Origin of the sequence: Paraburkholderia sp. A1RI-2L (assembly GCF_048957375.1) — a bacterium.
Lineage (GTDB): Bacteria > Pseudomonadota > Gammaproteobacteria > Burkholderiales > Burkholderiaceae > Paraburkholderia.
This window is the reverse complement of the sequence record NZ_JARBTA010000004.1, coordinates 57162-172209: the sequence shown is the minus strand read 5'-3', so window position 1 is coordinate 172209 and position 115048 is coordinate 57162. Positions and strand designations below refer to the sequence as shown.

Genomic DNA, 115048 nt, shown 5'->3' with positions numbered 1-115048 from the left:
GCGTGCTGCATTATTCGAAGGCTGCCGTGCTGAGCGCCATCACGCTGGCCGCGTTCGTGCTCATCTTCACGATCCCGCTCGCGTCACGCCTCTCGGATCAGGTCGGACGGCGCCGGGTGTTCGGCTGGGGCGCGCTCGTGTGCGGCCTGAGCGCGTGGCCGGTATTCGCGATCTTCCATTTTTCGCAGAGCCTCGGCGCGATCGTCGGCGCGATCGTGATCGTGCTCGGCGTTCTGTACGCATTCGTCTACGGCCCGGAAGCGGCGCTCTTTTGCGAACTGTTCGATACGCGCGTGCGCTACAGCGGCATCTCGGTCGTGTATCAGATCTCCGGCATCGTCTCCAGTTCGATCACGCCGCTCGTCGCCACCACGCTGCTGCATTACGGCAATCAGCAGCCATGGTGGATTGCGGTCTATATCACCTGCGTGGGCGCGCTCAGCGCGACTTGCACGAGTCTGATGCGGCGCACCTACTGAGGGTGCGTGCATCCGGCCATCAAGGATCGGGCTTTCGGGACGGCACGATGTGGCGTCATTGCGTCGGATCATACGGAACGGTGTGCACACTCTCGTCGTAGCTCGGCATAGGCGCCCCCGGCGGTGCACCCGGCGGCGCGTAGCTGCCCCTGCCAGGCGCGGGCGGCGGGCCATAGTAATCCGTGGCTGGTGCGGCGCCGGGCGCGGGTGGGCCGTAGTAGTCGTTCGTGACCGGAACGGCATCCCCGGCGCCCATACCCCTGTAGGCGTCGGGCGGTGGGCCATAGTAATCGTTTACGGGCGGGGCGGCACCGGGCTCCACGTACATGGCGCCAGGCTCCGGCCCCCAAGATGCGCCGACGCCCGCCGGGCCTCCAGGACCGCCCGCGCTCGCGTTGCCATGACCCGTGCTGGTCGTGCCTGCAGCGCCCGCGCTACCCGTGCCGGATCCACCGGCGCCAGTGCTGCCCGCGCCCGGGCCTGCACTACCCGTACCAGCGCCTGCTGCCCCGGTGCCTGCCGTTCCGGCACTACCCGTACCTGTGCCGCCTGCGCCGGTGCCGCCCGTGCCTGCACTTCCCGTAGCCGTGCCGCCCGCGCCGGTACCACCAGCGCCGGCACTACCCGTACCTGTGCCGCCTGCGCCGGTGCCGCCCGTGCCTGCACTACCTGCGCCTGTGCCGCCAGCACCCGCATTACCCGCCCCCGTGCCGCCTGCACCCGCCCCAGCGCCCGCGCCCGCAGCATAAGCCGCACCCGACATCGCCAAAGCCAACACCCAAGTCACCGCCTGTTTCGTCGATCGATTCATCGCCCCCCCTTCTTGTGCAAGTCGCCACAAGAACGCGCCTTACCGCGCAAACCGCGCTGCGCGTACGTCAACAATCGCGCAAACGATGTGCCACGAAGTGACGGCGTGACCGCTTGCACTTTCGAAATTCAACGCCATGGCGCGCCGTAACGCGCAATCAGAAGGACAATCCCGCTAACATTTATTTCGCATTCCAAATTACATAGATGAAAAAAACGCCACCTCGAAAGATGGCGTTCATTTCATGCGCGCGGCGTTCAAGCCAACGTGACCGCCTCGCCCGACTTCGCTTCGACCGACCTCGCCACGCAGGCCCGCGCCCCATCCGCCACCAGCCGGCGATACCGCGCCAGCGCCCAGAGCGGAAAATACGCGGTATAGCCGTGGTACTTGAGGTAGTAAATGCGCGGAAAGCCCGGCGCGTTATGCGAGCGATGCCACCAGAAGCCCTCGTCGTCCTGCACCGAAAGCAGATATGCAATGCCGCGCCGCACCGACTCCGATTCGCAGTCGCCGAACGCCATCTGCGCAAGCAGCGCCCACGCCGTGAAATTCGAGGTGCTCTCGCCGCCGTTCGTGCCCGCGAGGCGCGGGTCGATATAGCTGTCGTTGGTCTCGCCCCATCCGCCGTCCGCATGCTGGCGCGACCTGAGCCAGGCAAGCGCCCGCGCGATATACGGCTGCGAAGGATCCTCGCCCGCCAGCGCGAGACCCGCGAGCACGCTCCACGTCCCGTAGATGTAATTGGTGCCCCAGCGTCCCCACCAGCTGCCATCGGGCTGCTGCGTCGTCTTGATGTAGTCGATCGCGCGCGCGAGCGCGGGCTTGTCCTCCTCTCGGCCCGTCACGCCGAAGCACAGCAGCACACGGCCCGATACGTCCTCGGTGGGGGGATCGAGCAGCGCGCCGTGGTCGGCGAACGGAATCGCGTTCAGATAGAGCCGGTCGCAGTCGGCATCGAACGCCGCAAAGCCGCCATTGCGCGATTGCAGCCCGCGCATCCAGTCGAGCGCGCGCGTCACGCGCGCGGCGTACGGGTCGGTGCCCGTGGCGCGCTTGATCGAGCGGCCCCGGCGATGCAGCATCGCGGCCACGACCGCGCTGTCGTCGATGTCGGGGTAATACGGGTTGGCGTACTGGAACGCCCAGCCGCCCGGCTGCACGTCGGTACTCACGTTCTCGATCCAGTCGCCCGCGAGGTCGTCCACCTGGCGCGTCGCGAGCCAGTCGTAGGCGCGCGTGATCTGCTGCTGCAATGGCGCGCTGGAGGTCGATTCAGGGCTCGACACTTCCGGCACCGCCAGGGCCTGCTCGAGCGCCATCGTGCTCCACGCGGTGTCCCATACGGGCGACAGACACGGCTGGCAGTACATGCTGCCGTCCGGACGCTCCACGAGCAGCTTCTCCAGCGCGTTTTCGCAATCGCGACGCAGCGGATGATTCTCGTGATAGCCGAGCACTTCCATCATCTGATAGCTGTAGACGATAGGCGGAAAAATGCCGCCCATGCCGTCCTCGCCGTTCATGCGCTCCGCGCACCACGCTTCCGCGTGCTTCATCGCGCGTTTGCGCAGCGATTGCGGAATCAGCGGCTCGAGATGGCGAACCGTGCGATCCAGCGCGAGAAAGAGCTTGCGCATGCCCTTGCCACGCGGAAAATAATCGCGCTCCTCATCGGGCGGCGTGACGAACAGTTCGGCGATCGACACGTTGTGCGGATTGCGCGCCTGCGCCTTCAGCGAACAGAGCGCGAGCAGCGGCACCATGGTCGTGCGCGCCCAGTACGCGACCTTGTACATCGAGATGGGCACCCACTTCGGGAACAGCACGAACTCGATCGGCATGAACGGCGTGGCGCGCCACGGCACCTGGCCGAAGGTGGCCAGCAGGATGCGCGTGAAGACATTGGATTTCGCCGCGCCGCCCAGCTTCAGAATGGCTTCGCGCGCCCGCACCATGTGCGGCGCGTGGGGGGCGTCGCCGGCTGCCTTGAGCGCGAAATAGGCCTTCACGCTCGCGGAGACATCGGGCGCGCCGTCCACGTACAGGTCCCACGCACCGTGCGTTTCGAGGCGCTGGATCGCACGCAGATAGCGCGCCATTTTCTCCTGGCGCACCGTGTCGATCTTCGCCATGAAATGCATCATGAGGATGTATTCGGCGGTGATCGTCGCATCGGATTCGAGCTCGAAACACCAGCTCCCGTCGGGATGCTGCCGGCGCGCGAGCGCTTCGCGCCCGCGGACAATGGCGGCGTCGAGCAGCGCCGCGCGTTGCACGTTGGTTGGCATATCGGAATTCTTCATGGTGCCGAATAATACCATCCGTACGGAATGTTTTGCGCCTCGACCCTCGATGGTAAGATCGATTGCATGAAAAATTCCCCCGTCAAAGCCTCTGCCAGCATGGCAGGACACGCCGCGCGCCCGGCGCGGCGGCCCGCGCAGGTGCCCGACAAGGCCCCTCACGAGGCCGCGCGGCATCCCGATGCAGGATCTGCCGAAACGTCAGAGGGGAAGAACGCGGAGCCGCCCGGCGCCCCCGCTTCGGGCACGCGCCGCAAGAAAGCGCCCGTGCAGGTGCGCGCCCAGTTGCTGCAAGCGGCCTCCGATATCGCCACCGATCACGGCGTGCAGGCCGTGACGCTAGACGCCGTGGCCGAGCGCGCCGGCGTGACCAAGGGCGCGCTGCAGTATCACTTCGCCAACAAGCAAGGGCTCATCGATGCCCTGTTCGAGCAGACGCTGGAGCGCTTCGACGCGCAAATGGAAGCGCGCATCGCGGCGGACCGCAAGGATCGCAACGACCCGCACGGCGCCAGCGCGCGCGCCTACCTGCATTCGACCCTCGACGAAACGAGCCCCGCCGCGAGCACCAATGTGCTGCGGGTGCTGGTAGCCGCGATGATGACCGACCCCGAGATCCGCGAGCGCCACTCCGCGCCCATGCGCAAGTGGACGCGCCCCGACCCGCTGCCGCTCGAACACGCGGCGCGGCTCATGATCTGCCGGCTGGTGGCGGACGGCCTGTGGATCTCGGACCTGCTCGGCTATCAGGACCTGTCGCCCGCGTTGCGCGACGAGATCGTGAGGCAGATCGAGCGCATGACGATCGATAAGGCTTCCTGATTTTACGGCGCAGCGTCACTGCACTCAGCGCACATCCTCTCCCAGCCACCTCTTGCTGATCGAGCTGTATTCGCCATCCTTATAGAGCGAATCGAGCGCGCCGTTGATGGCGTCGCGCAATTTCGGGCTGTCCTTGCGCACCGCAATCGCCATCAGTTCCGGATACAGCAGCGGCCCTACCGGCTTCGCGTCGATCTGCTTGTCGCGGATCGTCAGAATGCCGGCGATCCGGTCCGTCACGAAACCCTCGATCCGATGGTTGCGCAGATCGATCAACACATCGGGCAGCCCCTTGTAGGTCTTCACCTGGACACCGGGCATGTTCTGGCGCAACCAGGCTTCGTAGGTTTCGCCCAGCGTGACGCCAACGGTCTTGCCGTTGAGCTGGCTGATGCTCTGCACGCTGCTGCCTCTGGGCACGAACAGCTGCGCGCCGGACCGGTAATAGCTCTGCGTGAAATCGACGGCCTTCTTGCGCTCCTCGGTCATCGCGAGACTGCCGATGATCGCGTCGTACTTGCCGGCCAGCAGCCCGCCGACAATGCCGTCCCACGCGGTCGTGACCGGCACCGCCTTCGCGCCGAGCTTCGCCGAAATGCGATCGCCGATATCGACGTCAAAACCCTGCAGCTTGCCGGACTCGTCGATGAAGTTGAACGGCGGATACTTGCCGCTCATGGCGAAAGTCAGCGTGCCGGTCTGCTTCACCTTGTCGAGGTCCTCGGCGTGCAGCGTGAAACTCGCGGCGCCGATGAGCATGGCGCAAGCCGTGATCGTGAATCGCTTGAGGATGGACATCCCTGGTCTCCAGAAAGGTTATATGACGTATCGAACCGGCCCGCACAGCGCGTCCTGCGCCGGCGCGCCATCATGCGCGAGCGACTTCGAATAGCGCAGCCGCGCCCTGGCCGCCGCCGATGCACATCGTGACGACCACGTGGCGAACACCGCGCCGCCCGCCTTCCAGCAGCGCATGCCCGACGAGACGCGTGCCGGTCATGCCGTAGGGGTGGCCGAGCGCGATCCCGCCGCCGTTCACATTGACGCGCTCGCGCGACAGGCCGAGCGCGTCGATGCAATACACCACCTGCGAGGCGAACGCTTCGTTGATCTCCCACAGGCCGATAGCGTCGATCGACAAGCCGGTGCGCTCGAGCAGCCGGCGCACGGCCGGCACCGGGCCGATGCCCATTTCGTCGGGGCCGCAGCCCACCACCGAGCACGCGAGCATGCGCCCGAGCGGCGCCGAAGACAGCGTGCCGAGCATCGCGTCGGACACCACCGCGCAAGCCGCCGAGCCGTCGGCCAGCGCGCACGCATTGCCCGCCGTCACCGAGCCGCCTTCGCGCACCGCATCGAGTCGAGAAAGCCCCTCGACGGTCGTGCCGGGCCGCCCGCATTCGTCGGCCCACACGCTTAGCGCGCACAACTCCGACATGCCGCGCGCCTTGTCGTGCTCGATCTTGCGGATGTCGACGGCCACGATTTCGTCGCGCAGCAATCCTGCCTGCGCAGCCGCAGCGGCGCGCCGCTGGCTCAGCGCCGCATAGTCGTCCTGCGCCTGCCGCGAAACGCCGTAGCGCCACGCGACGACTTCGGCTGTGTCGACCATCGGCATGTACGCATCAGGCTGAAGCGCCAGCAACTGCGCGTCCTGCTGTCGATGCCGGTTCATGTGCGCGTTCTGCACGAGGCTGATCGACTCCACGCCGCCCGCGAGCACGGCCTCGGCCTCGCCGGTGGCGATGCGCGCCGACGCCAGCGCGATCGACATCAGACCGGACGAGCATTGCCGGTCGACCGTCATGCCTGGCGTGGTCACGGGCAGCCCTGCCGCCAGCGCGCCGAGCCGGCCGATGTTGTAGTACTGCGAACCTTCCGGCAAGGCGCAGCCGAGTATCACGTCGTCGATGCGCTCGGGATCGAGCCCGCTGCGCGCCACGCTCGCGCGCAGCGACAACGCGGCCAGCGTCGGCGCGGCCGTGTCGTTGAACGCGCCGCGATACGCGCGCCCGATTGGCGTGCGCGCATAGCCAACGATCCATGCATTGCGCGATGTTCCGGTCATGCGCCCTCCTCGTCGATGACGAAATCCGCTTCGGTGATCGTGCGCAGCTCGGCCATACTGATCGCGCCAAGCCGCTCGACGAGCCGCAGCCCGTCCTCCGAGCACGTAAAGACTGCATGCTCGGTGATGATGGTGGTGACGCGCTTGCTCGCGGTGAGCGGCAGCGTGCAGCGCGTGACGATTTTCGGCCGGCCGCCCTTGTCGACATGCGGCATCGTCACGATCACGCGGCGCGCCTTTTGCGCGAGCTCCGCGCCGCCGCCAATGCCCGCGACCAGGCTGCCTGGCACGAGCCAGTTCGCGAGATCGCCCTGCGCCGAAACCTGTAGCGCGCCCAGAAACGTGATGTCGATGAGCCCGCGCCGGATCATGCCGAACGATGTCGCGCTGTCGACGATCGCGCCGCCCGGCACGACCGACACGTAGCCGCCGCCCGCGTCGATCAACTGACTGTCGAGCTCCTCAGGACTCGCAAGCGCCCCGACGCCGACAATGCCGTTTTCCGAATGCACCCATGCCGCAGCGGGTTCGTCGAGATAAGCGGGGATGAGAGTCGGCAGGCCAATGCCGAGATTGATCAGTTGACCACGCACCACTTCGCGCGCGGCGCGCCGCGCGATCACATGGCGCGGATCAGCGCAGGATGGGCCGGTATTCATCGAGGTCTCCGTCGATCTGGATCAGGCCATGCACATGAATGCCCGGCGTATGCACGCTATCGGGCGCAAGCGGCGCGTCGCAAACGGTGCGCGTTTCGACCAGTACGCGCTTGGCCGCCATCGCCATGAGCGGGGAAAAATTGTGCGCTGCGCCGCGATAGCTGAGGTTGCCGTACTGGTCCGCGCGTTCTGCGCACAGCAGCGCGAAATCCGCGTGCAGCGCCGGCTCGAAATAGAGCGTGCGCCCGCCGACCGAAATGGTCTCGCGCGATGCGCCCAGTTCGTCGGGCAACTCGATGTCGTTCACGACGCCCGGCAGCCCGACGCCCGCGCTGCGGATCTGCTCGGCGAACAGGCCTTGCGAGAAGAACTCCACCTCGAGCGTGCCGGCCAGATGCGCGCGCCGCGCGGGGCCGCTCAGCCCCAGATGCGTCGTCAGCAGCCGGCTCACCGCGCCGGATTCGATGAGCCGCGACACGCCGTAGCCGTCCTGGTTCGCATCGTTCTTGATGATCGTGAGATTGCGCCGGCCCTGGCGACCGAGCTCCGCGAGCAGCGAGAACGGCGTGCCAGGCGAACCGAAACCGCCGACCATGATGGACGCGCCGTCGGGAATGAGCGCGATCGCTTCGGCCAGTTGCATGAGTTTGCTCATCGGCTTGCTTGTCGGTTTGCTCATCACGGCCGCCTCACAGCGCGAGCGCGCGAAACGCGTCGTCGAGCCGGTTCGCGATCTCGTCGCACTGCGCGCGCGTGGTGATCAAAGGCGGCGCAATCAGCGTATGGTCGCCCGTTTCTCCCATCAGCGACTTGCGCGGATAGATGATCACGCCGTGCTCGCGCGCGCAGCGCGTAACCTGCTCGCCGAACTTCAACGACCGATCGAACGGCGTCTTCGTCTCGCGATCGGCCACGTACTCCACCGCGAGCAGGAAGCCGCGCCCGCGCACGTCGCCGATGCAGCGATGACGCGTCGCCAGTTCCTCCAGCAGACCGCGCAGGTAAGCGCCGGTGGAAGCCGCGTTCTCGACCAGTTGCTCGCGCTCGATCACGCCGATCACGGCCAGCGCCGTCGCGCATGCGAGCGGATTGCCCGCGTAGGTATAGCCGTGCTGGAATCCGCCCGATGCGAGCACCGGCTCGGTCAGCTCGGCCCGCGTGACGATCGCCGAGGTCGGGTAGTAGCCCGCCCCGAGCCCTTTCGCGAGACATAGAATGTCGGCCTCCACATTCCAGTGCTGGAAGCCGAACCAGCGGCCAGTGCGTCCCACGCCGGTCATCACCTCGTCGAGGATCAGCAGGATGCCGTGCCGCGAGCAGATCTCGCGCACGCGCGCGAAATAGGCATCGTGCGGCACCTCGGCCCCCGTGCTCGCGCCGCCGATCGGCTCGGCGATGAACGCGGCCACGTTGTGCGCGCCCACCTCGCGGATGGCGGCATCGAGTTCGTCAGCGCACTCCAGCGCATATTGCTCCGCGCTTTTGCCCGCGGGCACGCGGTACTGCGTAGGCGACGAGATCTTCGGATAGAGCTGGAACATCGGCTGAAACGGCTGCGTGAGCGGCGTGTAACTCGTCATGGCGAGCGCGCCCATGGTCGAGCCGTGATACGACGGCTTGCGCGCGATGAACACGCTGCGCTGCGGCTCGCCCTTGCTGAACCAGTACTGGCGCGCGAGCTTGAGCGCCGACTCGACCGACTCCGAGCCGCCGCTCGAGAAGAACACGCGGTCGTAGCGGCCGCCCACGAGATCGATCAGCTTGTCCGCGAGATCGAGCGCGGGCTGGTTTTCGAACTGGGTGCGATACGCGAATGCCACCTTGTCGAGCTGCGCCAGCATCGCGTCGCGAATCGCCGGATGCGCGTGCCCGAGCTGCGCGACGATCGCGCCCGAGCAGGCATCGATATGGCGCTTGCCTTCGGTGTCCCACGCGTAGATGCCCTCGGCCCGCGCGATGGTCGGCAGCTTGACCGCGGACTGGTAGAAAAGATGATCGCTCATTGACGTCGATTCCCTCGTAAGTTCGTAGGCTGGTTGCCGGCCGCTCAGCGGATATCGGCGAGAAATGCCTGGGTGCGTTGGTACGCGGGTCGATGGAAGATGTCCGCCGGGCGGCCCGCTTCCACCACGCGCCCATCGGCCATGAAGACGACCCGGTCGGCCACGCGTTCGGCAAAGCGCATTTCGTGCGTGACGACCATCATCGTCATGCCGGCCGCGGCAAGCCGCTCCATGACCGCGAGCACGCCGCCCACCATTTCCGGATCGAGCGCCGAAGTGGGCTCGTCGAACAGCATGGCCTCGGGCTTGAGCGCCAGCGCGCGCGCAATCGCCACCCGCTGCTTCTGGCCGCCCGACAAATTGCCCGGATAAACGTTCTGCTTGTCGAGCACGCCGACCTTGTCGAGCAATTCGCGCGCTTCGTCGCGCGCCTGCGCCGCGCTCACGCGCAGCAACTGCACCGGCGCGAGCATGAGGTTCTCCAGCACGGTCAGATGCGGAAACAGGTTGAAGTGCTGGAACACCATGCCGACCTTCATGCGCATCGCGTTCAGGTAGCGCTCCTGTTCGCCGTGGCGGCGGTGCGGATCGTTCACGAGGCTGCCCAGCACCCTCACCTCGCCGCGCGTGGGCATCTCCAGATGATTCACGCAACGCAGCAGCGTGCTCTTGCCCGAGCCGCTCGGCCCGATCAGCACGACCACCTCGCCTTTGTTCACGTCGAGTGAAATGCCCTTGAGCACTTCGAGCGACCCATAAGTCTTGTGGATGTCGCGCAGCGCTATGCGCGGTTCGGCGTGACTCATGACGTCCGGCCTCCTTTGAGAATCAGGCTCCGTTCGAGCTGGCGCAGCAACAGGCTCGTCCACGTAGTTAGCAGTGCATAGATCATGGCGCAGGCAAAGTAGAGCTCGAATGGCTTGAAGGTCGCGCCAACCAGCTGCTGCGTGCGCATGAAGAGCTCCGCGAGCGTGATGGTCGAAACCAGCGAAGTGTCCTTGGTCAGGATGATGAGGTTGTTGCCGAGCGGCGGCACGATCAGCTTGAGCGCCTGCGGGAGGATCACGAGGCGCATCGTACGCGCGGCGCTGAAGCCGAGCGAGCGCGACGCCTCGATCTGCCCGTGCGGAATCGCCAGAATCCCGGCGCGGATCGTCTCCGCGTTATACGCGCCGACATTGAGCGCGAGACCGATCACGCCCGACGCGAACGGCGAGAGTTCGAGGCCGAACTGCGGCAAACCGAAATAAATGATGAACAGCTGCACGAGCAGCGGCGTGGAGCGGATCAGCCAGATGTAGGCGCCCATCGCGTCGCGCACGAGGCGATGCCGCGAGAGCCGGCCGAGTGCGGCGGCAAGACCGATGACGAGTCCGGATACGGTCGCGAGCAGCGTCAGCTCCACCGTGACGAGCGCCGCCTCGAACAGCATCGGCAGGTATTTGAGAACGATATGGATGTCGAACATGGCTCGATCTGCCGGCCCCATGCACGATGGCAAGGCGGTTCCGGGTGGTGTCTCCTGGTTTGTTGACCGATTTCATTCATCAACCCTGAATTTGCCTGAAAGGCTTGGTGGAGAATGAACTTATGTGTTCCGTGGTGAGATCGAAGTCTCGCTTTGAATTATTTTTCGGTCAATATATGAAATTATTCGATCAATTGATTGACGGGAGCGAACACCATGCGGACAGAATTCAGCCTGCGCGACATCGAGATCTTTCACGCGATCGCCACGACCGGGTCCACGCGCCAGGCGGCGGCGCGGCTCGACATGACGCAGTCGGCGGTCAGCCATGCGCTCGCGCGGCTCGAGGGCAGCTTGCGCATCAAGCTATTCGAACGCGAGAACCAGCGTCTGCAGATCTCGCCGGCCGGCCGCTACATGCTCGACGAAGCGGCGCAGTTGCTCGGCCGCCTCGATCGCATCGAGGAGGAAATCTCGCTATTGCAGGAGAGCGGTGTGGCATCGGTGCGGGTGGGCTGCGCACCGGGGCTGTGCCACCGCTTCGGCCCGAAGCTCGTGCATCAATACGCGCAGGCGCATCCGGGCACGGGCGTCGCGCTCGACATCGCGGCGAGCGGCGCGCTGATCACGGACGTCGAAGGTGGGCGTCTCGATTTCGCGATCGTCTCGTACCAGATCCACGAACCCGCGCTGATTTTTACGCCGGTATTCAGCGCGCGGATGGTTGCGCTGCTGACCCGCAAGAACCGGCTCGCGAAACGCGAGCAGCTAACCTACGACGATCTCTCCGACCAGCAATACATCAAGCCGATCCAGTCCGATCATCTGGTCTTCCACGATTCAGGCGAGCGCCGTCGGCTTGGATACGAGCTGCGGGTCAATCTGAGTTCGCTGGGGGAAATGATCCGGCTCACGAACGGCGTGAGCCTGCTCAACGCGCTGAGCGCGGCCGATCTGTGCGCGAACGGCGATCTCGTTGCGCGCGCATTCGATTCGAACCAGTGGTTCAACTTTTATCTCGTACATCGCCGCGCGCTCAAGGACAATCGCGCAGTTGGCGACGTGCTTGAAATCGCGCGAGCCTGCGTGCGCGAGACGGCGGCGCAGACGGCTTACCCGGAGGCGTTTTCCGTTGGGTAGGCCGGTGTATGCACCTCTAGACCGAAAGAACCAGTTCTGTGTACTTCGATAAATAACCATCAGCAGTTACTAAACGAAGCGGCTCGGACAAGGCCTGCGCAACCAGAAGCCTGTCGAACGGATCTCGATGAATGTCTGGAAGGCCGCGAACCCTCGCGGCGTGAACGGCGCGCACGGGCAATTCTGAAAAACCACTCGCCTCAATCTCGGTAACGAGCAAATCGATGTCCACGTCCAGCTTGCCGAGTCCGACCTTGACCGCCGCTTCCCAAATGCTCACACTGCTCACATAAACTTCATCGGCGTCCGCAATCAACTTGCGCGCCACTTTGGTCAGCCTCGAATCATCCTTGACCGCCCATAGAAAGACGTGCGTATCGAGCAGCAAGCGCATTAGCGCCCCTCGAACGCGGAAAGGATCTCGTCGGGCAGCGGCGCATCGAAATCGTCCGCAATACGAATCTTGCCCTTCAAGCCGCCAAAACGTCGAATCGGCTTTGCGCGCTCCATGGCCACCAGCCGTGCAGCCGGCTTGCCTGCTTTAGCAATCACAATTTCCTCACCATTCGCTGCGGCATCGACCAAACGCGAGAAATGTGTTTTGGCTTCGTGGATATTGACCGTAGGCACGACTACCTCCAAGTGAGTCTAGTCCATGTTAGTCCACAACGACGCGGCGCACAATAGACGCCGGTCAACCACCTTCTTACCTCGCCGCAATCGTCACCGCTGCGCCCGCCATGGCAATCGCGCTGCTGCGGTTCGCGGCGCGCACCATGCGACGGCTCGTGAGCAAACGCCGCGCGCGCACCGCAAACATCGCCCACGCGAGATCGATGGCGATGAGCACCGCCAGCATCGTGAGTACCAACTCCGACCACTCGAACACGCCCACACGCGAAAGATCGACCATCGTCGGCAGCAGAGCCATATAGAAAATCATGATCTTCGGATTTCCCAGCGTAACGGCCATGCCCGCGAGAAACATGCGCAACGGCGAGCGCTTGCCCGGCAGACTATCCGCCTGAAAATCGGCGGGCGCGAACCACATTTTCCACGCGAGAAACAGCAGGTACGCGACGCCCAGAAATTTGAGCACGATAAAGCCGAGTGCAAAGGTATGCGCGAGCGCCGCGAGTCCGGCAACGGCACAGGTCAGCCAAACCGCTTCGCCGATCCACATGGCAGCGAGAAACGGCAGCACGTCGCGAAAACCGCTGGTCAGCACGCGGGCCACCAGCGCGGCAACGCTCGGGCCCGGCATGCCGGCCACGATCAGCAGGGCCAGCGCGAATGCGCTCAAACTGGAAAACGCCATGGAAATCTCCTCGTGCACGAGCCGCAGCGCCCGCGCGGGAGAAACAGTTTAACGCGCGCCAATCACCATCTACGACCAGCCGTCCGCGACGAAAACCACGATCGACGCCGCGCCGCCGTGTAAACTGCTGCCTTTTTTGCCTCTTGTGGTATGGTCCATCCCCCGCAACGCACTTCATTGAGCGGTCCGGCCCTCGTTCGCCTGCTGGCGCGCCTGAGCGAGGCCGACGTGCAAGCGTCGCCGCAGCCGCTCGCGGACCGGCTGAGCCAGTGGCTCGGCTGGACCGACGCGATCGCGCTCTCGACGGTGCTGACCGCTCCGGCAACGGCAAGCGCCGTGGCGAACGGCGCGCGCACGAGCGGCGAGGACGAAGCACAGCGATGCCTGAGCCTGCGCTCGGCGCTCTCGAAGGCGATTGCGCTCGACGGCATGCTCGCGCCCGCGAAGGCGCGCCGCGCGAGCGTCCATGGTCACGCTGGCCACGCGCGCGCGTTGCAACAAGCGCCGGTTCAGCAAGCCCCCGTTGCTGACGAAACGGACGCCGACTACGCCGTCTTTCGCCAGTGCTACGTCGCGCTACAGCAGAAGATGGAGACCGACATCGGCGACTTGCGCGGACGTCTGCGCAGCCGGCTCGCGGCGGTGTCGCCCGCCATGGCGAAGCTCGCGACGCTCGACGCCATCATGGAGCGCTCGCTCGCCGCGCGCGAGCGCAGTCTGCTCGGTGCGGTGCCCGGCCTGCTGGGCGCGCATTTCGAGCGGCTGCGCAAGGTGGCTCGCGAGGCCGCGGCCCGCGAAGCCCGGGCCGCAGCCGATGACGCGCAAGACGCGGAAAGTGCTCGACAAGCGGAAGCCGCAGCACCGGCCCGAGCCGCGCCCGGCGCGTGGCTCGATGCGTTCCGCAAGGATGTACAGAGTGTTTTGCTCGCCGAACTCGATGTTCGGTTTCAACCGGTCGAAGGGCTGCTTGCAGCGCTTCGCGCCCACTAGCGCCTGCTAACCCAAACGCTATGTCCAGACTTCGTATCGATCTCGTTGTTTTCCTCGCCGGCCTCGCTGCAGTGTGCTGGATCGCCGCCGGCTATGCCGGCTCGAATCCGCTCGCGCTCGCGGTCACCATGCTGATCGGCGCCTGCTATGTGGCCGGCGCCTTCGAGCTCTACCGCTACACGCAGGCCACCGCCACGCTCGCGCGCGCCGTCGGCGCCGTGGGCACCGCGCCCATGCCAGCCGCTTCGCTCGGCGGCTGGCTCGATCAATTGCATCCGAGCCTGCGCAGCGCCGTGCGCGCGCGCGTCGAAGGCGAGCGCGTCGCGCTGCCCGGCCCGTCGCTCACGCCCTATCTGGTCGGCATGCTGGTGCTGCTCGGCATGCTGGGCACGCTGCTCGGCATGGTGACGACGCTGCGCGGCACCGGCGTGGCGCTCGACGGCGCCACCGATCTCGATGGCATTCGCGCTGCGCTCGCCGGTCCGATTCGCGGGCTCGGCTTCGCGTTCGGCACTTCGATCGCGGGCGTCGCGAGTTCTGCAATGCTGGGCCTGCTCTCGGCGCTGTGCCGCCGCGAGCGCATCGAGACCGCCCAGCGCCTCGACGCGCTGAGCACCACCACGCTGCGCCCGTTCTCGCACGCGCACCAGCGCGAGACGAGCTTCGCGCTCATGGCGCGCCAGGCCGATGCGATGCCCAAGCTGGTAGAGCGCCTCGATGCGATGATGACGGCCATCGAACGCCAGGGCGCCGCGCTCGGCGAACGCCAGCTCGCAAGCCAGCAAGCCTTCCTCGGCAACGCCGAGGCGGCGTATGCGCACCTGGCTTCCTCAGTGGGCGAATCGCTCAAGGCCAGCGCCGCCGAAAGCGCGCGCGCCGCCGGCGCGGCGTTCGCGCCGGTCGTGGAAGCGACCATGGCGGGCCTCGCGCGCGAAAGCGCCGCATTGCACGGTACGCTCACGCAGGCCGTGGAGCGTCAGCTCGACGGCCTCGCCTCGGGCTTCGAGGCCAACGCCACGCGTGTGGCCGGCATCTGGACCGAGGCGCTGGCCGACCAGCGCCGTTCGGGCGAAGCGCTCGCGCGCGACCTGCAAGGCGCGCTTGAACGCTTCGCCGCGACCTTCGAGGAGCGCTCGGCCAATCTGGTGCACGACGTCGATGCGCGGCTTGCGGCGTCGGCTTCCGGTGTTTCGCAGGCGTGGCAGGACGCGCTCGCGAGCCAGCAGCGCGCCGGTGAAAAACTCGCGGGAGACAATCAGCAGGCGCTCGCCTCGGCCGCCGCGACTTTCGAGCAGCACTCGGCCGCGCTTCTGCGCGCCGTGAGCGATGCGCATGCCAACCTGCAAACGCAGCTTGTCGCGCGAGACGAGGCGCGCCTCGCAACGTGGCGCGAAACGCTTGGCGCGATGAGCGCCACGCTGCGCGACGAGTGGCGCGCGACCGGCACGCAGGCCGCCGAACATCAGCAGGCCGTGTGCGCCACGCTCGCGCAAACCGCCGAAGCGGTCGCCGCCCAGACCGAAGCGCACGCGAACAGCACGCTCGCCGAAATCTCGCGCGCGGCCGAGGCGGCAGCGGCGTCATGGCAAGCGGCCAGCGCCGAGGCTGCGGAACGTCAGCAGGCCGTGTGCGAGACGCTGAACAAGACCGCCAGCGATATCGCCGCACACGCCAGTGCGCACACGAACCGCACGGTTGCCGAAATCACGCGCGTGGCCGAGACAACGTCGGCGGCCTGGCAGGCGGCGAGCGCGCAGGCAGCGGAACGTCAGCAGATCATTTGCGATGCGCTGGCAAAGACGGCGAACGATATTTCCGCGCAAACCGAAGCACATGCGAGCGGCACGATCGCGGAAATCGCGCGCGCGGCGGAGGCCAACGCGGCGGCATGGCAAGCCGCGAGCACTCACGCCGCGGAACGCCAGCAGATCATCTGCGATGCGCTGACGAAGACGGCCAATGACATCGCCACGCAAACCGAAGCACATGCAAGCGGCACGATCGCGGAAATCGCGCGCGCGGCGGAGGCCAACGCGGCGGCATGGCAAGCCGCGAGCACCCACGCCGCGGAACGCCAGCAGATCATCTGCGATGCGCTGACGAAAACGGCCAGCGACATCGCCAAGCAAACCGAAGCACATGCAAGCGGCACGATCGCGGAAATCGCGCGCGCGGCAGAAGCCAACGCGGCGGCATGGCAAGCCGCGAGCACTCACGCCGCGGAACGCCAGCAGATCATCTGCGATGCGCTGACGAAAACGGCCAACGACATCGCCACGCAAACCGAAGCACATGCAAGCGGCACGATTGCCGAAATCGCGCGCGCGGCGGAGGCCAACGCAGCGGCATGGCAAGCCGCAAACACGCAAGCAGCCGAACGCCAGCAAGCCACCTGCGATGCGCTCGCGAAAGCCGCCAGCGACATCGCCGCACACACCGAAGCGCACGCCAATGGGACCATCACCGAAATCGCACGTCTCGTCGATGCCGCGTCGGAAGCGCCGCGCGTGGCCGCGGAAGTGGTCGCCGAACTGCGCAAGAAGCTCTCCGAAAGCATGGTGCAGGACACCGCGATGCTCGAAGAGCGCGGCCGACTGCTCTCCACCGTCACCACGCTGCTCGACGCCGTGAACCACGCGAGCACCGAGCAGCGCACCGCCATCGACGCGCTCGTGCAAACCTCGGCAGGACTCATGGAGCGCGTGGGCGAGCGCTTCTCCAGCCAGGTGGAAACCGGCGCACAGGCGCTCGAAGGCGCGGCCGCTCAGGTCACGGGCAGCGCCGTGGAAATGGCGAGCCTCGGCGATGCATTCGGCGCGGCCGTCCAGCACTTCGGCGCATCGAACGACAAGCTCATGACGCAGTTGCAGCGCATCGAAACGGCGCTCGACAAGTCGCTCGCGCGCAGCGACGACCAGCTCGCCTACTACGTCGCCCAGGCCAAGGAAGTGATCGACCTGAGCCTGCTGTCGCAGAAGCAGATCGTCGAGAACCTGCAACGCTTGCGCGTGCAGGCAGGGGCTGAAGCCGCATGAACGACGAAATCGACGGCGGCGTGGAGCCCACCGCGCCAGTCTGGGCCGCATTCGGCGACCTGATGGCGGCATTGCTGGGCGCGTTCGTGTTGATCCTCGTGGGAGTGATCGGCATGCAGCTCGAAGCGTCGACACGTCTCGCCAACGAGGTCAAGCAGCGCCAGATCGAAACGCAGCGGCGCAAGACGCTCGAGCAGGCGCTGGCCGGCCCGCTCGCGGCGGGGCGCGTGACGCTCGTGAACGGGCGCATCGGCATCAGCGGCAACGTGCTGTTCGCGCTGAACTCCGACCAGCTCCAGCCGCAAGGGCGCGAGTTGCTCAAGAGTCTCGCTGGGCCGCTCGCCGCGTATCTGCGCGACCGCGACCAGATTCTGATGGTGAGCGGTTTCGCCGACGACCAGCAGGTGCACGCGGGCAACCGCCGCTTCGCCGACAACTGGGAACTCTCGGCCCAGCGCGCACTGACTGTGACGCGCGCGTTCATCGATGCGGGCGTGCCGGCGCAGACGGTGTTCGCGGCCGCGTTCGGTTCGGAACAGCCCGTGAGCTCGAACGCCGACGAAGCAGGCCGCGCGAAGAATCGCCGCGTGGAGATCGCCGCGGTGCCGAGGCCCGCGAGCAGCGCGCGTGCGCAAACCGGGGCGCATAACGGCCATGAATGACGGCGCGCGCGAGCTCCCCCGCGAGAACGAACACGAAGAAACCGCCGAGCCAGAAGCCACGCGCGCGCGCGCCGCGCTCGACGCCTGGCGCGCTCGGGGCGCAGACCAGCTCGATCCCGTGCGCTACGCGTTGATCGACGCATTGGACCGGCGCGCCCGCATGCATGCGGGCGCGGCGCGGCGCGTGCTTGATGCGCGCATCGACGGATTGCTCGCCGACTATGCCGGCGCGATCGAGCGCGCGGCATTGCACGCCGCCTCGAATCCACCCGTGCACGCTGAAAACGCGTCACGACAAGGCGCAAGCGCGCATGGCGCACTCACCTCGCACATCGGCAACGCGGACCATCTCGCACGCAGCGGGCCGCCTGCGGAACTGCTCGATTACTTCCGCGAAGTCTGGTCGCACCTGAGCGCCGACCAGCAGGTCCAGCAGTCACTCGATCAGGTGCCGAAAAATGCGGGGCCGCTCAATTCGAGCAGCCTCGTGCACCGTGCGCTGCTGCTCATGCGCGAGCTCTCGCCGGGCTATCTGCGCCAGTTCCTCGCGTATGCCGACGCGCTGTCGTGGCTCGAAGACTTGAACGCCGCCACGGCGCCGGCGCCGAAGGAAACGCCGCGTGCGAATAACGCAAGGGCGGGCACGAAAGCCGCGCCGAAGAAGGGAACGCGCAAGGGCACGCAATAGCAACCATGAGCGACCGCCAAGCGCCAACGCACAGAACAGCGGCGCGGGGCATCTTCATCTTGCTTGCCAGCACGCCGCGCACGTTTTCAGCGAGGCGCCTGGGCAAGCGGCTTGGCCTCGGCGCCGGTCTTGCGTCCGAGCACCAGCGTCACCACCGCTGAAACCGCGAGCGTCGCCGCCACCACATACAGGCCCGCGCCATAGCCGCCGGTCGTGTTCTTGAGCCAGCCGATCGCCGAAGGCCCGACGAAGCCGCCCAGGTTGCCGAGCGAATTGATCATCGCGATCCCCGCAGCGGCGCCCGCGCCCGAAAGGAACGCGCCCGGCATCGCCCACAGCGGCGCCTTGGCCGCGCTGATGCCCACGTTGGCGAGCACGAGCGCACCCACGATCGCGGCCGTGCCGTTCGCGCCGGCCGCCAGCACGAACCCGGCGCATGCGAGCAGGCACGGCACCACCACGTGCCACGTGCGCTCCTGGGTACGGTCCGAATGGCGCGCCCACAGCACCATCGCCACCACCTCCGCCACGCTCGGAATACCGGTGAGCAAACCGGTCTGGAACGGACTGTAGCCGAACTGCTTGACGATCAGCGGCGCCCAGATGCCAAGCGTATAGAGCCCCGCCGAAGTGCCGAAGTAAATCAGCGCCAGCGCGAGCACGCGCGGATTGCACAGCGCCGCCAGCACCGCGCCCGTATCGCCGTGCTGCGCGTTGCGCGCGCTCGCTTCTTCGTCGAGCTTGCCGATGAGCCAGGCCTTTTCGTCACTGGCGAGCCATGGTGCCTTCGCCGGCGCATCGGTCAGGCAGCGCAGCACCGCGAAGCCCAGCACGACTGCGGGAATCGCTTCGAGCACGTAGAGCATCTGCCAGTCGGCGAGACCGAACATCGGCTTCATCTGCATGATCGCGCCCGAAAGCGGCGAGCCGATGGCCGTGGAGATGGGCGCGGCGGCCATGAACCAGGCGGCGGCCACGGCGCGCTGGCGCGACGGGAACCACTGGCTCAGGTACAGGATGATGCCGGGAAAGAAGCCCGCTTCCGCGATGCCCAGCAGGAAGCGCAGCGTGTAGAAACTCGCAGGACCGCTAACGAATGCCGAAGCTGCACTCACGATGCCCCACGTGACCATCACACGCGCGATCCAGACGCGCGCGCCCACGCGATGCAAGATCAAATTGGATGGCACTTCGAAAATGAAGTAGCCGATAAAGAACAGGCCGCCGCCAAAGCCGAACGCTGCCGACGACAAACCAATGGCCTTGTTCATCGACATCGCGGCGAAGCCCACGTTGACGCGATCGAGAAAGCTCACGAAATACAGCAGCATCACAAACGGAATGATGCGCCACAGGAGTTTCTTCGAGACTCGGTTTTCGAGTTCGGAATGCATGTGTCTCCTCCTTGGAGACCGTGCCGCACGCGAAGCGCGGATCACGGTTTCAAAGCGGCGCGTGCGTGTGTCGTAGTGGATTCGTGTGATTGGGCACGCGCCGTCGAAAGCGGTTCAGGCGGCAATTCAGGCAGCAACTCAGGCCGCAACGGCCACCTTCTCGATCAGCGCACACACTGCATCGGTGACTTGCGCGGTAGTGGCCGTGCCACCGAGGTCGCCAGTGTGCAGCGCCGGGTCGGCCGTCACGCGCTCGATCACATCCATCACCTGCTGCGCGGCGGCCTGCTCGCCCAGATGTTCGAGCAACATCACCACCGACCAGAAGGTGCCCACCGGGTTCGCGAGGCCCTTGCCCATGATGTCGAACGCCGAGCCGTGGATCGGCTCGAACATCGACGGATAGCGGCGCTCGGGGTCGATGTTGCCGGTGGGCGCAATACCGAGGCTGCCCGCAAGCGCGGCGGCCAGGTCGCTGAGGATGTCCGCGTGCAGGTTGGTCGCGACGATGGTATCGAGCGTGGCGGGACGGTTCACCATGCGGGCCGTGGCGGCATCGACGAGTTCCTTGTCCCACTTCACGTCCGGGAATTCGGCGGCGATCTGGTTGGCGATCTCGTCCCACATCACCATGGCGTGACGCTGCGCGTTGCTCTTCGTGATGACCGTGAGTCGCTTGCGCGGACGCGACTGCGCGAGGCGAAACGCGAAGCGCATGATGCGCTCGACGCCGGCGCGCGTGAGGATCGAGACATCGGTGGCCGCCTCGATCGGATGGCCCTGGTGCACGCGCCCGCCCACGCCCGCGTATTCGCCTTCGGAGTTCTCGCGCACGATCACCCAGTTCAGGTCTTGCGGGCCGCAGCGCTTGAGCGGCGCATCGATGCCGGGCAGGATGCGCGTCGGGCGCACGTTCGCGTACTGATCGAAGCCCTGGCAGATCTTCAGGCGCAGCCCCCACAGCGTGATGTGATCGGGCACATCGGGGTCGCCCGCCGAGCCGAACAGGATCGCGTCCTTGTCGCGGATCTGGTCGAGGCCGTCGGCGGGCATCATCACGCCGTTGGCGCGGTAGTGGTCGGCGCCCCAATCGAAGTTCTCGAACTCGAACGCGAACGAGCGGTTCGTGCGTGCGAGCGCTTCCAGCACGGCCTTGCCCGCCGGCACGACCTCCTTGCCGATGCCGTCGCCGGGAATGGTTGCGATGCGATACGTCTTCATGGTGTCCGTCTCCACGTCCTTCGATTGAATGTGGGTTGGACTTTACCGGACCAGAAGCGCCGTAACCGGTGCTAGACTAAAAGCATTCTTAACTTCAATTCACAAATGCAGGTCATTTATGAGTGAAGCCGTGCACCCCGCCGATCTCTCGTTCTTCTCTACGCTTTCGGCGGCGGGCAGCCTGAGCGCCGCGGCGCGCGAGCTGGGGCTCACCGCAGCGGCCGTGAGCAAGCGCCTCACGCAGATGGAGCAGCGCGCGGGGGTGTCGCTCGTCAACCGCACCACGCGGCGCATGATGCTCACGCCCGAGGGCGAACTGTATCTGGAGCGCGCGCGGCGCATTCTCGACGACATCGACGAGTTGGCCGAACTGCTCGGCAGCGCGAGAAAGAGTCCCAAGGGCCTGCTGCGTGTGAACGCGACGCTCGGCTTCGGGCGCAGCCACGTCGGGCCGGCCATCTCGCGGTTCGTGGCGAAGCATCCGCAGGTGAGCGTGCAATTGCAGCTTTCCGTGGCGCCGCCGCCGCTCACCGACGACACCTTCGACGTCTGCGTGCGCTTTGGCGAACCGCCCGATACGCGCGTGGTAGCGCGCCGCCTCGCGGCCAACCGGCGGCTGCTGTGCGCGTCGCCCGCGTATCTCGCGCGGCGCGGCGTGCCCGCCACGCCGCAGGAGCTCACGCGCCACAATTGCATCGGCATCCGCCAGGGCGACGAGGCTTACGGCGTATGGCGTCTCATCGCGGGGCGCGGTGCGGCGCACAAGACCGAGACGGTGCGCATCAACGGCAATCTCACCACGAACGACGGCGAGATCGCCGTGCACTGGGCGCTGGAGGGGCACGGCATCCTGATGCGCGCCGAATGGGACATCGCCGAGTATCTGGCCGATGGCCGGCTCGTGCAGGTGCTGCCCGAGTACGACACACCCAACGCAGACATCTACGCCGTTTATTTGCAGCGGCACCAGATGTCCACGCGCATTCGCGCCTTTGTCGACTTCCTCGCGCAGGAACTCGAGGCGCGCCGGGGCTGAACCGCTTCAGGCATGACACGCCCGCGACTCATCCCGCGCGGCGATGCGCAGCCGCGCCGTTCTTGCCGCATCATGGCGAAGCGGCAGGTGGTACGCCCGGCGCGTAAGGCGCCTCATGAGGATCGCGCACGCTGCGCGCGTACTGCTTGGGTGCCATGCCCGACCAGCGCCGGAACGCGCGAATGAACGCCTTCTCCGACGCATAGCCCACACTCGTCGCAATCTCGATCAGCCGCCGCCGCGAATCGCGCAGCGCGCCGCTCGCGACATACATGCGATACGCGGTGAGATGCCCGATCGGCGTCTCCTCAACGAGCTCGACAAACCGCGCGCTGAAGCGCGAGCGCGACATGCCCGCCGTGGCGGCCAGCGATTCGACGGTCCAGTCGCGCTCGGGGTGCCGATGCAACTGCGCGATCGCACGGCCGATCTGCGGATCCATCAAGCCGCGCAGCCAGCCCGTGTGGCTGATCGCCGAGGCCAGATGCGCGCGCAGCAATTGCACGAACAGCACGTCGGCGAGGCGCGCCGCCGCGACCGCCCAGCCTGGCTGGCACGCCATCGATTCGCGGATGAAGGCCATCAGCGTATCGGCAAGCCATGGGCCGACCGCGGGATCGTTCGCGCGCACGTGAATGAGCGGCGGCAGCACCGAGAAGAGCGGATTGCGCACCGCCTCGCGGTAAAACACGATGCCCGTATAGAGATCGCAGACCTCGCCGCTGCCTCCCGCCGTGAGACGCAGGGGCGTGTCGAAACTCGGCCGGATGCCTTCGCGCGCAACGAGATCGTCGAACGGCACCGGCGTCACGCCGGGCGCCGACGCGAGCACATGCTCGTGCCCGTGCGGCAGCAGCACGAAGTCGCCCGGCTCGACGCGCAACGGCTCCATGCCCTCCACGACGATGGTGTAAGGGCCGCCGAAGGCGGTCCTGAACGCCGCGCCTTCGACGGCCGGCTTCACGAACGCCCACGGCGCCGCGAGCGAGAAGTGCCCCGTCACCACCGCGTCGGCGCGCAGATCGGCTAGCGCGGCGCTCAACAGGTCTGTGGCCATGTGCTCCTCTCCGTTTCCCTTCGGGTGTACTTGCGGGCGCCCTCTGGAGCACCCTTTTTCTGCGCTTTTTCCGGCGTTTTTCGCGAGCGCCGCTTCAGAAGCGCTGCTGAATACCCATCATCGCGCCAAGCTGGTTCGCGCCCAAGGGCACCGTGCCGCCTGCGGCCACGGCGTTCGCCGCGCGCGCGCTGTTCATCATGTAACCCAGCGAAGCATAAAGCGTCGTGCGCTTCGAGACGAAATAGTTTGCGCGCGCGATCAGCAGCGTCGAATTCGCATGATCGCGCAAGAGGTAGCGCAGTGCCTGAGCGTCGAGCGCGAACGTGGGCACCACGTAATACTCGGCGCCAAGAAAGAAGATGTCCGACTGGGCGTGCTCGGCCGCCGCCGTGTTGCGGCGGATCCAGCCGCCGCCCACCTTGCCCGCGCCAAACTTCACGTAGGCGTCCACGATCACGCGCTTGTCGGTGTCGGCGCTGCTCACGAGCGGCGCCGAAGCACCCGGACCGCCGTACATCACGTCGTACGAGGCCGCCGCGCCGCCCCATGCGTTGTCGTAGGCGAGCATCATCGTGTACTGGCGGCAGGCCACGGCGTCGCCGGGAAGCTGACCGCCACAGTGGGTCGCCGAAGGTCCGGCTGGTCCCGCCGCGTCGCGCCCGAAGCTATAGGTGCCGCCGAGCGTCACGCCGTGGAATTTGCCGAGATAGCCCACGGCATTGTCGCTGCGCGCGTTCGGCAGATAGCTGTCGAAGCTCGCCATCGAATGAATCGCCGGACCGATCACGTCCGCGTTGAACAGGATGTACATCGACATATTCATCTGGCGACCCAGCGTGAGCGTGCCGTAGTCGCTGCTCACGCCCACGTTCGCCTGGCGCCCGAACAGACGTCCGCCGTAATTGAGCGCGCCGCTATTGGGCGCGAAGCCGTTCTCCAGCACGAAGAAGGCCTTGTAGCCGCCGCCCAGATCTTCCTGGCCGCGCAGGCCGAAGCGCGACGGCACTTCGCCCGTGAGCGAAGGCATGCCGACGAACGATCCGCCCTTCGCTGCGTTATTGTAGTACTCGATGCCTGTGTCGACGATGCCATAGAGCGAGACGCTGCTTTGTCCCCAGGCGAGCGCCGACGTGCTGGCGAGCGCGGCTGCCGCAATCCATTTTTTCATCAGGTGTCTCCGAAATTTTTTATCAGTCATGCTTATTGTTGTGTGCATCTGCCGGGCCGCTTGCACGGCCCGCTTCGATGCTCAGGCCAACGCCTGTTCGAGCGGCATCGTGCGCAAACGCGTGCCGGTGGCCTCGAACAGCGCGGCGGCCACGGCGGGCGCGACGGGCGGCAGCACCACCTCACCGCAGCCTTGCGGCGTGCGGTCGCTCTCGACGATCTCCACTTCGATCTTCGGCATCTGCGAGAGCGACAGGAGCGGATAGTCGGAGAAGTTCGCCTGCGCCACCGCGCCGTCCTTGAACGTGATTTCGCTCTTGAACGTATTGGTGAGCGCGAAGCCAATGCCGCCCTCCACCATCTCGCGCACCAGCATGGGATTGATCGCCTGGCCGCAGTCGATGCCGCACACGACCCGTTCGAGCTTCGCCTTGCCGTCCACCATGCGCAGTTCCACAACGATGGCGACATAGGTCGTGAATGCGCCGCCGCGCCCCGTGTAGAGGCTGTATGCGAGCCCCCGATGCACGCTCGCAGCGGGTTTGCGCGCCCAGTTGGCTCGCGCCGCCGTGCGCTCGAGCACACGCAGCGCGAGCGGATCGTCGCGCAGCAGCCTGCGCCGGTACTCGAGCGGATCGATGCGCGCCGCGTGCGCGAGTTCGTTCATGAAGCTTTCGAGAAAGAAGATGCTCGACGTGCTGCCCACGCTGCGCATGAAGCTCACGGGAATATGCTGATCGACGCTCACCGAATCGACGAGCAGATTCGGCACCGTGTAGCCGAGATCGTAGAGGCCGTCGAGCATGGTCTCGTCCCAGCCGCCCGCCTTTTCGAAGTAATCGCGCTTGATCGACCAGTAGAGCGACTGCCCCGCCACGCGCAAATGCATTGCTTGCGGATAGCCGTCGGCGCCGAGCACGGCGCGCATGCGCGCGGAAACGCCCGGGCGGTAGAAGCCGTGACGGATATCGTCCTCGCGCGAGCGGATCACCTTGACCGGGCGGCCCACCGCCTTCGAAGCGACGGCCGCGTGAATCACGAAATCGGGCACGTATTTGCGTCCGAAGCTGCCGCCGAGAAAGGTTGTGTTCACAATCACTTTTTCAGGCGGCAGCTTGAAGATGCCGCCGAGCGCCCAACGCACCTTGTCCTGCCCCTGAATCGGGCCCCACACCTCGATCTCGTGCTCGCGCACATGCACCGTCGCGTTCACGGGCTCCATGGTCGCGTGGACGATGTATGGCGTGTGGTAGTCGGCTTCGATCACCTTCACGCCCGGGGACGCCCCGCCCGTAGCATGCGCGGCTTCGAACTGCGCCGGCGCATCGCCGATGCGCGTGGCCGCCACCGCGTGCTCCGAGATCAGCGCGGCCTTGCGCTGCGCGAGAATCGCCGCGCTGTCCGCCGGCAGTGCACCGGCATCCCATTGCACGTCGAGCGCATCGCACGCTTTCTTCGCCTGCCAGTATGTATTCGCCACCACGATCACGGCGTCTTTGGCCAGCACCACGTCGACCACGCCCGGCAGCGCACGCACGCTGTCGCGATTGCGCACGGCCACCGGCTTGCCGTTGAGCGCGGGCGCCATTTTCAGGGCGCCTTCGAGCATGCCGGGCACCTTCACGTCGATGCCGAACACCGCGCTGCCGTTGACCTTCGCGGGCACGTCGAGCTTGTGCAGCGGCTGGCCGATGAGCGTGCGCGCCGACTGCGCCTTCAGGCGCGGCTGCGGATTGAGCGGCAGTTGCGCCGCGTCCGCGAGCAATTCGCCGTAGCCCAGCGAGCGTCCCGTTTGCAGATGGATCACGCGGCCGCTCTTCGTCGCGCACTGCGTGGGCCGCACGCCCAGGCGCCGCGCACCCGCCGCCAGAAATACCTCGCGCGCCTGCGCGCCCGCAATGCGCAAACGCTGCTGGAACATGGTGACCGACATCGAGGCGCCCACGAACTGCTGTGGATGTTCGTTCGCAGCCGCAATGCGGTAGGCGTCGCGCCCCGTGACGAACTCCACGCTCACGCGGCGCCAGTCGGCGTCCATCTCGTCGGCGAGCAACTGCGGCAGGCCCGTATAGACGCCTTGACCGACTTCCGCCTGCGAAAGACCGACGATCGTGCGGCCATCCGGATCGACGCGAACCCAGTCGTTGATCTCGCGAAAACGCGTGCCGTCCTCGGCAGCCTCCACGTGTTCGCCAAGCGCGAGCGGCAACACGAGGCTGCCCGCAATCGCAAGACCGGTCTTCAGAAAGGCGCGCCGGCTCTCGCGGTGCGATGCGCGCGTGCTCGCATGATCGGCGCCGTCGACGCCAGGGGCGTGGCGCATCCGCTCAGACATCCACTCAGGCTTTCGCTGCGACATGGATGGCCTCGCGAATACGGTGATAGGTCGCGCATCGGCACAGGTTCGTCACGCCCTGGTCGATTTGCGCGTCGGTGGGATGCGGGTGCTGCTTGAGCAGCGCGGCCACGGCCATCACCATGCCCGACTGGCAGTAGCCGCATTGCGGCACGTCCTGCTTGATCCACGCCTGCTGCACCGGATGCGACGCATCGGGTGCGAGCCCTTCGATGGTAGTGATGGCGCGCCCGGCCACCGCCGAGACCGGCAGCACGCACGAGCGCGTGGCCTCGCCTTCGAGATGCACGGTGCAGGCGCCGCACGCGCCGATGCCGCAGCCGTACTTGGTGCCGGTCAGTCCCGCGGCTTCGCGTATCACCCACAGCAGGGGCGTGTCCGGGTCGCCATCGAACTCGAAAGGCCGACCGTTCAGTGTGAATTGCATGCGCTTGTCTCCCCAGAAGTCGCCGCTTGCGGCCGCTTCGAAAGCGGTTGGCGATGCGTGAGATTCTTGGGGCGGACAAAATGCCCGACAATGGCGCGATGACCCAAAGAAGTTGCCGATCGTCTCTTTCGATCAACTTGACATTCAATAGCTGGAAATAGCAGGATTCTCCCGATGTCCTTTTATATCGGGCCATTACCTCTTTCCATCCATTCGGATCGTCGTCCCGCCGGGTTCAAATGCGAGTTGGCGTTTCATCCATGGAATATTGACGGGACATTCAGCGACTTCCGGGACAAGTCTGGCTAGGCCTTGTTGAAGCGCGCGGTGCCGCGTGGCTGATCAGTAGCCACCCAGGAGGCGATCAAGCGCCGAAATAATCCGGTCCCGGTGTTCTCGTAGTGAGCCGGCCTTCGGTCCTAGTTCACTTAAAGGGACCGACGCAATAAATGCCGGATGCAGGATGCATTGGAGGCCACCAATGTCGAATGAGGGGGTGAAATCCGCGGGAAGTTTCCCTTGCGGAAAAGAGTCAACCCGGATCAGCGGTATAACGACCCGGGATGTCAGTCCCTCCAGAAAGTCGCTTTGCACGTCGACAAGGTATGGTGTGATTGCCCGACTTTTGCCGGTATTGGAGTAGACGTCAAATCGCGCCATTAGAACGTCCGGTACTCAGCCAGTGGCAAGCCGTTCTTCTCGACCCATTCGTTCGTGTGCTTGATGAACTCGGCGTGCTCCTCGGCCCAGCGACGCCCCTCTTCCGCCTTGATGGCCTCCCGCAAAGCCTGCTCGCAGGTACGGGAAAAATTGATGCCCAGGTTTTTCGCCCGTTCATAGACGTCAACGGGCAATGTCACGTTGGTCGCCTTACGCGGCCCGACTGTAGTTGCATGTGCCATGTTGAATCCTCCGCGCAGCTATTTATGCGCATGTTTCCCAACATGATAACTCACATATCAACCGAGCTCCACGGCTAATGCCACTGCTGTTTGCCTTCGTCGATGTTTATTTGGCAGGGTGCAATACGAGAGCGTTCAGCCGCCCCTATGCACAAGCAACCGTCATATGTCAGTGACATTACAGAGGTCACACTCAGGAAGCTGACGCCCGGCGCACGAACACGCGCCGCGTGAGATCGAAGGCGACGAGATTGCCCGCAACCACCAGCAGCAGCCCCAGCACGGTGAGCCATGTCCAGCGGTAGCCTTCGAACACGGTCGATATCGCGAGCGCCACGATCGGGAACAAGACCGTGCAATAGGCGGCCCGCTCGGGGCCGATCCGCCCGACCAGCATGAGATACGCCGTAAAGCCCACTACCGAGCCGGCCACCGCGAGCCAGGCGAGCGCCCCGAGGTAACGCGCATCGAGTTCGATAGTGAACGGCAATCCGGCTAGCGCACTGCCCGCCAGCAGCACCGCCGTGCCGATCAGCATGGCCCAGCCATTCGTGACGAGCGGATGCAGCCCCATCGATTGCATGCGGCTCGACAGCAGATTGCCGACCGAAAAGCACTGCGTGCCGAGAAACGCGACGGCGAGCCCCAGCCAGGCGGTGTGATCGCCGATATGGTCAGCCATCTGCTGCACGAACAGGCACACGATCCCAATGAGTCCCAGCACGGCCCCGCCCAACGCGGTGGGCTGCAACGGCCGGCCCATGAAGAGACGCCCGTTGATCGAATTGAGCAGCGGCGCTGTCGAGAACACCACGGCGACGAGGCCGCTCGGCACGATGTTCTCGGCATAGTAGAAGCACAGGAAATTGAGGCAGAAGAGTGCCATGCCCTGAGCCGCCAGATAGCGCCAGGCGGCGCGCGGCGGCCATGCGGGCCGGCGCATGAGGCGCAGCAGCGCGAACATCAGCAGCGCTGCAATGCCAAAGCGCCACGCGATGGACACAGGCGCAGGCACGACGCCAAGCTGCCACTTGATGGCAATCCAGGTGGTGCCCCAGATCACCACGGTGAGCGCGTAGAGAAGAAAATTCATGGCTGGAAATGACCGGGACTCGAGGCTTCAACTATGGCGCGCAGCGGCGGCACGCGCTTGTCCAGGATTGCGCATTTCTTGCCGGTGACCCTCGCGAGGCGGGGCCCAAGCGTATACTCAGACTCGCTAACCGCTCGCGGTAGCCACCCGTCATCATTCCGATACCACCCAGCCGCCTGATCGCCGAACCATGGACGCTCCTTCGTCGCCTCCCGTGCTCGACCTCGCCAGCACGCCGTTCGGGCTGCATTCGGTGTGCCGCACGTTAAGCGCCGCGAACGCGACGCTGGAGCGATTCGCATGGCTCGGCGACCAACTCGCGGCGGCGGTCTGGACGCGCGAAACGCGCGAAGCCGAGACTGTCTACGAGCAGCCGGGCCATCACACGCTGTCGTGTTATATCGACGGCGGCTACCGCACGGAGCGGCAGAAGCTGCCGGGCGTTTATGGCGCGCCAAGCCGGCTCTGCGCGCTGCCGGGCGATCACGAATCGCGCTGGTGGGTGCGGGGTCACATGCATTTCATGCATCTCTATTTTTTGCCCGGGCATTTCACGCAACGGGCCATTCGCGAACTCGACCAGGAACCGCGCGAGCTCACGCTCGCCGACCGCACGTATTTCGAAGACGAGCGCATTGCCGCACTTTGCCAGACGCTCGCCAACGAGGACTGGGCCAATCCGGAGGGCCTGCTGCGCAGCAATGAAACGGCCCACGAAGTGCTGAGCCTGCTGCTGCGCAGCCAGGGCGTGCGCCGTCCGGGCGCGGCACTCAAGGGCGGCCTTTCGGTGGCCACGCGGCGGCGTCTGCGCGACTACATCGACGCCCATCTCGGCGAACCCTTGACGCTGGGGGCGCTGGCCGAAGTCGCCTGCCTTTCCGAATACCACCTCGCACGCATGTTCCGTGTTTCGTTTGGGCAGCCGCCGCACGCATGGATTGCGGCGCAGCGGCTCGAACGGGCTCGCGCGCTGTTGCGCACGACCGGCCTGCCGCTCGCCCATATTGCGAGCGCGTGCGGCTACGCGAATGCAAGCCACTTCAGCCATCGCTTTCGCGATGCGTTCGGCGCCGCGCCCAACCTGTATCGGCAAGCGCTCGGTACCGGCGCAACGGTGGTTCGAGCCTGATCACGGCTGGCGAAAACAGCCCGATGGAACACACGCGCCGCCAGGCGCCTTTGCCGAATCCCGCTACTTTTTTGCGTAGCTCACTTCCATGCCGGCCCGCACGTCCTGCTGGATCCCGTACTGCGCGAACGGATACCGAAGCCCGTTCTTCGCGAGCGCTTCCATGCCCGCAATGGCCTTCGCCAGCGTCCCGGGGGGCAGCGCCATCAGCATTTCGTCGTCGAGCACGCCGCCGTATCTGCGCTCGGCAAAGCAGGGAATCGACAGGCTCGGCTCGCCCGTCTTCAACGCCCTGCCCCACGAATCCGCGCAGGACGATTCGCCCACCACGCTCCAGTCGAAGCGCTTGTAGCCCGACCACTGCAAGCCGTTGATGAAATACATCATGGCGCCCGGCGTGGCATAGAAAAGCGCGATGGCCGGCTCGATTCGGCCAGCGGCAAGCGGGGACACCACCAGCGCCTCATACTTGCCGTCCGCAACACAATCCATTGCCGCCTGATGGGCGCGGGAATCTTCGAGCGTGGCGTACCAGACACCAGCCATTTGCGCACCCGATTTCCATTCGGCATCCTTTGCATTTCCCAGGCCCACGACAGACCGGCATTGCGAACCGACCAGATCATCCGCCGTTACACCGACCGTAAAACCCAACCTGGCGGCTTGCCCCACGATCTGATCGAGCGTATGGATCGCTTTCGGGCGGCGAATGCGATGAATCGCCTCCATGTCCTCGCGCCGCTCGTACAGTGTCATGCCAAACGGCAGACTGCGCAGCTTGAGCAAGCGCTCGAGGTCTGCCGCCAGTTTTCCCAGCTCGTCTTTCATCAAGGTCGTCTCCCAGACAGGAACGGCAACATGCCTCACACGGCTATCGCGCGCAATCGGCCAGCAGGTTCGCAAGCACCGACGCGCCCTGTGCGAGGTGCGCCGGGTCGGCGTCCTCCGCCTCGTTGTGGCTGAGCCCGGCCTTGCACGGCACGAACACCATCGCGGTCGGGGCAACATAGGAGAGATTCACCGCGTCGTGCCCCGCGCCACTGTGCATCTCCAGATACGGATAGCCCGCGGCGATGGCGGCTTCGCGCACGCGCGCGATGCACTGCGCGTCGAAAACCACCGGCTCGTACTCGGCGACCTTCTCCAAGCGCACGCTCGTGCCGCGCAGCGCGGTGCGTTGCAGACAGATCGCTTCGATATCGGCCACGAGACGTTCCAGCGCCGGCCGCGACGGGTGGCGAACATCGACGCTGAACCCGACCTTGCCGGGTATCGTGCTCGGCGAGTTCGGCTGGCAGCCGACATGGCCGACGGTCACGCGCGCATCGGCGTCGAAGTCATGGCCATGCTCGACGATTGCCGCGATCATCGTGGCGGCCACGCCCATCGCGTCCTTGCGCACGTTCATCGGCGTCGTGCCCGCATGCGATTCGAAGCCGGTTACCGTGACGTCGAGTTCGTAAATGCCCTGCACGCCGGTCACGACGCCAATCGGAATGCCGGCGTTCTCCAGCACCGGGCCTTGCTCGATATGGGCCTCGAAGTAGGCTTTGGGCATCTGCCGCTCGCGCTCTGGACCGGCGAAACCGGTGCGCTCGAGTTCATCGCCGAGCAGCACGCCCGTCTGCATGCAGGGCCTCGCGCGTGCATAGTCGAGATCGAGTGTGCCGGCGTAGACCGCGGAGCCCATCATGCCCGGCGTAAATCGCGAGCCCTCTTCATTGGTCCATGCCACGACGTCGAGCGCATGCCGCGTCGCAATGCCGAGATCGTTGAGCGTGCGAATGGCCTCGAGGCCCGCGAGCACGCCGTAGACGCCGTCGAAGCGGCCGCCGAGCGGCTGCGTGTCCAGATGACTGCCGCACATCACGGCTGGCGCGTCGACCTGCGTGCCGGGCCGGCGCGCGAACACGTTGCCGATCGGATCGATGCGGATTTCGCAGCCGGCCTCTTCGCACCAGCGGATGAAACGGCGACGGCCCAGCACGTCTTCATCGGTCAACGCGAGACGGCAACTCCCGCCGTGCGCAGTGGCGCCTATCTGCGCCATCTCCATCAGCGAATCCCAGAGCCGTTGCTGATTAACGCGGATCATTGTGGTGGCTCCCGAAAAGTACCTAGCATATAACGCCCGTGGCCATACCGATTCGAGAGTCTTCCGCCACCCACATTGCGCTATCCTGATACCCCTCGTTCAATAGGAACATGCATGAAGCGTCCGAAATACCTGTTACTGATGGCATTGGCATTGTCCGCTGCAAGTCAAGCGCAAACCTCGCAGACCTATCACTTCGGCGAAGGGCAAGCCGGTTTCGGTGAAGGCCGAAGCACGCCGCAACACGCGCGCACCAGTTCTCCGCCGCCGCTTCCCGGCGCCGAACCGACACAACCGCTGCCTGCGGACGAACCGCACTCGCAAGCCGGGGCGAAAGCAAAACCGAAAGCCAGATCGAAGTCGAAGCACAGCACGCACCATCGACACCATACGACGCGCCATGCGCCGGTTCAGGATCCGTACTCGCGTCCCTGACCCGCCATAGAGTTCCAAACCCGATCGGCAGGATCGGCATGCACAAGCGACACGCCAATGAAAAATCCCTGCCCAGCGTTATTCGCCAGGCAGGGATTGGTTGAGGTCATTGCGCAATGCCGCGCGCCACTAGAGACACTGCAACGGCATGCAGCCCGAAGGCTCAACTCATGTGAAGCCCGCCGTTAAGCGAGAAGTCCGCGCCGGTTGAAAATCCCGCTTCTGCGGAAGCAAGCCACGCGCATATGGATGCGATTTCATGCGGCTCACCCAGACGCCGCACCGGAATGCTCGCCACGATTTTTTCGAGCACTTCGGGCTTCACCGCGCGCACCATGTCGGTCCCGATGTAGCCTGGCGAAACGGTATTGACCGTTACGCCTTTCGTGGCAACTTCCTGGGCCAACGCCATCGTGAAGCCGTGAATACCGGCCTTGGCCGTCGAATAGTTCGTCTGGCCAAACTGCCCTTTCTGGCCATTGACCGACGAAATATTGATGATGCGCCCCCACCCGCGATTGACCATGCCGTCAATCACCTGCTTGGTCACGTTGAAGAGGCTGGTGAGATTGGTATCGATCACGGCGTCCCATTCTTCGCGCGTCATCTTGCGAAATACGACGTCCCGGGTGATTCCGGCATTGTTGACGAGCACGTCGATTTCACCGACTTCCGACTTTACTTTTTCGAAAGCCTTAACCGTCGATTCCCAATCGGCGACATTACCCTCCGAAGCGACAAAATTGAATCCCAACGCCTTTTGATCCTCGATCCATCGTGCGCGGCGAGGTGAATTCGGACCGCACCCGGCAATGACGGTAAAACCATCGCTGTGCAGCCGCTGGCAGATTGCGGTTCCAATGCCACCCATTCCGCCAGTTACGTAGGCAATGCGCTGTGCCATAAGTCCTCCAAACATTTCTCGGTTGTATAAGGAACGGCTTCAACAGGAGGATAAAAGGCAGTGTGCATCAGCATCCGATGCCGGGGCGATGGGCACTATCCCTTATGGAAATATCATGCTGCACACCGGCATAAATAGCGCTTTATCTTTTATCGCCACGAGTCAAGCGGCTATTGCCGTGATTTGTCACCTTACTATGATCTATAGCATTATCGTGTTTGTAAATAAACATGTTGCTTCGTTTTCAAGCACCCGCGCAGCCGCTTAATCATCTGATCAATAGCACTGCCGCATAAAATGCCGAACCGCCAGCAGCGCCGGTCACTTATTCGCCGCTCTCGTGTTGTCTAGACATTTTGGCGCCACTTCCCATAGCCGGATGTCCGCCATCATGGCCCTGAAGGCAGCAGCCAGGGCAAATCCCTACCCTCTCGCTCGCCCGCGCATTTTCCCATCAATCCTCCGCAAACCAGGCGATTTTCAGCCGAATGGGCGGCTTTCTCCAGATTTATCGCCGCACTGCCGCGCCGGCACCCGGAAGTCGGCGCATGGCCTTCGCTTGCACACGTCAAGTTACGTGGTCTAGACTGCTCGACAATTTCATTGGCGGCTCGAACCCGCTTGCAGTGCAAGTGCACCCATTGCTGTCGTTCATCCAACCGGCCGCGCGGGCTTTCTCCGTCGCGCCCACCCATTCAGGGAAAAGTCATGAACCGGATCGTCAAGTTTCTCGTCGCCTCGCTTGCCGCAGCACCGCTCGTTTCGTTTGCCCAGGACACCACGACGATTCGCTGGGGCATCGATCCCACTTATCCGCCGTTCGAGGCAAAGCAGCCTGACGGCTCGCTCGCCGGCTTCGACATCGATCTGCGCAACGCAATTTGCGCGCAGCTCCATGCAAAATGCATATGGGTCGAACAAGGTTTCGACGGCATGATTCCCGCGCTTCAAGCGAAAAAGTTCGATGTGATCATGTCCGCAATGACAGCCACCGACGACCGCCTCAAGCAGATCGACTTCTCGGACAAGCTCTATTCGTCGCCGGGCGCGCTCGTCGCGCCGCGTGGCTCCAGGCTGCAACCGACCGTCGCGTCGCTCGTCGGCAAGCGCATCGGCATCGATCAGGGCACGACGCAGGAGGTTTATGCGAAGGCGGAGTGGGCGCCCAAGGGCGTCACGATCGTGACGTACCAGAACCAGGACCAGGTCTATGACGACCTCGTCAATGGCCGCCTCGACGCCACCTTCCAGGATAAAACGCAGGCCGGCTACGCGTTCCTCAATACACCGCGCGGCAAGGCCTTCACGTTCGCCGGCGGCGATGTGACCGATGCTCGCATCATCGGCCATGGCGTTGCCATGGGGCTGCGCAAAGGCGACACCGATATGAAGAAGCGCCTCGACGGGGCCATCGCCGCCATTCGCGCGGACGGCACCTATCAGAAGATTGCCGCCAAATATTTCGATTTCGATATTTACGGCGCCAAGCAATAAATTTAATTACCGTAAGGGCAATCATGGCCATCAATATTTGTGAACGCGTAGCGCAGGCGGTCACGCCCGAACTCATCGAAGCGTTCCGCACGGACGGCGCCGTATGCATCAAGGGCATTTTTTCGGCGGACGAAATCGAGGCGCTGAAGGCCGGCATCGAGACCAATCTGGCGCATCCGAGCACGCGCTCGAAAGTGGCAAGCCGGCCCGAGGATCCGGGCTGGTTCTTCGAGGACTTCTGCAACTGGGAGCACAACGCCGCGTATCGCGAGTTCATCGCGCGCTCGCCCGCGCCAACGGTCGCGGCGGCGCTGATGGGCGTCGATACGGTCCGGCTCCATCACGACCATCTGCTCGTGAAGGAGCCGGGCACGCAGCAGCGCACGCCGTGGCACCAGGACCAGCCCTATTACAACATCGAAGGCGACGACAACGTCAGCATGTGGATTCCCGTCGATCCGGTCCCGCTCGAATCCACGCTCGAATTCGTCGCGGGCTCGCATCGCGGCCCCTGGCTCATGCCGCGCACGTTCATGGACAAGGAAGCAAAGTGGTTTCCCGAAGGCAGTCTCGCCGATCTTCCGGATATCGAAGCAAATCGCAATGCATTCCCGATCCGGCGCTGGGCGCTCGAACCCGGCGACATGGTGTGCTTCAGGATGCTGACGCTGCATGCGTCGGGCGGCACGCGCAACAGACGGCGCGCGTTTTCGATCCGCTTCGTCGGCGATGACGTTCGCCACGCGCCACGCCGATGGAAAACCTCGCCGGACTTCCCCGGGCTCGCCGAAGCGCTGCCGGACGGCGCGCCGCTCGTGCATCCGCTGTTCCCTGTCCTGTGGTCGAAAAGCGATGGTCAGGTGAGCACGCTCTGAAATCGCAATGAAACACAGGGGCGGCGGGCAGGTATGTGCCGCCGCTTGTGGTGCCTGCTATTCGCCTGGCGCGAATCAGACCTGATGCCGCGTGGCGCCCGGCTTGAAACGCGAGCCGAGCCGGTAACGGTTGCCCGGGTGCACGAAGCGCGCGAACGTGACCGGCAGCCCGTTCGTCCAGGTCCGGCGCGTGAGCGTCAGGCATGGCTCGTTGGTGCGCATGTCGAGCAAGCGCGCCTCGTCTTCAGTGGGCATGGCCGCATCGACGATGTGCTCGATCTCGAGCTCGTAATGCGACACGTTGTTGTACAGATACTCCGACGGCGGCTCCACCTGGAAGTCCTGATCGATGAAACCGGGTGCCGCGACCGGATTCACATACCGCTCCTCCAACTGGATTGGCCGGCCGTTCTCCTCGTGCACGCAGACCACATGAAACACGGGCGCATCGACCGGCAAGCCGAACGCCGCCGCGATTTCGGGCGTCGCATGCCCGCGGGTCTGGCTGATGACGTGACAGCGATATTGATGCCCGCGCGCGTGGATCTCATCACGCACATGCGCAATCATTAGCAGATTCGATTGTGGTTTTTCCTCGGCCACGAATGTCCCCACGCCAAGGATGCGCTGCAATGCTCCTTCGTCGGTCAATTCGCGCAGCGCCCGATTCACGGTCATTCGCGCGACGCCGAGTTCCGCGGCGAGATCGAGTTCGGAGGGGATTCGCTCCCCGATCTTCCAGTCGCCGGCATGAATACGCTTGCGAACGAGTGCCTTGATCTGCTGGAAAGGCGCGTCGACCTTTTTGATCATCGAGGGTCCTGATGGGCGGGCGGCGAAACTCCAGATTTTATAACGGCGAGGCTAACCCAGGGGTCGCGAACCCGTCGAGCAAGGACTGAAGCCGCCGCTCCTGAGCATGCAGGATCCCCGGCGTGCAACGGAGTTCGAGCACGCGTCCTTGCCAATAGTTCGAACCGAAGATCGCCATCGATTTGTCCGCGTTCATCGCGATTTCGAGGTGAGCGATGGCGCTATCCAGATTGTGGACTGTGTAGGGGCTGAGGGGACGCCGCCCAGTCTCTTCTGGTGTTGCTGCTTCTGCTTCAGCTTCTGTTTCTATTTCTGCTTCTGCCTCGTTCCTTGTTTTTACCCTCGCCCGGATGGTCTCCTCGCGCTCTGCCTGCTTGCCCCCGGCCAGGCTCGCCCGAATGGTCTCCTCGTGTGTTGCTCGCTGGCCCCCCACCAGATCCGACTGGATGGTCTCCTCACGCTCTGCCCGCTTTTGCCCCGCCAGGCTTGCGTGCTTGCTGCGTTCAGACCCGGGGATCGAGCTCATGGCGCAAGACGATCGAAAGATTTGACGTGCGCATGGCGGTGATCCCCCTCGTCTGATTTGCAACGACTCCATCGTGCGCTTCCCGTGACTCGCACAATACCGGGCATGCGGGGGGAAAAACGCCTCCAGACGGCGGCCCCAAAAGAGTCCCCCGCTTTGGGGGGATCGCGCCCCTTGCGATTGCGGGTACCATGGCTAAGGGCCTGTTCACATCAATAACGGGCTTGTGCTGGAGAAGCGCAGATGGACAACCTGTATTTCCGCCATGTACTGCTAGTCGAAGACGAAGGCTTGACGCGCATCGCGATGAAGAGCCTGATCCTCACGTCGGAGCCGACGCTCGACATCGACGAGGCCGGCTCGTACGCCGCCGCCGTCGAGCGGCTGCAAAGCAAGGCTTACGACCTCGTTTTCCTCGACTATCAAATCGGCGGTAATCACACTGGGCTGGACCTGCTGCACTGGTTGCAGGAAAACGAGTGTGCAGCGCACGTGGTGATGCTGTCCGCGCAGGACGACCGCGAGACGGTGCTGGACTGCATCAAGAATGGCGCCGGCGGCTTCATCTCGAAGGCCAGCGAGGAAGGCGGCGCGGTGTTCCGCGAAGCGCTGCAAACGATCCTGAACGGCCGCGTCTACCTGCCCAACAGCGTGCTCGGCAAAGGCGGCCACACCCCGCAGCCACCCGGCCCGAACAAAGGCATTCCCATCGACTCGCTGAACCTGCCGCCGCGCCTTGCGCAAACCTTGAGTTTTCTTTTGCAGGGCATGTCGAACAAGGCCATCGCGCGAAAAATGAATATCACGGAGAACACCGCGAAGGAGTACATCAGCGATCTGCTGAGCCGCTTCAATGTTTCGCGGCGCACTTTCCTGATCGTCGAAATGGCGCGTCGGGGCATCGAGATCCCCACCGTTGCACGCGCTTCCGCGTCCTGAACATTACGTCCCGAACACCACGCCCTAAACGCGGGCCAACGCCTCGGTCAATTCGAGCATGCGCGCAATCAGCACGTCCGTGGAGAGCGGCTTGCTGAGCACGCAGCGCTCCGGCAACACGCCCTGCGTGCTGGCCCCGGCTTCCCCCGTCACCACGAGACACGGCACGGGCCGCGAGAAGTGCTCGCCCAGCAGATGGATCACATCGTGCGCGGACGACATCTCCGGCAACCGATAGTCGCTGATGACGAGGTCCGGCACGCGCTCGATCTCCTGCAAAAGTGTTTCGAGTTCCGCCACCGAGCGGACCGAATCGAACAGCACGCCCCATAGCGCAAACAGCGCCTCCATCGACGCGCGCACGAGGCTGTCGTCCTCGACCAGCAACACGTAAAGCCCCCGCAGCGACGACGGTGAAGGCGCCGGCGACAACGCCGGATCCGCGGGCGATATCGCCACATCATGGAGCGCAAAGGGATCGGCCACTGGCATGCGAACCGAGAAGCGCGACCCTCGCCCTTCAATCGATTTCAGTTCGAGACGATGCCCCTCGAGCAACGACACCACCGCATTCACGATCGACAAACCGAGTCCGAGCCCTTTCTCGCGGTCGCGCTCCGGGTTGCCGATTTGCACGAACGGCTGGAAGATCGCATCCCAATGCTCGGGCGCAATGCCTATGCCGTTGTCGATTACGTCGACGCGCACATAATTCGGCATGCGAACCAGACCGACGATCACCGCTGCGCGGCCCGCCTTCGAATGATCCGCATATTTGATGCCGTTCGCGATGAGGTTGCTCAGCACGCGGGGCATCCAGTCGGCGTCGGTGCGCACCCATGCCGGCTTGTGCGGGGTCTTGCCATAGCGCAGCGCAACGCCGCGATTCTCGGCGACCGCCGCGAGTTGCTCGACGGTCTCTTCAATCACCCGGTTCAGGTCGACGCCCGTATAGCTCGGGTTCACGTGTCCGGATTCGAGCTTCGACAGATCGAGCACGGCGTTGAAGAGCCGCGCCGTGAGCACCGACGCCTTGCGCGCCTCGCCAATCAGTTTGCTCGACGCTTGAACATCGCGCGCTTCCAGCGCTTCGTCGGCCGCGGCCAGAAAGAGGTTCAACGCGTGCATAGGCTGCCGCAGATCATGCGCTGCCGCCGCCAGAAAGCGCGATTTTGCGCGGCTCGCCTGCTCGGCAGCTTCGCGCTGCTGCTCGCGCAAGGCAATCAGCGCTTCCGATTTGGTCTCCTGATCGCGCCGCGCGCGCTCAAGGTCGCGGTGCTTTTGCGCGAGCTCCGCATTCGCGCGTTGCAAGGCTTCGTTACCATGCGCAAGCGCCTGAACGGCGACGTACCGGTCGCGCACATGCCGCTCGGCATTCACATTGACGCTATGGCCGAGGACCGCAACGTTAAGCAAATAGAACATGCCCGCCGCGAAGTTGTCGGGCTCGATTGCGTGCGTAAGCCATTGCGCCACCACGATCACGGCGATCACGCACACGGCCAGCATCAGCGTCGCCTTGGCCCGCAGGCGAAGAAAGCCGAACTGATAGAAAAGAATTAAATAGAAGCCGACAAAAAAATGCGTGAAATTGAACGGCCGTGGCGCGAGAAACGTTTGAATCAACAAGCATAGACACATGCCCGCCAGGCCGCCCAGCAAGATCCAATGCGCGACCGTGTCCCGCTGAAAGTCGAGCCGGAAAGCCAGCACGATGCCGACGCCCGCAACCAGTGCACCTGCGCAGCGAAACGTGAAAATCTCCGCAAAGTACGGCTGGAACACGGCACTGGTTCGCGCCAGGCTGATTTCCCAATAACCGAAACACACCCAGATCAAGGTGCCGAGCACCAGCGCCGCGCGGCGGAAGTCGGCGAAACGCCGGCCATAGTCTTCCGTGAACTCCTGTTCTAGACGCGGGTCGTCGAAACGTGCTGGCCAGCACAGCATATCGACCAGCCATGCACGAATCGCGCCCGGCGCCGAAGAGCGTTTAAGGAAATTCGCTTCCGCCGCCGACTGAAACCTGAATATGTTCATCGCCTCTCGCCGGTATGCTCGCTGGTCTCGCGAAGCAAGACAGGATCTATTCATTTTATGAAAAATCGATGCACTTCGGCACCGGATTAGCCGCAGCATTGGCATTTGCGGGACTTTCTGCCTAAGCTATTTTGACTGATGGCCACGAGCGTTGAGTACCCAGGGAGACCTCCATTGCTAGCCAATGCCCTGCATCGTTCGCTAATCTCGCTACTCCACGTTGAGCGAAGATTCGATCCGTTTTTTCGGCCTTTTCTCGACGCCTTGGCCCAGGAGCCCATTGCCGGCCTGGTGCAGGCGGCCATCAATGCGCAAAGGCCCAACGACAATCTCGCGCTGGCGCAGGAACTTGCGCTGCCGGACGAGCATGCGATCGTCCAGCAGATCATCGAGCGCATGGGCGCGTATATGCGCGAGCAATACCAGCCCGGAACGTTCCAGCGGGCCGGCAACACGAAAACACACGGCGTGCTGCGCGCCGAATTCCAGGTGCACGGCGATATTCCGCCCAATCTGCGCCATGGCATTTTCAGCGCGCCGCGCAGCTATCCGGCCTGGGTGCGGCTGGCCGGACCGGGACCCGACAGCCCGCCCGATATCGAGGATGTGGGTGTGCTGAGCATCGGCATCAAGGTGATGCGGGTTCCCGGCCCGAAGCTCCTCGACGACGAGCGCTTCACCCAGGATTTCACCGGCATCAGCACTCCCACGTTCACCACGCCGAACATCATCGAGAATGCCAAGCTTCAGGCGGCCGTCCTGCGCCGCACGCCGCTTTTCTACTTCATCAATCCGTTCGACTCCCACCTGCTGGACGGCGTCATGCAGGGCCTGTGGGCGCGCACGCAATCGAGCCCGCTGCAGACCAGCTATTGGAGTTGCGTACCGTACCTGCTGGGCGCTGGCCAGGCGGTTCAATACGCGTTCCGGCCCAGGTCCCGCGAAACCAGCGCCATTCCAGGCTTGCCGGGGCGCCCCAACGATAACTATCTGCGCGAGGCGATGATCCGGACACTCGCCGAGCGCCCGGTCGACTTCGACGTCTTCGTGCAGGTGCAAACCGATCCCCACCGCATGCCGATCGAGAATGCGTCGGTGCGCTGGCCCGAGCACCTTTCAACGCCCATACGCATCGCGACACTGCATTTTCCGGAGCAGCAGTTTGCATCGCCGGCTCAGCTCGCGTTTGCCGGCCAGTTGTCGATCAATCCGTGGCATTGCCTTGCCGAACATCGGCCACTAGGCAATCAAAATCGCGCGCGCCTTGCGATATACAAAACACTTTCGGCTTTGCGTCAATCGATGAACGGCACGCCTCACGTCGAGCCGACCGGCGACGAAGTATTCGAGTGATTCAGCGTCACCAGAAAGCGCAGCGCCCGAAGGCCCGGCATGAAAAAATACGCACCGCCCACGACCGAAACGAATTGTGGCAATCCCGTGATCTGGCACGCCGCGCCTGCGGCTTGAGGGAGGCTGAAGCGATCCGTTTCGCTACCGTCACTGAGCGGCTGCCGCTCGCCAATCAGCGGATCGCGCTCCGCCGCGAGCCCATTGAACTTTGCGCCAGTAATCCATGCGCCTTGAATAAACTCGAACTGACGCGAGATATTCGCGCCGAGGCAAATAAAGTGCAGTCCGGTCTCGACCGTTTCGCCTTGATCGGCAATCGCGGCCTCGGGCGGCAGGCTCTGGCCATATTCGCGGCCGCGCCGCAGCATGCGGTGAAAGCGGCTCGACGCAACCAGATCGCCACGCAAGGCGGCCGCGTCGAAACCCAGCGTGGTCAGCAGGCGCGCAAGCACGCTGACTTTGCCACCGTCGCCGCTGGCGTCCGGCAAATCGCCATTGCGAGGGTTGGCGCGCCGTACGTGAGCGCCGAATGGACACCGCAGCCCATCCGGGTCCCCCGCATAGGTAAATGCATTGAGTTGCTCGCGGCCCGCCTTCGTGCCGGGATCGGGTGACGACGCCGGTGCGCCTTCGACGCGCGATACGAGCGATACGAGCGATACGCCCGCCATCGTCCTCCCGACCATCGCTTCGGCCATCGCCTTGCGTGCGGCGGGATCTCCGTTCGCGCGAGCGTCATGAAATCGCCAGAAACCCTGCACATCCTGACGCAATTGCCGCAACACCAGGTACGATCCATTGCGCCCCAGATCCCGTTTGCCCGGTGCATCCGCAGCCGGTGCTAGCAGGTCATGCGGATCATCGGCGGGATCAACCAAAGGACGCTCGGTGAAACGCCCATATTCGTTCGTGTACCCGAGCAGGAATTCGCCCAGTTCGATGAGGTTCGAATACTCGGGCTGGGTATGATCGTGCGAGGGCAAGCCCAGTTGCCAATCGAGTTGCGGTTGGCTGATGCCATCGGCAAAACCGAACGGCTCGACGCCTTTCATGTCTGCGGTCGGCAAAACGGCTTCCACCGAGAAAGCAGTGGCCCATTCCGGCCCTGTCACCGCCTGCGTCCATTCGGCGAGCCGTCCCGGAGCCGCGTACAGCAGCACCACCATATGCGGCGCCGCCGTTCCGCCCCATTTCCAGTGTTCTGGCGCATTCGGTCCAACATCACCAAGCCTTCTGGAGCGATTCGCATCCGCACTCATGCCGCCAATGAATTCGGAAGAAAACTGTTCGATCATCTGCTGCGGAACACCGAGCGCGCGCAAGCCATCGCTCGTCAACGCCACCTGCAGAACCTCCTGAACCGACTTCGCGGCAAGCGCCGCGCTCGTCACCGGCGCACTCGACAGCCAACGCCTGGCGGCCTGCGCGTCCGCGATGCGCAGCACGTAAAAGCAGGCTTCGGTCAGGCGCGCATACGCATGCCGCACGATGCCTTGTATATCGTCCAGATCGACTGCCACGGCAGGTCTCCCGTATCGATTTTCACAATAGCTTCAGCCATTCCCGCACCTGCTCGTCCGTTGCACTTGACGCTTCCAGGCCTTCGCGAATGCGTGTGTTGGTGGCGAGATCGAACGCAGTCAGGCCCGGATAGGCCTTGTACCAGACATCCGTAGGCAATTCGTGCCGCCGCAGATAGTTCTTGAAATGCTGCTCGTTGCGCGCCCCCTCGACGACGAGCCAACTCGTGCGCGGATAACCCACCCCATTGCTGAAGACCAGATTCAAGCCCCATGCCACCTTGTTGATGAAATCGTCCATGTAGCTGTCGAGGCTTCCGTCGTAGTTGCTTGCGAACATCAAGCGCTGTTTATCGTCGAGCAGCACCCAACGCGCGAAATGAATGGTCTGCACGCGGGTTAAATGGCCGCGGTTGTAGATATGGCGGCACGAATAATCGAGAAGCAGAAGCAGGACGATCACCGCATAGCGCCTGAAGCGTCCGGGCTTCACGCTGCCTAGCGCCGTGAATTGATTGGTGACGTCGTAGTCTTCCAGCACCCTGAGTTTCGCGAGTTGCGCCTCAGGTGGCCGGTAAACAACTTCCGGATCGGTTGTTTCGAGGCGGCGCAATTTCCACGCGAGAAACGGCAATGCCACGATCATCAGCGGCAGCGCGGCGAGCAGCACCAACGGCACCCACACAGCGTGAAGCCATTCACGAATTTGCCAGCCCAGCGGTGTCGGTTCGGGTTCAGTCAGGCTGAGACGCCCGGCATTTCGTTGCGCATCGACCAGCTCGCGCAGATGCTTGCGGATGGACTGCGGATCGCCATTCGCACCTCCGTCGACGTCGCGAGGAACGTTGGCGGACAGGAAATGCCGCAACGCGCGTTCCTCCACGATCTGCCGGACCGGACGGCCGATCCAGTTGACGTAGGCGGCCGCAGCCGGCTTATCGTGTGCGAGCATCCACGCGCCAAGGTCGCTACCGGACTCGAATCCTTCGCAATGCGAAAATATCGCGCACAGTCCCTCACCGGCCCGACGCGCAAGATCATCGATAAAGGTCCGCTTCGAACCATCGCAATCGCCAAGGAACGCCAGATACACCGGAAAATCAGCAGGCTTGACGCCGTACCGTGCAATATCGCCGGCAGTCACGTCTTCCAGAATCACGAAGCGGGCGAAATGCAGACGATCGAACCTGCCGAACGGAACCAGCGTGTTGTTCGGATCGACACTGCCGGGGCGGTGGTTCATCGTCGCCAGAAGCGCTCTCAATGCTGCCGCCTTACCAGGCAGCAACGGTGCGACCACCATAAAGCTCGATTGCGGGGTCACGGCGGGCCGTCCTTTAAAACTCGAGACTAAAGCAGATCAAGCGGCTTTTGTCCCAGTACACCAATCCAAGGTAGACACCCGGTGCAATCAGGCGAATTTCGTCGCGTATCCAATGAGCCACGATCGACGTCTTGCTATAGTCCAGGACGATGCACTCGTTACCGTCGAACCAGCTTTCGCCCTTATAGACAGTTGCCTGGATGGCGTCGATGCCGAATGGGGAGATCTTGTTTTTCAGGATTCCATTCTGCGAATCAAACACTTTTCCTTGCCACGCGAAGACCTTCACCAGGTTGGCGGCGGCGTCGCTGATCACGGTTCCCGGCGCAACGATCGCCGTTCCCCTGGCTTCTCCGTCCGGAATGTCGCCGGCCGGGCTGTTGTGGAACAGATCATCCAGTTCGGCCTGGCTCATGGACAGAAGCTTGCTGGTGTCGTACGCCATCTTTCACCTCCGATAAGTTACGTCTGACTCGTTGCATCCTTCAGAATCATGTCCGCCGCTTTTTCCGCAACCATGTAGACCGCGCTGGCCGGAAAGAAGCCCGGAATCTTCGGAAACACAGACGCGTCCACCACCCGCAGGCGGCGCACTCCGTGAACGGAGAGCGTGCTGTCGAGCACGCATCCTGCCCCCGGATCGCCCATCGCGCAGGTGCACGATGCATGATGGCCCCACGCGTTGTCGCGCACGTAATCGGCAATCGCCGCGTCGCTCTGCACCTCTGGACCGGGCAGTTGCTCTTGCGCAATCAAGCCGCGCTCGGCAAGCGGCGCTGCCAATCCGCGCACGAATTTGATTGCCTCGACGACTGAATGCATATCGTCCCCGGAAGCATCGCTGCCTTCCTCGAAATAGTGGAAATCGATAAGCGGCATATCGAGCGGATCCGCGGAGCGCAGGCGCACCGTCCCGGCATCGTTGCGGGTGTGTGCCTTGAGTATGGTCCAAGACAGGAAATCGTTGTGCTGGGCAAAGCCTGTTGAAAATCCCGGGAAATAGCCGATGAAACGCTCGATGAGCGCCATGCAGAAGATGTCCGGAGGCAGCGAGCGCGCCTTCGTCGATCGACGCGCAATGGCGACCGCTGCGCCGTTGGTGATGTAAACGCCTTCTCGCAGGTCGGACCACGCCCGATAAGCCGGGTCGTCGGTGGTGAACGCCGCACCCTTGAGCACTTCCCATGGTTGCGCCATGCGGCTGATCACGGCAATCTCATAGCGGTCCTGAAGATTACTTCCAACTCCTTCGAGATCGACTCGCACCGGAATGCCATGCGCCCTCAAATGCTCTGCCGGACCAATGCCCGACAGCATCAATAGCTGAGGCGTATTGAATGCGCCGCCCGCCAGAATCACCTCGCGACGCGCACGCACTTCACAGCGCACGCCCCGCTCGGCGCTGCATTCGGGATGCGCTTTATACAGACGCGCGCCCTTCAGATATTCGACGCCAACCGCTGCGCCATTCTCGTCGAACAACACCCGCGTGGCGAGCGAGTCGAGCGAAATTTTCAGGCGAGACGGAAACCGCTCCGCCACGTCGAGCACACGCTCACGCACGCCATGCCGTGCATGGTCGCGCGTGCTGAGCGGCGTATAGCACACGCCGCGGAAACAGCGCCTGCCCCAGAGCCGCGAATTCGGATCGCCCTGCCAGCGAATCAGGCCGAGCAGCGCGTGCAGGCGCTTCGGGATACTGCGCGCGGTGAGTTCCATCGCGCCGAAAACCACTCGCATCAGGTGGTCGTCGGCGAGCGCCTTCTTCGGCGTTGCATGTTCGGTGGTCAGCCAGCCGTCAAAGCCATGCGCGGTCGGGTTGATGCCAAACCGGCGCGCGAGCGCCCAAAGCGGACGGTGGCGGCACTGCTCGAGCTTCTTGCCATACCGGCGCATGGCGGAGGCTCGCCACGACCGGTCGCCGGTCAATTGCGCGATGCCGTCCCAGTCCGAGTCATGCGGATACACGAAGATCATCGCGTTGTGCGCGGTGCACCCGCCCACCGTCGCGGCGCGCGGATACAGCACGCCTTCGGGCGTGCATTTCGGATCGCGCTGCTGCTGCGCATCGGAAGCATAATGACGCACGAAGAAGTTCCAGCTCATTGCCGGATTCTCCGAGGCGCATGCATGGAAGGCCGGCACGTGGTAGTCCGCGGGCATCCGGTCCGCCCCGCTCGCTGGCGCATCGCCTCCGGCCTCGATCAGAAACACCCGCATGCCCCCCTCCGCAAGCCGCGCGGCGAGCGTGCCGCCCCCCGCGCCGGAACCCACAATCACGTAATCCCATACCTCATCGTCTGGAGTGGACATAGCCTGTGGACCGTCTAGGTCTCTTGCTCAAAACGTCTTCAGGAACGCAATCAATGCGCGCTTGTCGTCGTCGCTCAGGACCGGCTCCTTGCCGAACGAACGCTCGTCGGCAGTCAGCCCGTTCTGGTCGTTGAACTCGGAAGTGCCGAAGTAGTGGCCGCGATTGACGATGAAGTCAGGACATTTGCTGAGCGCCAGCATCGGCTTCTCAAGGCCCGCATATTTCTTGAGCAACGCCTCGTCGGTCGTGTTGTCCGGCATCGTCAGCAGATTCTTTCCGAGCTTGAATAGCAAGTTCGTCAGTTGTCCGATGTGCTGTCCGATGACCACCGGATCGCTGCTTTCAGGCAGAGGCCGGATGTTGGCCAGCAAGTTGACCGGAACCTGTGACGGCACCGGACCAAGCGCGAGATCGCCGCTCTTCGGATCGAACAATTTCGGGTCGATCCTTTGCAAGGTCGACTGCAGCGACGCAGGCAAATAGCCCTTCGGTATCGTGATCTGGCTGCGCACCGTCGTCCGGTCGATGAGCCCCGGCACCTTGTCGCCCAGCACTGCATCGTGCTGCCGCTTCTCGGGCCACAGCATCTGTTCGATCGATGCGTCGAACACCTTCATGCGGCTCGCAACCGACGGATCGCCATCGAACCTCTCCGGCCCGACCGAGTTGTTGAGCAGGAACGGCGCCGTCGACCAGATGCTGATCAGCGAAGGCACCCGCGTATAGCCACGGCCGCCCGCGGGCATGGGGTATTGCCACGGATTGCCGGAGAACGGATCGTTGAGCGTGACCGACCCGACCGAAGGCAGCGTCTTGTACGACTCCGAGGAAAAATTGTCCCAGATATTTCCACGAATCGCGTTGGTCGCAAGCGGACTGCAGATGTTGGTTCGCAATAGCGTCACCGGAATCCGCGCATCGCTCGACAGATAGTTTCCGTCGAGGAAATCCGGCGCATTGACGACCTTGCGCATTTGCGTCTTGTAATCGTCCGTTTGCGTCCATTTCCAGTAGCGCTTGAAACACGCCATATAGTTCGGCCCGTTGCAGTCGTGCAAATTCAGACTGGCCGGCACCGGCGGCGCTTTGCTCGAGTGGCAGCGCGCGCAGGTATCCGCGAACACGTTCTTGCCGCGCTGGAGCATCGCGGCGCCATCGGTGGCGGACGCGTCGGCGAGGTATTGCTTGCCTCCTGGCGCATCGCTCAAATGATCGGGCTGCGACGCCGCAATCAGGTACAGCGCCACATTGACCGTGCCCGCTTCCGTCACTTGCCAGTAAGTCGAGTTCTTTCGCGCCACGGCAATCTGAATGGGCGAGATGGGCTTGCCGCCGAAAACCGGGTTGAAATGCAGCAGCCATTCTTCGCTGAACAACCCGATGTTCAGATACACGCGATTGAGCGCGCCCAGCACGCCTACCGAATCCGCGCCATCCTTGAGAACGCGCGGCGTCCACACAGTGTTGGGCGCTTTAAAGAATTGTGCAAGCGGTCCGTCCGACACAAAATCGTTGAGTTGTTTGTTATCGAGTTCCCCGCCTGCCAGCTTTTCCTTGCCGATCTTGAGCGCCATTCCCAACCGGGCGTGAAGATCGTAAAGCGCATTCATCGTTCGGGGGTTGTTGATGTTGTCCGTGGACACGAGCGACGTATCCATCGTTCCCGGCCGCCACGTGTGCGTGAGCTGATACATGAAGTTTTGCTGCCCTTCAGGCTTTGCAGCATTATGGATGAAGAGCCGATCCACCCACATGTACTGCGCCCCCACCGTGCCGCTCAGATCGGCCCATTGCGGATGCTCGGGATCCGCGCTCGGATGAACCGGGCTCGGGCCGATATGGCAAAACGCGCATGTCATTCCCACGCGGTAAGGACGAACGAGATTGGGATTGTTGTAATACGCGGGGTCCTCATAGTAGCGGCGCGCGTCCCATGCTTTTTCGGCCTTCTCGTCGAAATCCGGATTAGGGAACAGACGCAGGCCGACAATTCCCGTTGCATAGCCATAGAACGAACCGACCGGCAATGTTTTGCCGTCACTAAACGTCGTGCCCCGCGCACCGGTCTTTACGCCCGGATATTTCTCTTCATTTTCGAACGGGTCCTTCGGACACTTGTCGCTAACGATGCGTCGATCGAGCCACAAACCAAAGCGTTGCGGATCGAGGGCCGATGCTTTCTCGAAGCAGGGCTCGTTGATCACCCCGAGATAGCGCCAGCGGTCGTCTCGCGAATGCCCCTGGCCTGGATAAGAGCTGATCGACTTGATGATGTCGAACGCGCCGAATGTGTCCTTCGTCATTCTGTCCCAGAAGCGGTCGTTGCCCCCGCTCCAGACTAGCCACATGTTGCGCCCTTTGACCTCTTCCGGACTCAGGGCGATACCCCGGTCCATGTCCTTGAAGTAGTCCTCGTCCGCTTGAGGAAACGACGCGGCATCGCGGCCAGCCTGTTTGGCTTCGTCTTGCACGTAGCCGGATTGGGGTGCCGCACTCGCGCCCATGTTGAATACCCCGACGAGGACAAGTAACCATACATGTAATTGTCTTTGCCGATTCACGGTCGCCTCCTGTTCTGATGTTCTCGCCGGAATTCACATTCGTGCGTCATTGCAAGCCGCCATTACGCGCCATAACGGCATGTACAGGAACCCCAGGAATCACCTGGGCCGAAGTCAAGCACCCTCGCCAATTCGCCCGCCAACGTTTCCCACGCCTCCAGATCGACGAAATGGCCGACGCCTTCGAGCGGCCTCCAATCACCGTCGCATCCCGCATCACCGAAGCTCTTGCGCGCGACGAGCGCAGGCAATGCGCCGTCCTTCATGCCCCAGATCACGGTAACGGGCACGCTGATCGGCGTGGCATAGAGCCCATACAGCTTTCTGTGCCGCTCCGGCAAAAGAATGGTCAAGACGATCTGCCGATAATATTCAATCGGTCCATGCATATCGGCTGCGTTCGCAAAACGGCCGACGAGTTCATCGACGAGCCCGACGTCCATCGTTCCGGGTCGGCCCTGCCTGATCAGGAAGGTCCATTTCAAAAGCTTTCTGCCAATCGCCGTGGTCATGAACCACTCGGGAAACCATGGAATCTGGAAGAACGGCACCCACGGAATACGAAACGGTTGCCAATCATCGCATGTCACCACCGCGCGCACCAGGGTTCGAGGGTGAGTGCAGTTGACGACAACCAACTTGCTTATCAAGCTCGAATATCGATGTGCGAATATCCACCCCAACGCACCGCCCCAGTCATGCGAAACAAGCACACATTGGCGAATGCCCAAAACTTCTATCAAGGCCTTGATGTCGTCGGTCAGCGTAAAAACGTCGTAGCCGCTTTTCGGATAACTCGAACCCGGATACCCACGAAGATCGGGCGCGTAGATTCGCGATTGCGGCAATAGATGCATGATGTGACGCCAACTCACCCATCCTTCCGGAAATCCATGAATGCACAGAACCGGCGCGGCATTGTCCGGGCCCGATACGGCCACATGAAAAGTGACGCCATTTGCCTCGACAAGCCGATGAACAATGTCCGTGGCCATGATTCAGCACTCGCTCAGCCCGCTCCGCCGGCCTGCAAATCCGCGGAGCGTTGCAGACGACCAGCCAGCATGGAACCGTCCTCGAGGGGCTTCTCGAGCAGGTGACGTCCGATCAGGTAACCGAGTTTCCGGTAGCTTTCGAACTGCGCCTCGTTGAACCATTGATCGACCGTGGACTGCTGCGGGAATGCAGGCTCGACAATGGCGTAGTTGCGCAGATCCGAAGCGCACGCGTAAATCTCCCGCGTCAATGTCGGCTTGATCAGAATGAGCTTGCCTTCGAACGCCGCCGCGTCAGGCGCGCTTCCCTCGAGGCACGGATAACGGATCACGCCTTCTACCACGTGGTTCGCGCTGAACGGCGGGGGGCTGTCGCTGGATTCGCGCCGCAACGGATCGACATCAATGACGATGTCCACGCCGAAATCAGCCGAGCACTTGCGTATGGCATCCGCAAGATCGTCGAACTGCAAGGGTGCGTCCTCGCCGCAATCACAAAGAACGATGAGGCTGACACGCCGCCGGACGAGTTCGTAAATGCCCAGATTGTCGAAGTGCCCGCCATCGGACAGATAGACGTAGCGCGACGTGCTATCGGCAGCGCCAAAGAGCTCATTGAGGTACAGCGCTCCACCGAACTCGGGACTCGAGCGCTTCGGCACATTGGGCGACGCAGGATTCGGGCACCAGCGCCCAAGCCGCACATTGAACAGCGTGAGCAGGAACGCGACGCCCGGATCGGTGTGGAAGCCGGAATTCGGGCTGACCGCAGCGCCCGAGACCGCGACGGCGCCGCCCAGCATCGGGCCGATATCATCCAGTGGCCCGAAGGTGTGCTTGCCTCGCATGTATTGCGCGGTCTTCATGAAGCTCTTTCTGGAATGGTCGGGCTCCATCGTGCGGGGCAAGCGGAACCCGCAATAGAGTGGCGAGAAGAAGAACGATGCGGCCTTACGTTGTTGCCAGGCAAGATTCTCGCCGGACGTCATGTTCAACGTCGTGTTGATGATGTGATAAGGGCGCTGGGCAAAGTTGCGTTTCTCGTTGGCTGCAAGATGACTGAGAGGAACATCGTCATCGAGATCGAAACCGGTGAAGGGATGCGGATGCCGCTTTCCCAGCACCGCGCGTGAAGCGCCTAGATAGCATCGCGTCAATCGATTTCGATAGAAATTAAAGAGCGAGAACAGATTGATATCGATGCGCCAGGCCAGTATGAATCCAGCCACAAGAAAGGAGAAAAATACCACCAGCACGGTATTGAACTTGACCCCGCCAACCTCGACTTGATGCACCGACTGTCTCGACAATTTAGTCGATACCTCGGCCACCGCTTGCGCGAAATCCGGTTTGGGAGCGTGCGCCGCCAGGGATTCGTCCGCTGTGTGCGGAACCGCCACACGGGTTGCAGCCGTGTCAACCGGAAGCGCCCGGTACTCGCCATAAGAGAGGATCACGGTCAATCCGATAATGAACACATACGGCACGATCACAAGTCCGAGCTCCCTGCATGACTTACTCGACCCGTCCGTCTTTTTTGATGAACCGGTGACCACGCCCCAGAGCGACGCAAAAATCCATGCCGGTCCACCAAGGTAGGTCAACCACGCGTCACCCCACAACACCAGCGCCGAGCCGTAGATTCCAGCAGTCAGGATTCCGCCACCGCCGACCGTGACCGCGAGCAGCCAACCGCCATAACGGGCCCACCATTCCTGTACGTCGTAATCGAAGATGCGCCCGACCAGGCCCAGATGCAGCACGATGGTCAAGGCAAATACCTGGAGAATCATGAATGGCGCAATGGATACGGCAAACCATAATGCTTGCTCATGCCCATGCGCATGAACCACCGCGCGTATTCCCTGATGCATGAGTGACAGCAGCATACCGCCCGTCGCACCCGCCAATGACCCGGCGATCACGATGGCGATGCGCTTCGGCAATGGCACTACGCGCCCCCTTCGGCAATGAATCTTCTGGACGCCCGCGTGTTGAGCCTGGCCCGAGGCCGGATACCGATCCTGTGCAGGCAGCACCAATGCGACAGCCGCGTAGAACAGCGTGAAGAAGACGACCCAGCCGCCCATGCCCCAGCCTGCAACAAGGCCGCCGCTATTCACCATTTCGATGGCCATGAGAAATGCCGCGAGAACGCCAGGCAGAATCACGTAGATCAAAACAAACGCGGTCTTTGCACACGGACTCGTTTGATCGGCGCGCAGATTGAGCACGATCCCGGCAACGCTCACCGAAAGCAACACCAAACCCAAAGTCCCGGGAAGCCACAGACAGAAGGCGCACTGAAGCAGCGCCTGCGCGGCGAGGAACACCACTCGCGGCGAAGACAGCACCACCACGATCGACGCCAGAAAGATCGCCTGAATCAAGACAAGATTGCGAACGTATGCCGAGATCGCGGCCAGCGTGTCGGTGCTCAACAAGCCAACCCGTGGTGTCAGGTAATTGCTGTATTCGCGCAGAAAGCCAATCGACGCGTCTTCCTTCGATTTTGGCGGACCGCCCGGCGAGGTATTGGGACTCAGCACCGACTCGAGATCCGCCACGTTCCCATTGGGAAAGCGATGAAGCATTTGCGCAGAAAGCCAACTGCCGATGTAACCGCCGCCAGAGACCGTGGAAAGATAGTCGAACTCGCGCAACACCTTGCCTTCGCAAAACGCCTGGAGCACGCCAAGGCTAAAGGTCGCGCTCCGTATGCCGCCTCCGGACAGCGCCAAACCCTTCAGGTCAAGTCGCTCGCTTCGCCGCAATGCATCGGCTTCACTGCCGGGAGCGCCGGGACTGGCTGGAGAACCGCGGTCAATGGGATCGATTTGGCCTTTGCGCGCCTTCACGATTTCGTTGAGTTCTTCATGAAGCACTTGCGCAAAATCGTGGGCGACGCGTTGCCCTCTCGATCCCGCCGAATTCTTCACTTGGCTTTCCCCGGTGGACGGCGCGTTCATGGCGCTCCAAGGCAGAATTGAATTCTGATGCGACGTGATGATTAGAAACAATAGGTCGGTGTCTCACGCCTTTTCTGATTTAGCGAATTGGCCTGAATATCGCCTTCCTTCGATGCAACAGTAGTACGGAATTTTCGGGCGAACAACCCTGCTTTCTCATCCCGTCTTTCGGGGGGATAAGAAGGATGTGGGGACGCAGGAGGCGGGGTATGTAACGGTGAGCTTCTCGACCAGATGTGATTGAACGAATTCAAACAATAAATAGCGTTTGCATTACAAAACAAAAAACCCGGCTCTGAAGGGCGGGTTTGTCGTTATAAGGATAGCGAACGAAGTGATGCTACCTGGCTTCTGGTTTGCAGGCATTCTCGTCGTTTACGCGAACCTGCTCGACATGGCTTTCCATTTGCACGACAACACCGCGACACCGGCGATGGTCTGCGCATTCGGCAACGTGTCTGAGAATCCCAGTGCCACGAGCGGCTGTGTTGCGTCATGCCCAACCACCTGGAGCTGTTCAGATTGAGCAAGCCGGAATCATCGAGATTGAACAATATGCTCAGGTCGTCGAGCGTGCGCGCGCCCAGATCGAGTTTGGCCGATGCGGTGGCAACCGTACCGGTGATACCGCCTTCATTGTTGCCGACCGAGTCGGCAATCAATTGCGTGCCGACAAGCGTTCCGCTCGTTGCGGACAGCGCCAGGGGGTATGCCAACGGCGTAGTGAACGCTCTGTGAGCCGCCGTAGGTATTGCCGTCCGTGTCCATGGCATGACACGTGTCGTGCTCAGACAACGCTCGCCTCATTCGCGTTTCAGTCATCTCGCGCACGACGGCGCGACTTCACGTGATAGCAGTCCGGGCTCCCTCGCTACAGCGTAGTGGCATTACCATTGTGGTCCAGTTCGTAGACCTTATGATCCTGCAAGCGGCGCTTTAGCCACACGCCCGCCTTGCCCAGCACACGCGCTTTCGACCAGATCAGGTCGACCCCCACCAGCCAGTCGGTGTGGGGATACGCAGCCAGTTGCAGCTCCACGAATTCCCCTTCATCGAGCTCGCGCAGGATCAACTGGCGCGGCAGCGTCGTCCAGCCCAGCCCTGCGCGCGTCATCTCCAGCAGCGCGAGATAGCTCTCCGCCTGCCAGCTGCGCGCCGAGTCGAGATATTCCGTGCTCGGCAGCGTATTGTTGTGCGCGCTAAACACCAGACGTCGATGCGAGCGCAACTCGGCGAAGCTCACGCTCGCCTGGCGCGCCAGCGGATGGTCGTGGCGCGCCACGTGGGCCAGAATCAGCTTGCCCATCTGCGAAAAGCCCAGGTCGCGCGGGTAATCCGGCTGCGCAAAGGCCACGCCCAGATCCACTTCGCCCTTCAGCAACAAGTCACTCACGTCGCCGTGAAAAGGATGGCGCACATCCAGATCGACAGCGGGAAACTGCGCGGCGAAGTCCTTGATCGCGGGCATCAGCGCGTTGTACGGCACTTCGATTGCGAGCGTCAGGCGCGGCTCGACCAACTCCCCCAGATCGTTGGCCTGCGATTCCAGATCGAGGCAGCGCTCCAGCACCACCTCCACTTCGTTGAGCAGTTTGCGGCCCGCCGGCGTGAGCGCGGGCAGCTTGCTGGTGCGATCGAACAGCGGCAAGCCCCAATCCACTTCGAGATTGGCGATCGCCGTGCTGATGGTCGATTGCGTCTTGCCCAGGCTGCGCGCCGCCGCCGAGAACGAGCCGGTCTTCGCCACGCGGGCAAACATTTCGAGCTGGTCGAGCGAATAGCGCATGGCGCTTCCCCAATCTATTGAAGAAATCGATGGATATTCATTTGGTGGCCCCGCAAACGTGATGGATTATGACGTGCCGGCCCGTGCCTGACCAGCCGCCCGGGACCACGACAAAGGAGACAACTTCATGAGCAAACCAGGTACTCATCCGGTTGACGAGATTCTGCCGCTGCGCCAACTCGCAAGTTACGGATTGCAGCACGTGCTGGTGATGTACGCGGGGGCCGTCGCCGTGCCGCTGATACTCGGCAGCGCACTCGGCCTCACGCAGCAGCAGATGATCACGCTGATCAACGCCAACCTGCTGACCTCGGGCATCGCCACGCTGATCCAGACGATCGGCATCTGGAAGTTCGGCGCGCGCCTGCCGCTGATCCAGGGCTGCTCGTTCATCGCCATCGCGCCGATGATCATGATCGGCAAGCAATATGGCCTTGCCTGCGTGTTCGGCTCCGTGATCGCTGCGGGGGCGCTCACCGTGCTCATCGCGCCGGTGTTCAGCCGCCTGCTGCGCTTCTTTCCGCCCGTGGTTATCGGCAGCCTGATCACCATCATCGGCGTTTCGCTGATGCCGGCCGCCGCGATCTGGCTCGGCGGCGGCAATCCCGACGCGCCTGGCTTCGGCTCCGCAGCGAATCTGCTGCTCGGCTTCGCAACGGTCGGCATCACGCTGTTCGTTTATGCGCGCTTCAAGGGCTTCATCGGCAATCTTTCGGTGCTGATCGGCTTGATTGTGGGCACCGTCATCGCAACCGCGTGTGGCATGGCGAGCTTCGCGCACGTAGGCGACGCCGCCTGGTTCGAGATCAGTGCGCCGTTCGCATTCGGCCTGCCGCGCTTCGCCGTCACGCCCACGCTCGTGATGGCGCTGGCCATGCTGGTCATCATGGCGGAGACCACCGGCAACGTGCTCGCCATCGGCACCATCATCGGCCGCCCGTCCTCGCAACAGACGCTCGGCAATGCGTTTCGCGCCGATGGCCTCTCGACGATGCTCGGCGGCCTCTTCAACAGCTTTCCCTATAACGCGTTCACGCAGAACACCGGTCTCATCGCGCTTTCGAACGTGAAGAGCCGCTACGTGGTGGCGTCCGCGGGCGTCATCATGGTGCTCATGGGGCTCTTTCCGAAGCTCGGCGCGCTGATCGCCTCGGTGCCGCGCCCTGTGCTGGGCGGCTGCGCGATCGTGATGTTCGGCATGACGACCGTGGCCGGCATTCAGGAACTCTCGCGCGTGAAGTTCGAGGGCACGCGCAACGCGATCATCGTTGCGGTGTCGGTGAGCGTGGGCGTATTGCCGATGTCGTTCCCCACGTTGTTCGCCCAGATCCACGGCCCCGCCAAGCTGATTCTCGAAAGCGGCATTTTCCTCGGCGCGATTACCGCCATCGTGCTCAACCTCCTGCTCAACCGCGACAAGCAGGAAGCCGGCGCGCACGAAAACACGCCCGCATTGGCCAGCAACGCCAACACCGAAGTCCATTGAACGCAGCACTGTCTACTTCATTTTCCTCATCCACCACTCACCCAGCACAACGGAAAAAATCCAATGAACGCCAATACGGATCTCGCCCCCGCCACGCTCGCCGACCGCGATCTCGCCCTGCTGCACAAAGCCATCGAACTGGCCGACGAATCGCGACGCAACGGCCGCCATCCGTTTGCGGCGCTCGTGGCCGACGAGCACGGCAACATCGTGGCGTTTGCCGGCAACAACTCGATGCCGCCGCAAGGCGATCCCACCCAGCACGCCGAGCTCGCCGCCGCCGCCCAGGCCGCACGCATTCTCTCGCCCGAGCAGCTCGCGCGCTGCACGCTCTACACGAGTGCGGAGCCGTGCTGCATGTGTGCGGGCGCCATCTACTGGTGCAACATCGGGCGCGTGGTGTATGCGCTTTCCGAGCACCGCCTGCTCTCGCTCACCGGCGATCACCCCGAAAACCCGACGTTCTCGCTGCCGTGCCGCGAGGTGTTCACGCGCGGCCAGCGCCATATCGACGTGGTCGGTCCGCTGATCGAAGACGAAGCCGCTTGCTCGCATCACGGCTTCTGGAAGTAAGAGCACAGGTTTTTCGCACGCGTTCTCGCCCGCTCTTGTCGAAATCGGAACCGGCAGCATCGGCTTCAGCGAAAACCCTACTTAACCGACCTTCGGCGATTGTCTATGTTGTCTACCCAACCGGCGCATGGAACAGTCTTTGCCGAAGGTACGGCGAGCTTTTCACGGCGGCCCCCATTCTCAATACGGAGACTCCAAAGCAATGAAAAAGCTTGCCCTGTTCATGGCGATCCTCGCGATCGCAACCTCCTCGTTCGCGAAGGACTGGTCCACCATCCGCTTCGGCGTCGATGCGAGTTATCCGCCGTTTGAATCGAAGGCCGCGGACGGCAAGCTGGTCGGCTTCGACATCGACCTCGGCAACGAAATCTGCAAACGTCTGAACGCCAAATGCGTCTGGATCGAGCAGGAATTCGACGGCATGATTCCGGCGCTCAAGGCGAAGAAGTTCGACGGCGTGCTCTCCTCGATGTCGATGACGCCGCAGCGCCAGGAGCAGATCGCGTTCTCGTCGAAGCTATTCAACACGCCCACTCGCCTCGTCGCCAAGAAGGGCACAAACCTGCTGCCCACGGCCGAATCGCTCAAGGGCAAGTCGGTGGGCGTCGAGCAGGGCACGATCCAGGAAACCTACGCGAAGACGAACTGGGCGCCCAAGGGCGTGAACGTGGTGCCCTACCAGAACCAGGACCAGGTCTACGCCGACCTGATCTCGGGCCGTCTTGACGGCGCGCTCCAGGACGCGGTGCAGGCCGATATCGGCTTCCTGAAGACGCCGCGCGGCGCGGGCTACGAGTTCGCGGGCAAGGAGATTCCCTCGGACGGCGCCGGCATCGGCCTGCGCAAGGAAGACACCGACCTGAAGGCGAAGATCGACAAGGCCATCGCCGACATGCTCAAGGACGGCACGTACAAGAAGATCGAAGCAAAGTACTTCGACTTCGACGTGTACGGCAGCAACTAAGCCCTCCAGAACCCGTCACGAAAGCCCAGACCATCCGGTCTGGGCTTTTTTGTTTGCGACGCCACACGCCATGTTGTCTATACATTAAATACCTAAAGCGCTTCCCAACCTTTCTGTTTCCATACGTAAAAATCCGCAAATTCAGGTCGCTTCAGCGAAAACCCCAGTTACTCGAACATCACCGACCGGTTATCTTGTCTATTCAACTTTACAGATGAGCCCTCGTCTGCCTGAGGACGCCGCCAACCCACGGCAGCGTCGATGTCGATACTGGAGACCTTGCGTCAATGAAGAAGCTTGCCCTGTCCCTCGCAATCCTCGCAATCGCCACCTCGGCCTTCGCCAAGGACCCTTCCTCAGTCCGCTTCGGCGTCGATGCGAGTTATCCCCCGTTTGAATCGAAGAGCACGGACGGCAAGCTGGTCGGCTTCGACATCGACCTCGGCAACGAAATCTGCAAACGCCTGAACGCGAAGTGCGTCTGGGTCGAAAACGAGTTTGACGGCATGATCCCGGCGCTGAAGGCAAGAAAATTCGACGGCGTGCTCTCGTCGATGTCGATGACGCCGCAACGTCTCGAGCAAATCGCCTTTTCGACCAAGCTGTTCCATACGCCAACGCGCCTCGTCGCCAAGAAGGGTGTGAGCCTCCAGCCGACGGCCGACGCGCTCAAGGGCAAGACGGTGGGCGTCGAGCAAGGCACCATTCAGGAAACCTACGCAAAGCTCTACTGGGCTCCGAAGGGCGTGTCGATCGTGCCTTACCAGAACCAGGACCAGGTCTACGCGGACCTGATCTCGGGCCGCCTCGACGCCGCGCTGCAAGACGCCGTGCAGGCCGAGCAGGGTTTCCTGAAAACCCCGCGCGGCGCGGGCTTCCAGTTCTCGGGCGGCGACATCGACGACCCGAAGGGCACGCTCGGCGCGGGCGCCGCCATCGGCCTGCGCAAGGACGACGTCGAGCTGAAAGCGAAGATCGACAAGGCCATCGCCGATATGATCAAGGATGGCACGTACAAGAAGATCGAATCGAAGTACTTCGACTTCGACGTGTACGGCGGCTGACAAGCCCAACAATCCAGAGCAGCCTCTCATCATGCAGACACAGACACATCCGTTGATATCCCCGGCGCTCGGCACCGAGCGTCACTTGACGAGCTTCCACTACGGCCCCGGCGGCGGGCAGAAGATCTACATCCAGTCATCGCTGCATGCCGACGAACTGCCGGGCATGCTGGTCGCCTGGGCGCTGCGCAAGCGCCTCGCCGCGCTCGAAGCGGCGGGCAGATTGCGCGGCGAGGTGGTGGTGGTTCCGGTGCCTAATCCAATCGGTTTGAATCAACGCCTGCTCGGCCAGATGCTTGGCCGCTACGAAGCCGGCACGGCCTCGAACTTCAACCGGCAATTCCACGATCTCGCCGCGCTCGTGATGCCGCGTATCGAGTCGCGCCTTACCGGCGACGCGCAGCAGAACCTGCTTGCCGTGCGCGCCGCCATGCGCGAGGCGCTCGCCGAGCAAACGCCGACCACCGAGCTTCAATCGCAGCGCCTCGCGCTGCAGCGCCTTTCGTATGACGCCGATGTGGTGCTCGACCTGCATTGCGACTTCGAAGCCGCGCTGCATCTCTACACGAACCCCGACCTGTGGCCCGAGGTCGAGCCGCTCGCGCGCTATCTCGACGCGAAGGCGTCGCTGCTCGCGCTCAATTCGATCGGCAATCCGTTCGACGAGATTCACAGCTTCTGTTGGTCGGAATTGCGTGCGCGTTACGGCGATCGCTATCCGATTCCAAATGGTTCGATATCCGTAACGATCGAGCTGCGCGGCCAGGCAGACGTGTCCTATGCGTTCGCGGAGCAGGACGCGAACGCGATCGTCGAGTACCTGACGCATCGTGGCGTAATCGACGGCTCGCCCGCGCCGTTGCCGCCGCTCGAATTCGGGCCCACGCCGTTCGCGGGCAGCGAATCGCTGATCGCGCCTGTCTCGGGCGTGATCGTGTTCCGTGCGGCGGCGGGCGCACGCGTCGAGCCCGGCCAGCCGATTGCCGACATCGTCGATCCGCTGACCGACCGCACCGTTACGGTCAAGAGTTCCGTTGCCGGGGTGCTGTATGCGCGGCAGCGCACGCGCTTTGCCACTGCGGGAATGGAAGTGGCATGCGTGGCGGGCAAGGAGGCGGTTCGAACCGGCGCGCTGCTGCCGGATTGAGGTGGGTGGTGCGGGCAGCAGGAGCCAAAACTGCTGCCCGATAGAGGCACATCGCATGCTGCGGCATCGCAATGCGTCTCGGACATTTGCAGCAAGTCGATCGGGAGGGTCAGAGCCGATGGATCGGCGCCATTTTCTCAAGTCGTCGGCATTCTTCACAATTGCAGCGGCCACCGGCGCGCGCGCCGCGTCTCGTCCAGCGCTCCCCGCCAACGCCAACGCCGCGAGCAACGGCCTCTACCGCTTTGCGCAGGGCGTCGCCAGCGGCGATCCGCGCGATCGCTCCATCGTGTTCTGGACGCGCTGCGTGCCCGCGCCCGGGAACGAACCGCACCACGCAAATCGCGCCATGCGCGCGGTCCCGCTGCGGCTCGAAGTGTCGAGGCAACCCGACTTCTCCGCGCTCGTCGCCAACGTGCGGCTCGCGGCATTGCCCGCCTACGATTTCACGGTACGCACCAAGGTCACGGCGCTTTCACCAAACACGACGTATCACTATCGGTTCGTCGCCGGCGACGAGGTGAGCGCCAGCGGCGTTGCGCGCACGGCCCCCGATGAAAACGAAGCCAACGACGAGATTCGCTTCGCGTGGCTCAACTGCCAGGACTGGGGCGTCAATCACTGGCAGGCCATGACGCTGCTTGCAGACGAAAGCGATCTCGCCTTTGTCGTGCATGTGGGCGATTACATCTATGAAACGGTCGGGGGCCCGAGAAGCGATGCGGTCGAGACGGCGCATCCGGCGCTGCAGCTACCCGATGCAAAGCGGCTCGCCGACGGCACGCTCTATGCCGATTCGCTCGACGACTATCGCACGCTCTATCGCACCTATCGTTCCGATCCGCGCTTGCAAACGCTGCACCAGCGCCTGTCGATGATCGCGATATGGGACGACCACGAATTCTCCGACGATTGCTGGCAGGATCATCAGGTCTACACCAACGAGGAAAGGCAGGTGAGCGCGCGCCGCCGCAACGCCAATCGCGCGTGGGCGGAGTACATGCCGGTGGACTGGGGCGACGTGCACTTCGATCCGGACAACCCGTCATTCACGAACATCCGCATCTACCGCGATTTTCGTTTCGGCATGCTAATGCATCTCGTGATGACGGACGAGCGGCTCTATCGCGACGATCATGTCGTGAGCGAGGCGGCGATTGCGCGCGCGCACTTGCACGACCCGGTTCATGGCAACGACGCCGTCGGCTCGCGCTACTTCGTCAAGCAGGATGTCCTTCAGCGCTTCGAAACCTGGGATACCAGGCACTTCGGCCGCGCGCCTTCGATACTCGGCGCGGAGCAGACGCAATGGTGGAAAGACACGATGAAGCGCTCGCCAGCGGTGTGGAAGGTGTGGGGCAACGAGGTGATGCTGAACCGCCTGTGGGCTGTGATGCCTGGCGCACCGAAGAATCCCGCGGCGCGCCTCGTGATCGATTGCGATTCATGGGACGGCTATCCGGCGCACAAACACGACCTGCTCTCCTGGTTGAAGGAACAGGGCATCCATAACGCCGTGTCCATCTCGGGGGATCTCCACGCGTTTCAGTGCGGCGTCGTGCGGGACGACCCGGACCCCGTGAAGGGGACGCCCGTGATAGTCGACTTCGTATGCGCCGGAATCAGCAGCACGTCATTTTATGCCTACGTCAAGGCGGGCTGGTCCGGCACGCCGTTCGCGTCGCTGGCAACCACACCAGCCAGGCTCGACGCCTTCCTGAAGACCAACAATCCGGATTTGTGCCACGCCGACCACGATGCGCAGGGCTACGCGTCGGTCACCGTGACGCCCGAGCATTTCTCGGTGGTGTTCAACAAGGTGAAGGCCTTGAATCCCGACCGCACCGCGCCCGCGGACGCCCTGCTCGATCGCACGCGGCTGACCGTGCCGAGGGACGCGGTCGAAGTGCACGTCGAGCGCCTCTAGGTCCACGTGAGCAAACGAAGACGCATCCGCAGTTAGAACAACTGTTGCGCATGTCACGCTTCGGTGTTCTCGACGAAATAGCCTGGCACGTCCGGCACCCACAGATACAGGGAATCTTCGGGCGGATGGTTGTGGCTGGGCCACTCGGTGCCTGGATTATCAGGTCACGGTGTGCGATCCGCGCGAGGAATATACGGACGAGTGGAACGTGCCGGGCACGACCATCGTTCGCGCCATGCCCGACGACACCGTGATGGACATGAAGCTCGACGATCTCGCGCTGATGGAAGCGCTGAAAACGCCTGCGTTCTATGTGGGTGCGCTCGGTTCGCGTCGCAATAACGCGGCGCGGCGCAAGCGCTTGAAGGAGTTCGATCTCAACGATGAAGAACTCGCGCGCCTGCACGGACCGGTGGGCATCTACATCGGCAGCCGGACGCCGCCGGAGATCGCCCTCTCGATACTTGCCGAATTGGCGGCCGCGAAAAATGGCGTGTCGTTGCCGGAACTGCTACGGGTCGAAGACGCTAAAGCGTTCCTGGAGATGGCGGGCAACGCGGTGGGCTGTGGCGCCTTTTAAGCGGAGCAGAAACGAATACGAATGTTCAACGCCGCTCGTGACTCACGATTACGTCAGTAGAATTGCATGAGGCAAATCGTTTACCTACATTACCAACTACCGGACGGCGAAGAGGTCAACATGCACTTCAGCGAGCGAACGTTCAAGGACGCACTTGGAGCGACCGTCATACAGAGCCGCCTGGGACTTTCACAAGGCAGGCAGGGATACGAGAAGCTCTTGTTTCCGGGCATCGAAGTGGGATTGGCTGGCTGGCAGAGATCACACAGTCAAGGTGGCGGAACGGGATTTGAAAGCCCACATGCTATTCGCTACGCCCCGGAAGAAGTGAATCAGCAGTTTCAGCGCTTAGGTATAGAACGATATCTCAGAGAGCTTGTTGAGCTAAAACCATCAGACACGGAGCTTTGGCTCACAACAGTAACAATGACTCATTCCCGGACGCTTCGGCTAAAGGAAATTCAGTACCGTGTGGATGCGGTGAAGAATGGTCTGTCCCGCAAATTATTCGAGGCAAGCATCGAGGTCTCGGATCAACGGATTAACCCGAAAGTAATCATTCATGCCACGCCCTTCGTGAAGACATTTTGAGTCTCGCCAGAAAGGCCACCACCCTCCCTCCGGCGGATACACGCTGAGTCGTCGATAAATCGGCTACTCCCAAATCCGCGCAAACCGGTAATCCGCGAGGTTTCAGTGAACGAAAACATCTCGCTGCATGAACGCAACCCTTCGGTTCCTCGATGACTGAGCCTCGTCTGACCTTCCTCGATCAGAACGAATGGGAACACTGGTTGACGCAAAACGGCAGCACTTCGACCGGGATCTGGCTGCGCCTGGCCAAAAAGGGCGCCGGTAAGCAAACCTTGACTTACGAACAGGCGCTGGAAAGCGCCCTTTGTCATGGCTGGATCGACGGTCAAAAACAGAGCGAAAGCAAAGAATACTGGTTGCAACGCTTCACTCGGCGCTCCGCAAAAAGTATCTGGTCGAGGCTCAACAAAGACCGCGCCGAAGCGCTGATCGCCGCGGGCAGAATGCTTCCCGCGGGCCTGCGGGAGATCGAGAAAGCCAAAGAGGATGGCCGCTGGGCGGCGGCCTATACGTCGGCCAGCAACTCGGTCGTGCCGGACGACCTGCAGGCCGCACTGCATGCCAATCCCAAGGCCAGCGCGTTCTTTGCAACGCTGAACGCCCGCAACCGCTACGCCATCCTGTTTCGGATCCAGCATGCCAAAAAGCCCGCAACGCGGGCGCGCAAGATCGAGGAGTTCATCGGCATGCTCAATCGCGGCGAAACCATTCATCCCCGGCATCCAGCAATCGCAGCACCGGCTTCGATCGCCCGGCGCGCCGCAAGGCGAAAACCCTGAACCGTCTGCCGCACTTCCTCCGTGCTCAACGCGCGAAGCCGGAATCATGCATCATCCTGGCGCTCGACCTACCCGCTTGACCTATATCAATGGGCGCATTGGCCGCCGCCCTAACGTTCACACAGGCTCGGAGCGTTCCGAGCCTGGCGCCGGTGCCAGCGAGCGGGAGAATCACCATGGCCGATCAACCCAAAAAGATGAACGTCGTACAACTGACGTTCATCGTCACCGTGAACATGATGGGTTCGGGCATCATCATGCTGCCCGCCAATATGGCGCGGGTCGGCGCGATTTCGTTGCTGTCGTGGCTTGTCACCGCCATCGGCTCGCTCGCCATTGCCTGGGGCTTTGCGCAAGCCGGGCTATTGAATCAGCGCGCCGGCGGCATGGCCGCGTACGCCGAGGAGGCGTATGGCAAGGACGGCTATTTTCAGGTCTTCTTCCTCTACTTCCTCTCTATCGCCATTGCGAACGTAGCGGTCGCAAGCTCCGCGCTCGGCTATCTCGCCGCATTCTTCCCGGTGCTCACCTCCTCGCCAGCCGCGACCTGCCTCGGCGTGATCGGGCTTCTGTGGCTCACCACGCTGGCGAACTTCGGCGGCCCGAAAATCACCGGACGTATCGGCGCGCTCACCGTTTGGGGCGTCATTCTGCCCGTAGGTTTCATCTCGGTTGCTGGCTGGTTCTGGTTTCACGGCGCGACCTTCGCTGCTGCATGGAACCCGAGGGGGCTGCGCCTCGTGGAAGGCATGGGTTCGAGCATCGCGCTCACGCTGTGGGCGTTCCTTGGCATGGAATCGGCGGTGCAGAACTCGTCGGCTGTCGAGAACCCCGCGCGCGATGTGCCGTTGGCGTGCATGTTCGGCACACTGGGCGCGGCGGTCATCTACATTCTCTCCACCGCGGTGATCCAGGGCATCGTGCCCAATGCCGATCTCGCCCGATCGACAGGACCGTTCGGCCTCGCCTTTGCCCGCATGTTCAGTCCAGCCGTGGGTTCGATCGTCATGGCCCTCGCTGCCATGGCGTGCATCGGCTCCTTGCTGGGCTGGCAGTTCACCCTGGCGCAAACGGCCAAGAACGCCGCCGATAGCCAGATGTTCCCCGCCGTTTTCGGCAAGGCGAATCGTGCGGGCGCTCCTGTTGCCGGCATGGTGATCATGGGGATCGTGCAGTCGACGATGGCCGTGTCCACGATTTCGCCGAACCTGAGCGAACAGTTTGCTGCGCTCGTCAACCTGGCCGTGGTCACCAACGTGGTTCCGTATGTCGTGTCGCTCTCCGCGTTGTTTGTGATGATGCGCACCGCCGGCACGGAGTCGGCAAAGTTCCGGCTCAACGCGACGGTGACGCTGGTGGCGCTCGCGTATTCGATTTATGCCATCTACGCTTCGGGCACGAATGCCGTGATGGGCGCAATGCTGGTCATGGCGATCGGCTACGCGATATATGGTTTCGCCGTCAATCGCACCGGCGCGCCGGCTTCCGCGCCGCGCACGGCTGCGGGCCCGACTATCGCCGCGATCACCATCGGCCTGCTGGCGCTTTCGGCATTGATGCCGCATCCGGCGCGAGCGCGTGAACAAACGACGAGCGTGACGATCGCTCGGATCGAGCAATCGGGCACGATCCGCATGGGCTATCTCAGTGGCGCGCGTCCGTTTGCTTATCAGAACGCTGCCGGGCAGGTGACCGGCTACACGGTTGCGTTGTGCCAGAAGATTGCAGAACAGATCAGAAGCGAGGCGGGACTGGCCGCGCTCAAGACCCAGTGGGTCCCCCTCTCGTCAGGCGAAGACATACGCGCACTGCGTGAAAAACGTGTCGATCTTGTATGTGGAGCACCCGACACGCTGACGAACAGAGCGGGAATGTCTTTCTCCATTCCTGTCTATCCAGGCGGAATCGGGGCGCTTCTGCGCACCGATGCGCCTTCCGGACTCCGCGAGATTCTTTCTGGCGAACGGGTATCCCATCCGGTCTGGCGCGCGTCGCCCGCGCAATTGCTGTCGCGGCAGACGGTCTCGGTCATCGCGGATTCTCCGGCACAGCGATGGCTTTCCGGCAAGCTCGGCGAGCTCGAGATTTCCGCGACGGTCGTTCCCGTCACCTCGATGGAGGCAGGTTTGGAGAAGGTGATTGACCGTCGATCGAACGTCTTTTTCGCGGACCGTGCCCTGCTCTTTGCTGCGGCGCACGACAGTCCTGCCGCGGGCGAACTGGTCGTTCTCGACCGGCGATTCACGCGGGTTTCCGTGGCAATCGGCATGGCGCGCGGCGACGACGATCTGCGCTTGCTGATAGACCGCACGCTCAGCCGACTTTACGGTTCTCCGGAGTTCGCGGCCGTATACGAAAGATCGTTTGGAAAACTCGACGCGGACGCGAGCGCGTTCTTCCGCGCTGCCGCCTTGCCGGAGTAACCATTCCTGCGCTCGTGTAAAACCCGCCTGCGAGCATCCGTGCAAGGGCCCATGCAAGGTCGTGAAATGCGGCGCATCGCAGCAATAGACGCCACGGGCCCACGCCAGCAACTCCGCCAGCAATTGATTTCGATCAAATGGCAAAAGTATCGCGTTGCCATCATCGATCTAAATGTCGATTTTTTAAATCTTTTATCCACAACGTTATTTTGTTTAGCAATCCAATTAAATATTGGAAATATCGATGTTAGATAACAAATCCTTTGGAAAAACCAGGTGAGCCAGAAAGTCCCTGTTATCTGATTGAAGGAGGCATTTCATGTCTGATTCCGCGTCTGCAACCGGCTCCGGCCCGGCGGCCAAGCCAGCCGTCACTGCCGCGCCCGCCCCGAAACTGCGCCTGGGTGCGCTAACCGCGCTGGTCGTGGGTTCGATGATCGGCGGCGGCATCTTCTCTTTGCCTCAAAACATGGCGGTCAGCGCAGACGCCGGCGCCGTGCTGATCGGCTGGGCCATCACGGCGGTCGGCATGCTGACCCTTGCGTTCGTCTTCCAGACGCTCGCGAACCGCAAGCCCGAGCTCGACGGCGGCGTCTACATCTACGCGAAGGAAGGCTTCGGCGACTACATGGGCTTTTCCTCCGCGTGGGGATACTGGATCAGCGCGTGGCTCGGCAACGTCGGCTACTTCGTTCTCCTCTTCAGCACCTTCGGCTATTTCTTCCCGGTCTTCGGCGAAGGCAACACGCCAATCGCCATCGTGTGCGCGTCCGTGCTGCTGTGGGGCGTGCATTTCCTCGTGCTGCGAGGCATCAAGGAAGCGGCCTTCGTCAATCTGATCACCACGATCGCGAAAATCGTCCCTATCGTCCTGTTCATTCTGATCTGCGCCTTCGCTTTCAAGTCGCGCATCTTCATGAGCGACTTCTTCGGATTGGGCAATCCGAAGCTCGGCAGCATAACGAATCAGGTCCGCAACATGATGCTGGTGACCGTCTGGGTGTTCATCGGGATCGAAGGCGCAAGTATCTTCTCCGCGCGCGCGGAAAGGCGCACCGATGTCGGCAAGGCAACCGTCGTCGGTTTCGTGGGCGTGCTGCTCGTGCTCGTGCTGGTGAACATCCTGTCGCTCGGCATCATGACCCAGCCGCAGCTCGCCGCCTTGCAAAACCCGTCGATGGCCGGCGTGCTCGAGCATGTCGTTGGCCACTGGGGCGCCATCCTGATCAGCGTGGGGCTCGTGATCTCGCTGGCCGGCGCGCTGCTGTCGTGGGTGCTGCTGTGCGCCGAAATCATCTTCTCCGCGGCGCGCGACAGCACGATGCCCAGGTTCGTGCGCAAGGAGAACGCGAAGCATGTGCCGGCGAACGCGCTCTGGCTGACCAATGGCCTGACCCAGCTGTTTCTGCTGATCACGCTGTTCTCGAAGGGGACGTACCTGTCCCTGATCTACCTGGCAACGTCCATGATCCTGCTGCCGTACTTTTGGTCGGCGGCCTATGCACTGCTCCTCGCGTGGCGCGGTGAGTCTTATGAGCGCGCACCGAAGGAGCGCACGAAGGACCTCGTGATCTCGGCGATCTCGGTGCTCTACGCGCTCTGGCTGCTCTACGCGGGCGGGCTCAAGTACGTCCTGCTATCGGCGCTGCTTTATGCGCCGGGCGTCCTGCTGTTCGCCAAGGCGAAGCGCGAAGCCGGGCAACCGGTCTTCACACAGCTCGAGAAACTCATTTTCGCGGTGGTCGTGGTCGGCGCAGTCGCCGCCGCATTCGGCCTATACCGGGGATACCTCACGCTTTAGTTTCAGGAGAGACATGATGGGCACGGAAACACCCCGATATGGCGTTCATTCCGAAGCAGGCAAGCTGCGCAAGGTGATGGTGTGCTCGCCCGGTCTTGCGCACCAGCGCCTGACGCCGAGCAATTGCGACGAGCTGCTCTTCGATGACGTCATCTGGCTCAACCAGGCCAAGCGCGATCATTTCGACTTCGTCACCAAGATGCGCGAGCGCGATGTCGAAGTGCTGGAGATGCACAACCTTCTCACGGAGACGGTGCAGAACCCGGAAGCGCTGAAGTGGATCCTCGACCGGAAGGTGCGCCCGAACACGGTCGGCGTCGGCCTCGCCAGCGAGGTTCGGTCGTGGATGGAAAGCCTCGAGCCGCGCAAGCAGGCCGAGTTTCTGATAGGCGGAGTCGTCGCGGAGGACATTCCCGACACTGCCCATAGCAACGCCCTCAAGTTGTTTCGCCAGTATCTGGGTTACTCGAGCTTCGTGCTGCCGCCGCTGCCGAACACGCTCTTCACGCGCGATACGACCTGCTGGATCTATGGAGGCGTGAGCCTCAACCCGATGTACTGGCCAGCCCGCAGGCAGGAAACGCTGCTGACGACGGCGATCTACAAGTTCCATCCCGACTTCGCCGATCAACCGTTCGAGTTCTGGTTCGGCGACCCGGACGAGGATCACGGCGCGGCGACGCTCGAAGGCGGCGACGTGATGCCGATCGGCCGCGGCATCGTCCTGATCGGCATGGGCGAGCGCACGTCGCGGCAGGCCATCGGCGCGCTTGCGCAGAGCCTGTTCGCGAAGGGCGCGGCGCAGCGCATCATCGTCGCCGGATTGCCGAAATCCCGCGCGGCCATGCATCTGGACACGGTATTCACGTTCTGCGATCGCGATCTCGTCACGGTGTTCCCAGAAGTCGTAAACGAAATCGTCGCGTTCTCGGTGCGGCCCGACGAATCGCAGCCTTCGAATCTGAGCATCCGCCACGAGGGAAAGCCGTTCATCGACGTCGTGGGGGAGGCGCTCGGTCTTCCGAAACTGCGCGTCGTGGAGACGGGCGGCAATAGCTTCGCTGCCGAGCGCGAGCAATGGGACGACGGCAATAACGTCGTCTGCCTCGAGCCCGGCGTGGTCGTCGGCTACGACCGCAACACCTACACGAACACGCTGTTGCGCAAGGCTGGCGTCGAGGTCATCACGATCAGCGCGAGCGAGCTGGGCCGCGGCCGGGGCGGCGGCCACTGCATGACATGCCCGATCGTGCGCGACCCGATCGATTACTGAATCACCCACGCACCTGCCCGCGCATCTGCCCGCGCACCTGGGCCCGTCCCCGCCGACGACGGGCCCGGCACTCGACAACTTGCTTCCCGCCGGCCCTTTTACGTTGGAGAACCGCTATGAGTTTCAATTTGCGCAATCGAAGTCTCCTCAGCCTGATGCATCACACGCCGCGCGAGCTGCGTTATCTCCTCGACCTCTCGCGCGACCTGAAGCGCGCCAAGTACACGGGCACCGAGCAGCAGCATCTGAAGGGCGTGAACATCGCGCTGATCTTCGAGAAAACGTCCACGCGCACGCGCTGTGCATTCGAGGTGGCCGCCTACGACCAGGGCGCGAACGTCACCTACATCGATCCGCATTCCTCGCAGATCGGCCACAAGGAGAGCATGAAGGACACGGCTCGCGTGCTCGGCCGCATGTACGACGCCATCGAGTACCGGGGCTTCAGGCAGGACATCGTCGAAGAGCTTGCGAAGTACGCGGGTGTGCCGGTGTTCAATGGTCTCACCGACGAATATCACCCGACCCAGATGCTCGCCGACGTACTGACGATGCGCGAACACAGCGACAAGCCGCTGCCCCAGATCAGCTATGCGTACCTCGGCGACGCGCGCAACAACATGGGCAACTCGCTGCTCCTGATCGGTGCGAAGCTCGGCATGGACGTGCGTATCGGCGCACCAAAGGCGCTTTGGCCGAACGCGGAGCACATCGAGGCTTGCCAGCACTTTGCCGCCGAAAGCGGCGCCCGTCTGACGCTGACCGAGGATGCGCAGGCCGCCGTCAATGGCGTGGACTTCGTGCATACGGACGTCTGGGTTTCGATGGGTGAACCGGTCGAGGCGTGGGGCGAGCGCATCGGCGAGCTGCTGCCTTACCAGGTCAACATGGCGTTGATGAAAGCCGCGCAAAACGCGCAGGTGAAGTTCATGCACTGCCTGCCCGCGTTCCATAACAGCGAGACCGAGGTCGGCAAGAAGATCGCCCAGCAGTACCCGGCGCTCGCTAACGGGATCGAAGTGACCGAGGATGTCTTCGAGTCGCCGCTCAATATCGCCTTCGAGCAAGCCGAGAACCGTATGCACACGATCAAGGCGATCCTCGTCTCCACGCTTGCCGACCTCTGAGCCGCGTGGCCCCGGCTGACGCTGCGCGCCCGATGAAAGGGCGCGCTGCGCGCCATCGAAACGAATTTTGAAAGGGGCAGCATGATGCGTATCGTCATAGCCTTGGGCGGGAACGCCCTCTTGCGGCGCGGCGAGCCGATGACCGCCGACAACCAGCGCGAAAACGTGCGAATCGCAGCGCAGCAGATCGCGCAGATCGCGCCAGACAACGAGCTGGTGATCGCGCACGGCAACGGCCCGCAAGTCGGCCTGCTCGCGCTGCAGGGCGCGGCCTACAAGGAAGTGGAAACCTATCCGCTCGACGTGCTCGGCGCGCAGACCGAAGGCATGATCGGCTATCTGATCGAACAGGAGCTCGGCAACCTGCTGCCCTATGAAGTTCCGTTCGCGACGATCCTGACCCAGGTCGAAGTCGACGCGCACGATCCCGCGTTCCGCAACCCGACCAAGCCGATCGGCCCGGTCTATGACAAAGCGGAGGCCGAGCGTCTTGCCAAGGAACGCGGCTGGAGCATCGCGCCGGACGGCGACAAGTTTCGGCGCGTCGTTGCGAGCCCCCGGCCGAAGCACATCTTCGAAATCCGGCCGGTCAAGTGGCTGCTCGACCACGGCACGATCGTCATCTGCGCGGGCGGCGGCGGCATACCGACCTGCTACGACGAGGCGCGCGAGCATTTGACCGGAGTCGAAGCCGTGATCGACAAGGACCTGTGTTCCGCGCTGCTTGCCGAAGAGCTGGACGCCGACCTGCTGATCATCGCCACCGATGTCGATGCGGCCTATGTCGACTGGGGCCAGCCGGGCCAGAAGGCCATCGCGCAGGCCCACCCCGACGCGCTCGAGAAGCTGGGCTTCGCTGCGGGATCGATGGGGCCGAAGATTCAGGCGGCGATCGAGTTCGCGCGCAATACCGGCAAGGACGCGGTGATCGGTTCGTTATCGGACATCGTTGCGATTACGACGCGCCAGGCCGGCACCCGCATCAGCATCACCGAGCCCGGCATCCAGTATCGCGCGGCAGCGGCCGGCTAACGCCGTAGCGCATCATGCCTCCAGTGAAAGCCGCGATGGCGTTAAGGGGCGCGGACGCCGAACCGGCGCCCGCCGCTGCGCGCTAACCGCCGAACGTCACAAGCAGGGATCCGACCAAAGTCTTATTCATCGTGTCGAATGGCACTGCTATGCTGGACCTCGCCGTGCAGCGCCGCACGGAACCATTCCCGATACTCCGAACTGAACTGCGATGAGCAGGCGAGCCGCCCACTGGAGGCATGCGTGCTTCGGCACCGCCGTGCTGCTCTGGCAGGCGGGTGCGCCGCACGCCCAGGAACTGGAGCCGCGAGCCTATTCCGCCTCCCCGGTCGGCACGAATTTCATTGTCGCCGGCTACTCGCACGTGAGCGGAGACGTTCTCACCGACCCTTCCCTCCCGGTGAGCGGCGTACGCGCGCAAGTCGACAATTTTGTGCTCGGCTACGTGCGCACATTCGCGCTCCTCGGTCACACGGCGTCGTTTGGCCTGGTCGTTCCGTTCCAGCGCGGGGACCTGAGCGGGCTCGTCATCGACGCGCCGACCCAGATCCACCGCGGCGGCATGGGCGACATGCAGATGCGATTCGCCTTCAACCTGTTCGGCAATCCCCCGCTTTCGCCCGAGGAATTCGCGCAAGCGCCGCCTCGCACTTCGCTCGGCATCAGCCTGACGGTCCAGGCGCCCACTGGCCAGTACGCTCCCTGGCGTCTCGTCAACCTGGGAAACAATCGCTGGGCGTTCAGACCTGAAATCGGCGTATCGCAGCCGTGGGGAAACTGGTTCTTCGAGGCTTCGGCGGGCGTTTTCTTCTTCACCGCCAACACGAACTTCGTCAACGGACATGAGCGCAGCCAGGCGCCGCTCGCGTTCACGCAGTTCCATGGCGGCTACACCTTCCGCCCCGGCTTATGGCTTGCCGTCGATCTCGGTTATGCCTTGGGCGGCGGCGCGAGTGTGGATGGTGCGTCGAGCGGCAGTTCCCAGGCGAACCTGCGCGGCGGCGTCACGCTCGCGGTGCCGATCGCGCGCGGCTGGTCGGCCAAGCTCGCCTGGTCGCGCGGCTTCGTCACGCGGGCGGCGGGCAATTACCAGATCGTGACGGTGGCGCTTCAATATCGCTGGTTCGACCGGTGAGCACGCATCGCCGCCCGAATCGCGACGTTTGCGGCGAATGCGCGCGATTGACGGAGATCAACGAGCCGGAGGGACGAAATACTAGAGTGAGGGCGAACGGTTTCCCGGTTTCCGATGCGCGGTTCTTCATTGCGCCAGGCGGGTCCGCGGGATAGCCGACGTTGCAGGCGGTCCTGGTTGCACGACACCCTTGAAAGGTAGCGATATGGGTTTGCTAGCTCGCTTTATGAGTCCCTCACGAGCCCCGGGCGCGCGTGATGAGGGCGCCCGCGTGGACGAAATGATCGAACGTGTCGTCGCCATGGAGCCCCGTCTGCGGTTGGCGCAGCATTACCGCAAACGCCTTGGCGAATCGATCCGCCTCTCGCTTCGCTACATCGACGATCTGACCGGTTCGTTGCCCGCGCCTCACGAGGCCAACATGGCAACGTGGTCGACCGATCCGTTGATTCGCGCATTCTTTGCGACGTCCGACGACCTGCCAAAAGCATTCAGCCGCTCGGAGACATTACGCGAATACTTCGATCAGAATCCCGATATGACGCACGCCTACGTCACGCTCGGGATGGCGATGATGGAGCGGCACGTGCTGGGTGTCGCCCTGGAAGGCGATTCAGTACGTCATGAAGTGCCGCAGACCAAGCTGTGTTTCCTGGACCATCGCGTCAGCATCTGCGCGCGCTCGGCCCCGGATCTGCGGGAGGAAATCGTGCGCCGTCTGATCGATCAACTGGCGCTGGAAGGACTGGCCAAACTCGCCGCCGACCGGCGCGAGCTGGTCGAAAAAGGACGCGAACTGCTCGAGGCGCGCGTGAAGTTGCTGGAGCAGCAGGGTACGGGTATTCGCTCTCTGGTAGGCGACGCACCAGACACCGCAGCGGACGAACTGAAACGACTGCAGGCCCAAATCGAAGAAAACGCGCGCGAACTGGCGGCGCTTCGCGTGCCGACCGAGGCGATCGAGCTCGAACTGGAGCGGGTCTGCGAGGTGTTTTCCACGCCTGCGGAGCACATCTACGTCGAGCAGCGCAATGTCCGTCTGGACCTGATGAACGTGGTGAGGAACGACGAAACACAGGCCAGCCGCATCATGGAGTTTCGCCTCGCACGCATTCCCGGTGATCCGCCTCGCATGCGCGCGTTCGCACTCGTGCGATTTCCACGTGCCGAACTCCTGCCAGCCGGACTGCATATCGACGCCGCAACACGCGCGTCGTGGCACTGAAGCAGGCCTGTGCGGTACCAAGGTGAATTCGAATTCGAGAGCAAGGGTGCCCAGCGATGAATCACTTATTTCATTCAAGATCGCGAAGAATAGACCGTGCGGTGCCAACCGCCGCAGATATTCTGAACGATACGCAAAATTTTTCGCTGGTGCTGGGCGGTCCCCTTTTCCAGCTTCTGCGCCGCACGCGCATGGCCGACGATGCGCTGGAACTGGTGCGCCAGCGGGTTCTCGTCATCGCGCTCGCGGCGTGGCTACCGCTCCTGGCGCTAGCCGCGCTGGACGGGCATTTGCTCGACAAGCGCGTGGCCGTGCCATTCCTGCTGGATCTGGAAGTTCACATCCGCTTCCTGGTAGCCGTGCCGCTTTTGATCATCGCGGAGCTGGTGGTGCATCGGCGCATGCGTCCCATCGCGCGGGCATTCCTCGACCGCAAGATCATTCCGGAAGCGTCGGCGGCGCGGTTCGACGAGGCAATCAGGTCGGTATTCCGTCTGCGCAATTCCGTGGCTGCCGAGCTGCTGATGATCGCGCTGGTATACGGTGTTGGCATCCTTGTCGTGTGGCGCCAATACACCGCAATGCAAGCGACTTCGACATGGTACGCAACACCCACGCCAGAAGGCTTGAAACTTTCGCTCGCCGGATATTGGTATGCCTACGTGAGCGTTCCGCTATTCCAGTTCCTGTTGATCCGCTGGTACTTCCGGCTGTTCGTCTGGATGCGGTTTCTCTGGCGGGTGTCGCGCATCGATCTCAGCCTCGTTCCGACTCATCCCGATCGCGTCGGCGGTCTGGGATTCCTTGCCAATACCGTCTATGCCTTCACGCCCCTGCTTGCCGCGCACGGCGCAATGCTCGCTGCCCAGTTCGCCAACCGCATTTTCTACGCCGGGGTCGCACTCACCGAATTCAAGGTGGAGACCGCAACGATGGTGCTCTTCCTGCTGTGCCTGGTCTTTGGTCCGTTACTGGTTTTTGCGCCGCAACTGGCCCAGGCGAAGCGGACCGGCCTGAGTGAATACGGCACCCTGGCGCAACGGTACGTGCGCGAATTCGACGCCAAGTGGCTGCGAGGCGGCTCGCCCGACGACGAGGCGCTGGTGGGCAGCGGCGATATTCAGTCGCTCGCGGATCTCGCCAACAGTTTCGACGTTGTCCGAACCATGCGTATCGCGCCCATTACCAAAGATGCCATTATTCGCCTCGCAGCCGCGGTACTTGTGCCCATCGTGCCGCTGGCGCTCACGATGATGTCGCTGGAGGACTTGCTGAAAAGACTGTTCGGATTGATACTCTGAAAGCATCGATCGATGATCGTTTCACACGTTCACACGTTCACGCGTCCGCGGTAATCGTTTTATAGATCGATCGCTTTGGCGCCTTCATCACGCGACGCACAATCGGCTCGAGCACGTCGATCGGCCAGGTCTCCGCAGAGGGGTCGAACGCAGGGTCGTCGTAGAGATCGACGAACTCGAGCGTATGTTGATAAAGGCGATGCGCCCTGAGCTGCTCACGCATATTGCGGTCCATGCCAATATGGTGAAAGAAGTTGTGCCCCTGTACGATGCCGTGGTGCTCGATCATCCAGAGGTTCGCTTCGGAAACAAACGGTTTGAGTATGGCGGCCGCGATCTCTGGGTGATTGTACGAGCCGAGCGTATCGCCGATATCGTGAAGCAGTGCGCAAACCACGTACTCGTCGTCACGGCCATCCTTCAGCGCCATCGTGGCGGTCTGCAGGCAGTGGTGGTAGCGATCTATCGGAAATCCGCTGTATTCCCCTTCCAGCAGCTTCAGGTGCGCAAGTACACGCTCGGGAAGTTTGAAAAAGTACTCCGCAGCCTGGGGCTTGATGATCTCCCGGTCCTCCCGGGTGCTGTCCTGCATGCGTTTGAACGTGGCCAGTTTCATGGTGTGGCATCGTGGAATTGGGTGAGTGAACCGATCAAGCGGATGAGCGCGCGCCGCCCTGCCCTCGCGCGCGATTCCGCCGATCGGTGATCGGGGTGTTCGCCATGCATGCGCCGCTCAGATCACGGCGCCTCCGTTGGGGCTGATGACCTGCCCGACAAAGTAGTGATCGCCTGCGAGGAACGTTGCCACCGAGGCATATTCGTCCATCGTGCCAAACCGCCCGGCCGGTATGACCTGCCAGAACCGGTTGCGCGCCTCTTCGCCGATGGAGCCCAGATAGTGTTCGAAGAACGGCGTCTGCACCCCGCCTGGCGCGAGCGCGTTGACAAGAATGTTGCCCCCGGCGACCTCGGCCGCGACGGACTTCGTGAACGCGATCACCGCCCCCTTCGACGCGCTGTAGTGCGGACTGTGCGCGCTGATGGGCGAAATTCCCGCGATGGACGCGAGATTCACGATGCGGCCATAGCTTTGCGGCTGCATCAACCTGAGGGCTTCGCGCGTGCAGTAGAACATGCCGTGCACATTGACATCCCAGTAGCGATGCCAGTCCTCGTCCGTGATCTCGCTCGTGAAACCAAGGGCCTGCCGGGGTTGCGGCGTCGTGATGTACGCGTAGTGCTTGTTGCGCCGCACCTCGTCGTCGGCCGCCGTCGGTCCCAGCGCCGCGTTATTCACCAGAATGTGCAGCGTGGCAAAGCGCTCGACGATCGCGGCGAACATGTCTTTCACATTGCTGCTCGACGTGATGTCACATCCGAGCGCCATACAGCGGGCTCCAATGGCTTCGGCGGCTGCCCGCGTCTCCTCGAGGGCGGGCAGATTGACATCGCAGATGACGATGTCCGCGCCCGCTCTCGCGAAATGCCGGGCGATGATGCCACCGAGGCCACCGCCTGCTCCGGTGATGAGGGCGACGCGGCCCGCGAGGGTCCGCACGTTCGCAGTCGCTTCGCTGGACTGGCCAACCTGCTCTTTCATAAGCATGAATCTCTCCGCTATTCGTGTAATGGGTTGCCTGCGCGGCTCACGCGCGGCGCATCAGGCTGTAGCTTTGTGCCGTCGGACCACCATCGGGCATGCTGGCCATGAACAGGGCCAACGGCACCACGTCTTCGGGTTGCTTGGCCCATTCGCCAGCGGGCATGGGCACATCGCGGGTCATGTCGGTCCTGACGGGGCCCGGAATGAGTTCGTTGACGCTGATGTTGTAGTCGAGCAGTTCCACGGCCAGCGACTGGGTCAGCATCCACAGACCGCTCTTGGAGCAGGAATAGGCGGAGAACCCCGGCACCGGGCGGTTGCGCTGGCCTGAGCCCACCATGATGATCTTGCCCGCCCCGCGCCGCCGCAGATGCGGGATGGCCGCGTGCGCGGTGTGGTAGGCCCCGTTCAGATTGATGTCGATCGTCTTGCGCCACGCTGCGGGATCGCTGTCTTCGATCCTGCGCAGGTCCGATGCGACACCCGCGTTGACCACCACAATATCGACGCCGCCGAAGACCTCGCTCGCGCGGCGCAACAGTGCAACCGTGTCCTCGTAGTTGCCGACATCCGCCGTCTGGGCGATCGCGGTTCCTCCCGCCTCGCGGATCAGGGCGGCGGTTTCCATGATCTCTTTCTCGCTGCGCGCACTGCACACAACGGAGGCGCCGGCGCGTGCATACGCGAGGGCAATCGCGTGCCCAATTCCGCGGCCGGCGCCGGTAATCACGGCCACCCTGCCGTCGAGGGAGCGCGGTGTACTCGTCTGTGCCATCAAGAACTCCTGTATGAATTGAGAGGCGGAGCTACGCGCCGCTACTCTCAGGTTGCCTGGAATCGGTTCAGGTCGCGTTCGTAAGTCCCCCTGGCGCAGGCAAAAGCGAGCGCCGCGCCGACGCAGACGAGCGGGATCCACTGCAGGGCACCAAGCAAACCGATCCGGTCTGCCAGTACCCCGGTAACGTAGGGTCCCGGCGCACCGCCGAGCAGGTTGTTGGCGAGCGTCAATGTGGCTAGCGCCGTTGAATGCATCGAGGCATGCACGAGGTTCGTTGTCATCGCACCGGCGGCCCCCCAAGTCCCGGCGGCAAGAAACACACCAGCGGCAAGGACAGCGAACTGAGCGCCGCCGGCTCCCATCCGCATGGCTATCATCAGCAGTACGCATGAACCGAGGCAGTAGCCGATAGCCAGCGTGACCTTGCTGCGAGCCGACTTTCGCGCGGCCCAGTCCGTGACCATCCCGCAGAGCGCCATGCCCACGCCGCTCACGATCAGCATGACCGCGGCGGAGAGGGCGGCTTTCGCCGGGGCCATGTGATGGTAGCGATTGAGATAGCTGGGCAGCCAGGCGATGATGGCGTAGGCAGTAAAGAGCTGCAAACCGCTGCCCAGGTACGTGAAAACCAGCGTTGGCGTGCAAAGGAGCGATCGAACGAGCTTCGGCAACGACTCTGAAACGCCTTTCGGCCCGCCCTCCTGGCAACGCGCATGACGCTTCACGCGGGCTTCGGTGACCGTCGCGGCGCACGCCAGGACAAGCAGGAGGCCGAACAGCGCCATCCCGACGAAAGCGGCGCGCCAGCCCAAGCGGGCCGCGACCACGCCGCCCGCTGCCATGCCAAGCACCGAGCCGAGCATCCCGGCCGATGTGAAGGCGCCCGTGAGCGTGGCGCGCATCGAGGCAGGAAACACACTCAGGATGATGGCGAGACCGACGCTACCGTAACCGGCCTCGCCGATCCCGACGAGCAGACGCGCAGTCAGCATATGACCGTAGTTTTCCGCGACCCCGCATCCAAGCGTGGCGAGACTCCAGAAGAGCGCCATCAGCACGACGCTTCGCGTGCGGTTCCAGCGATCGGCGAGCAGTGCGGCCGGAAAGGCCAGCATGCCAACCATCAGGCCGACCACGCCGCTGAGCAGGCCCAGTTGCGCGTCGGCGAGGTGCCACTGGGACTTCAGTTGCGGGAACACCGCGTTCAGCACCTGTCTCGACATGTAGTCGGAGAGCATGAGGCCGAAGATCAAGCCGAACACCACCCAGGGATACACGCGCGAGCGGGTTGCCCGCACCGGGACGGCGCGCCCGGCAAACGAACCGATATTCTCTTCCAGCATGGCTTCCCCTTGTTCCTTGCCACGTGCGAGGCGTAAGGACGTTGACTCAGTGAAAACGCGGCAGACCGCGAAAGTCCTGGCAGACCGGCAGGCAATGCGCCCATGAGCGGCACCGCAATGCCGGACGCACGACCTTTCGTTCAGGCAGCGCGCAGCTGGCGATCCGTCAATCCCGCTTTGCGGTTCGGCGTCATGCCGTTGGCGGCCAGCGTCTCGTCGATCGTTTCGTACTGCAAACCGATGCGGTAGATCTCGCGTGCTTCCTTGCCCGTGGCGATTTCACGGCCCAGTTCGCGCGCCACGCGCACACACTGTTCGATCTGCTGCATCGATGCGAAGCGCTTGCCGTGCTGGTCGATGATCGTGTCTTCAATGCCGCAGCGCGGATGCAGACCCATGGACATCGCCATCATGTTGAACGGCAGAACGTTCTTCATCAGCGACTCGGCGGTGAGCGTGCAGCCGTCGGGTGCGCGATGGACGAAGTTGAAGAAGTTGAAGGGGTTCGGCCCGTCGAAGCCGCCGCCAATGCCAATCCACGTGAGATTCAGCGGGCCCTTGTACACGCCCTTGCGCACGAGGCGCTCGAGCGTTTCGAGCGCGTGGATGCCGGTGAGCTGGAAGTGCGGCTGGATACCCGAGGCCTGCAGGCGGCGCAGATGCTCGTCGACCCATGCCGGCCCAGCCGGCACCGTCATTTCGCTATAGGCGGCCATGAACGCGGGATTAGACAGCGAAGTGCCTTGCAGATGCTCCGGATAGAGCAGCTCCATGATGTTCATCTGCGTGGTGTTGATCGCCACCGTCACCTGATCGGGCTTCGGGTCGAGTTCGGCCAGCATGTGGCGGGTGTCGTCCGAGAGCCACTTCGCGGCCTGGCCTGCGTCTTCCGGCGCGAACGAAATCGAGCCGCCGACCTGGATGATCATGTCCGGTACGGCCGCGCGCACACCGGCGATCAGCTCGTTGAACTTCGAGAGGCGCTTCGAGCCCTTGCCATCCAGTTCGCGCACGTGCAGGTGCAGCACCGTTGCGCCCGCGTTGTAGCAATCCACGGCCTTCTGGATCTGCTCTTCCATGGTGACGGGAATGTCCTCGAGAAAGTCCTCGGGCATCCATTCCGGGCCGTACGGTGCGACAGTGATGACGACCTTGTCCTGATTTTCGGGGTGCAGCGAATCATCCAGAAATTGCATGGCTTGTGTCTCCTGGCAGGGTGATCGGGTCGCGAATGCGACCAGGGGCTGGCGCCACGCCGAATCAGAACGGCGTGTCGCCGATGATCGTGGCGCGGTCCATCTTGCGATGGCACGGGGGGTAATCCATCACGGCGTAGTGTTGGGTGCTGTGGTTGTCCCAGATCGCGACGCTGTGCTTCGTCCAGCGCCAGCGCACCTGGTGCTCCGGGACATATGCCTGACTCAGGAGGTAACCCAGCAACTGGGCGGCGCCCGGTCATGGAAGTCCCATCAGACGGTGAAGACCGGACTGATCGCTTCAGGCGCGCCGACCTCGACGGGCTCCCACCGCATGACTGCCGGGCCGGCAGTCTCGCACCTCGCATACCCCATGATGTGTTCCTCTCCGGCCTTGTTGATCGAACCGCATTCGCGTGCATTGGCGTGAGCACAGTGTCAACGAATGGCCATGGAGGAATTTGACAATCGGTGGCATGGTCTTTACATTTTGTGGCACTGGTGGAGACCCCTATGCCGTCATTGCTGAGAAGCGCGAGCCTGACCAATTTTGTGACTGTCGCCCGCGAAGTGGGGCTGAGTCCCGATGTGCAACTTCGCCGCGCCGGCATCAGTGCGGCTGCCCTGCTCGATCCGGACATCCGGCTTCCCGCGCAGCCGGCCATGCGCATGCTCGAAGAATCCGCCGAGATAAGCGGCGTGCAGGATTTCGGGCTTCGCATGGGCGAGACGCGCCAGTTCGCCAATCTTGGTCCGTTGACCATTGCCTTGCAGGAGGCCCCCACCCTGCGACGGGCGCTCGAATCGTTTTCTCGTTACGTGCGTCTGCAGAATGAGGCGATGGCGACCCGCTTGCAGGAAGAGGGCGATGTCGCGCTGCTCATCGTAGAGGTCCTCGGTTTGGGGCCTGGAACGTTTCGACAATCGGTCGAGTTGGTCGTCTGCGTCCTGCATCGCACGCTCACAACACTTCTGGGCAGCGACTGGAAGCCACGCGGCATCTGTTTTTCCCACCGCCCGCCGGCCAGTCTTGCCACCCACCGGCGCATCTTCCGCATGCCCGTCGATTTCAAGCAGGACTTCAATGGCATCGTGCTCTCGAGAGCCGATCTGGATACCCCGATCTCCTCGTACGATCCCCTGCTCGCGTCACATGCACGGGTTTACCTCGATGCGAAGCTGGCCCAGTCAAACGCCGGCATGGCCGAGAAAGTCACGCAACTCATCTTTGCGCTGCTGCCGGTTGGCGAATGTGACTCGAACCAGGTGGCACAGAAACTTGGCATGCACCGGAAGACGCTCTATCGGCACCTTGCTGAACACGGCCATACCTGGTCATCGCTCGTCGACGAAGTACGGGCCGAACTGGTGACGCGCTATGTCGAGTCCGATGAGCGCCCCTTTACCGACGTGGCGAGGCTGTTGGGCTTCTCGTCGTTGAGCGCGTTTTCGAGGTGGTTCACGGCGCGCTATGGCTGTGCCGCTTCGTCGTGGAGGCAGAGCCGCAAACGCTAGCGATGCTTTATCCGCTAGCGCTCGAACTCCGTGCCTCGCACCGCCTCGATCAAATAATCCACAAACGAGGCAATGCGCGCCGAAATCGCGGTATTCCGGTAGTACACCGCATTAATCGGCTGCCGGACCTCCTGCGTCTGACGCGCGAAAAGCGGCACGAGCGCGCCGTCGCGCCGGTCGCGCGCCGTCATGAAATCGGACAGACAGACAATGCCCGCGCCGGCCAGCGCCAGCTGACGCAGCGTCTCGCCGCTCGACGACCAGATGGCCGGCGCGATGCGATACGGCTCGTTGTCCGGCCTCAGAATCGGCCAGACGTTGAGGGCCTCGGGCTGATTGAAGCCCAGCAGCACGTGCTTCGCGAGATCTTCCACGCGCTTCGGGTGGCCATGGGCCTCAAGATACGCGGGGCTCGCAAGAATCCGCACGCGGCTGCAGCCCACGAGTTTGCCATGCAGCGTGGAGTCCTTGAGCGCGCCGATGCGGATCGCCACGTCGGTGCGCCGCTCCAGCAAGTCGATGAACCCCTCGTTGCTATTGAGCTCCAGTTCCACCTGCGGGTAGCGCTCGCGGTAGCCCTGCACCAGCGGCACGATCACGTGGAGCATGAATGGCGTGGCCGCATCCACGCGCAGCCGGCCCGACGGGCGCTCGCGGCGCGCGGCCATCTGCTCCTCCGCGCCCTCCACGGAAGCGATGATCGCCCGCGCGTCGTTCAGAAACGCGCGCCCTTCCTCGGTCAATTCCAGACGCCGCGTCGTGCGGCGCAGCAGCGTGGTCTTGAGCTTGTCCTCCAGCCGCCCGAGCGTGCGGCTCGTGGCCGAGATCGTCAAGCCGAGTTGCTGCGCGGCGGCCGTGATCGATCCGCTGTCGACCACGCTGACAAAGGCTTGCAGCTCGTCCAGGGTGATTTTCATTGTTGATTTCAAATCAAAACATATTCCCTTATAAGCCTGTTTTTCGTCAAAAGTAAAGCGTGCACACTACGTCCTCACCATGAATGCACATTCCACGAAAGGTAACGGAGCATCGAGCATGAACGTGAATGCACCTGAAAAGACCGCGCCGGTTCTACCGGCCAGCGCGGAGAAAAGCGAACAAGGAAGCGCCTGGCTTTCGTTGCTGGCGCTCGCCATGGGCGCGTTCAGCATCGGCACCACGGAGTTTTCGCCGATGGGGCTGCTGCCCGTGATCGCCGAAGGCGTGCACGTGTCGATCCCGACCGCCGGCATGCTGATCACCACCTACGCGATCGGCGTGATGGTCGGCGCGCCGCTGATGACGCTCGCATTCTCGCGCTGGTCGCGCAGAACGGCGCTCATCGCGCTCATGAGCCTTTTCGTGATCGGCAATCTGCTCTCGGCGGTGTCGTCGAACTACACCACGCTGATGCTCGCGCGGCTCGTCACGAGTCTCAATCATGGAGCGTTCTTCGGGCTCGGGTCGCTCGTGGCGGCAAGCGTCGTGCCGCGTCACAAGCAGGCCAGCGCCGTCGCCACCATGTTCATGGGTCTGACCATCGCCAACATCGGCGGCGTGCCCGCCGCGACGTGGCTCGGCCAGACCATCGGCTGGCGCATGTCGTTCGCGGCCACCGCCGCGCTCGGCGTGCTCACGATGCTGATTCTGCGCATGGCGCTGCCCAAGGGCGAAGCCGGAAAGGTGCCGCACGTGCGCGGCGAATTGAAGGTGCTCACCCGCCCCGTGGTGTTGATGGCGATGGCGACCACCGTGCTGGGCTCGGGTGCGATGTTCACGCTCTACACCTATATCGCGCCGACCCTCGAACATCTTGCCAGCGCATCGCCCTCGTTCGTGACGGTCATGCTGGTGCTCGTCGGCGTGGGCTTCTCGATCGGCAACGTGGCCGGCGGACGGCTCGCGGACCGCTCGCTCAATGGCAGCCTGATCGTGTTCCTGACCCTGCTGGTGGCCATCATGCTGGCCTTCCCGTTGCTGGCGAGGCATCACGTCGGCGCCGCGATTGCGGTGGTCGTATGGGGCATCGCCACCTTTGCGGTCGTGCCGCCCTTGCAGATGCGCGTCATGCGCGCCGCTTCGGAAGCGCCGGGGCTCGCCTCGTCGGTCAATGTGGGCGCGTTCAATCTCGGCAATGCGCTGGGCGCGGCCGCGGGCGGTGCCGCGATTTCAGCGGGCTTCAGCTACGCCGCCGTGCCCATCGTGGGCGCGATGATCGCCACTTCGGGACTCGCACTGGTGTTCGTGCAGATGGCCTTGCAGCGCAATCAGCCCAACGGTGGCTCGCACAGCTCGGCGCGCGATCTCCCGTCGACCCATATTTGATTTTTGCCCCACACGGCAACGGAGAACCTCATGAGCAAGATTCCCGCATTCGGTCTTGGAACCTTCCGTCTGCAAGGCCAGCTGGTCATCGACTCGGTGCGCAATGGCCTTGAACTCGGCTACCGCGCCATCGACACCGCGCAGATCTACGGCAACGAAGCCGAAGTGGGCGAAGCGATGGCCGCCTCGGGCGTCGCGCGCAAGGACCTGTTCCTGACCACGAAGATCTGGGTCGACAACTACTCGCGCGAAAAGCTCGTGCCGAGCCTCAAGGACAGCCTCGAGAAACTGCGCACCGACGAAGTCGACCTCACGCTGATCCACTGGCCCGCACCGAATAACGGCGTCTCGCTCGAAGAATTCATGAGCGCGCTGGCCGAGGCGAAGTCGCAGGGTCTGACAAAGCAGATCGGCGTTTCGAACTTCAACATCGAACTCACGCAGCAGGCCATCGCCGTGGTGGGCAAAGAGAATATCGCGACCAACCAGATCGAATTGAGCCCGTATCTGCAAAACCGCAAGCTCGTGGGCTTCCTCCAGCAGGAAGGCATTCACGTGACGTCGTACATGACGCTCGCCTACGGCAAGGTGCTCGGCGACCCGGTCATTCGCGCGATCGCCGAACGCCGCCACGCCACGCCGGCCCAGGTTACGCTCGCCTGGGCGCTGCGCCTCGGCTACTCGGTGATTCCTTCGTCGACGAAGCGCGAAAACCTCGCCAGCAACCTGCTCGCGCAAACGCTGCAACTGAGCGAGGACGACATGGCGGAAATCGCGGCGCTCGAGCGCAATGGCCGCGAGGTGAGCCCCGAGAGGCTCGCGGCACAGTGGGATTAATCAGCGGCTTTGAAGTACCGCTGCGCCGACGCCCAACACGTCGACGCAGCTCAAGCAAACCCGCCGGCTGGGGACTGGCGGCTCAAGCCTCCAGTTGCTCCAGCACCTTGCCCTTGGTTTCGATGCCGAGCAAGTGCACGGTGATAGCCGCGAGGAACGGCACGGCGGCGAGGATATAGAAAGCCACGTCCAGATTGCCGCCGATCATCGTCTTCGACACGATGGTGGGCGCGAAGATGGCCGCCACCTTGAGCCATGCGCCGCCCACGCCGCAACCCATCGCGCGGATGCTGGTGGGGTACAGCTCCGGCGTGTAGACGTAGGCGGTAATGAAGCCGCAAGCGAGAAAGCCGAGCGACAGCGCGCAAAACGTCGCCACCACGTAGACCGACATCGCGTGGCAAATGCCGGCCAGCGCGAGCGACAGGGCGCACAGCACGAACGAGACGTTGATGATGGGCTTGCGGCCCACCTTGTCCACCAGCAGCGCACAGGTGAGCGAACCGAGCACGCCGAGGACCGAAGCAGCCACCGCGAGATTGAGCGCGAGCTGCAGCGGCGCGTGATAGACGGTGCGATAGATCGTGGGCAGCCAGGTGGACAGCCCGTACTGAATGAAGCCGCACGTCATCCACAGCATGGCCACCGCAAGCGTGCGCTTGAGATACGCGGGACCGAACAGATCCTTCACGCTGCGCTTCGGATGGCGCTTGACGAGGGCATCGAAATCGGCGGCGTTCGTGACCGGCTCGAGCGGACCCTTCGCGGTTCGCTCGAACGCATTCACGGCGTCGTCGGCTTCCTGCAGGCGACCGCGTTCAGCCAGCCAGCGCGGCGACTCGGGCACGAGCTTGCGCAGCACGAAGAACAGCACCAGCGGCATCGCGCCGATGAAGTACATCGCCTGCCAGCCGAAGCGCGGCACGATCCATGCGCCCAGTGCATTCGACGCCAGCAGGCCAACCGGGAACACGATCTCGTAGAGAAGAACGAAACGTCCACGGCCATGAGCGCGGCTGACCTCGTTGATATAGGTCGCCGCCACGGGCAGTTCGCCGCCCAGCCCCAGGCCCTGGACCACGCGCAGCGCGGCGAACACCATGAACGACGGCGCGAAGCCGCAGGCAATGCTCGTCACGCCGATGATGCCGGAACTCCACGCGATCGCCCGCACGCGGCCCCGACGTTCCGCGAACCACGGAAACAGGAACGCGCCGATCAGTTGGCCGACCGAGCCCGAAGCGATCAGAAAACCGATCTCCCAAGGCGTGAGATGCCACTTCTGAATCAGGATCGGCAGCGTCGCGGCAATCGCGATCACATCGAAACCATCGAAGAAAGTCGCCAGGCCGATCAAAAGACGCGCGCGCACCTGCATGGCGTTGGCCGGCAGCCGCTCGAGCCGCGCAATGATCGACCCGCGCGTAAGCGGGCCGCTGTACGGCTCGACGGCTGCGGCGTCGCCGCTATGGCCGAGGGTAGTGTCGAATGTTGTCATGCCTGTCGTCCCGTCTCCGTGTTGTCTCGTGTATGCCGCCTTGGTGCTGCTTTAAGCGAGGGCCTTGCTGGTGTCCGTGAGCGCGGCGATATCGACCGCGCGCCCCTGGCTCATCCATTTGCGCGCGAGCTTGAGGTCGCGCGCCGAGTTGATTGCGATGACGCCGCGCAGATGTCCGTCCGCCACGAAGAAGAGCGTCGCGCGCTTTTCCCCGAGGCTGCCGCGCAGCGCTGGCGCGACGCCGGCCGGAATATCGCCGAGAATCTGCAGATTCACGTCGTACTGATCGGACCAGAACCATGGAATTTCCGCATAGGGCGTCTTCACGCCCAGCACGGCTTTGGCTGCGGCAATCGCCTGGTTCTGCGCATTGGCCCACGACTCCAGACGCACACGGCGCTTGAGCCAAGCGTTCGGATGGTTCGCCACGTCGCCGCACGCGAATATGCAGGGATCCGAAGTTTCTCCGAATTCATCCACGACGACGCCGTCTTCCACCGCCAGCCCCGCTGCCTCGGCCAGCGCCGTGTGCGGCGCGAGGCCGATGCCGGCGACGGCGAAATCCGCATCGAGCGTGCTGCCGTCGGCGAAGGTCGCGCGAATGCCGCCGTCCTCACGGTCTTCCAGCGAGACCAGCGCCGCATTCAGCCGCACGTCCACGCCGTTCGCGCGATGCAGATCGAGCAGGAAGTCCGAGACGTCCTGCGGCAGCGAACGCGCGCACAGACGCGGCGCACCCTCCACCACGGTGGCCTCCACGCCGAGCTTGCGCGCCGTGGCCGCCACTTCGAGCCCGATCCAGCCGCCGCCCACCACCAGCACGCGCTGGCTGCGGCGCAGCCGCTCGCCCAGCGCCATCGCCTCGTCGAGCGTGCGCAGGTAAGTCACGTGCGCGCTCTTCGCCACGCTCGCGGGCAGCTTGCGCGCCGCGCCGCCCGTGGCGATCACGAGCCGGTCGTACTTCACTTCGCGGCCCGAGCGCGTGGTCACCACGCGCGCCGCGCGGTCGATGGCCGTTGCGCAGTCGGGCTGCCAGGCTTCGACATTCAGCGCCGCGAATTCGTCGGGCTTTGCAATGCGCACCGTTTCGATATCGGCCTCGCCCGCGAGCACGGCCTTCGAAAGCGGCGGCCGCTCGTAGGGCAAATGCACTTCGTCGGCGATCATCACGAGTCGGCCCGCGTAGCCTTCCTTGCGCAGCGTCTTCACGAGCCAGCCTGCCGCCTGGCCGCCGCCGATCACGACGACCGTGCGCGGCACGTCCTGCGTGTTGTGCGGCGCGCGGCTTTCCTCGCTGTTTTGCTGTGCGTCGTTCATTGCTTACGCTCCGTCATGAACTTGCCTTGCGGCGCTTCGGCGTTCTTCTGGCGGCGCGTGTTGCCGTCGAGGCCGCCGTCGATGGCCCATTCCGCGAACACGGTCGGGCCCGGCTCGAACTCGCGCGGCTGCCATTCGGGCGTGAGCACGTCTTCATCGGCGTAATACTCGATCAGGCCGCCCGCCGGGTTCTTGAAGTACCAGAAGTACGCCGACGAAACCGGATGCCGGCCCGGACCGAGTTGCGTGGTCCAGCCGCAACGGCTGATATGCAGGCCGCCGCCGAACACCTCGTGGATGTCGCGCACCGTGAACGCCACGTGATTGAGGCCCTTCTTGCCGTCTGGCAGCGCGAGCAGGAACAGGTCGTGATGGCCGCCGTGCGGCGCGCAGCGCATGAACGCGCCGCGATTCGGGTAGCGGTCCGAGGTCTCGAAGCCGAGCAGTTCGTGATAGAACTTTTCCTGCTCCGCGAGGCAGTTCGTGAAGAACACCACGTGCCCCACTTCCACCGGCTGGGCGCGCTCGTAGACCGGCGACGGCGTATCCACGCGCAGCGTCTGGCCCCAGACGTTCGAGGGCGAGCCCTTCAGGTCGATCTCGCGGCGGCGCGTGACTTCCACGCGAATCGCCATGCCGGCTGGGTCGAAGCAACCCACTGCATCGGCGTCGCTGTAGTAGCCGGGCTGGCCCTTCAGGCGCTCGCGCAGCGCGTCGAGTTCTTCGCGCGTGGCCACGCCCCACGTCACCTCGCGCAGCGTCGGACCCGCTTCGAATGCGGCGGGCAACGACGCGTCGTTCGCGTCGGCCACGAGCACGGTACAGCCGTTGAGCGTTTCGAAGCGCGCGCGCGTCTCGTCATGCGACGTCTGCGTCAAGCCCCAGTCCGCGAAAAAGCGGCGGCAAGTTTCGAGGTCGGTCACGCCGTAGGTAATCTGTTCGATGCCGAGAATCGTCATGTTCATTGCTCCGTTGCGCGCGCTCAGGCGTTGGCCCAGGGCAGCGGCGCGTCGTTCAAACCCCAGTAGAGGCTCTTCTGCTGCATGTATTCGCGAATGCCGAGCCGCCCTTTCTCGCGGCCCATGCCGCTCTCCTTCCAGCCCGAAAACGGCGTGGAGATCGAGAACAGCTTGTAGGTATTGATCCAGACCGTGCCCGCTTCGAGCTTGCGCGCCACGCGCCATGCGCGCTTGTAGTCGCGCGTCCAGATGCCGGCGGCAAGTCCAAACACGCTGTCGTTGGCTTCCTCGATGAGTGCGGCTTCGTCGTCAAAAGGCATGGCCACCAGCACCGGCCCGAAGATCTCTTCCTGGCAGATGCGCGCACTGTTATGGAGTCCTTCCAGAATGGTCGGCTGATAGAAGAAGCCATTTTCACGGCCGTCGCCCACGGGACGCTCGCCGCCGCACAGGAGGCGGCCGCCTTCCTCAAGACCGATTGCCACGTAACGCTCCACCGACTCGCGATGTTTCGCGGTGATGAGCGGACCCATCTGGGTGTTCTCGCGCGTCGGGTCGCCCACGCGCAGCTTGCGCGCGCCTTCCACGAGGCGCTGCATGAACACGTCGTAAATCGAGCGCTGCACGAACAGGCGCGAGCCCGCAATGCAGGCCTCGCCCGACGAGCTGAAGATGCCGTACAGCACGCCGTTCACGGCATGGTCGAGATCGGCGTCTTCAAACACGATGGTGGGCGACTTGCCGCCCAGTTCGAGCGATACGGGCATGAGCTTTTCCGCCGCGATGCGCGCGATGCCGCGGCCCACTTCGGTGCCGCCCGTGAATGAGACTTTCTTCACGAGCGGATGGCGCACCAGCACGTCGCCGATCACCGAGCCCTTGCCGGGCAGCACGCTCAGGATGCCCTTGGGCACGCCCGCTTCCTCGCAGATGCGCGCCAGCGCAAGCGAAACAAGCGGCGTGACTTCGGCGGGCTTGAGCACCACTGCGTTGCCGGCCGCGAGCGCGGGCGCGAGTTTCTGCGCATCCGAGGCAATCGGCGAATTCCACGGCGTGATCGCGGCGACCACGCCAATCGGCTCGTGCACGCTCATCGTCATATAGTCGCCGCGCGGCGGCGTGAGGTCGTCGTCGAGCGTTTCGAGGCAGGCGGCGAAGTAGCGGAACGTGTTGGCGGCGCTCGCCACCAGCACGCGCGTCTCGCCGATGGGCTTGCCGTTGTCGCGGCGCTGCAGTTGGGCGAGCGCTTCGTGGCGCTGCATGATGAGGTCCGCGATGCGGTAGAGCACGAGCGCGCGCAAATGCGGCTTCATGCCGGCCCACGTGCCGTGCTTCCACGCCGCGTGCGCTTTCTCGACCGCCTCGCTGGCGTCTTCGGCGCTTGCCGTCGAGACCTCCATGTTCACCGACTGGTCGGCGGGATAGAGGCTCGCGAAGGGCGCGGCGCGCCCCTGGCGCCACTCGCCGCCGATCAGGATATCGCCGGTCGGCACGAGGCTGGTATCGAATGGAGTCATGTCAGAGGTCTCTTCGTTCATCAAATCACGCAGCGCGCGGCCCGGTTGCGCAGCGCGCGAATCGCGCTGTACGCGGTGAGCGCCGAGGTCTTCGGGTTGTCGGGCAGCGGCTTGCCGCACATCTCCAGCGACATCTCGCCGAACATGCCGCGCGCGACGATGCGGTGCACGTTGCGCTCGACCGCAGGATCGGCAATCAGGCGCACTTTCGTCTGGTCGAGCCCGAGGCCCGCGAGCGCGACGGTGGCCGCCACGTTCGCGTTCTTCGGAAAGAGCCGCGCCGCTTCGCGCGCGCTGCCTTCGAAGATCACCTGCTCCTTCGTGAGCGTGCGCAGATCGCAGACCTTTTCCGCCGGCGTGTCGAGCCAGCCGAGCGGCGGCTTGCGGCCCGTGTACAGCACCTCGTCGAGGCCGCCGAGCTTGGCCGCCGAAAGCGCGTCGATGCCGCCGATCGCGCCGGACAGCAGCGTGACGGTGGCGCCGCCTTCATCGGCGGCGAGCGAGAGGCGCTCGAGCAAGTCGACGTCGGAAAGCGCGCCGATCGAGTTCACCGCGCAATCGGTGCCGCTTTGCAGCAGCGGCACCACGTGATCGACCAGCGCCGCATGGCCCGCGCATTCGAGCGCGAACTGCGGCCGGGTCGACAGCGCGCGCACCGACGACACCACTTCCACCGCGCCGTCCACCTGCTCGCGCACGGCGGCGGCGTGACTCTCGGGCACGATCACGTGCGAGACGTGCACGAGCGGGTCCGCCGCGACTGCGCGATACACCGTCTGCCCGATCGCGCCGAAGCCGATCATGGCGATGTCGATGGGCGCATGGCCGTTATGCATGTTGCGGCTCCTCTTTGCGCACCGGCGGGCCCGCAAACACCGTCTCGAAGCTGCCCACCGACTTCATGTCGACTTCGAGCAGCACCGGGCCGTCGAACGCCATGCTTTCCTGAATCACCGCGTCGGCATCGTCGAGCGACGACAGGCGGAAATGCTTCAGCCCCAAGCTCGCGCAGAACTGCGAGAACTCCGGCTGATGCAGATCGACGAACATGCGGCGGCCGCCGTACTGCGCGTCCTGAATGTTGCGGATCACGCCGTAGCACTGATCGTTCATCAGCACGATCATCACGTTGGCCTTTTCCTGCACGGCCGTCGCGAGCTCGCCCACGTTCACCATCAGGCCGCCGTCGCCCACGAGGCACACGGTCTTCGCGGCGGCGTTCGCGAGCGCCGCGCCAATCGCCATCTGCATGCCCTGGCCGATGCCGCCGCCAAGCGCATGCACGCCCGCGCGCGGCGAAAAGATCTTCAGCAGGCGGTTGCCCCACGTGCTGTTCGAGATGGTGACGTCGCGCACCCAGTTGTAGTCGCGGCCCACGGCGCGCTGCAGCGACTCCACGAGACGGCGATACGGGCCGAGGCCCTTGGCGGTATCCGACACGGCGATCTCGCGCGCTTCGGCCAGATCGGCGGCGAATTGCGGATCGACCTTGATGCGGTTTTCGAGGCGCGTGGCGAGCGCATCGAGCACGCGCGCGGCATCGCCATGCACGAACAGCGCGTTGCGGTAGCCGCGGTTGTCGGCGAGCGCGTCGGCATCGATGCGATAAAGCGGCTGCGGCAGACCAAGCTTGTACTTGAGCGTTTCGTTGCCGCGCAGGCGCGAGCCAACCACGAGCATCGCATCGCAGGTCTTGTAGAAGCGCTCGACCGAGGGGCTCACGTTGAACGCGCCCAGCGTGGCCGGATGATCTTCGGGCAGCACGCCACGGCCCTGCACGCTGGTCACCACGCCAAAGCCCAGCGCCACCAGACGCTCCACGGCAGCGCGCGCGTGACGCGTGCCGCCGCCGAGCCACAGCAGCGGACGCTTCGCCTTCGCGAGTTCGTTGGCCAATTGCTCCACGCGGGCTTCGTCATGCGTGAGCGTCGTGAGGTGCGGCGCGCTCAGATCGGCGGGCCACTCGGTCAGCGCGGCCTGGATGTCGATGGGAATCTCCACGCTCACCGGGCCGCTCGGCGCGGTTTGCGCGATGCGCACCGCTTCGCGGATGGTCGGCAGCGCGGTCTCGACCGAGCGCACGCGGAACGCGGCCTTGGAGATCGACTGGAGCATCGACAATTGATCGGGCGCCTCGTGGATATAGGCGAGGTCCTGATCGAGGTATTCGGTTTCGATCTGGCCGGTGATGTGCAGAACCGCGGTGCCGGCCGTGAGCGCTTCGACCATCGCGCCCGCTGCGTTGCCCGCCGCCGTGCCCGTGCTCGTGAACGCCACGCCGAGGCCGCCCGAGACGCGTGCGAGGCCGTCCGCCATGTTGAGCGCGCCCGCTTCGCCGCGCGCACCCACATAGCGGATATTGCCGCGACGGCCGATGGCGTCGAGAATCGGCATGTTATGAATCGAGATCACGCCGAAAGCGGTTTGGACTCCGCATTGTTCGAGGAAGGCGGCGATCAGTTCGCCGACGGTGGTTTGATTAGACATGACGTGCAACGCCTCCAGATACATCGATATGACTGCCCGTCGTATAGGACGACAGGGACGTGGCCAGATAAAACAGCGCCTGTGCGGCTTCTTCGGGGCGGCCGAAGCGGCCGAGCGGAATGTGTTTCTTGCGCGCGAGCTCGCGGGTCCAGTCTTCCCAGCTCTGGGCTGCGGCCTGCGCCTCGCCGTCGGCTTCGTAGCGGCGGCGCCATTGGCCCGACTCCACGATGCCGATCAGGATCGAGTTCACGCGAATGTGCTCGGGCGCGAGTTCCACCGCGAGCGACTTGATGAGGCTCAGCACGCCCGCGCGCGCCGACGAGGTGGCCACCATGTGCGGCTCGGGCTGCAAGGCCAGCAGCGAGTTCACGCAGACGATCGCGGCGTTGCCAGCACCACCAGCACCGTCGCCCTGCTTCGCGGCGTGGCGCAGCATCGGCAAGAACGCGCGCGTCGGGCGGATGATGCTGAAGTACTTGAGGTCCAGTTCCTCGCGCCACGCTTCGTCGGTGGTGTTGGCGAAGGTGGAGACGCGGCCCTGGCCCGCGTTGTTCACGAGCATGTCGGCGCGGCCGAAGCGCTTTTCGACTTCGTCCGCGAAGGCGGCCACGTCGGCGGCGTCGAGCACGTCGCAGCGCACGGCCAGCAGTTGCGCCTGCGGATGCCGCTCGCGCAATTCGCGCTCGGCTCGCGCGAGGCGGTCGCTGTCGCGGCCGCAGATCGCGACCGATGCGCCCGCGCGCAGAAAGAGTTCGGCGGTGGCGAGGCCGATGCCGGACGAGCCGCCCGTCACCACTGCAACCTGACCAGTCAAGTCGAGTTGAATCATTTGATCCCCAATGCCTTCATGTAGTCCGTACGCTTGCTATTGCCCTTCGACGCCTGCGGACGATAGTTCAGGCGCTTCGAGAGTTCGTCGGCGGTGTGGCGCACCTTGTCGATCAGGCCGCTGTCGAGCAGCTGCGTGTCGATGCCGGGGCGCGGAATGGTCGTCGTCACCACGGCCGCGATGCGGCCCGTGTCGTTGCGCACCGGCGCGGAAACCACCGAGATGCCGCGCTCGAACGACGACTCGCTCACGGCGTAGCCGCGCTCCGCGTCCTCGCGAATGCGCTCGTAGAGCGCTTCGACCGTTTCCGGCGTGGAGGGCGTGAAGCGTTCGAGCTGGGGCTCCGGATAGATCGCGCGCAATTCGTCGAGCGTGAGATCGCCCATCAGCACCTGGCCGTGCGTGGTGGCGTGCGCTGGCAGGCGCGTGCCCACGTTGACCTTCACCGAGCTGAAAATGGGCGCATGGCTTTGGGCCTTGGCGACGAACACGATGTCGCGTCCGTCGCGAATCACGATATGCGAGGTGAGCCCCGTGTCGTCGCGCAGGGACTCGATCAGCGGCAGGCCGAGATCGGTTAGCTCGAGCGAGCTCAGGTATTCGAAACCGAGCCGCAGCACAGCCACGCCGAGGCGATAGTTGCGGTCGCGGTCGGCGCGCTCCAGAAAGCCCAGCGATTCCAGCGTCTGCAACAGGCGAAACACCGTGGTGCGCGGAATGCCGAGGCGGCGCGACAGTTCGGGCGCGCCGAGCACCGGCTCGCGCGGCGAGAATTCGGTCAGAATGCGCAGGCCCCGCTCCAGACCCGGCACGCGGTAACTCGTGTCGTTGCGGTCTGCGTCGGCGTCGGGGGACGCGTTGGCGACGTCGGGTGTCATGCCTATAAGCTCCGTAGTACTTAATGTTCAGCACAGAACATATCGATCAGCGCGCTATATGCGGCGGGCTGCTCGATATAGCCTGCGTGGCCCGCGCGCGGCATGGTCTGGAACGGCGCCTGCGCAATGTGCGCAAGCCGCTCGCAGGCCGGCGGCGGGGTAATCGTGTCTTCCGCGCCCACGGCAACAGCCATACGCACCTTGCCGGCGCAGCGCGCGAGGTCGGTAGCGAGATCGGCATTCGCGAGCAGATGCGTGGCCTGCGCATAGCCTTGCGGCACGACGCGCGCCATGTTCCAGCGCACCCACGCGCGCGCATCGGCGCTCGCGTGCGGCGAGAGCATATTGGCGCTGCGCTTCTCCGCAAGGCCCTGGGGGCCGAGTTCGGCCAGCATCGCGAGGCGCGCATCGCGCTTTCCTTCGCGCACGGCCGCTTCGGCTGCGCCGTAGCCGGCGGCGGGAGAAATCAACAGCAGGCCCGCCACGCGCTCGGGATGCCCGGCCGCGAAAGCGCCCGCGATGATCGCACCGAGCGAATGCCCCACCAGCACGCAGCGCTCGATGCCGAGCGTGTCGAGCCAGTCGGCCAGCACGCGCGCATAGTCGGCTGCGACGGGTGACGCGTTCGCGACCGGCGTGGAAGCGCCGTAACCCGGCGCATCCCACGCCAGCACGCGGCGCGGTCTGTCCTGCGACTCGCCCAATGCTTCGAACTGCTGCACCCACGAAGCCGCGCCGGAGCCGATGCCATGCAGGAGCACGAGCGGCAGTGCCTCTTTACCGCGCTCATCCACGGCTTCGCGATAGCTCACGCGCGCCTCGCCGGCTTGCGCGTCGCGCAGCACAAAGCGCGCGAGACGCGTTTCGAGCGCGGCGGCTGATGAGGCGGCTGTGTGCATCGCTTCGTTCATGACTTCGGGTTCCGTTGGGCTTCGCAAGTGACTGGTTTGACGCTTTCGCCTTACTTCGCTTCGCGCTTGATCTTTGCGAGCGGTGAATCCGGCGGGTAAGTCGGCGTGATGGGCTTGGGCGAGCCGAGCATCACGCACATCAGCGCGTCTTCTTCGCCGATATTGATTTCCGTGCGATACACGCCTGGCGGCACCGAGATCAGGTCGCGCTCGCCGAGCACGGCTTCCCAGGTCTCACCGTCCTTCTCGCAGATCACCTTCATCTTGCCGCGCAGCACGAAGAAGATTTCCTCGACGTCCATATGAATATGACTCGGACCGATGTTGCCGGCCGGAATCACCATGGTCGAGAACGTGAAGTTGCCAGCCGGCACGGTGTTCACGTCCTTCGCGACGCCGGTGCCGCCCGTGCCCACGTAGCGCATTTGCGCGCGGCGGTACTTCGGGTCGTAATCGGCCTGGAACTTCAGGGCGTCCCAGTCGTAGCGGCGCGTTTCGTAGCGCGCCACGCGGCTGTTCATCCAGTCGTCAAAACTCGCATCGGCGGGACGATCCCACGACTTGCTCTCGATCTCGACATCGGCCATTGCTTTCTCCTTGGGTTCTTTCGAACGCGTCTTCAGTTCTACGAAATCAATTCATCACGAAGCCGCCGTTCACCGGCAGCAGTTGTCCGGTCACGAATCGCGCCGCGTCGGACAACAGGAACAACACCGGGCCCGAGACGTCCTCGGGCACCTGGGCACGCTGCAACGCGCGCCCTTCGAGGTAGTACGCGTGACGCTCGGCCGGCACGTAGGCCGTGGCTTCCACTTCAGTGAGGCCCGGCGCAATGGCGTTGACGGTGATGCCGTCCGCGCCGAACTCGCGTGCGAGCGAGTGCGTCATCGCAATCACGGCGCCCTTGCTCGCCACGTAGGCGAGCAGCTTCGGCGCGCCCCAAAGCGCGGTATCCGAAGCGATATTGACGATGGCGCCGCAGCCCGACTCGCGCAGCCAGCGCTGCGCCGCCGCGCACATGAGCCAGGTGCCGCGCACGTTCACGTCCATCACGGCGTCCCACGTGGCCACGCTGATCTCGTGTGCGAACTTGCCGCCCGAGTTCGTGATGGCCGCGTTGTTGATGAGCGCATCCACGCCGCCCATGCGGTGCGCGGCGCCATCGACGAAAGCCGTAATGCTCTCGGGCTGCGCGAGGTCGAGCGGCGCGAACGCCACGTCATTGCCGCTGGCCGCCAGCGACTTCGCCAGCGCCTCGCCCGCTTCGTGCAGCACGTCGCCGAAGGTCACGCGTGCGCCAGCTTGAACCAGCGCGGTGACGAACGCCGCGCCGAGTCCTCGCGCACCGCCCGTGACGATCACGCGGCGGCCGGCGAGCGAGGCTTGCGCCGCAAGCGTGGCGTCATGCATGGCTGTGCCCTGCTTCTTGCGTGGCGCTGGCTTGCTGGGCGCGCAGCACATCGAGTTCGGCGAAGTGCTGCTGGGCGCGCTGGCGCAGCATCCGGCGCACGCGCGTCATGCCCACGTCGTGCTGATAAAGAAATTCGTGATCGCGTGCGTTCGGCGCCATGCTTTCCAGCACGTAGCGGTCTTGCTCGAGCACGTCCCAGTGCAGGCCTTCCAGGCGGTTGCGATAGAGGAAGCGCCATGCATCGCGCTGCCAGCCCTGCACCTTGCGCGTGCGCCAGAAGTAGACCTGGCAGTTGTCGCCGTCGACCGGCACCGCAAAGCCGATGATGCCGAAGTTGCCGCCCGGCCCGAACTTCTTCTTGTACGGAATCGCGAGGCGCATCCACAGGCAGCCGGTTTCGCCCAGTTCGACCCAGTCGAAGTTCACGTCGCGCTGGCCGACTTTTTCGAACATCAGGCCGGACTCGGTCTTGCGCACGCGCATATCGGCCTGCTTGTCGCCTTCGGCCATCGAGTGCGAGGTCGCGTGCAGATACGCGCCATGCATCGGGTCCATCACGTTGTCGATCGCGTACTGGTAATTGCACTTCCAGTTGGACATGCAAAGGAAGCTCGCGTACTCCTCGCCCACGAGTTCTTCGGGCAAGTTCAGCGGTGCCGGTTCCTTGTGCGCTTCGTCGCCGAACCACAGGAAGACTGCACCGGCATGCTCTTGCGCCGGATACGACTTCACGCACTTCGTGCCTTCGAGCGGGCACGCCGAAACGGCGGGCACGTTCTGCACCGTGCCGCTGCCGTCGACTTCGATGCCGTGGTACCAGCACGCCACGCGGTTGCCGAGGTTCCAGCCAAGCGAGAGGCGCGCGCCGCGGTGCGGGCAGCGGTCTTCGAGTGCGTGGACCGAGCCGTCTTGATCGCGCCACAGCACGATCTGCTCGCCAAGGCGCGTGATGCCGATGGGCGCGTTGCCCACTTGCCAGCTGGGCGCAACGGGGTACCAGTAGTTCTTGATGCCGCGGTCGAGATAGGCGCGAATCGGGTCGGCGCCGCCGGCGGCTTCAGGCGTGGGGGACGTCATGTGGGGTCTCCGTGTTCAGTGTTTCCGTGGTTCCGGGCGCTGGCTTATTCAGCAAGCAGACGGAATTCGGCGGCGAGGCGCTCGGCGTTCCATGCCGCGCCTTCTGGCGTGCGAAAACCGATGCGGTTCAGGCCCGCAACCACTTCATCGAGTTCGGCGGCGCCTGCTTCGAACACCTGTTCTAGCGCATCGCCGAAATCGTTCTCATATTGCGTGGGCTCGGCCTTGCGCGTTTGCCAGACCATGTTTTCGGTCTGGCCCGGCTGCTCGATCACGCCCTTGCCAGCGACGTTGTTGGGTTGCGGCGCGAGCCAGGGCTTGAGCCACGGATTGAATTTCACGGGGACTTCTCGCATGTCATTCCACCTTGATCTGGATTTCTTCGCCGGCGAGTCGCACTGCGTACGTCTTCAGATCGCGGCCGCCGGGCTCCTTGAGGCACTTCCCGGTTGGGATATGGAACACGGCTTCGTGCAGCGGACATTCGACGGTGTCACCATCGACGAAGCCCTGCGTCAGCAACGCGTATGCATGGGGGCAGACGTTTTCGAGCGCATAGAGCGCGTCTCCCACCTTGTAGATGCCGATCTCCGTGCCGTCGAGCTTGTACTCGAGCGGCGCATCTTCGGACAGATCGCCGGCATGTCCGGCGCAACGCCATTCTTCAGCCATTTCTCACCTTTCCCGATCAGCTATGTTCCACCTACGGAACATCAGTTCGTGTATGGTCAATTATAGGAACGTTCAGGCGGCGAGAAAACAGAAATTCATGGCTCCTGGGGAAAACACCGAGCGCATCTCGAAAAGGACATGATCAACGTTGCGCAAGATCTCGCTCAAGTTGCCAAAACGCCTGCAGCGCAGGCACTTACGCGCGTGTGGAGCAAACAGCGGCGGGTCCGCACCTGGGGGAACTACCGTCCCAAAAAAGTATTTTGGCGTCGCGCGATAGTTACTATACTGCTCAAAACGTTCCACATACAGCACACATAACCATAGGTGGAACACACAATAAAGCGTGCGCAACGGTGCTGGAAGCACGCCGCACCAGTCCGAGGAAATTGGGTCTGCCGGGCGATCAACCTGGCTTTTCGTCATACGATCAGGAGTACCAACTTGAAACACTTCATTGCCGCGGGGTTGACGGGCATCTGCGCCGTCTCGTCTGCATGGGCGCAGAGCAGCGTCACGCTATATGGCAGTCTGGATGCGGGCGTGGCCTACATCAGCAACGTGGGCGGCCATTCGAAGTGGATGATGGAACAGGGCAACACACAGCCCGACCGCTGGGGCCTGCGCGGCCAGGAAGATCTGGGCAGCGGCCTCAAGGCGATCTTCCAGTTGGAGAACGGCTTTTACACGAACACGGGCGCGATGGCGAAGGCCAACACGCTGTTCAACCGCCAGGCGTACGTAGGTCTCGCCTCGGACAAGTTTGGCTCCCTCACGTTCGGCCATCAAACACCGTTTTCATTCGACGTGCTTTCCCCGCTAAGCACGGCGTATCTGGGGCAGAGCTGGTACGCCTTCCATCCGGGCAATATCGATCAGCTCGCGGATACCAGCGTGGTGCCCTATGACAACTCGGTGAAATACCGCTCGCCCAGCTGGTACGGCTTCACGGCGGGCGCGATGTTCGGCTTCGGCAACACCACGAACTTCTCGACCGGCCGCACGATGGGCTTTTCGCTTGGTTATGCGAACGGCCCATTCAAGGCTGGCGCCGCGTGGTCGAACGAGCACAACCGCGCGGTGGCGATCGCCACCACGGGCATCGTCCCGACGTTCCAGGGCCAGCCCTCGGCCACGTATATGGCCGACAAGGTGGAGAACATGGGTGTCGGCGCGTCGTATTCGTTCGGCAAACTGCTCGTGCACGGCCTCTATACGCGCACCAAGCTGGAGTCCAACGGCCACTCGGACACGTTCCAGAGCTACGACGCCGGCGCGAACTACCAGTTCACGGCGTTCAACAGCGTCGTGGGCGGCGCGGCCACCTCCACGCTGGACGGCCGCCGCTGGACTCAGGTGATGATCGGCGACGTGTACTCGCTGTCGAAGCGCACGCAGGTTTATGTGAACGCGCTCTACCAGCGCGCCAACTCCGAGGCGAACGCCGCCTTCTTCACCGCGGGCGTGTCGAGCGGGCGCAATCAGGCCATCGTGCTCGCCGGCATCCACCATTCGTTCTGATAGCCGGACGTTGGCGCGCGGCACGCGCGCCGAAACCCATCAGGGTGTGTGAACGCCCCGGCTGCGCGCCGCGGTGGCTGGCGCCTGATTGGCCAGAGCCGCCTGGGCCGCGGTGGGGTCGGTGGGCGCGGGCCGGTAATTGAGCCGCGTCGACAAATCCAGTGCCGCCGCGCACACCGCGGCCACCAGCGGCGCGCGCTCGGCCTCGCCGATGTCCGAGCGCGGCACGGTCGCCGTGAGCGCGGCCACGATGCGGCCCGACTGATCGCGCACCGGCGCGCTCACCACCGAAATGCCGGTCTCGAACGAGGCTTCGCTCACCGCATAGCCCTGCTGGGCGAATTCGCGCACACGCGCATACAGGTCAGCCACGGTCGCGGGCGTGAGGTCCGTATAGCGTTCGAGCTGCTTCTCGGGATAGAGCGCGCGCAAGTCGGCGAGCGTGAGGTCTCCCATCAGCACCTGGCCGTGCACGGTCGCATGCGCGGGCAGGCGCGTGCCCACATGGACCTTCACCGAGCTGAACATCGGCTCGCGCGTTTGCGCCTTCGCCACGAACACCACGTCGCGCTCGTCGCGTATCAGCAGATGGGTGGACAGGCCGGTCGCGTCGCGCAGGCGCTCCAGCACCGGCGTGCCGAAATCGGTGAGTTCGAGCGAGCTCAGATATTCAAAGCCGAGGCGCAGCACCGCCACGCTCAGCCGGTACTGCCGGTCGCCGTTGGCGCGTTCGATGAAGCCGAGCGCTTCGAGCGTCTGCAAGAGACGAAACGTGGTCGTGCGCGGAATGCCGATGCGCCGTGACAGTTCGGGCGCGCCCAGCACGGGCTCGCGCGCCGAAAATTCGGCGAGGATGCGCAGCCCGCGCTCGAGCCCCGGCACGAGATAGGTGGACGCCAGCGCGCCTTCTGCATCGGCGTTCGCGTCCGCGCTATTGTCGGCGTTGCTGTCCGTTTCGGCGGCGTCGATGTCGTCGCGCATCTCCTCGGGTGGCGGCGCGGCGCGCTTGCCAGTCGTTTTCTTTGTGGCCATGGGTGGCTTGGATCGGCTGAATAATCGGCTCGAATCGGGTGGCCTCCGGCGAACCCGCTTCAAGCATTCGGTAATGGAGGCAATGATAGCGCGAAGCGCACTGCCGTCAGCCATCATGCCATCGGGTTGCGCACCGCCCCCATCGAGCTCCGGCGCAGCGCCTGCACTACAATTGCCCACTTGCGCCCGCTTCAAGCCGCACCATGCGGGCCGCCTCTCCAACGAAATCCGCCCCGCATGCGCCTCCTTCACACCTCAGACTGGCATCTGGGCCAGAACTTCATGGGCAAGAGCCGCCAGGCCGAACATCAGCAGCTCATCGACTGGCTGATGGTTCAAGTCGACGCGCACGGTGTCGATGCGGTCCTGATCGCCGGCGACATCTTCGACACCGGCACGCCGCCGAGCTACGCGCGCGAGCTCTATAGCCAGCTTGTCGTGCGCCTGCACGCGGCCGGCGTGGCGCTGCTGCTGCTCGGCGGCAATCACGACTCGGTGGCGACGCTGCGCGAAAGCAGCGCGTTGCTGGAGCAGCTCTCGGCAAGCGTGGTTCCGGCCGCCGATGCGCCCGCAAACCAGGTGCGCGTGTTGCCGCAACGCGGCGGCGGCGGCGCGGGCGCCACGCCGGGCTGCGTGGTTTGCGCGGTGCCCTTCATTCGCGCGCGCGACGTCACGCAGAGCGAATATGGCCAGAGCGCCGAGCAAAAGCAGCAATCGCTGCAACTCGCTATCCAGGCTTACTATCAGGCCGTACGCGCGCAAGCGCAGAGCACGCGCAAACTATTGAGCGCGCAGCTTGGCCGCCATGTCCCGCTCATCGCCACGGGTCATCTCACCACGGTGGGCGCGAGCGCGAGCGAATCGGTGCGTGAGATCTACGTGGGCGCGCTTGATGCGTTCCCTACCAGCGCTTTCCCGGACGTCGACTACCTCGCGCTCGGGCATATCCATCGGCCCCAGAAAGTGGGCGGCCTCGCGCATATCCGCTACAGCGGTTCGCCCATCGCGCTGAGCTTCGATGAAGCCGCGCAACAGAAGGAGGTCCTGCTAGTCGATCTGGGCGAGACTGGCCTCGAAGCCGTCACGCCCCTTCCGGTGCCGGTGTTTCAGCCGCTCGTCGCCCTGCGGGGCAATCTGAAGTCGCTGCCCGGCGCGTTCGCTCAGGTCGCTCAGGTCGCTCAGGTCGCTCAGGTCGCTCAAGCCGCGAGCGACGCCACGCCGGAGCGGCCCGTCTGGCTCGAAGTAACGGTGGCCGAAGACGACTATCTGGCCGACCTGCCCGCGCGCATCCAGGCGATGGCCGAAGGCCTGCCGCTCGAAGTGCTGCGCATTCGCCGCGAACGCGGCAATGCCGTGGCGCAGTGGTCGGGCAGCGCGGGCGTGACGCTCGACGAGCTCGATCCGCTCGACGTGTTCGCGCAGCGTCTCGCACACGAAACGCTGGAAGACGACATACGCGCCGCGCTCACCGAGCGCTACAAGAGCGTGCTCGCCGCCACCATGGAGGGCGAGGCATGAAGATCCGCAGCCTGCGCCTGAAGAACCTGAACTCGCTCAAGGGCGAGTGGCATATCGACTTCACCCAGCCGCCCTTCGCCGATAACGGCCTCTTCGCCATCACCGGGCCCACGGGGGCCGGCAAGTCCACACTGCTCGACGCGATCTGCCTCGCGCTCTATCACGAAACGCCGCGCCTGAAGACGGTGTCCGCGTCGGCGAACGAGATCATGACGCGCCATACCGCGGACTGCCTCGCGGAAGTGGTCTTCGAAGTGAAGGGTGGCGTGTATCGCGCGTTCTGGAGCCAGCGCCGCGCGCGCGACAAGGTCGACGGCGCATTGCAGGCGCCGCGCGTGGAGTTGGCGAGCGTGTCGCCCGGCGGCGCAGGCGGCGACACGATCCTCACGACTCACATCAACGAGAAACTCAAGCGTGTGACGGAAATCACGCGGCTCGATTTTCCGCGCTTCACGCGCTCGATGCTGCTCGCGCAAGGCGGCTTTGCGGTGTTCCTCAACGCCAGCGCGAACGACCGCGCCGAATTGCTCGAAGAGCTCACCGGCACCGAAATCTACGGCGAAATTTCGCGCAAGGTATTCGAGCGCGCGGGCGAGGCGCGCGACGCACTCAAGCAACTGCGCGCCAAAGCGGACGGCATGGAACTGCTGAGCGCCGAACAGCGCGCGGCGATGGAGCAGGAAATCGGCACGCTCACAGGCCAGTTGAGCGCGTTCGCCACGCACGCGAAAACGCTGCATGCTCAGCGCCAGTGGCGTCGCGAACTCGCTCAGGCCGAAACCGATGCGAATTCGGCGCAGGCGCGCCTGGCCACGGCGGTGAGCGCGCTTGAAGCCGCCGCGCCCGAACTCGAGCGGCTTGCGGCAAGCGAGCCAGCGGAAGCGCTGCGCCCCGCGTTTCAAGCTGCGCAGCAAGCGGAAGCAGCATGCCGGCAATCCAGCGCGGACCTCGTTGCGTTGCACCGCGACCGCACGGAGCGGCTCACGGCGCAACGGCGCGCGTACGGCAAGACCACCGCGCTTGCCGCGAGCCTCGCGCGTGGCGCACGCGCGGAATTCGAAAAGCTCGATGCGCAGAAGCAGCAACTCGATGCCTTTTGCCGCGCCAATGAAAATCTCGCGCAGCTTGGCGAGCGGATCGGCGCATGGCGTCAGCAGTTCGATCAGCGCCGGCGCATGCAAGCCGATGTTGCCGCGCGGGAAAAACTGCGCGCCGATCTGCAGCGGCAACAAGGCGAACAGCGCGCGCAACGCGAAAAGCATGCTGCGAAGCTCACCGCCGCCGAGCGCGCCAAAGCCGAGTCCGACGCAAACGTGCAAAAGCTGGATGCCGCGCAAGCCCAGCGGCTTGCGGGCCGGCCGCTCGCGCAACTGCGCGACGCATGGCAGGCGGGACAAGCAACGTCCACCCGCTGGCAGCAACTGGAAGCCGTGGCGGAGCGCCGCCGTGCGATCGCCGCGGAAACGCGCGCGCTCGCGGCCAATCTGGCGCGCGTGGAGCGGGAGATCGACGTTCGAGACGCCGGGCTCAAGACGTTGCAGCAGACGCATGCGCAATGCCAGGCTCGCGAGGCCGACAAGCAGAAGCTGCTCGAACAGGAGCAAATCATCCGCAGCCTCGCGCAGCACCGCGAGCAATTGCGGCCCAGCGAGGCCTGCCCGCTCTGCGGCTCGCACGAGCACCCGGCAATCGAGGCGTATCGCGCACTCGATGTGTCGGCGACGCAAACGGCTTTGCAGGCGATTCGCGCGGAGTTGCAGGTCTCCGAGCGGAGTCTGCGCGAAGGCTCGGAGGGCTTGTCGGCGCTGCGCGCGACCCAGGCACAGCAGCGTGCGCAGCACGAGCAGCTCGCCACGCGCGGCGCTCAGGGCCGCGAGGAATGGGACGCGATCGTCGCGATGCTCCCCGCGCAGCCCGCAACTGGCGAGACGGGCTGGCAAGATTCGGAAGGCATTGCAGCGGCTCGCGAATCAGCCGGGAAAACTTCGCAGCAACTCAAGCAGCATCTGGACGCCGCCGAGCAGGCAGAGGAAGCGCTCGCTCGCGCACGCGAGGCAAACAACCGTTGCTCAGACGCATTGCAGGCGGCGCGCGCTGATGCAGCGTTGCTGGAGCAATCGCTCAACGCCATGCAGGCGCGGCTTGCCGAGATCGGACATGAACGCGACGCGCTGCAAGCCGACCTCGACCGCGAGGCCAGCACCTTGCTCGACGCGGTGCGCACAGGAGGCTACCAGCTCGACGCCGTCCCCGAAGACACGGCTTCGTGGCTGCAAGCACGCGAGGTCGAATGGCGCACGTGGCAAGACACGCAGCGCCGCCTGCAAGCGCTCGAACAGGCGCTCGTGCGCCAGCGCGTGCAATGCGACGCCGCGCAGGCGCAAGTCCAGGGATGGCGCGAGCGCTGCAAGGCCATTGGCATGGAAACTTCGACATCCGAACCAATTGATCCGGCACGCCGGAACCAGACCTCCCTGTTCGACGACATCGATCACAGCAGCGATAGCCAGGAAGATGCCTCAGCGGAAGCATTCGAAGCCGGCGTGGCGCGCGCCGATGCGCTCACGCGCGAACTGGACACGCTCGACGGCCAGCGCACCCATCTCGAACGCACGCTCGCGCAGCAGCGCGCCGCGCTCGACGAAGCCACGCAAACATGGCAAGCGGCGCTCGCCAACAGCCCGTTTGCCGATCACATCGCGTTCCTCGCGGCGCTGTTGCCTGCTGAGACGCGCAAGCAGCTTCAGACGCTCAAGCAGCAACGTGAGCAAGAGCAACAGACAGCTGGCGCGCTGCTGCAAAGCGTGCGCGACAAGCTCGCACGCCTGCAAGCGCAAGCGCTCACCGAGGCCAGCGCCGACGCACTGGACGCGCAACTCGAAACGGTGGAGAAGGAAAGCGCCGCGCTCACCGAACGGTTAGGCGAGCAACGCGGGCTGCTCGCACGCGATGCGCAGCAGCGCGAAAGCCAGCGCGCGCTATTCGAGCAAATCGAAGCGCAAACCCAGGACGCGGATCTCTGGCAACGGCTCGACGCGCTGATCGGCTCCGCAAGGGGCGACAAGTTCCGCCGCTTCGCGCAAGGGCTCACGCTCGACCATCTGCTCGCGCTCGCGAACCGCCATCTCGACCGCCTGCACGCGCGCTATCTGCTGCGCCGCAAGTCCACGGGCGAACTCGAACTGGAGATCGTCGACGGCTGGCAGGCCGACGCCACGCGCGACACGCGCACGCTTTCGGGCGGCGAGAGCTTCCTCGTGAGTCTCGCGCTGGCGCTCGCGCTTTCGGATCTGGTGAGCCACAAGACCTCGATCGATTCGCTGTTCCTGGACGAGGGCTTCGGCACGCTCGACGGCGATACGCTGGAAATCGCGCTCGATGCACTCGATACGCTCAACGCCAGCGGCAAGATGATCGGCGTAATCAGCCACGTCGACAGCCTCAAGGAGCGCATTGCCACGCAGATCCGCGTGGACAAAGGCGGTGGGATCGGCCACTCGCGGCTATCGATCCACGCGCGCTAAGGCGAATCCGCCGCGCGCGCTTCAGCCCTGCCCGGCCTTGTGCGCGGCAATTTCGAGCATCTGCAGGCCCAGGTCGTCGTGGCCGCGCGCCACGAGCGCATCGCCCGCGCCGTGTATGTCGCGCGCGTCCTTGTTCTGTCCGAGCTTGCGCTTGCCCACGAGGCGCGTGATCTCGATCTCCAGCCCCACAATGGCCTTGAGCATGGTGTCGAGATAGTCCTGCGGCGCATCACCCATTTTCCAGGGCCTGGCCTCGTTCGCCTCGTGAGTGCGCGTGAGGCGCGCCACCACGCCGCGCACGAATTTTTCGTCGTCACGAATGCGGATGCGGCCATGCGCGTGCACCACGACATAGTTCCAGGTGGGCACCTGGCGGTGCGTCTCGTGTTTGCTCGGGTACCAGGTGGGCGAAACATAGGCGTCGCCGGCGCGAAAGATGGCTAGCACCTCGCCGCCGTCGGGCACTTCCTGCCAGAGCGGATTCGCGCGCGCGACATGCGCGTGCAGCGTGCCGAGCGCGCCTTCATTGGCAAGGAGTTCGAACGGAATGTGATTGGCGTCCAGGCCGCTTGCGCCGTGCGTGACGAGCGTGCCGAACGGATGCTGCGCGATGAGCGCGTGCAGGACCTCGATGCGGGACTCGTCGAAATGGGCTGGGACGTACATGGCGGCTCCACGGGTGGGCGGGCGCTAACGGTGTGCCGGCCCGCGCGCCCTGCGAGAATAATCCATTTATTGTCGCGCCAAACCGGCCCGTGCTGTAGAGCCAGCGCGGGCCATCTTCGAGGGACCAGCCGCAGACTTCATGCCGCTAGCGTTCGCCACGGCGCACCATGAAGCGGCCGATATCCCGCTTCCCTTGACGATATCTGGAATTGACCGCGCATCCCGTTTTTGCACCCGCCCGGAACCCTCAGCGCGCAAAGTACCTGTCGTGCAGCGCCTCGACATCCACCTCGTTCGCGCGCGCCGCGAACGTAACCTTGCCGCCCTGCATCAGGTAGACCTGATCCGCCAGCCGCAACGCCATATGGGTGTTCTGCTCGACCAGCACGATCGTACGGCCCGCCACCTTCAGCCGTTCGAGGATCGCGAACACCTCCTGCACCATCACGGGCGCGAGCCCGAGCGATGGCTCGTCGATCAGCATCAGTTGCGGCGCGGACATCAGGCCGCGCCCGAGCGCGAGCATCTGCGCCTGGCCGCCCGAGAGCGTGCCCGCAGGCAACGCGCGGCGCTCCTTGAGCAGCGGAAAAAGCGCGTAGACCTCCTCGATCTGCCGGGCGGCCCCGGCGCGGCGCGTCTTCGAGAATGCGCCCAGCATGAGGTTCTCCTCGATCGACATATCGCGGAAGATCATGCGGCCCTCGGGCACCATCGCAATGCCGCGCTGCGCCATCTGCCACGTGGGCACACCCCCAAGCGGTGCGCCGTCAAACAGGATCTGCCCGTGCTCGACCGGCACGAGCCCCATGATCGCGCGCAGCAGCGTGGTCTTGCCCGCACCGTTCGGGCCGACGATGGTGGTCACCTCGCCGCTCGCCACGTTCAGCGATACGTCCCATAGCACGTTGATCGCGCCGTAGCCCGCGCGCACTTCGACGATGTCAAGCATGGGCCGCCTCCCCGGTGTAGCTGCGCACGACCTCCGGATCGCGGAACACCTCGGCGGGCGGCCCGTCGGCGATCAGCTTGCCGAAGTTGAGCACAGCCACGCGGCGGCACAGGTTCATCACCGTCTCGATGTCGTGCTCGATGATCAGGATGCCTACCTGATAGCGCTCATGCACGTCGATCAGTGTCTTCATGAAGCGCCGCTTGGTTGCCGTCTCCAGGCCGCCCAGCACTTCGTCGAGCAGAAGCAGCCTGGGATTGGTCGCCAGCGCCTTCGCCACTTCGAGCGCCTTGAGCTCGGTGAGCGCCAGTTCGGTCGCCGCGTTGCGCTGCGCCTTGCCGGCGAGGCCCATGAATTCGAGAATCTCGTCGATGCGCGCGTCGTCCACGTGGCCCGCGCCAAAGCGCTGCGAGACCACGAGGTTCTCGCGCACCGTGAGTTCGTGCAGGGGCTGCGGCACCTGGAAGGTGCGCCCGATGCCCATGCGCGCACGCCGGTACAGCGGCGTCTTGAGCAGGTCCACGCCCGCGAAGCGGATCGAGCCGCTGGTGGGACGCACGAGCCCGGAGACCGCGTTGAACAGCGTGGTCTTGCCCGCGCCGTTCGGGCCGACGAGGCCCACCACGTCGTGCGTGTCGAGCGTGAGCGAAACGCCGCTCACCGCCGTGATGCCGCCAAAGCGAATCGACACGTCCTGCAGTTGCAGCGCAGTCTTGCCTTTAGCCTGCTGCATAGACACCTCGCCGCGTACGTTTCAGGCGCAGCGCGGTCAGCCCCGCCGGGCTCACGATGATCATCGCCACGAGCAGCATGCCAAGTACAATCTGATGCCCGGTGGGCAACAGGCTCTTGAGCACCAGTTGATCGATCAGATACACCGACACCGCGCCCACCAGCGGCCCGAGTATGGTGCGATAGCCGCCGCAGATCGCCGCGATGATGGGCACCACGGCCCAGCTCGCGTTGAAGGCATAGTCGGGTTCGAGAAAGTTGATGTAGTGCGCGTTGAAAGCGCCCACGAGGCCCGTCATGAGCGCGGAGAGCATCAGCATCGCGAGCTTGAGCATCACGCTGTTCACGCCCACCACGCGCGTGGCGTCTTCCGATTCGTGCATCGCGCGCAGCGCGAGCCCCACGTTGGAGCCGCGCAGCTTTGCATAGATCAGTGCGAAGACCAGCACGATCGTCAGGATGATCAGATAACCGCCGACCTTGCTGCCGAAGTCGAAGCCCGCGACTACAGGCAACGATGGAACGCTGGAGAGGCCGCTCGCACCGCCCGTGAGGCCGGACCATTCGGTCGCGACGATGCGGAAGATTTGCGCATACGCGAGAATGGCCAGCGCGAAGTACGGCCCCCGCAGGCGCAATGCCGGCGCCATGGCAAGCGAGGCGATAACCGCGCCCACGCCGCCCGCCGCGATTGCCGCGAATACGGGCCAGCCCTCCTTCAGCGTGAGCAGCGCCGAGATATAGGAGCCCACGCCGAAGAATGCGCTGTGCCCGAAGCTCACCATGCCGCCGAGGTTGCCGAGCAAGGCCCACGCGAGCGCGATAGCCGCGATCGTGAGCGAGGCCACGGCCAGGCTCATCAGGTAGAGGTTGTGCCCCAGCGCGAGCGGCACGGCGACATAGAGCAGCGCCACCGTCATGGCCAGCGCGACAAGACGCGCGGCGGGCCAGGAGGCGCGTGCCGCCTGCGGTTTCGACGCCAGTTTGGACATGGTGGTCATCGGCCTCACCCTCTTCTCTTCGCTACGCCGAACAGGCCGTTGGGCAGCACGTACAGCACGATCAGGAACAGCAGCATGCCGGCCAGTTCCTGCAATGCGGAGCTCGCGAGCGTGACGGTCAGCGCCTCGGTAATGCCTAGCAGCATCGCGCCCGCCAGCACGCCAGGTATCGAGCCCACGCCCGCGAGCACCGTGATGATGAACGCCTTCACGGTGAGCGCCTCGCCAATCGAAGGCTGCACGGCGCTCGACGCATAGATAGACACGCCCGCGCACGAGGCCAGCACGCCCGCCACGATGAACGAGACCAGCTCGGTCTTGCGAGGATCGATGCCCATGAGGCGCGCGGCGTCGCGGTTGCTCGAGATCGCGCGCACCGCGCGCCCATACCACGAGCGCGAGAGCCACCACCAGAGCGCGAGCATCAGCACGACGCTGATGCCGAACGACAGCACTTCGCTGCGCATCGCAAGCAGATTGCCTAGCGTCACGCTGTCTTGCAGCCAGGGGTTGCCGGTCGAGCGCACGTCGGCGCCCCAGCCCAGCAGCACCGCGTTGGTGAGCACGATGCCGATGCCGTAGGTGAGGATCAGCGAGTTCAGCTCGCGGTCGCTCTTGATGCGGCTCACCAGATACCACGCGGCCACCGCGGCCGCGCATACCACCGGAATCGCCGCTGGAATTGCGAACACGGGGTTGAGGTTCAGGCGCGTCTCGAACGTATAGGCGATATAGGCCGCCAGCAGCACGAGTTCGCCATGCGCGAGATTGATGACGCGCATCGAGCCGAACACGAGGGCAAGCCCGAGCGCGACAAGTGCATACGCACCGCCCACGAGCACCCCCGAGTACAGCGATTGCAATACGAGTTCGCTCATCGCGACCTCCTCTTTCAAATCCGCGATTGCGACAAAAGCGGCGCGCTCACCATGGCAGCGCCGGATAGTTGAGCTTGCCCGTAGCGTGCTCCTTCGGCCACACGATCACGATGCGTTCGCCCTGAATCTGCGCCACGTAGTTTACGAACGAGGGGTTGTCGCCATTCGCCGCGAAGCTCACCTTGCCGATCAGCGTGTCCTGCGGCTTCGCGCGCAGTTCCGCGGCAATGCCATCTTTCTTGAGCGTGCCGGCGTCGGCGGCGCGCGCCATCGCGTTGAAGAGCAGCGTCGATTGCACGAAGGCGAACTCGGCGGCGTAGTCCGGTTCCTTCTTGTACGCGGTCACGAAGGCGTCGACGAAGGCTTTGCCCTCGGCGCTCGCGAACTGCACCGGATATGGCAACATCGCGCAGCCGATCACGTTGTTCACGAGGTCGGGAAACTCGGCGGCCATCTTCGGCGTGGCAAGCGACCATGTGCCCATCACCGCCTTCAGTTGCGGCTTGAGAACCTTCGCCGCGCGCAGGATGCCGATATAGTCGTTTTCGTAGCCAATCATCAGCATGACTTCGGGCTTGTCCTGCAAGCGGATCTTGTTCACGAGCGGCTTGAAGTCCGTCATGGTGGGATCGAACGCATGCACCGTGACGGTCACGCCCTTCGCGCGCAGCTTCGTGGAGACGTCGTTGCTCAGGTCGGTGGTCGCCTGCTTCGTCGAAGCGACGATCGACACCGACTTCACGCCCATCGCATCCAGCTGCGCCAGCACGGCCTTCGAATAGCCCGATGCGGGGCCCACCCGAAAGAAGCGCTTGAGACCGCGCGAGGTGATCGCACTGTCGACGGCGCCCGAGGTGATGTAGACGAGACCGGCCTTGTCGGCGGCTTCCGAAGCCGGGCTCACGGCGTTTGAGCCGTAGCCGCCGGTAATCGCCAGCACGCCTTGCGAAGCGAGCTTCTCCACGGCGGAGACGGCCTTGGCCGGCTGCGCTTCGTCGTCGATCACGGTGAGCGCGATTTTGTGCTTGCCGTTGCTGCGATTGAACAGGTCGGCCGCAACCTTGATGCCTTCGAGCTGCGCGGTGCCCGCGCGCGCCATGGCTCCCGTGAGCGGCAGCTCGACGCCCACCGGCAACACGTCGGCGAACGCGGACGGTGTGCCGGCTAGCAGCGCGAGCGCACATGCGCCAAGGTTGATCATTGCGCGTGCGAACCCGCGCCCTTTGCCGCGCCCGGCGTTGTTCGTGTTGCGAGAAGTGCTGCGGGACATCGAGTTCTCCAAACCGGTTTTATGGCGTTTTTTATAGCGTTATTGCGCGAGAACGCGCGGGCTCACCACGGCACGCCCGGATAGACGGGTTTCGCGGTGGCGTACTGTGCCGGCCAGACGAGCGCGAGCTGACCGTTGGCAGCGAACTGGCCCATGTGCGCGACGTAGTGCGGGTTGTCGCCGCGCGCATCGAAGCTCACCTTGCCGATGAAGGTGTCGTCGCGTTGCGTGGCGCGCAGCGTGTCGGCAAGGCCGCCCTTGTCGAGCGTGCCCGCCTTCTGCGCGCTGGCGACAGCGTCGAACAGTAGTTGCGCGTAGACGAACGAGGTTTGCGACTGATAGTTCGAAACGGTCTTGAAGAGTCGCTGATAGGTGTCCGAGAAGTCGCGCTGGTCCGCCGAGCGATAGTCGGCGGGTGAGGCAAGCACCGTCGCGCCGTACACGTTGGGCACGAGTTCGGGAAACGACTGCGCCATCTTCGGGCTCGCGAAGGCCCACGGCGCCGCAATCGCCTTGACCTCGGGCTTGAGCACGCGCGAGGCACGCAGAATTCCCACGTAGTCGTTCTCGTAGCCGAGCATGGCCATGGCGTCGGGCTTGTCCCGCAGCTTCACCTTGTTGATGAGAGGCTTGAAGTCGCGAATGGAAGGGTCGTAGGCATGCAGGTACGTCGTCACGCCCTTGGCCTTGAGCGCCGCATCCAGTTGGCGCGCGAGGTCGCTAGTCGCGTCCTTGGTCGAGTAGACGATGGCCACCGACTTCACACCGAGCGTCTCGAAGAGTCCCGACATGCCCTTCGTATAGCCGGGCGTGTTGCTCACGCGAAAGAAGTTCTTGAGACCGCGCGTGACCATGTCGTCGCTGGTGCCGCCCGAGGTCACGTAGACGAGCCCTGCCTTGCTCGCGGCCTCGGAGGCCGGGCCCGCGCAATTCGAGTTCGCCGCGCCCGCGATGGCGACCACGTGCTGCGAGGCAAGCTGTTCGACCGCCGCTATGGCCTTGGCGGGGTTCGACTCGTCGTCGATGGTGACCAGCGTGATCTTGTCCTGAGGATGACGCCGGTTGAACATGTCGGCGGCCACCTGAATGCCGCGGTACATCTCCGTGCCGGCCTGCGCGAGCGGCCCGGTGAGCGGCAGTTCGACGCCCACTTTCCATTCGGAGGCGTGGGCCTGAGCCGGGGCGAAGAGGCCGCTCAGTGCGGCGAGTGCGGCGAATGCCTGCGCGACGCGCGGCTTCAAACGGGTCATGTCTCCTCCGGTGCCTCGAGGGCTTTTGTGTGAAGGCTTACCGTATCTTTTTATTTCGCATATCGAATCATTCTGCGGTGGCCTCGGTCCAACGGGCCGACTGGCACACCGGGCTTGCCACTATCGAACAGGTGCCAGTGTGGTCGAGCGCCGCCACGCTAACAATTAGTTTTCGGAAAAGCCGGCGTTCGGCTCGGTGGAAGTCGGCAATTGCCCCTAGGTGCGTGCCTGAGGGTGGCCGTTGCGCCCTACAGCCAAGGGAAAACCCTCGGCCGCGTTCGGCACCCGCATCGACGCCGCCGATCAATTGCATACGCAACTACTGCACGCACATCACGTCATTTCCAATTTCGAAATGAACTGATGCGCGAATCGGAACGGCCTGCGCGTATACCCCGAAGCTTCGCTGCCGCGCCCGAATTCCCTTGCGAATCAATGAGAATTCGTCGTCCCAGCAATGAAGCAAGGCCTTAAACAAAGCATCAATCGCGGCAGCGCCGATTTTTCCCGGTTGATTCGCCTTGACCGCGATTCTAGAATCGGACGGACTCGGGCAGCGCTCGCGAGCCTCCCGCAAAAAATGCTGGAACGACGCCAACCCAGGGGAGATGCAAATGGACGACATGCTGACCGCTTCGGCGCAAGCGGTGCTCGCCAGCCTCTGCACGCCGCAATTCGTGCGCGGCGTGGAGGCGGCGCACAACCGCCGCGCGGGTCGCGAACTCTGGCGGCAACTCGAAACACTCGGACTGCTGGACGCGCTCGTGCCCAAGGCGCAAGGCGGCGCCGACTTGCCGCTCGCCGAGGCGGCTGGCGTGCTGTTCGCGTTCGGCCAGCACGCCTTGCCGTTGCCCGCCGCGCACACGATGCTCGCGCGCCATCTGCTGGCTGCCGCACAGGTGGACGCGCCACGCGGCCCGATCGCGCTGGCGATTGCCGACTCCATGCAACGCATGGCCTTCGTGCCCTATGGACAAGTGGCCGACGCGGTCGTGGTCGAGACTGCGGCAGGCGTCTATCTCGTCTCGCTCGACACAGCCTGCGTGGAGAAACACGGCGACGGACTTGACGCGACTGTGCGCTTCGATACGCGCACGGCACGTACGCTGCCCGCGCGCGGCATCGCCGAGTTGGGCGCGCTTGTGACGGCCGCCACAATGGCGGGCGCGATGCAGCGCGTGCTCGACATCACGGCCGACTATGTAAACGCGCGCGAGCGGGTTGACGAATCATCCGGCAAATGCGGCAAAGTCGAAGCGGCGCAGCAGCAACTGAGCGCGATGGCGGGGCACGTTGCCGCCACGCGCTCGGCTGCGCAGATGGGCTGTGCCGCGCATCGCAGCGGGCAGCAGCGCCTCGCCACCGCGATTGCCAAGGCGCGCGCAAGCCGAGCGGCGCCGCTGGTCGCGAACGGCGCGCATGGGCTGCTGGGCGCGATGGGCATTGCCGCGAAGTTCGATCTGCAGCTTTATACGCGGCGCTTGCATGCGCAGCGCCTGCAATATGGTTCGGAATCCTTCTGGGATGAGATTGTGAGTGCGCAGGCGGTTGATCGCTGCGAAGATGCATCGGGTATCTTCGATGCGCTCGATGAAGCGGCTACGCCGTTGGCGCTTTCGAGAACGCTTTCATCGAATCGCCCGCAGCAGGATCTGTCTGCGCGGTAGTCATATGAATGCGGCTCCGCAGTCCATAACGCCACGACGTCGGTTCCGAAATGGCGCGGATTTTGGCTTCAGCCACGGCACCATCGCCGATGGCCGGCCGCCCGCAGACATGCTAGGCTTTCCTCCAAACAACTCCGGAGACTGCGATGCCGTTCATCTGTGAAAACGTTGAATGTCGTGCCGTGCTGGCTCGTGGGCAGGTCCGACTCAGTCGTGACGACGAGGCGTGGTTTTTCTACTGCCCGGACTGTAACGCGAGGAACGAGTTAAACAATATCGGGGCGCCCGGAGGCCCTGTACAGT

At 63.9% G+C, this 115048-nt stretch carries 103 protein-coding genes and 2 pseudogenes (2 of these 105 only partly in view); 40 read left to right on the top strand and 65 right to left on the bottom strand.

Annotated elements, in window-relative coordinates; all coding sequences use genetic code 11:
• A protein-coding gene (locus PWP93_RS29260; protein ID WP_421047147.1) for an MFS transporter crosses the window boundary here: on the top strand, positions 1-479 show its 3' portion. Its footprint begins 826 nt before the window's first position; only the last 479 of its 1305 coding nucleotides appear in the window; its start codon lies off the left edge, out of view; its stop codon occupies positions 477-479.
• A gap of 55 nt (positions 480-534) precedes the next feature.
• Here PWP93_RS29260 and PWP93_RS29255 read toward each other — a convergent pair whose 3' ends face one another.
• Both PWP93_RS29255 and shc read right to left on the bottom strand, forming a co-directional pair.
• Positions 535-1290 carry a hypothetical protein gene (locus tag PWP93_RS29255; RefSeq protein ID WP_421047146.1) on the bottom strand — a complete coding sequence of 252 codons (756 nt, stop codon included), beginning with the start codon at positions 1288-1290 and terminating at the stop codon, positions 535-537.
• 257 nt (positions 1291-1547) lie between these two features.
• Positions 1548-3596, bottom strand: coding sequence for a squalene--hopene cyclase (shc, locus tag PWP93_RS29250; protein ID WP_421047145.1), 2049 nt, complete (start codon positions 3594-3596; stop codon positions 1548-1550).
• A gap of 99 nt (positions 3597-3695) precedes the next feature.
• On the opposite strand from shc, the gene PWP93_RS29245 reads away from it, so the two are divergent.
• Entirely contained in the window at positions 3696-4418 is a 723-nt protein-coding gene (locus PWP93_RS29245; protein WP_421047698.1) for a TetR family transcriptional regulator, read from the top strand.
• Positions 4419-4442: 24 nt separating this feature from the next.
• On the opposite strand, the gene PWP93_RS29240 is transcribed toward PWP93_RS29245, so the two are convergent.
• From PWP93_RS29240 to PWP93_RS29210, 7 genes are all read right to left on the bottom strand, one after another.
• Complete coding sequence (locus tag PWP93_RS29240; protein ID WP_421047144.1) at positions 4443-5216, bottom strand: ABC transporter substrate-binding protein; 774 nt, start codon at positions 5214-5216, stop codon at positions 4443-4445.
• Between the two features lie 70 nt (positions 5217-5286).
• Positions 5287-6486, bottom strand: a complete 1200-nt coding sequence (locus PWP93_RS29235) for an acetyl-CoA C-acyltransferase (protein WP_421047143.1) — start codon at positions 6484-6486, stop codon at positions 5287-5289.
• Positions 6483-7145, bottom strand: coding sequence for a 3-oxoacid CoA-transferase subunit B (locus PWP93_RS29230; protein ID WP_421047142.1), 663 nt, complete (start codon positions 7143-7145; stop codon positions 6483-6485). The genes PWP93_RS29235 and PWP93_RS29230 overlap by 4 nt, the downstream gene beginning before the upstream one ends.
• Positions 7120-7824, bottom strand: a complete 705-nt coding sequence (locus PWP93_RS29225; protein WP_421047141.1) for a CoA transferase subunit A — start codon at positions 7822-7824, stop codon at positions 7120-7122. The genes PWP93_RS29230 and PWP93_RS29225 overlap by 26 nt, the downstream gene beginning before the upstream one ends.
• A 10-nt stretch (positions 7825-7834) precedes the next feature.
• A complete protein-coding gene (locus tag PWP93_RS29220; RefSeq protein WP_421047140.1) occupies positions 7835-9148 on the bottom strand; it encodes an aspartate aminotransferase family protein in 1314 nt (437 codons plus the stop codon).
• Between the two features lie 44 nt (positions 9149-9192).
• On the bottom strand, positions 9193-9954 hold the full coding sequence (locus PWP93_RS29215; RefSeq protein WP_421047139.1) for an amino acid ABC transporter ATP-binding protein: 762 nt from the start codon (positions 9952-9954) through the stop codon (positions 9193-9195).
• Positions 9951-10616 carry an amino acid ABC transporter permease gene (locus tag PWP93_RS29210; protein ID WP_421047138.1) on the bottom strand — a complete coding sequence of 222 codons (666 nt, stop codon included), beginning with the start codon at positions 10614-10616 and terminating at the stop codon, positions 9951-9953. Before PWP93_RS29210 ends, PWP93_RS29215 begins: the two co-directional genes overlap by 4 nt.
• A 216-nt stretch (positions 10617-10832) precedes the next feature.
• Here PWP93_RS29210 and PWP93_RS29205 point away from each other — a divergent pair, with 216 nt between their 5' ends.
• On the top strand, positions 10833-11756 hold the full coding sequence (locus PWP93_RS29205; RefSeq protein ID WP_421047137.1) for a LysR family transcriptional regulator: 924 nt from the start codon (positions 10833-10835) through the stop codon (positions 11754-11756).
• Between the two features lie 16 nt (positions 11757-11772).
• Here the strand turns inward: PWP93_RS29205 and PWP93_RS29200 are convergent, their stop codons facing one another.
• The 3 genes from PWP93_RS29200 to PWP93_RS29190 form a co-directional block, all read right to left on the bottom strand.
• A complete protein-coding gene (locus PWP93_RS29200) occupies positions 11773-12150 on the bottom strand; it encodes a type II toxin-antitoxin system VapC family toxin (protein ID WP_421047136.1) in 378 nt (125 codons plus the stop codon).
• Positions 12150-12386, bottom strand: a complete 237-nt coding sequence (locus PWP93_RS29195; protein WP_421047135.1) for a type II toxin-antitoxin system Phd/YefM family antitoxin — start codon at positions 12384-12386, stop codon at positions 12150-12152. Before PWP93_RS29195 ends, PWP93_RS29200 begins: the two co-directional genes overlap by 1 nt.
• Before the next feature lie 76 nt (positions 12387-12462).
• Positions 12463-13074, bottom strand: a complete 612-nt coding sequence (locus PWP93_RS29190; RefSeq protein WP_421028384.1) for a LysE family translocator — start codon at positions 13072-13074, stop codon at positions 12463-12465.
• 150 nt (positions 13075-13224) lie between these two features.
• Here PWP93_RS29190 and PWP93_RS29185 point away from each other — a divergent pair, with 150 nt between their 5' ends.
• The 4 genes from PWP93_RS29185 to PWP93_RS29170 are packed head-to-tail and all read left to right on the top strand — an operon-like array spanning position 13225 to position 18449.
• Positions 13225-14064 (top strand): DUF3348 domain-containing protein, encoded by an 840-nt coding sequence (locus tag PWP93_RS29185; protein WP_421047134.1) that lies wholly within the window; start codon positions 13225-13227, stop codon positions 14062-14064.
• Between the two features lie 20 nt (positions 14065-14084).
• Positions 14085-17099 carry a DUF802 domain-containing protein gene (locus PWP93_RS29180; protein ID WP_421047133.1) on the top strand — a complete coding sequence of 1005 codons (3015 nt, stop codon included), beginning with the start codon at positions 14085-14087 and terminating at the stop codon, positions 17097-17099.
• On the top strand, positions 17096-17761 hold the full coding sequence (locus PWP93_RS29175; RefSeq protein WP_421047132.1) for an OmpA family protein: 666 nt from the start codon (positions 17096-17098) through the stop codon (positions 17759-17761). The genes PWP93_RS29180 and PWP93_RS29175 overlap by 4 nt, the downstream gene beginning before the upstream one ends.
• Positions 17754-18449, top strand: a complete 696-nt coding sequence (locus PWP93_RS29170; RefSeq protein WP_421047131.1) for a DUF2894 domain-containing protein — start codon at positions 17754-17756, stop codon at positions 18447-18449. The genes PWP93_RS29175 and PWP93_RS29170 overlap by 8 nt, the downstream gene beginning before the upstream one ends.
• A gap of 86 nt (positions 18450-18535) precedes the next feature.
• Here the strand turns inward: PWP93_RS29170 and PWP93_RS29165 are convergent, their stop codons facing one another.
• The gene (locus PWP93_RS29165; protein WP_421047130.1) at positions 18536-19843 is read right to left on the bottom strand and encodes an MFS transporter; all 1308 of its coding nucleotides are present in this window, start codon (positions 19841-19843) and stop codon (positions 18536-18538) included.
• 138 nt (positions 19844-19981) lie between these two features.
• Complete coding sequence (locus tag PWP93_RS29160) at positions 19982-21064, bottom strand: tartrate dehydrogenase (RefSeq protein ID WP_421047129.1); 1083 nt, start codon at positions 21062-21064, stop codon at positions 19982-19984.
• A 118-nt stretch (positions 21065-21182) separates the two neighbouring features.
• On the opposite strand from PWP93_RS29160, the gene PWP93_RS29155 reads away from it, so the two are divergent.
• Positions 21183-22100 carry a LysR substrate-binding domain-containing protein gene (locus tag PWP93_RS29155; protein ID WP_421047128.1) on the top strand — a complete coding sequence of 306 codons (918 nt, stop codon included), beginning with the start codon at positions 21183-21185 and terminating at the stop codon, positions 22098-22100.
• A gap of 70 nt (positions 22101-22170) precedes the next feature.
• Here PWP93_RS29155 and PWP93_RS29150 read toward each other — a convergent pair whose 3' ends face one another.
• The 7 genes from PWP93_RS29150 to PWP93_RS29120 all read right to left on the bottom strand — a co-directional run bounded on the left by PWP93_RS29150 (position 22171) and on the right by PWP93_RS29120 (position 29102).
• Positions 22171-23157, bottom strand: a complete 987-nt coding sequence (locus tag PWP93_RS29150; protein WP_421047127.1) for an AraC family transcriptional regulator — start codon at positions 23155-23157, stop codon at positions 22171-22173.
• 94 nt (positions 23158-23251) lie between these two features.
• Complete coding sequence (locus PWP93_RS29145) at positions 23252-24325, bottom strand: porin (protein WP_421047126.1); 1074 nt, start codon at positions 24323-24325, stop codon at positions 23252-23254.
• A gap of 81 nt (positions 24326-24406) precedes the next feature.
• The gene (locus PWP93_RS29140; protein WP_421047125.1) at positions 24407-26647 is read right to left on the bottom strand and encodes a molybdopterin cofactor-binding domain-containing protein; all 2241 of its coding nucleotides are present in this window, start codon (positions 26645-26647) and stop codon (positions 24407-24409) included.
• A gap of 16 nt (positions 26648-26663) precedes the next feature.
• Complete coding sequence (locus tag PWP93_RS29135; protein ID WP_421028374.1) at positions 26664-27107, bottom strand: (2Fe-2S)-binding protein; 444 nt, start codon at positions 27105-27107, stop codon at positions 26664-26666.
• 342 nt (positions 27108-27449) lie between these two features.
• The gene (locus PWP93_RS29130) at positions 27450-27767 is read right to left on the bottom strand and encodes a CcdB family protein (RefSeq protein WP_421047124.1); all 318 of its coding nucleotides are present in this window, start codon (positions 27765-27767) and stop codon (positions 27450-27452) included.
• A complete protein-coding gene (locus PWP93_RS29125; protein WP_421028372.1) occupies positions 27767-28009 on the bottom strand; it encodes a type II toxin-antitoxin system CcdA family antitoxin in 243 nt (80 codons plus the stop codon). The genes PWP93_RS29130 and PWP93_RS29125 overlap by 1 nt, the downstream gene beginning before the upstream one ends.
• 193 nt (positions 28010-28202) lie before the next feature.
• Positions 28203-29102, bottom strand: coding sequence for a DMT family transporter (locus PWP93_RS29120; RefSeq protein ID WP_421047123.1), 900 nt, complete (start codon positions 29100-29102; stop codon positions 28203-28205).
• Between the two features lie 190 nt (positions 29103-29292).
• On the opposite strand from PWP93_RS29120, the gene PWP93_RS29115 reads away from it, so the two are divergent.
• Positions 29293-30231 carry a helix-turn-helix domain-containing protein gene (locus PWP93_RS29115; protein WP_421047122.1) on the top strand — a complete coding sequence of 313 codons (939 nt, stop codon included), beginning with the start codon at positions 29293-29295 and terminating at the stop codon, positions 30229-30231.
• Positions 30232-30294: 63 nt separating this feature from the next.
• On the opposite strand, the gene PWP93_RS29110 is transcribed toward PWP93_RS29115, so the two are convergent.
• Both PWP93_RS29110 and PWP93_RS29105 read right to left on the bottom strand, forming a co-directional pair.
• Positions 30295-31059, bottom strand: coding sequence for a DUF169 domain-containing protein (locus tag PWP93_RS29110; RefSeq protein ID WP_421047121.1), 765 nt, complete (start codon positions 31057-31059; stop codon positions 30295-30297).
• Positions 31060-31102: 43 nt separating this feature from the next.
• The gene (locus PWP93_RS29105) at positions 31103-32326 is read right to left on the bottom strand and encodes a Zn-dependent hydrolase (RefSeq protein ID WP_421047120.1); all 1224 of its coding nucleotides are present in this window, start codon (positions 32324-32326) and stop codon (positions 31103-31105) included.
• A gap of 114 nt (positions 32327-32440) precedes the next feature.
• Between PWP93_RS29105 and PWP93_RS29100 the strand changes: the two genes are divergently transcribed.
• Complete coding sequence (locus tag PWP93_RS29100) at positions 32441-32761, top strand: hypothetical protein (RefSeq protein ID WP_421047119.1); 321 nt, start codon at positions 32441-32443, stop codon at positions 32759-32761.
• Between the two features lie 163 nt (positions 32762-32924).
• On the opposite strand, the gene PWP93_RS29095 is transcribed toward PWP93_RS29100, so the two are convergent.
• Positions 32925-33665, bottom strand: coding sequence for a 3-ketoacyl-ACP reductase (locus PWP93_RS29095; protein ID WP_421028367.1), 741 nt, complete (start codon positions 33663-33665; stop codon positions 32925-32927).
• Positions 33666-34373: 708 nt separating this feature from the next.
• On the opposite strand from PWP93_RS29095, the gene PWP93_RS29090 reads away from it, so the two are divergent.
• Positions 34374-35159 carry an ABC transporter substrate-binding protein gene (locus PWP93_RS29090; protein WP_421047118.1) on the top strand — a complete coding sequence of 262 codons (786 nt, stop codon included), beginning with the start codon at positions 34374-34376 and terminating at the stop codon, positions 35157-35159.
• Between the two features lie 23 nt (positions 35160-35182).
• Positions 35183-36034, top strand: coding sequence for a phytanoyl-CoA dioxygenase family protein (locus PWP93_RS29085; RefSeq protein WP_421028365.1), 852 nt, complete (start codon positions 35183-35185; stop codon positions 36032-36034).
• Positions 36035-36109: 75 nt separating this feature from the next.
• Here PWP93_RS29085 and hutC read toward each other — a convergent pair whose 3' ends face one another.
• Both hutC and PWP93_RS29075 read right to left on the bottom strand, forming a co-directional pair.
• A complete protein-coding gene (gene hutC, locus PWP93_RS29080) occupies positions 36110-36847 on the bottom strand; it encodes a histidine utilization repressor (protein ID WP_421047117.1) in 738 nt (245 codons plus the stop codon).
• Between the two features lie 37 nt (positions 36848-36884).
• Positions 36885-37373 (bottom strand): hypothetical protein, encoded by a 489-nt coding sequence (locus tag PWP93_RS29075; protein WP_421047116.1) that lies wholly within the window; start codon positions 37371-37373, stop codon positions 36885-36887.
• Between the two features lie 243 nt (positions 37374-37616).
• On the opposite strand from PWP93_RS29075, the gene PWP93_RS29070 reads away from it, so the two are divergent.
• A complete protein-coding gene (locus PWP93_RS29070; RefSeq protein WP_421047115.1) occupies positions 37617-38312 on the top strand; it encodes a response regulator in 696 nt (231 codons plus the stop codon).
• A gap of 24 nt (positions 38313-38336) precedes the next feature.
• Here PWP93_RS29070 and PWP93_RS29065 read toward each other — a convergent pair whose 3' ends face one another.
• Positions 38337-40352 (bottom strand): hybrid sensor histidine kinase/response regulator, encoded by a 2016-nt coding sequence (locus PWP93_RS29065; RefSeq protein ID WP_421047114.1) that lies wholly within the window; start codon positions 40350-40352, stop codon positions 38337-38339.
• Between the two features lie 264 nt (positions 40353-40616).
• Between PWP93_RS29065 and PWP93_RS29060 the strand changes: the two genes are divergently transcribed.
• Positions 40617-41705, top strand: coding sequence for a catalase family protein (locus PWP93_RS29060; protein WP_421047113.1), 1089 nt, complete (start codon positions 40617-40619; stop codon positions 41703-41705).
• Here PWP93_RS29060 and PWP93_RS29055 read toward each other — a convergent pair.
• The 8 genes from PWP93_RS29055 to PWP93_RS29020 all read right to left on the bottom strand — a co-directional run bounded on the left by PWP93_RS29055 (position 41669) and on the right by PWP93_RS29020 (position 55174).
• The gene (locus PWP93_RS29055) at positions 41669-43225 is read right to left on the bottom strand and encodes a Dyp-type peroxidase (protein WP_421047112.1); all 1557 of its coding nucleotides are present in this window, start codon (positions 43223-43225) and stop codon (positions 41669-41671) included. The genes PWP93_RS29060 and PWP93_RS29055 overlap by 37 nt on opposite strands.
• A gap of 22 nt (positions 43226-43247) precedes the next feature.
• Complete coding sequence (locus tag PWP93_RS29050) at positions 43248-44549, bottom strand: hypothetical protein (protein WP_421047111.1); 1302 nt, start codon at positions 44547-44549, stop codon at positions 43248-43250.
• A 13-nt stretch (positions 44550-44562) separates the two neighbouring features.
• Positions 44563-44994 carry a hypothetical protein gene (locus tag PWP93_RS29045; protein WP_421047110.1) on the bottom strand — a complete coding sequence of 144 codons (432 nt, stop codon included), beginning with the start codon at positions 44992-44994 and terminating at the stop codon, positions 44563-44565.
• A gap of 17 nt (positions 44995-45011) precedes the next feature.
• Positions 45012-46862 (bottom strand): GMC family oxidoreductase, encoded by a 1851-nt coding sequence (locus PWP93_RS29040; protein WP_421047109.1) that lies wholly within the window; start codon positions 46860-46862, stop codon positions 45012-45014.
• Between the two features lie 27 nt (positions 46863-46889).
• On the bottom strand, positions 46890-49424 hold the full coding sequence (locus PWP93_RS29035; RefSeq protein WP_421047108.1) for a hypothetical protein: 2535 nt from the start codon (positions 49422-49424) through the stop codon (positions 46890-46892).
• A gap of 62 nt (positions 49425-49486) precedes the next feature.
• Complete coding sequence (locus PWP93_RS29030; protein ID WP_421047107.1) at positions 49487-50419, bottom strand: alpha/beta fold hydrolase; 933 nt, start codon at positions 50417-50419, stop codon at positions 49487-49489.
• A gap of 14 nt (positions 50420-50433) precedes the next feature.
• Positions 50434-53388 (bottom strand): patatin-like phospholipase family protein, encoded by a 2955-nt coding sequence (locus tag PWP93_RS29025; RefSeq protein WP_421047106.1) that lies wholly within the window; start codon positions 53386-53388, stop codon positions 50434-50436.
• Between the two features lie 871 nt (positions 53389-54259).
• Positions 54260-55174: a LysR family transcriptional regulator gene (locus PWP93_RS29020; RefSeq protein ID WP_421047105.1), complete on the bottom strand. Its 915-nt coding sequence runs from the start codon at positions 55172-55174 to the stop codon at positions 54260-54262.
• A 127-nt stretch (positions 55175-55301) separates the two neighbouring features.
• On the opposite strand from PWP93_RS29020, the gene PWP93_RS29015 reads away from it, so the two are divergent.
• From PWP93_RS29015 to PWP93_RS28930, 18 genes and pseudogenes are all read left to right on the top strand, one after another.
• Positions 55302-56660, top strand: coding sequence for a nucleobase:cation symporter-2 family protein (locus PWP93_RS29015; RefSeq protein WP_421047104.1), 1359 nt, complete (start codon positions 55302-55304; stop codon positions 56658-56660).
• Positions 56661-56723: 63 nt separating this feature from the next.
• On the top strand, positions 56724-57233 hold the full coding sequence (locus tag PWP93_RS29010; protein WP_421047103.1) for a nucleoside deaminase: 510 nt from the start codon (positions 56724-56726) through the stop codon (positions 57231-57233).
• A gap of 202 nt (positions 57234-57435) precedes the next feature.
• A complete protein-coding gene (locus PWP93_RS29005) occupies positions 57436-58197 on the top strand; it encodes an ABC transporter substrate-binding protein (protein WP_421047102.1) in 762 nt (253 codons plus the stop codon).
• Between the two features lie 287 nt (positions 58198-58484).
• Entirely contained in the window at positions 58485-59261 is a 777-nt protein-coding gene (locus tag PWP93_RS29000; RefSeq protein WP_421047101.1) for an ABC transporter substrate-binding protein, read from the top strand.
• Between the two features lie 31 nt (positions 59262-59292).
• Complete coding sequence (locus PWP93_RS28995) at positions 59293-60408, top strand: succinylglutamate desuccinylase/aspartoacylase family protein (protein ID WP_421047100.1); 1116 nt, start codon at positions 59293-59295, stop codon at positions 60406-60408.
• Positions 60409-60526: 118 nt separating this feature from the next.
• Positions 60527-62335 carry an alkaline phosphatase D family protein gene (locus PWP93_RS28990; protein ID WP_421047099.1) on the top strand — a complete coding sequence of 603 codons (1809 nt, stop codon included), beginning with the start codon at positions 60527-60529 and terminating at the stop codon, positions 62333-62335.
• A gap of 151 nt (positions 62336-62486) precedes the next feature.
• A pseudogene (locus PWP93_RS28985) lies at positions 62487-62915 on the top strand (XdhC family protein); the annotation flags it as partial.
• A gap of 66 nt (positions 62916-62981) precedes the next feature.
• Positions 62982-63506: a polymorphic toxin type 4 domain-containing protein gene (locus tag PWP93_RS28980; protein WP_421028345.1), complete on the top strand. Its 525-nt coding sequence runs from the start codon at positions 62982-62984 to the stop codon at positions 63504-63506.
• A gap of 152 nt (positions 63507-63658) precedes the next feature.
• Complete coding sequence (locus tag PWP93_RS28975) at positions 63659-64288, top strand: YdeI/OmpD-associated family protein (protein ID WP_421047098.1); 630 nt, start codon at positions 63659-63661, stop codon at positions 64286-64288.
• A 176-nt stretch (positions 64289-64464) separates the two neighbouring features.
• The gene (gene potE / locus PWP93_RS28970) at positions 64465-66711 is read left to right on the top strand and encodes a putrescine-ornithine antiporter (RefSeq protein WP_421047097.1); all 2247 of its coding nucleotides are present in this window, start codon (positions 64465-64467) and stop codon (positions 66709-66711) included.
• Positions 66712-66762: 51 nt separating this feature from the next.
• Positions 66763-66966, top strand: coding sequence for a hypothetical protein (locus PWP93_RS28965; RefSeq protein ID WP_421047096.1), 204 nt, complete (start codon positions 66763-66765; stop codon positions 66964-66966).
• Positions 66967-67030: 64 nt separating this feature from the next.
• Positions 67031-68512 (top strand): arginine-ornithine antiporter, encoded by a 1482-nt coding sequence (arcD, locus tag PWP93_RS28960; protein WP_421047095.1) that lies wholly within the window; start codon positions 67031-67033, stop codon positions 68510-68512.
• A gap of 16 nt (positions 68513-68528) precedes the next feature.
• Complete coding sequence (arcA, locus tag PWP93_RS28955) at positions 68529-69785, top strand: arginine deiminase (RefSeq protein ID WP_421047697.1); 1257 nt, start codon at positions 68529-68531, stop codon at positions 69783-69785.
• 116 nt (positions 69786-69901) lie between these two features.
• Positions 69902-70912, top strand: a complete 1011-nt coding sequence (locus PWP93_RS28950; protein ID WP_421028340.1) for an ornithine carbamoyltransferase — start codon at positions 69902-69904, stop codon at positions 70910-70912.
• An 84-nt stretch (positions 70913-70996) separates the two neighbouring features.
• Entirely contained in the window at positions 70997-71944 is a 948-nt protein-coding gene (gene arcC / locus PWP93_RS28945; protein ID WP_421047696.1) for a carbamate kinase, read from the top strand.
• A 211-nt stretch (positions 71945-72155) separates the two neighbouring features.
• Entirely contained in the window at positions 72156-73079 is a 924-nt protein-coding gene (locus PWP93_RS28940) for a transporter (protein ID WP_421047094.1), read from the top strand.
• A gap of 280 nt (positions 73080-73359) precedes the next feature.
• Positions 73360-74304, top strand: coding sequence for a hypothetical protein (locus PWP93_RS28935; protein ID WP_421047695.1), 945 nt, complete (start codon positions 73360-73362; stop codon positions 74302-74304).
• A gap of 56 nt (positions 74305-74360) precedes the next feature.
• The gene (locus tag PWP93_RS28930) at positions 74361-75605 is read left to right on the top strand and encodes a hypothetical protein (protein ID WP_421047093.1); all 1245 of its coding nucleotides are present in this window, start codon (positions 74361-74363) and stop codon (positions 75603-75605) included.
• A gap of 37 nt (positions 75606-75642) precedes the next feature.
• Here PWP93_RS28930 and PWP93_RS28925 read toward each other — a convergent pair whose 3' ends face one another.
• The 6 genes and pseudogenes from PWP93_RS28925 to PWP93_RS28900 all read right to left on the bottom strand — a co-directional run.
• A complete protein-coding gene (locus PWP93_RS28925; RefSeq protein ID WP_421047092.1) occupies positions 75643-76221 on the bottom strand; it encodes an HD domain-containing protein in 579 nt (192 codons plus the stop codon).
• Between the two features lie 117 nt (positions 76222-76338).
• Positions 76339-77211: an SDR family NAD(P)-dependent oxidoreductase gene (locus PWP93_RS28920; protein ID WP_421047091.1), complete on the bottom strand. Its 873-nt coding sequence runs from the start codon at positions 77209-77211 to the stop codon at positions 76339-76341.
• A gap of 40 nt (positions 77212-77251) precedes the next feature.
• Positions 77252-77983, bottom strand: coding sequence for an SDR family NAD(P)-dependent oxidoreductase (locus tag PWP93_RS28915; RefSeq protein WP_421047090.1), 732 nt, complete (start codon positions 77981-77983; stop codon positions 77252-77254).
• 47 nt (positions 77984-78030) lie between these two features.
• Complete coding sequence (locus tag PWP93_RS28910) at positions 78031-79329, bottom strand: MFS transporter (RefSeq protein WP_421047089.1); 1299 nt, start codon at positions 79327-79329, stop codon at positions 78031-78033.
• Positions 79330-79469: 140 nt separating this feature from the next.
• A complete protein-coding gene (locus PWP93_RS28905) occupies positions 79470-80525 on the bottom strand; it encodes a 3-keto-5-aminohexanoate cleavage protein (RefSeq protein WP_421047088.1) in 1056 nt (351 codons plus the stop codon).
• Positions 80526-80589: 64 nt separating this feature from the next.
• Positions 80590-80784: pseudogene (locus PWP93_RS28900) on the bottom strand (TauD/TfdA dioxygenase family protein); the annotation flags it as partial.
• Between the two features lie 254 nt (positions 80785-81038).
• Between PWP93_RS28900 and PWP93_RS28895 the strand changes: the two are divergent.
• Positions 81039-82040, top strand: a complete 1002-nt coding sequence (locus PWP93_RS28895) for an AraC family transcriptional regulator (protein WP_421047087.1) — start codon at positions 81039-81041, stop codon at positions 82038-82040.
• Between the two features lie 14 nt (positions 82041-82054).
• Here the strand turns inward: PWP93_RS28895 and PWP93_RS28890 are convergent, their stop codons facing one another.
• A complete protein-coding gene (locus tag PWP93_RS28890; RefSeq protein WP_421047086.1) occupies positions 82055-82957 on the bottom strand; it encodes a LysR substrate-binding domain-containing protein in 903 nt (300 codons plus the stop codon).
• Between the two features lie 118 nt (positions 82958-83075).
• Between PWP93_RS28890 and PWP93_RS28885 the strand changes: the two genes are divergently transcribed.
• Together PWP93_RS28885 and dkgB are read left to right on the top strand one after the other, a co-directional pair.
• Complete coding sequence (locus PWP93_RS28885) at positions 83076-84344, top strand: MFS transporter (RefSeq protein ID WP_421047085.1); 1269 nt, start codon at positions 83076-83078, stop codon at positions 84342-84344.
• 30 nt (positions 84345-84374) lie between these two features.
• Positions 84375-85181: a 2,5-didehydrogluconate reductase DkgB gene (dkgB, locus tag PWP93_RS28880; RefSeq protein ID WP_421047084.1), complete on the top strand. Its 807-nt coding sequence runs from the start codon at positions 84375-84377 to the stop codon at positions 85179-85181.
• 82 nt (positions 85182-85263) lie between these two features.
• Here dkgB and PWP93_RS28875 read toward each other — a convergent pair whose 3' ends face one another.
• From PWP93_RS28875 to PWP93_RS28805, 15 genes are all read right to left on the bottom strand, one after another.
• A complete protein-coding gene (locus PWP93_RS28875; RefSeq protein WP_421028327.1) occupies positions 85264-86679 on the bottom strand; it encodes an MFS transporter in 1416 nt (471 codons plus the stop codon).
• A gap of 51 nt (positions 86680-86730) precedes the next feature.
• A complete protein-coding gene (locus PWP93_RS28870) occupies positions 86731-87996 on the bottom strand; it encodes an NAD(P)/FAD-dependent oxidoreductase (RefSeq protein ID WP_421047083.1) in 1266 nt (421 codons plus the stop codon).
• Complete coding sequence (locus PWP93_RS28865; RefSeq protein ID WP_421047082.1) at positions 87993-88955, bottom strand: VOC family protein; 963 nt, start codon at positions 88953-88955, stop codon at positions 87993-87995. Before PWP93_RS28865 ends, PWP93_RS28870 begins: the two co-directional genes overlap by 4 nt.
• 23 nt (positions 88956-88978) lie before the next feature.
• A complete protein-coding gene (locus tag PWP93_RS28860) occupies positions 88979-90472 on the bottom strand; it encodes an aldehyde dehydrogenase (protein ID WP_421047081.1) in 1494 nt (497 codons plus the stop codon).
• Between the two features lie 20 nt (positions 90473-90492).
• Positions 90493-91308, bottom strand: coding sequence for an aspartate dehydrogenase (locus PWP93_RS28855; RefSeq protein WP_421028323.1), 816 nt, complete (start codon positions 91306-91308; stop codon positions 90493-90495).
• Positions 91301-92959, bottom strand: a complete 1659-nt coding sequence (locus PWP93_RS28850; RefSeq protein WP_421047080.1) for a thiamine pyrophosphate-binding protein — start codon at positions 92957-92959, stop codon at positions 91301-91303. Before PWP93_RS28850 ends, PWP93_RS28855 begins: the two co-directional genes overlap by 8 nt.
• A complete protein-coding gene (locus PWP93_RS28845; protein ID WP_421047079.1) occupies positions 92952-93788 on the bottom strand; it encodes an SDR family oxidoreductase in 837 nt (278 codons plus the stop codon). The genes PWP93_RS28850 and PWP93_RS28845 overlap by 8 nt, the downstream gene beginning before the upstream one ends.
• The gene (locus PWP93_RS28840; protein ID WP_421028320.1) at positions 93785-94666 is read right to left on the bottom strand and encodes an IclR family transcriptional regulator; all 882 of its coding nucleotides are present in this window, start codon (positions 94664-94666) and stop codon (positions 93785-93787) included. Before PWP93_RS28840 ends, PWP93_RS28845 begins: the two co-directional genes overlap by 4 nt.
• Positions 94667-94686: 20 nt before the next feature.
• Positions 94687-95577, bottom strand: coding sequence for an alpha/beta fold hydrolase (locus PWP93_RS28835; protein WP_421047078.1), 891 nt, complete (start codon positions 95575-95577; stop codon positions 94687-94689).
• A 50-nt stretch (positions 95578-95627) separates the two neighbouring features.
• Complete coding sequence (locus PWP93_RS28830; protein WP_413188254.1) at positions 95628-96164, bottom strand: cupin domain-containing protein; 537 nt, start codon at positions 96162-96164, stop codon at positions 95628-95630.
• A gap of 46 nt (positions 96165-96210) precedes the next feature.
• Positions 96211-96987, bottom strand: coding sequence for an SDR family oxidoreductase (locus tag PWP93_RS28825; RefSeq protein WP_421047077.1), 777 nt, complete (start codon positions 96985-96987; stop codon positions 96211-96213).
• On the bottom strand, positions 96980-98065 hold the full coding sequence (locus PWP93_RS28820; protein ID WP_421047076.1) for a Rieske 2Fe-2S domain-containing protein: 1086 nt from the start codon (positions 98063-98065) through the stop codon (positions 96980-96982). Before PWP93_RS28820 ends, PWP93_RS28825 begins: the two co-directional genes overlap by 8 nt.
• A 44-nt stretch (positions 98066-98109) precedes the next feature.
• A complete protein-coding gene (locus tag PWP93_RS28815; RefSeq protein WP_421028316.1) occupies positions 98110-98421 on the bottom strand; it encodes a recombinase-like helix-turn-helix domain-containing protein in 312 nt (103 codons plus the stop codon).
• A gap of 1 nt (position 98422) precedes the next feature.
• Entirely contained in the window at positions 98423-98737 is a 315-nt protein-coding gene (locus PWP93_RS28810; protein WP_035524399.1) for a non-heme iron oxygenase ferredoxin subunit, read from the bottom strand.
• A gap of 72 nt (positions 98738-98809) precedes the next feature.
• Positions 98810-99163 carry a hypothetical protein gene (locus PWP93_RS28805; protein WP_421047075.1) on the bottom strand — a complete coding sequence of 118 codons (354 nt, stop codon included), beginning with the start codon at positions 99161-99163 and terminating at the stop codon, positions 98810-98812.
• Positions 99164-99181: 18 nt separating this feature from the next.
• Between PWP93_RS28805 and PWP93_RS28800 the strand changes: the two genes are divergently transcribed.
• Entirely contained in the window at positions 99182-100258 is a 1077-nt protein-coding gene (locus PWP93_RS28800) for a porin (protein ID WP_421028314.1), read from the top strand.
• Positions 100259-100297: 39 nt separating this feature from the next.
• On the opposite strand, the gene PWP93_RS28795 is transcribed toward PWP93_RS28800, so the two are convergent.
• Positions 100298-101290, bottom strand: coding sequence for an IclR family transcriptional regulator (locus PWP93_RS28795; protein ID WP_421047074.1), 993 nt, complete (start codon positions 101288-101290; stop codon positions 100298-100300).
• Between the two features lie 237 nt (positions 101291-101527).
• Between PWP93_RS28795 and sbcD the strand changes: the two genes are divergently transcribed.
• Together sbcD and PWP93_RS28785 are read left to right on the top strand one after the other, a co-directional pair.
• On the top strand, positions 101528-102808 hold the full coding sequence (sbcD, locus tag PWP93_RS28790; protein WP_421047073.1) for an exonuclease subunit SbcD: 1281 nt from the start codon (positions 101528-101530) through the stop codon (positions 102806-102808).
• Entirely contained in the window at positions 102805-106332 is a 3528-nt protein-coding gene (locus tag PWP93_RS28785) for an AAA family ATPase (protein WP_421047072.1), read from the top strand. The genes sbcD and PWP93_RS28785 overlap by 4 nt, the downstream gene beginning before the upstream one ends.
• Before the next feature lie 21 nt (positions 106333-106353).
• Here PWP93_RS28785 and PWP93_RS28780 read toward each other — a convergent pair whose 3' ends face one another.
• The 7 genes from PWP93_RS28780 to PWP93_RS28750 form a co-directional block, all read right to left on the bottom strand.
• Positions 106354-106998 (bottom strand): FMN-binding negative transcriptional regulator, encoded by a 645-nt coding sequence (locus PWP93_RS28780; protein WP_421047071.1) that lies wholly within the window; start codon positions 106996-106998, stop codon positions 106354-106356.
• 247 nt (positions 106999-107245) lie between these two features.
• On the bottom strand, positions 107246-107947 hold the full coding sequence (locus PWP93_RS28775) for an ABC transporter ATP-binding protein (protein ID WP_421047070.1): 702 nt from the start codon (positions 107945-107947) through the stop codon (positions 107246-107248).
• Positions 107940-108680 (bottom strand): ABC transporter ATP-binding protein, encoded by a 741-nt coding sequence (locus PWP93_RS28770; RefSeq protein WP_421047069.1) that lies wholly within the window; start codon positions 108678-108680, stop codon positions 107940-107942. The genes PWP93_RS28775 and PWP93_RS28770 overlap by 8 nt, the downstream gene beginning before the upstream one ends.
• On the bottom strand, positions 108667-109680 hold the full coding sequence (locus tag PWP93_RS28765) for a branched-chain amino acid ABC transporter permease (protein WP_421047068.1): 1014 nt from the start codon (positions 109678-109680) through the stop codon (positions 108667-108669). Before PWP93_RS28765 ends, PWP93_RS28770 begins: the two co-directional genes overlap by 14 nt.
• 5 nt (positions 109681-109685) lie before the next feature.
• Complete coding sequence (locus PWP93_RS28760) at positions 109686-110558, bottom strand: branched-chain amino acid ABC transporter permease (protein ID WP_421047067.1); 873 nt, start codon at positions 110556-110558, stop codon at positions 109686-109688.
• A 46-nt stretch (positions 110559-110604) separates the two neighbouring features.
• Entirely contained in the window at positions 110605-111828 is a 1224-nt protein-coding gene (locus tag PWP93_RS28755; RefSeq protein ID WP_421047066.1) for an ABC transporter substrate-binding protein, read from the bottom strand.
• Between the two features lie 62 nt (positions 111829-111890).
• Positions 111891-113078 (bottom strand): ABC transporter substrate-binding protein, encoded by a 1188-nt coding sequence (locus PWP93_RS28750; protein ID WP_421047065.1) that lies wholly within the window; start codon positions 113076-113078, stop codon positions 111891-111893.
• A 614-nt stretch (positions 113079-113692) separates the two neighbouring features.
• Here PWP93_RS28750 and PWP93_RS28745 point away from each other — a divergent pair.
• Both PWP93_RS28745 and PWP93_RS28740 read left to right on the top strand, forming a co-directional pair.
• A complete protein-coding gene (locus PWP93_RS28745; RefSeq protein WP_421047064.1) occupies positions 113693-114745 on the top strand; it encodes an acyl-CoA dehydrogenase family protein in 1053 nt (350 codons plus the stop codon).
• A 146-nt stretch (positions 114746-114891) separates the two neighbouring features.
• Positions 114892-115048, top strand: the start of a protein-coding gene (locus PWP93_RS28740) for a hypothetical protein (RefSeq protein ID WP_421047063.1). It continues 221 nt past the right edge of the window; 157 of the gene's 378 nt are visible here — the first part of the coding sequence; its start codon is at positions 114892-114894; the stop codon falls past the right edge of the window.

Bases quoted from the DNA above. Each gene is read 5' to 3' on its own strand.
- PWP93_RS29255 (WP_421047146.1), bottom strand. From the start codon at position 1,290: ATGAATCGATCGACGAAACAGGCGGTGACTTGGGTGTTGGCTTTGGCG.
- shc (WP_421047145.1), bottom strand. From the start codon at position 3,596: ATGAAGAATTCCGATATGCCAACCAACGTGCAACGCGCGGCGCTGCTC.
- PWP93_RS29245 (WP_421047698.1), top strand. From the start codon at position 3,696: ATGGCAGGACACGCCGCGCGCCCGGCGCGGCGGCCCGCGCAGGTGCCC.
- PWP93_RS29240 (WP_421047144.1), bottom strand. From the start codon at position 5,216: ATGTCCATCCTCAAGCGATTCACGATCACGGCTTGCGCCATGCTCATC.
- PWP93_RS29235 (WP_421047143.1), bottom strand. From the start codon at position 6,486: ATGACCGGAACATCGCGCAATGCATGGATCGTTGGCTATGCGCGCACG.
- PWP93_RS29230 (WP_421047142.1), bottom strand. From the start codon at position 7,145: ATGAATACCGGCCCATCCTGCGCTGATCCGCGCCATGTGATCGCGCGG.
- PWP93_RS29225 (WP_421047141.1), bottom strand. From the start codon at position 7,824: ATGAGCAAACCGACAAGCAAGCCGATGAGCAAACTCATGCAACTGGCC.
- PWP93_RS29220 (WP_421047140.1), bottom strand. From the start codon at position 9,148: ATGAGCGATCATCTTTTCTACCAGTCCGCGGTCAAGCTGCCGACCATC.
- PWP93_RS29215 (WP_421047139.1), bottom strand. From the start codon at position 9,954: ATGAGTCACGCCGAACCGCGCATAGCGCTGCGCGACATCCACAAGACT.
- PWP93_RS29210 (WP_421047138.1), bottom strand. From the start codon at position 10,616: ATGTTCGACATCCATATCGTTCTCAAATACCTGCCGATGCTGTTCGAG.
- PWP93_RS29205 (WP_421047137.1), top strand. From the start codon at position 10,833: ATGCGGACAGAATTCAGCCTGCGCGACATCGAGATCTTTCACGCGATC.
- PWP93_RS29200 (WP_421047136.1), bottom strand. From the start codon at position 12,150: ATGCGCTTGCTGCTCGATACGCACGTCTTTCTATGGGCGGTCAAGGAT.
- PWP93_RS29190 (WP_421028384.1), bottom strand. From the start codon at position 13,074: ATGGCGTTTTCCAGTTTGAGCGCATTCGCGCTGGCCCTGCTGATCGTG.
- PWP93_RS29185 (WP_421047134.1), top strand. From the start codon at position 13,225: ATGGTCCATCCCCCGCAACGCACTTCATTGAGCGGTCCGGCCCTCGTT.
- PWP93_RS29180 (WP_421047133.1), top strand. From the start codon at position 14,085: ATGTCCAGACTTCGTATCGATCTCGTTGTTTTCCTCGCCGGCCTCGCT.
- PWP93_RS29175 (WP_421047132.1), top strand. From the start codon at position 17,096: ATGAACGACGAAATCGACGGCGGCGTGGAGCCCACCGCGCCAGTCTGG.
- PWP93_RS29170 (WP_421047131.1), top strand. From the start codon at position 17,754: ATGAATGACGGCGCGCGCGAGCTCCCCCGCGAGAACGAACACGAAGAA.
- PWP93_RS29165 (WP_421047130.1), bottom strand. From the start codon at position 19,843: ATGCATTCCGAACTCGAAAACCGAGTCTCGAAGAAACTCCTGTGGCGC.
- PWP93_RS29160 (WP_421047129.1), bottom strand. From the start codon at position 21,064: ATGAAGACGTATCGCATCGCAACCATTCCCGGCGACGGCATCGGCAAG.
- PWP93_RS29155 (WP_421047128.1), top strand. From the start codon at position 21,183: ATGAGTGAAGCCGTGCACCCCGCCGATCTCTCGTTCTTCTCTACGCTT.
- PWP93_RS29150 (WP_421047127.1), bottom strand. From the start codon at position 23,157: ATGGCCACAGACCTGTTGAGCGCCGCGCTAGCCGATCTGCGCGCCGAC.
- PWP93_RS29145 (WP_421047126.1), bottom strand. From the start codon at position 24,325: ATGAAAAAATGGATTGCGGCAGCCGCGCTCGCCAGCACGTCGGCGCTC.
- PWP93_RS29140 (WP_421047125.1), bottom strand. From the start codon at position 26,647: ATGCGCCACGCCCCTGGCGTCGACGGCGCCGATCATGCGAGCACGCGC.
- PWP93_RS29135 (WP_421028374.1), bottom strand. From the start codon at position 27,107: ATGCAATTCACACTGAACGGTCGGCCTTTCGAGTTCGATGGCGACCCG.
- PWP93_RS29130 (WP_421047124.1), bottom strand. From the start codon at position 27,767: ATGGCGCGATTTGACGTCTACTCCAATACCGGCAAAAGTCGGGCAATC.
- PWP93_RS29125 (WP_421028372.1), bottom strand. From the start codon at position 28,009: ATGGCACATGCAACTACAGTCGGGCCGCGTAAGGCGACCAACGTGACA.
- PWP93_RS29120 (WP_421047123.1), bottom strand. From the start codon at position 29,102: ATGAATTTTCTTCTCTACGCGCTCACCGTGGTGATCTGGGGCACCACC.
- PWP93_RS29115 (WP_421047122.1), top strand. From the start codon at position 29,293: ATGGACGCTCCTTCGTCGCCTCCCGTGCTCGACCTCGCCAGCACGCCG.
- PWP93_RS29110 (WP_421047121.1), bottom strand. From the start codon at position 31,059: ATGAAAGACGAGCTGGGAAAACTGGCGGCAGACCTCGAGCGCTTGCTC.
- PWP93_RS29105 (WP_421047120.1), bottom strand. From the start codon at position 32,326: ATGATCCGCGTTAATCAGCAACGGCTCTGGGATTCGCTGATGGAGATG.
- PWP93_RS29100 (WP_421047119.1), top strand. From the start codon at position 32,441: ATGAAGCGTCCGAAATACCTGTTACTGATGGCATTGGCATTGTCCGCT.
- PWP93_RS29095 (WP_421028367.1), bottom strand. From the start codon at position 33,665: ATGGCACAGCGCATTGCCTACGTAACTGGCGGAATGGGTGGCATTGGA.
- PWP93_RS29090 (WP_421047118.1), top strand. From the start codon at position 34,374: ATGAACCGGATCGTCAAGTTTCTCGTCGCCTCGCTTGCCGCAGCACCG.
- PWP93_RS29085 (WP_421028365.1), top strand. From the start codon at position 35,183: ATGGCCATCAATATTTGTGAACGCGTAGCGCAGGCGGTCACGCCCGAA.
- hutC (WP_421047117.1), bottom strand. From the start codon at position 36,847: ATGATCAAAAAGGTCGACGCGCCTTTCCAGCAGATCAAGGCACTCGTT.
- PWP93_RS29075 (WP_421047116.1), bottom strand. From the start codon at position 37,373: ATGAGCTCGATCCCCGGGTCTGAACGCAGCAAGCACGCAAGCCTGGCG.
- PWP93_RS29070 (WP_421047115.1), top strand. From the start codon at position 37,617: ATGGACAACCTGTATTTCCGCCATGTACTGCTAGTCGAAGACGAAGGC.
- PWP93_RS29065 (WP_421047114.1), bottom strand. From the start codon at position 40,352: ATGAACATATTCAGGTTTCAGTCGGCGGCGGAAGCGAATTTCCTTAAA.
- PWP93_RS29045 (WP_421047110.1), bottom strand. From the start codon at position 44,994: ATGGCGTACGACACCAGCAAGCTTCTGTCCATGAGCCAGGCCGAACTG.
- PWP93_RS29040 (WP_421047109.1), bottom strand. From the start codon at position 46,862: ATGTCCACTCCAGACGATGAGGTATGGGATTACGTGATTGTGGGTTCC.
- PWP93_RS29030 (WP_421047107.1), bottom strand. From the start codon at position 50,419: ATGGCCACGGACATTGTTCATCGGCTTGTCGAGGCAAATGGCGTCACT.
- PWP93_RS29025 (WP_421047106.1), bottom strand. From the start codon at position 53,388: ATGAACGCGCCGTCCACCGGGGAAAGCCAAGTGAAGAATTCGGCGGGA.
- PWP93_RS29020 (WP_421047105.1), bottom strand. From the start codon at position 55,174: ATGCGCTATTCGCTCGACCAGCTCGAAATGTTTGCCCGCGTGGCGAAG.
- PWP93_RS29015 (WP_421047104.1), top strand. From the start codon at position 55,302: ATGAGCAAACCAGGTACTCATCCGGTTGACGAGATTCTGCCGCTGCGC.
- PWP93_RS29010 (WP_421047103.1), top strand. From the start codon at position 56,724: ATGAACGCCAATACGGATCTCGCCCCCGCCACGCTCGCCGACCGCGAT.
- PWP93_RS29005 (WP_421047102.1), top strand. From the start codon at position 57,436: ATGAAAAAGCTTGCCCTGTTCATGGCGATCCTCGCGATCGCAACCTCC.
- PWP93_RS29000 (WP_421047101.1), top strand. From the start codon at position 58,485: ATGAAGAAGCTTGCCCTGTCCCTCGCAATCCTCGCAATCGCCACCTCG.
- PWP93_RS28995 (WP_421047100.1), top strand. From the start codon at position 59,293: ATGCAGACACAGACACATCCGTTGATATCCCCGGCGCTCGGCACCGAG.
- PWP93_RS28990 (WP_421047099.1), top strand. From the start codon at position 60,527: ATGGATCGGCGCCATTTTCTCAAGTCGTCGGCATTCTTCACAATTGCA.
- PWP93_RS28980 (WP_421028345.1), top strand. From the start codon at position 62,982: ATGAGGCAAATCGTTTACCTACATTACCAACTACCGGACGGCGAAGAG.
- PWP93_RS28975 (WP_421047098.1), top strand. From the start codon at position 63,659: ATGACTGAGCCTCGTCTGACCTTCCTCGATCAGAACGAATGGGAACAC.
- potE (WP_421047097.1), top strand. From the start codon at position 64,465: ATGGCCGATCAACCCAAAAAGATGAACGTCGTACAACTGACGTTCATC.
- PWP93_RS28965 (WP_421047096.1), top strand. From the start codon at position 66,763: ATGCAAGGTCGTGAAATGCGGCGCATCGCAGCAATAGACGCCACGGGC.
- arcD (WP_421047095.1), top strand. From the start codon at position 67,031: ATGTCTGATTCCGCGTCTGCAACCGGCTCCGGCCCGGCGGCCAAGCCA.
- arcA (WP_421047697.1), top strand. From the start codon at position 68,529: ATGGGCACGGAAACACCCCGATATGGCGTTCATTCCGAAGCAGGCAAG.
- PWP93_RS28950 (WP_421028340.1), top strand. From the start codon at position 69,902: ATGAGTTTCAATTTGCGCAATCGAAGTCTCCTCAGCCTGATGCATCAC.
- arcC (WP_421047696.1), top strand. From the start codon at position 70,997: ATGCGTATCGTCATAGCCTTGGGCGGGAACGCCCTCTTGCGGCGCGGC.
- PWP93_RS28940 (WP_421047094.1), top strand. From the start codon at position 72,156: ATGAGCAGGCGAGCCGCCCACTGGAGGCATGCGTGCTTCGGCACCGCC.
- PWP93_RS28935 (WP_421047695.1), top strand. From the start codon at position 73,360: ATGATCGAACGTGTCGTCGCCATGGAGCCCCGTCTGCGGTTGGCGCAG.
- PWP93_RS28930 (WP_421047093.1), top strand. From the start codon at position 74,361: ATGAATCACTTATTTCATTCAAGATCGCGAAGAATAGACCGTGCGGTG.
- PWP93_RS28925 (WP_421047092.1), bottom strand. From the start codon at position 76,221: ATGAAACTGGCCACGTTCAAACGCATGCAGGACAGCACCCGGGAGGAC.
- PWP93_RS28920 (WP_421047091.1), bottom strand. From the start codon at position 77,211: ATGCTTATGAAAGAGCAGGTTGGCCAGTCCAGCGAAGCGACTGCGAAC.
- PWP93_RS28915 (WP_421047090.1), bottom strand. From the start codon at position 77,983: ATGGCACAGACGAGTACACCGCGCTCCCTCGACGGCAGGGTGGCCGTG.
- PWP93_RS28910 (WP_421047089.1), bottom strand. From the start codon at position 79,329: ATGCTGGAAGAGAATATCGGTTCGTTTGCCGGGCGCGCCGTCCCGGTG.
- PWP93_RS28905 (WP_421047088.1), bottom strand. From the start codon at position 80,525: ATGCAATTTCTGGATGATTCGCTGCACCCCGAAAATCAGGACAAGGTC.
- PWP93_RS28895 (WP_421047087.1), top strand. From the start codon at position 81,039: ATGCCGTCATTGCTGAGAAGCGCGAGCCTGACCAATTTTGTGACTGTC.
- PWP93_RS28890 (WP_421047086.1), bottom strand. From the start codon at position 82,957: ATGAAAATCACCCTGGACGAGCTGCAAGCCTTTGTCAGCGTGGTCGAC.
- PWP93_RS28885 (WP_421047085.1), top strand. From the start codon at position 83,076: ATGAACGTGAATGCACCTGAAAAGACCGCGCCGGTTCTACCGGCCAGC.
- dkgB (WP_421047084.1), top strand. From the start codon at position 84,375: ATGAGCAAGATTCCCGCATTCGGTCTTGGAACCTTCCGTCTGCAAGGC.
- PWP93_RS28875 (WP_421028327.1), bottom strand. From the start codon at position 86,679: ATGACAACATTCGACACTACCCTCGGCCATAGCGGCGACGCCGCAGCC.
- PWP93_RS28870 (WP_421047083.1), bottom strand. From the start codon at position 87,996: ATGAACGACGCACAGCAAAACAGCGAGGAAAGCCGCGCGCCGCACAAC.
- PWP93_RS28865 (WP_421047082.1), bottom strand. From the start codon at position 88,955: ATGACGATTCTCGGCATCGAACAGATTACCTACGGCGTGACCGACCTC.
- PWP93_RS28860 (WP_421047081.1), bottom strand. From the start codon at position 90,472: ATGACTCCATTCGATACCAGCCTCGTGCCGACCGGCGATATCCTGATC.
- PWP93_RS28855 (WP_421028323.1), bottom strand. From the start codon at position 91,308: ATGCATAACGGCCATGCGCCCATCGACATCGCCATGATCGGCTTCGGC.
- PWP93_RS28850 (WP_421047080.1), bottom strand. From the start codon at position 92,959: ATGTCTAATCAAACCACCGTCGGCGAACTGATCGCCGCCTTCCTCGAA.
- PWP93_RS28845 (WP_421047079.1), bottom strand. From the start codon at position 93,788: ATGATTCAACTCGACTTGACTGGTCAGGTTGCAGTGGTGACGGGCGGC.
- PWP93_RS28840 (WP_421028320.1), bottom strand. From the start codon at position 94,666: ATGACACCCGACGTCGCCAACGCGTCCCCCGACGCCGACGCAGACCGC.
- PWP93_RS28835 (WP_421047078.1), bottom strand. From the start codon at position 95,577: ATGAACGAAGCGATGCACACAGCCGCCTCATCAGCCGCCGCGCTCGAA.
- PWP93_RS28830 (WP_413188254.1), bottom strand. From the start codon at position 96,164: ATGGCCGATGTCGAGATCGAGAGCAAGTCGTGGGATCGTCCCGCCGAT.
- PWP93_RS28825 (WP_421047077.1), bottom strand. From the start codon at position 96,987: ATGCATGACGCCACGCTTGCGGCGCAAGCCTCGCTCGCCGGCCGCCGC.
- PWP93_RS28820 (WP_421047076.1), bottom strand. From the start codon at position 98,065: ATGACGTCCCCCACGCCTGAAGCCGCCGGCGGCGCCGACCCGATTCGC.
- PWP93_RS28815 (WP_421028316.1), bottom strand. From the start codon at position 98,421: ATGCGAGAAGTCCCCGTGAAATTCAATCCGTGGCTCAAGCCCTGGCTC.
- PWP93_RS28810 (WP_035524399.1), bottom strand. From the start codon at position 98,737: ATGGCTGAAGAATGGCGTTGCGCCGGACATGCCGGCGATCTGTCCGAA.
- PWP93_RS28805 (WP_421047075.1), bottom strand. From the start codon at position 99,163: ATGACGAAAAGCCAGGTTGATCGCCCGGCAGACCCAATTTCCTCGGAC.
- PWP93_RS28795 (WP_421047074.1), bottom strand. From the start codon at position 101,290: ATGGCCACAAAGAAAACGACTGGCAAGCGCGCCGCGCCGCCACCCGAG.
- sbcD (WP_421047073.1), top strand. From the start codon at position 101,528: ATGCGCCTCCTTCACACCTCAGACTGGCATCTGGGCCAGAACTTCATG.
- PWP93_RS28785 (WP_421047072.1), top strand. From the start codon at position 102,805: ATGAAGATCCGCAGCCTGCGCCTGAAGAACCTGAACTCGCTCAAGGGC.
- PWP93_RS28780 (WP_421047071.1), bottom strand. From the start codon at position 106,998: ATGTACGTCCCAGCCCATTTCGACGAGTCCCGCATCGAGGTCCTGCAC.
- PWP93_RS28775 (WP_421047070.1), bottom strand. From the start codon at position 107,947: ATGCTTGACATCGTCGAAGTGCGCGCGGGCTACGGCGCGATCAACGTG.
- PWP93_RS28770 (WP_421047069.1), bottom strand. From the start codon at position 108,680: ATGCAGCAGGCTAAAGGCAAGACTGCGCTGCAACTGCAGGACGTGTCG.
- PWP93_RS28765 (WP_421047068.1), bottom strand. From the start codon at position 109,680: ATGACCACCATGTCCAAACTGGCGTCGAAACCGCAGGCGGCACGCGCC.
- PWP93_RS28760 (WP_421047067.1), bottom strand. From the start codon at position 110,558: ATGAGCGAACTCGTATTGCAATCGCTGTACTCGGGGGTGCTCGTGGGC.
- PWP93_RS28755 (WP_421047066.1), bottom strand. From the start codon at position 111,828: ATGTCCCGCAGCACTTCTCGCAACACGAACAACGCCGGGCGCGGCAAA.
- PWP93_RS28750 (WP_421047065.1), bottom strand. From the start codon at position 113,078: ATGACCCGTTTGAAGCCGCGCGTCGCGCAGGCATTCGCCGCACTCGCC.
- PWP93_RS28745 (WP_421047064.1), top strand. From the start codon at position 113,693: ATGGACGACATGCTGACCGCTTCGGCGCAAGCGGTGCTCGCCAGCCTC.